At 69.1% G+C, this 115,343-nt stretch carries 92 protein-coding genes, 5 tRNA genes and 4 pseudogenes (1 of these 101 running past the window's edge); 63 read left to right on the forward strand and 38 right to left on the reverse strand.

Going from position 1 to position 115,343, the window contains the following annotated elements; all coding sequences use genetic code 11:
- Positions 1-116: 116 nt before the first annotated feature.
- Together H590_RS17280 and H590_RS0106620 are read left to right on the forward strand one after the other, a co-directional pair.
- Positions 117-545 carry a CHAP domain-containing protein gene (locus H590_RS17280; protein ID WP_211221180.1) on the forward strand — a complete coding sequence of 143 codons (429 nt, stop codon included), beginning with the start codon at positions 117-119 and terminating at the stop codon, positions 543-545.
- A gap of 103 nt (positions 546-648) precedes the next feature.
- Positions 649-1,248 carry an HAD family hydrolase gene (locus H590_RS0106620; RefSeq protein WP_269471512.1) on the forward strand — a complete coding sequence of 200 codons (600 nt, stop codon included), beginning with the start codon at positions 649-651 and terminating at the stop codon, positions 1,246-1,248.
- A gap of 100 nt (positions 1,249-1,348) precedes the next feature.
- Here the strand turns inward: H590_RS0106620 and H590_RS0106625 are convergent.
- The 3 genes from H590_RS0106625 to H590_RS0106635 all read right to left on the reverse strand — a co-directional run bounded on the left by H590_RS0106625 (position 1,349) and on the right by H590_RS0106635 (position 3,221).
- Positions 1,349-1,422: transfer RNA gene (locus H590_RS0106625), tRNA-Ile, on the reverse strand.
- 30 nt (positions 1,423-1,452) lie between these two features.
- A complete protein-coding gene (locus H590_RS0106630) occupies positions 1,453-2,283 on the reverse strand; it encodes an HAD family hydrolase (protein WP_028702936.1) in 831 nt (276 codons plus the stop codon).
- A gap of 2 nt (positions 2,284-2,285) precedes the next feature.
- Positions 2,286-3,221 (reverse strand): hypothetical protein, encoded by a 936-nt coding sequence (locus H590_RS0106635; protein ID WP_232020965.1) that lies wholly within the window; start codon positions 3,219-3,221, stop codon positions 2,286-2,288.
- Between the two features lie 418 nt (positions 3,222-3,639).
- Between H590_RS0106635 and H590_RS0106645 the strand changes: the two genes are divergently transcribed.
- The 6 genes from H590_RS0106645 (at position 3,640) to H590_RS0106670 (ending at position 9,274) form a co-directional block, all read left to right on the forward strand.
- Positions 3,640-4,722, forward strand: coding sequence for an AAA family ATPase (locus H590_RS0106645; protein ID WP_028702938.1), 1,083 nt, complete (start codon positions 3,640-3,642; stop codon positions 4,720-4,722).
- 89 nt (positions 4,723-4,811) lie between these two features.
- Positions 4,812-5,816 (forward strand): DUF58 domain-containing protein, encoded by a 1,005-nt coding sequence (locus H590_RS0106650; protein WP_028702939.1) that lies wholly within the window; start codon positions 4,812-4,814, stop codon positions 5,814-5,816.
- A gap of 8 nt (positions 5,817-5,824) precedes the next feature.
- The gene (locus H590_RS0106655) at positions 5,825-6,796 is read left to right on the forward strand and encodes a VWA domain-containing protein (RefSeq protein WP_028702940.1); all 972 of its coding nucleotides are present in this window, start codon (positions 5,825-5,827) and stop codon (positions 6,794-6,796) included.
- Between the two features lie 2 nt (positions 6,797-6,798).
- Positions 6,799-7,809 carry a VWA domain-containing protein gene (locus H590_RS0106660; RefSeq protein ID WP_051238279.1) on the forward strand — a complete coding sequence of 337 codons (1,011 nt, stop codon included), beginning with the start codon at positions 6,799-6,801 and terminating at the stop codon, positions 7,807-7,809.
- A 36-nt stretch (positions 7,810-7,845) separates the two neighbouring features.
- On the forward strand, positions 7,846-8,550 hold the full coding sequence (locus H590_RS0106665; RefSeq protein WP_028702942.1) for a YggS family pyridoxal phosphate-dependent enzyme: 705 nt from the start codon (positions 7,846-7,848) through the stop codon (positions 8,548-8,550).
- Positions 8,551-8,779: 229 nt separating this feature from the next.
- On the forward strand, positions 8,780-9,274 hold the full coding sequence (locus H590_RS0106670; RefSeq protein ID WP_028702943.1) for a DUF3145 family protein: 495 nt from the start codon (positions 8,780-8,782) through the stop codon (positions 9,272-9,274).
- A gap of 111 nt (positions 9,275-9,385) precedes the next feature.
- Here H590_RS0106670 and H590_RS0106675 read toward each other — a convergent pair whose 3' ends face one another.
- The 7 genes and pseudogenes from H590_RS0106675 to H590_RS15395 form a co-directional block, all read right to left on the reverse strand.
- Positions 9,386-10,660: a beta-ketoacyl-[acyl-carrier-protein] synthase family protein gene (locus H590_RS0106675; protein ID WP_028702944.1), complete on the reverse strand. Its 1,275-nt coding sequence runs from the start codon at positions 10,658-10,660 to the stop codon at positions 9,386-9,388.
- Between the two features lie 44 nt (positions 10,661-10,704).
- Positions 10,705-10,950: an acyl carrier protein gene (locus H590_RS0106680; RefSeq protein WP_028702945.1), complete on the reverse strand. Its 246-nt coding sequence runs from the start codon at positions 10,948-10,950 to the stop codon at positions 10,705-10,707.
- A 124-nt stretch (positions 10,951-11,074) separates the two neighbouring features.
- Entirely contained in the window at positions 11,075-12,088 is a 1,014-nt protein-coding gene (locus H590_RS0106685) for a beta-ketoacyl-ACP synthase III (RefSeq protein ID WP_028702946.1), read from the reverse strand.
- Positions 12,088-12,975 carry an ACP S-malonyltransferase gene (locus tag H590_RS0106690; protein ID WP_036981489.1) on the reverse strand — a complete coding sequence of 296 codons (888 nt, stop codon included), beginning with the start codon at positions 12,973-12,975 and terminating at the stop codon, positions 12,088-12,090. The genes H590_RS0106685 and H590_RS0106690 overlap by 1 nt, the downstream gene beginning before the upstream one ends.
- Before the next feature lie 174 nt (positions 12,976-13,149).
- A complete protein-coding gene (locus tag H590_RS0106695) occupies positions 13,150-14,061 on the reverse strand; it encodes a 2-dehydropantoate 2-reductase (RefSeq protein ID WP_028702948.1) in 912 nt (303 codons plus the stop codon).
- A 31-nt stretch (positions 14,062-14,092) separates the two neighbouring features.
- Positions 14,093-14,404 (reverse strand): NifB/NifX family molybdenum-iron cluster-binding protein, encoded by a 312-nt coding sequence (locus H590_RS15390; protein ID WP_036981443.1) that lies wholly within the window; start codon positions 14,402-14,404, stop codon positions 14,093-14,095.
- A 93-nt stretch (positions 14,405-14,497) separates the two neighbouring features.
- A pseudogene (locus H590_RS15395) lies at positions 14,498-15,622 on the reverse strand (PucR family transcriptional regulator); the annotation flags it as partial.
- A 249-nt stretch (positions 15,623-15,871) separates the two neighbouring features.
- On the opposite strand from H590_RS15395, the gene aceE reads away from it, so the two are divergent.
- From aceE to pyrE, 12 genes are all read left to right on the forward strand, one after another.
- On the forward strand, positions 15,872-18,625 hold the full coding sequence (aceE, locus tag H590_RS0106710; RefSeq protein ID WP_028702949.1) for a pyruvate dehydrogenase (acetyl-transferring), homodimeric type: 2,754 nt from the start codon (positions 15,872-15,874) through the stop codon (positions 18,623-18,625).
- 133 nt (positions 18,626-18,758) lie between these two features.
- Entirely contained in the window at positions 18,759-19,163 is a 405-nt protein-coding gene (locus tag H590_RS0106715) for a DUF3052 domain-containing protein (RefSeq protein ID WP_028702950.1), read from the forward strand.
- 48 nt (positions 19,164-19,211) lie between these two features.
- Positions 19,212-20,222 carry an L-glyceraldehyde 3-phosphate reductase gene (mgrA, locus tag H590_RS0106720; RefSeq protein ID WP_028702951.1) on the forward strand — a complete coding sequence of 337 codons (1,011 nt, stop codon included), beginning with the start codon at positions 19,212-19,214 and terminating at the stop codon, positions 20,220-20,222.
- A gap of 60 nt (positions 20,223-20,282) precedes the next feature.
- Complete coding sequence (locus H590_RS0106725; protein ID WP_028702952.1) at positions 20,283-20,744, forward strand: GatB/YqeY domain-containing protein; 462 nt, start codon at positions 20,283-20,285, stop codon at positions 20,742-20,744.
- A gap of 231 nt (positions 20,745-20,975) precedes the next feature.
- On the forward strand, positions 20,976-21,542 hold the full coding sequence (pyrR, locus tag H590_RS0106730; RefSeq protein WP_028702953.1) for a bifunctional pyr operon transcriptional regulator/uracil phosphoribosyltransferase PyrR: 567 nt from the start codon (positions 20,976-20,978) through the stop codon (positions 21,540-21,542).
- Positions 21,539-22,882 (forward strand): dihydroorotase, encoded by a 1,344-nt coding sequence (locus H590_RS15400; RefSeq protein ID WP_036981445.1) that lies wholly within the window; start codon positions 21,539-21,541, stop codon positions 22,880-22,882. The genes pyrR and H590_RS15400 overlap by 4 nt, the downstream gene beginning before the upstream one ends.
- Complete coding sequence (locus H590_RS0106740) at positions 22,879-24,045, forward strand: carbamoyl phosphate synthase small subunit (protein ID WP_028702954.1); 1,167 nt, start codon at positions 22,879-22,881, stop codon at positions 24,043-24,045. Before H590_RS15400 ends, H590_RS0106740 begins: the two co-directional genes overlap by 4 nt.
- Positions 24,045-27,233: a carbamoyl-phosphate synthase large subunit gene (gene carB, locus H590_RS0106745; protein ID WP_028702955.1), complete on the forward strand. Its 3,189-nt coding sequence runs from the start codon at positions 24,045-24,047 to the stop codon at positions 27,231-27,233. Before H590_RS0106740 ends, carB begins: the two co-directional genes overlap by 1 nt.
- Before the next feature lie 109 nt (positions 27,234-27,342).
- Positions 27,343-28,125: a dihydroorotate dehydrogenase electron transfer subunit gene (locus H590_RS0106750; protein ID WP_414973642.1), complete on the forward strand. Its 783-nt coding sequence runs from the start codon at positions 27,343-27,345 to the stop codon at positions 28,123-28,125.
- 80 nt (positions 28,126-28,205) lie between these two features.
- Entirely contained in the window at positions 28,206-29,159 is a 954-nt protein-coding gene (locus tag H590_RS0106755) for a dihydroorotate dehydrogenase (RefSeq protein ID WP_036981495.1), read from the forward strand.
- A complete protein-coding gene (gene pyrF / locus H590_RS0106760; protein WP_028702958.1) occupies positions 29,159-29,869 on the forward strand; it encodes an orotidine-5'-phosphate decarboxylase in 711 nt (236 codons plus the stop codon). Before H590_RS0106755 ends, pyrF begins: the two co-directional genes overlap by 1 nt.
- A gap of 105 nt (positions 29,870-29,974) precedes the next feature.
- Positions 29,975-30,625 carry an orotate phosphoribosyltransferase gene (gene pyrE / locus H590_RS0106765; protein ID WP_028702959.1) on the forward strand — a complete coding sequence of 217 codons (651 nt, stop codon included), beginning with the start codon at positions 29,975-29,977 and terminating at the stop codon, positions 30,623-30,625.
- Positions 30,626-30,648: 23 nt separating this feature from the next.
- Here pyrE and H590_RS0106770 read toward each other — a convergent pair whose 3' ends face one another.
- Positions 30,649-31,494, reverse strand: coding sequence for a fructosamine kinase family protein (locus H590_RS0106770; protein WP_028702960.1), 846 nt, complete (start codon positions 31,492-31,494; stop codon positions 30,649-30,651).
- Positions 31,495-31,507: 13 nt separating this feature from the next.
- On the opposite strand from H590_RS0106770, the gene rimO reads away from it, so the two are divergent.
- The 4 genes from rimO (at position 31,508) to H590_RS0106790 (ending at position 34,512) form a co-directional block, all read left to right on the forward strand.
- Positions 31,508-32,932: a 30S ribosomal protein S12 methylthiotransferase RimO gene (gene rimO, locus H590_RS0106775; protein WP_028702961.1), complete on the forward strand. Its 1,425-nt coding sequence runs from the start codon at positions 31,508-31,510 to the stop codon at positions 32,930-32,932.
- A gap of 76 nt (positions 32,933-33,008) precedes the next feature.
- On the forward strand, positions 33,009-33,608 hold the full coding sequence (pgsA, locus tag H590_RS0106780) for a CDP-diacylglycerol--glycerol-3-phosphate 3-phosphatidyltransferase (RefSeq protein WP_028702962.1): 600 nt from the start codon (positions 33,009-33,011) through the stop codon (positions 33,606-33,608).
- Positions 33,598-34,101, forward strand: a complete 504-nt coding sequence (locus tag H590_RS0106785) for a CinA family protein (protein WP_028702963.1) — start codon at positions 33,598-33,600, stop codon at positions 34,099-34,101. The genes pgsA and H590_RS0106785 overlap by 11 nt, the downstream gene beginning before the upstream one ends.
- Positions 34,102-34,236: 135 nt before the next feature.
- On the forward strand, positions 34,237-34,512 hold the full coding sequence (locus H590_RS0106790; RefSeq protein WP_028702964.1) for a helix-turn-helix domain-containing protein: 276 nt from the start codon (positions 34,237-34,239) through the stop codon (positions 34,510-34,512).
- A gap of 122 nt (positions 34,513-34,634) precedes the next feature.
- Here H590_RS0106790 and H590_RS0106795 read toward each other — a convergent pair whose 3' ends face one another.
- Entirely contained in the window at positions 34,635-35,393 is a 759-nt protein-coding gene (locus H590_RS0106795) for a DeoR/GlpR family DNA-binding transcription regulator (protein WP_028702965.1), read from the reverse strand.
- A 220-nt stretch (positions 35,394-35,613) separates the two neighbouring features.
- On the opposite strand from H590_RS0106795, the gene H590_RS0106800 reads away from it, so the two are divergent.
- The 4 genes from H590_RS0106800 to rny all read left to right on the forward strand — a co-directional run bounded on the left by H590_RS0106800 (position 35,614) and on the right by rny (position 39,264).
- Entirely contained in the window at positions 35,614-35,808 is a 195-nt protein-coding gene (locus tag H590_RS0106800) for a DUF3046 domain-containing protein (protein ID WP_028702966.1), read from the forward strand.
- Between the two features lie 235 nt (positions 35,809-36,043).
- Positions 36,044-37,099 carry a recombinase RecA gene (gene recA / locus H590_RS0106805; RefSeq protein WP_028702967.1) on the forward strand — a complete coding sequence of 352 codons (1,056 nt, stop codon included), beginning with the start codon at positions 36,044-36,046 and terminating at the stop codon, positions 37,097-37,099.
- The gene (locus H590_RS0106810; protein WP_028702968.1) at positions 37,096-37,638 is read left to right on the forward strand and encodes a regulatory protein RecX; all 543 of its coding nucleotides are present in this window, start codon (positions 37,096-37,098) and stop codon (positions 37,636-37,638) included. Before recA ends, H590_RS0106810 begins: the two co-directional genes overlap by 4 nt.
- A 120-nt stretch (positions 37,639-37,758) precedes the next feature.
- A complete protein-coding gene (gene rny / locus H590_RS0106815; protein ID WP_244937868.1) occupies positions 37,759-39,264 on the forward strand; it encodes a ribonuclease Y in 1,506 nt (501 codons plus the stop codon).
- Between the two features lie 66 nt (positions 39,265-39,330).
- Here rny and H590_RS0106820 read toward each other — a convergent pair whose 3' ends face one another.
- On the reverse strand, positions 39,331-40,248 hold the full coding sequence (locus tag H590_RS0106820; protein WP_084149333.1) for an aldose 1-epimerase family protein: 918 nt from the start codon (positions 40,246-40,248) through the stop codon (positions 39,331-39,333).
- Between the two features lie 84 nt (positions 40,249-40,332).
- Here H590_RS0106820 and miaB point away from each other — a divergent pair, with 84 nt between their 5' ends.
- Positions 40,333-41,823, forward strand: a complete 1,491-nt coding sequence (miaB, locus tag H590_RS0106825; RefSeq protein WP_028702971.1) for a tRNA (N6-isopentenyl adenosine(37)-C2)-methylthiotransferase MiaB — start codon at positions 40,333-40,335, stop codon at positions 41,821-41,823.
- Positions 41,824-42,002: 179 nt separating this feature from the next.
- On the opposite strand, the gene H590_RS0106830 is transcribed toward miaB, so the two are convergent.
- Positions 42,003-42,203 (reverse strand): antitoxin, encoded by a 201-nt coding sequence (locus H590_RS0106830; protein WP_028702972.1) that lies wholly within the window; start codon positions 42,201-42,203, stop codon positions 42,003-42,005.
- A gap of 140 nt (positions 42,204-42,343) precedes the next feature.
- On the opposite strand from H590_RS0106830, the gene miaA reads away from it, so the two are divergent.
- From miaA to H590_RS15410, 14 genes are all read left to right on the forward strand, one after another.
- Positions 42,344-43,267 (forward strand): tRNA (adenosine(37)-N6)-dimethylallyltransferase MiaA, encoded by a 924-nt coding sequence (miaA, locus tag H590_RS0106835; protein ID WP_084149334.1) that lies wholly within the window; start codon positions 42,344-42,346, stop codon positions 43,265-43,267.
- Positions 43,268-43,348: 81 nt separating this feature from the next.
- The gene (dapF, locus tag H590_RS0106840) at positions 43,349-44,179 is read left to right on the forward strand and encodes a diaminopimelate epimerase (RefSeq protein WP_028702974.1); all 831 of its coding nucleotides are present in this window, start codon (positions 43,349-43,351) and stop codon (positions 44,177-44,179) included.
- 103 nt (positions 44,180-44,282) lie between these two features.
- Positions 44,283-45,764: a GTPase HflX gene (gene hflX, locus H590_RS15405; protein ID WP_084149335.1), complete on the forward strand. Its 1,482-nt coding sequence runs from the start codon at positions 44,283-44,285 to the stop codon at positions 45,762-45,764.
- Positions 45,761-47,767, forward strand: a complete 2,007-nt coding sequence (locus H590_RS0106850) for an ATP-dependent DNA helicase (protein WP_028702975.1) — start codon at positions 45,761-45,763, stop codon at positions 47,765-47,767. The genes hflX and H590_RS0106850 overlap by 4 nt, the downstream gene beginning before the upstream one ends.
- Before the next feature lie 217 nt (positions 47,768-47,984).
- Positions 47,985-48,272 carry a hypothetical protein gene (locus H590_RS0106855; RefSeq protein WP_028702976.1) on the forward strand — a complete coding sequence of 96 codons (288 nt, stop codon included), beginning with the start codon at positions 47,985-47,987 and terminating at the stop codon, positions 48,270-48,272.
- 130 nt (positions 48,273-48,402) lie between these two features.
- A complete protein-coding gene (nrdR, locus tag H590_RS0106860; RefSeq protein ID WP_028702977.1) occupies positions 48,403-48,918 on the forward strand; it encodes a transcriptional regulator NrdR in 516 nt (171 codons plus the stop codon).
- Between the two features lie 141 nt (positions 48,919-49,059).
- On the forward strand, positions 49,060-51,927 hold the full coding sequence (locus H590_RS0106865; protein ID WP_028702978.1) for a vitamin B12-dependent ribonucleotide reductase: 2,868 nt from the start codon (positions 49,060-49,062) through the stop codon (positions 51,925-51,927).
- Positions 51,928-52,021: 94 nt separating this feature from the next.
- A complete protein-coding gene (gene dcd / locus H590_RS0106870) occupies positions 52,022-52,603 on the forward strand; it encodes a dCTP deaminase (protein WP_028702979.1) in 582 nt (193 codons plus the stop codon).
- Between the two features lie 56 nt (positions 52,604-52,659).
- Complete coding sequence (locus H590_RS0106875) at positions 52,660-53,616, forward strand: T3SS (YopN, CesT) and YbjN peptide-binding chaperone 1 (protein WP_028702980.1); 957 nt, start codon at positions 52,660-52,662, stop codon at positions 53,614-53,616.
- A gap of 115 nt (positions 53,617-53,731) precedes the next feature.
- Positions 53,732-54,616 carry a universal stress protein gene (locus H590_RS0106880; protein WP_028702981.1) on the forward strand — a complete coding sequence of 295 codons (885 nt, stop codon included), beginning with the start codon at positions 53,732-53,734 and terminating at the stop codon, positions 54,614-54,616.
- A 129-nt stretch (positions 54,617-54,745) separates the two neighbouring features.
- Positions 54,746-55,360 carry a DUF1707 SHOCT-like domain-containing protein gene (locus tag H590_RS0106885; RefSeq protein WP_028702982.1) on the forward strand — a complete coding sequence of 205 codons (615 nt, stop codon included), beginning with the start codon at positions 54,746-54,748 and terminating at the stop codon, positions 55,358-55,360.
- A 77-nt stretch (positions 55,361-55,437) separates the two neighbouring features.
- Complete coding sequence (hrpA, locus tag H590_RS0106890; RefSeq protein WP_028702983.1) at positions 55,438-59,451, forward strand: ATP-dependent RNA helicase HrpA; 4,014 nt, start codon at positions 55,438-55,440, stop codon at positions 59,449-59,451.
- 112 nt (positions 59,452-59,563) lie between these two features.
- A complete protein-coding gene (gene gnpA, locus H590_RS0106895) occupies positions 59,564-61,798 on the forward strand; it encodes a 1,3-beta-galactosyl-N-acetylhexosamine phosphorylase (RefSeq protein WP_051238268.1) in 2,235 nt (744 codons plus the stop codon).
- 12 nt (positions 61,799-61,810) lie between these two features.
- Positions 61,811-62,668 carry an acyl-CoA thioesterase gene (locus H590_RS15410; RefSeq protein WP_036981450.1) on the forward strand — a complete coding sequence of 286 codons (858 nt, stop codon included), beginning with the start codon at positions 61,811-61,813 and terminating at the stop codon, positions 62,666-62,668.
- A 112-nt stretch (positions 62,669-62,780) separates the two neighbouring features.
- Here H590_RS15410 and H590_RS0106905 read toward each other — a convergent pair whose 3' ends face one another.
- A complete protein-coding gene (locus H590_RS0106905) occupies positions 62,781-63,719 on the reverse strand; it encodes a sigma-70 family RNA polymerase sigma factor (RefSeq protein ID WP_028702985.1) in 939 nt (312 codons plus the stop codon).
- Between the two features lie 306 nt (positions 63,720-64,025).
- Between H590_RS0106905 and H590_RS15415 the strand changes: the two genes are divergently transcribed.
- The 3 genes from H590_RS15415 (at position 64,026) to H590_RS0106920 (ending at position 67,391) form a co-directional block, all read left to right on the forward strand.
- Positions 64,026-65,606, forward strand: coding sequence for an RNA polymerase sigma factor (locus tag H590_RS15415; RefSeq protein WP_036981453.1), 1,581 nt, complete (start codon positions 64,026-64,028; stop codon positions 65,604-65,606).
- Positions 65,607-65,700: 94 nt separating this feature from the next.
- A complete protein-coding gene (locus tag H590_RS15420; protein WP_126412603.1) occupies positions 65,701-66,780 on the forward strand; it encodes a family 20 glycosylhydrolase in 1,080 nt (359 codons plus the stop codon).
- A 56-nt stretch (positions 66,781-66,836) separates the two neighbouring features.
- The gene (locus H590_RS0106920; protein WP_028702986.1) at positions 66,837-67,391 is read left to right on the forward strand and encodes a GNAT family N-acetyltransferase; all 555 of its coding nucleotides are present in this window, start codon (positions 66,837-66,839) and stop codon (positions 67,389-67,391) included.
- 59 nt (positions 67,392-67,450) lie between these two features.
- Here H590_RS0106920 and H590_RS0106925 read toward each other — a convergent pair whose 3' ends face one another.
- A complete protein-coding gene (locus H590_RS0106925) occupies positions 67,451-67,648 on the reverse strand; it encodes a DUF7455 domain-containing protein (RefSeq protein ID WP_027586685.1) in 198 nt (65 codons plus the stop codon).
- A gap of 291 nt (positions 67,649-67,939) precedes the next feature.
- On the opposite strand from H590_RS0106925, the gene H590_RS0106930 reads away from it, so the two are divergent.
- Positions 67,940-70,045 (forward strand): DNA gyrase/topoisomerase IV subunit B, encoded by a 2,106-nt coding sequence (locus H590_RS0106930; RefSeq protein ID WP_051238283.1) that lies wholly within the window; start codon positions 67,940-67,942, stop codon positions 70,043-70,045.
- A gap of 69 nt (positions 70,046-70,114) precedes the next feature.
- Positions 70,115-71,503, forward strand: a complete 1,389-nt coding sequence (locus H590_RS15425) for an MFS transporter (RefSeq protein ID WP_084149336.1) — start codon at positions 70,115-70,117, stop codon at positions 71,501-71,503.
- A 106-nt stretch (positions 71,504-71,609) separates the two neighbouring features.
- Here H590_RS15425 and H590_RS0106940 read toward each other — a convergent pair whose 3' ends face one another.
- The 4 genes from H590_RS0106940 to H590_RS15435 form a co-directional block, all read right to left on the reverse strand.
- Positions 71,610-73,001, reverse strand: coding sequence for a hypothetical protein (locus tag H590_RS0106940; RefSeq protein ID WP_028702988.1), 1,392 nt, complete (start codon positions 72,999-73,001; stop codon positions 71,610-71,612).
- Between the two features lie 19 nt (positions 73,002-73,020).
- Complete coding sequence (locus H590_RS0106945; protein WP_028702989.1) at positions 73,021-73,506, reverse strand: beta-class carbonic anhydrase; 486 nt, start codon at positions 73,504-73,506, stop codon at positions 73,021-73,023.
- An 84-nt stretch (positions 73,507-73,590) separates the two neighbouring features.
- Positions 73,591-76,206, reverse strand: a complete 2,616-nt coding sequence (locus tag H590_RS15430; RefSeq protein ID WP_084149337.1) for a DNA gyrase/topoisomerase IV subunit A — start codon at positions 76,204-76,206, stop codon at positions 73,591-73,593.
- Positions 76,207-76,339: 133 nt separating this feature from the next.
- Positions 76,340-77,425 carry an App1 family protein phosphatidate phosphatase gene (locus tag H590_RS15435; protein ID WP_084149338.1) on the reverse strand — a complete coding sequence of 362 codons (1,086 nt, stop codon included), beginning with the start codon at positions 77,423-77,425 and terminating at the stop codon, positions 76,340-76,342.
- Positions 77,426-77,619: 194 nt separating this feature from the next.
- On the opposite strand from H590_RS15435, the gene H590_RS0106960 reads away from it, so the two are divergent.
- Positions 77,620-78,792: an alkaline phosphatase family protein gene (locus H590_RS0106960; RefSeq protein WP_028702990.1), complete on the forward strand. Its 1,173-nt coding sequence runs from the start codon at positions 77,620-77,622 to the stop codon at positions 78,790-78,792.
- A 618-nt stretch (positions 78,793-79,410) separates the two neighbouring features.
- On the opposite strand, the pseudogene sepH reads toward H590_RS0106960, so the two are convergent.
- Positions 79,411-80,082 (reverse strand): annotated as a pseudogene (gene sepH, locus H590_RS19355) (septation protein SepH); the annotation flags it as partial.
- A 295-nt stretch (positions 80,083-80,377) separates the two neighbouring features.
- Between sepH and H590_RS0106970 the strand changes: the two are divergent.
- The gene (locus H590_RS0106970) at positions 80,378-80,674 is read left to right on the forward strand and encodes a DUF4193 domain-containing protein (protein WP_028702992.1); all 297 of its coding nucleotides are present in this window, start codon (positions 80,378-80,380) and stop codon (positions 80,672-80,674) included.
- A 40-nt stretch (positions 80,675-80,714) separates the two neighbouring features.
- On the opposite strand, the gene H590_RS0106975 is transcribed toward H590_RS0106970, so the two are convergent.
- Positions 80,715-80,975: a DUF4235 domain-containing protein gene (locus H590_RS0106975; RefSeq protein WP_028702993.1), complete on the reverse strand. Its 261-nt coding sequence runs from the start codon at positions 80,973-80,975 to the stop codon at positions 80,715-80,717.
- Positions 80,976-81,107: 132 nt separating this feature from the next.
- Between H590_RS0106975 and H590_RS0106980 the strand changes: the two genes are divergently transcribed.
- The 4 genes from H590_RS0106980 to H590_RS0106995 all read left to right on the forward strand — a co-directional run bounded on the left by H590_RS0106980 (position 81,108) and on the right by H590_RS0106995 (position 83,376).
- On the forward strand, positions 81,108-81,638 hold the full coding sequence (locus H590_RS0106980; protein ID WP_036981456.1) for a DUF3093 domain-containing protein: 531 nt from the start codon (positions 81,108-81,110) through the stop codon (positions 81,636-81,638).
- Positions 81,635-82,078, forward strand: coding sequence for a dUTP diphosphatase (gene dut, locus H590_RS0106985; protein WP_036981517.1), 444 nt, complete (start codon positions 81,635-81,637; stop codon positions 82,076-82,078). The genes H590_RS0106980 and dut overlap by 4 nt, the downstream gene beginning before the upstream one ends.
- 75 nt (positions 82,079-82,153) lie before the next feature.
- Positions 82,154-82,984, forward strand: a complete 831-nt coding sequence (locus tag H590_RS0106990; RefSeq protein ID WP_036981458.1) for a DUF3710 domain-containing protein — start codon at positions 82,154-82,156, stop codon at positions 82,982-82,984.
- Positions 82,984-83,376: an OB-fold nucleic acid binding domain-containing protein gene (locus tag H590_RS0106995; protein ID WP_051238270.1), complete on the forward strand. Its 393-nt coding sequence runs from the start codon at positions 82,984-82,986 to the stop codon at positions 83,374-83,376. The genes H590_RS0106990 and H590_RS0106995 overlap by 1 nt, the downstream gene beginning before the upstream one ends.
- A gap of 49 nt (positions 83,377-83,425) precedes the next feature.
- Here H590_RS0106995 and H590_RS0107000 read toward each other — a convergent pair whose 3' ends face one another.
- Positions 83,426-84,088 carry a potassium channel family protein gene (locus H590_RS0107000; RefSeq protein WP_028702998.1) on the reverse strand — a complete coding sequence of 221 codons (663 nt, stop codon included), beginning with the start codon at positions 84,086-84,088 and terminating at the stop codon, positions 83,426-83,428.
- 30 nt (positions 84,089-84,118) lie between these two features.
- Entirely contained in the window at positions 84,119-84,766 is a 648-nt protein-coding gene (locus H590_RS0107005) for a potassium channel family protein (protein ID WP_051238286.1), read from the reverse strand.
- A 119-nt stretch (positions 84,767-84,885) separates the two neighbouring features.
- Here H590_RS0107005 and H590_RS0107010 point away from each other — a divergent pair, with 119 nt between their 5' ends.
- The 4 genes and pseudogenes from H590_RS0107010 to dxs form a co-directional block, all read left to right on the forward strand.
- Positions 84,886-86,916 carry an APC family permease gene (locus tag H590_RS0107010; RefSeq protein ID WP_028703000.1) on the forward strand — a complete coding sequence of 677 codons (2,031 nt, stop codon included), beginning with the start codon at positions 84,886-84,888 and terminating at the stop codon, positions 86,914-86,916.
- A 94-nt stretch (positions 86,917-87,010) separates the two neighbouring features.
- Positions 87,011-88,186, forward strand: coding sequence for a class I SAM-dependent RNA methyltransferase (locus H590_RS0107015; protein WP_028703001.1), 1,176 nt, complete (start codon positions 87,011-87,013; stop codon positions 88,184-88,186).
- Positions 88,187-88,346: 160 nt separating this feature from the next.
- A complete protein-coding gene (gene acnA, locus H590_RS0107020; RefSeq protein ID WP_028703002.1) occupies positions 88,347-91,028 on the forward strand; it encodes an aconitate hydratase AcnA in 2,682 nt (893 codons plus the stop codon).
- A gap of 108 nt (positions 91,029-91,136) precedes the next feature.
- A pseudogene (dxs, locus tag H590_RS15440) lies at positions 91,137-93,017 on the forward strand (1-deoxy-D-xylulose-5-phosphate synthase); the annotation flags it as partial.
- A 30-nt stretch (positions 93,018-93,047) separates the two neighbouring features.
- On the opposite strand, the gene H590_RS0107030 reads toward dxs, so the two are convergent.
- The 7 genes from H590_RS0107030 to H590_RS0107060 all read right to left on the reverse strand — a co-directional run bounded on the left by H590_RS0107030 (position 93,048) and on the right by H590_RS0107060 (position 96,659).
- Positions 93,048-94,310, reverse strand: a complete 1,263-nt coding sequence (locus tag H590_RS0107030; RefSeq protein ID WP_028703003.1) for an HRDC domain-containing protein — start codon at positions 94,308-94,310, stop codon at positions 93,048-93,050.
- On the reverse strand, positions 94,307-94,903 hold the full coding sequence (locus tag H590_RS0107035; RefSeq protein ID WP_097798906.1) for a DUF3000 domain-containing protein: 597 nt from the start codon (positions 94,901-94,903) through the stop codon (positions 94,307-94,309). The genes H590_RS0107030 and H590_RS0107035 overlap by 4 nt, the downstream gene beginning before the upstream one ends.
- A gap of 65 nt (positions 94,904-94,968) precedes the next feature.
- Positions 94,969-95,400, reverse strand: coding sequence for a peptide-methionine (R)-S-oxide reductase MsrB (gene msrB / locus H590_RS0107040; protein WP_028703005.1), 432 nt, complete (start codon positions 95,398-95,400; stop codon positions 94,969-94,971).
- Positions 95,401-95,517: 117 nt separating this feature from the next.
- Positions 95,518-96,267: a sirohydrochlorin chelatase gene (locus H590_RS0107045; protein WP_028703006.1), complete on the reverse strand. Its 750-nt coding sequence runs from the start codon at positions 96,265-96,267 to the stop codon at positions 95,518-95,520.
- Between the two features lie 135 nt (positions 96,268-96,402).
- A tRNA-Val gene (locus H590_RS0107050) sits at positions 96,403-96,477 on the reverse strand.
- A gap of 1 nt (position 96,478) precedes the next feature.
- Positions 96,479-96,549 (reverse strand) — tRNA-Cys (locus H590_RS0107055).
- Positions 96,550-96,586: 37 nt separating this feature from the next.
- Positions 96,587-96,659, reverse strand: a tRNA-Gly gene (locus H590_RS0107060).
- A 179-nt stretch (positions 96,660-96,838) separates the two neighbouring features.
- On the opposite strand from H590_RS0107060, the gene H590_RS0107065 reads away from it, so the two are divergent.
- Positions 96,839-96,913: transfer RNA gene (locus H590_RS0107065), tRNA-Val, on the forward strand.
- Positions 96,914-97,086: 173 nt separating this feature from the next.
- On the opposite strand, the gene H590_RS0107070 is transcribed toward H590_RS0107065, so the two are convergent.
- The 3 genes from H590_RS0107070 to pgm all read right to left on the reverse strand — a co-directional run bounded on the left by H590_RS0107070 (position 97,087) and on the right by pgm (position 100,198).
- On the reverse strand, positions 97,087-97,455 hold the full coding sequence (locus H590_RS0107070; RefSeq protein WP_084149340.1) for a GH32 C-terminal domain-containing protein: 369 nt from the start codon (positions 97,453-97,455) through the stop codon (positions 97,087-97,089).
- Positions 97,456-97,458: 3 nt separating this feature from the next.
- The gene (locus tag H590_RS0107075; protein ID WP_161626008.1) at positions 97,459-98,451 is read right to left on the reverse strand and encodes a glycoside hydrolase family 32 protein; all 993 of its coding nucleotides are present in this window, start codon (positions 98,449-98,451) and stop codon (positions 97,459-97,461) included.
- A 118-nt stretch (positions 98,452-98,569) separates the two neighbouring features.
- Positions 98,570-100,198, reverse strand: coding sequence for a phosphoglucomutase (alpha-D-glucose-1,6-bisphosphate-dependent) (gene pgm / locus H590_RS0107080; RefSeq protein WP_028703009.1), 1,629 nt, complete (start codon positions 100,196-100,198; stop codon positions 98,570-98,572).
- Positions 100,199-100,300: 102 nt separating this feature from the next.
- Here pgm and H590_RS0107085 point away from each other — a divergent pair, with 102 nt between their 5' ends.
- From H590_RS0107085 to H590_RS0107095, 3 genes are all read left to right on the forward strand, one after another.
- Positions 100,301-101,233, forward strand: a complete 933-nt coding sequence (locus tag H590_RS0107085; protein WP_028703010.1) for a tetratricopeptide repeat protein — start codon at positions 100,301-100,303, stop codon at positions 101,231-101,233.
- A gap of 72 nt (positions 101,234-101,305) precedes the next feature.
- Positions 101,306-102,019 (forward strand): HAD family hydrolase, encoded by a 714-nt coding sequence (locus tag H590_RS0107090; RefSeq protein ID WP_028703011.1) that lies wholly within the window; start codon positions 101,306-101,308, stop codon positions 102,017-102,019.
- A 38-nt stretch (positions 102,020-102,057) separates the two neighbouring features.
- Positions 102,058-104,598 carry a glycoside hydrolase family 65 protein gene (locus H590_RS0107095; RefSeq protein WP_028703012.1) on the forward strand — a complete coding sequence of 847 codons (2,541 nt, stop codon included), beginning with the start codon at positions 102,058-102,060 and terminating at the stop codon, positions 104,596-104,598.
- 161 nt (positions 104,599-104,759) lie between these two features.
- On the opposite strand, the pseudogene H590_RS15445 reads toward H590_RS0107095, so the two are convergent.
- From H590_RS15445 to H590_RS15450, 3 genes and pseudogenes are all read right to left on the reverse strand, one after another.
- Positions 104,760-106,869 (reverse strand): annotated as a pseudogene (locus H590_RS15445) (glucose PTS transporter subunit IIA).
- A gap of 104 nt (positions 106,870-106,973) precedes the next feature.
- Positions 106,974-108,932, reverse strand: a complete 1,959-nt coding sequence (gene glgB / locus H590_RS0107105; protein ID WP_028703013.1) for a 1,4-alpha-glucan branching protein GlgB — start codon at positions 108,930-108,932, stop codon at positions 106,974-106,976.
- 155 nt (positions 108,933-109,087) lie between these two features.
- Positions 109,088-111,112: an alpha-1,4-glucan--maltose-1-phosphate maltosyltransferase gene (locus tag H590_RS15450; protein ID WP_232021069.1), complete on the reverse strand. Its 2,025-nt coding sequence runs from the start codon at positions 111,110-111,112 to the stop codon at positions 109,088-109,090.
- 368 nt (positions 111,113-111,480) lie between these two features.
- Between H590_RS15450 and glgP the strand changes: the two genes are divergently transcribed.
- Positions 111,481-114,000, forward strand: a complete 2,520-nt coding sequence (gene glgP, locus H590_RS0107115; protein WP_425393485.1) for an alpha-glucan family phosphorylase — start codon at positions 111,481-111,483, stop codon at positions 113,998-114,000.
- A gap of 162 nt (positions 114,001-114,162) precedes the next feature.
- On the opposite strand, the gene glgX is transcribed toward glgP, so the two are convergent.
- On the reverse strand, positions 114,163-115,343 hold the 3' portion of the coding sequence (gene glgX / locus H590_RS15455) for a glycogen debranching protein GlgX (RefSeq protein ID WP_051238271.1). The gene runs 1,015 nt beyond the window's last position; only the last 1,181 of its 2,196 coding nucleotides appear in the window; the start codon falls outside the window, past its right edge — the gene reads right to left on this strand; the stop codon is at positions 114,163-114,165.

The following is a 115,343-nucleotide window of genomic DNA, read 5'->3' on the forward strand; positions in this document are numbered from 1 at the left end:
TGGGTGGGTGGACCCCGGTGTCGTTCCAGGGGAAGGCTGGGTGGGTGAAGTCGTCGTTGTTGTCGACGTCGAAGCCGAAGGTGAGTGCGTCTTCGAGTCGCACGAATGCCAGCTCGGTGTCGGGAACCGTGACCTCGACCACTCCGCGCAGCTACTCGTCGGTGCCCAGCAGCGGCGGTGTCGACCCGTGGGGGTTCTACTGGGGACAGTGCGTCTCCTACGTCGCATGGCAGGTGCGCAGCAACACCGGGCACAGCAACTTCCAGAACATGTACCGGGGAGTCCACTTCGGCAATGCGGAGAACTGGGGATCGGCCGCCCGCAGCCTGGGAATCACGGTGAACTCCACGCCGACCGTCGGCTCGGTGGCCTGGCGGACCAGCGGCTCGGCCGGACACGTGGCCTACGTCACCGCCGTCCACTCCAACGGCACGATCGACGTCTCGGAGTACAACTACCTGGTCACCAGCGGCTTCGACACCCGCAGCAATGTGAACTGGCAGAGCGGAGGAAGCAGCGGCTTCGACGGGTTCATCCACTTCTGAGTGATCCCATCCCCGCCCCGGTCAGGGGCGGGGTCGAGCTGACGGCAGCGGGGCGGAGAACAGGTGCGCGTCGAGGCGGTGTGCTGGGACTGGAACGGGGACCCTGCTCGATGATGTCGAGATCTGCCGCGAGGCGATGAACCGGGTCCTGACCGAGAACGGTCGTCCCGTCATCGACGACCTGGACGCCTACCGCCACCTGTTCCGGTTCCCGATTCCTGACTTCTACGCTGATCTCGGGCTCGGCGGGACGGCATATCACGACGCGGCGAGCCGCTACCTGGATCTCGTCGGTGAGTCGGCACCCCGGGCTGGACTCCAGCCCGGGGCCCGCGACGCCCTGAAAGGCCTGGCGGGGCGTGGCATGCAGCAGATCCTTGCCTCGGCGACCCCCGCCCCCACCCTGATGGCGCAGCTGGAACCCCACCATCTGGCGTCCGTGTTCAGCGAGGTCCTGTCGGCCGAGGATGCCTACCACGCCTCCAAGCGCGACGTCGTCGCCTCCTGGCTGGACCGGACGGGAACCCCTGCGGAGCGGATCGTGATGGTCGGCGACACCAACCACGACCTGGAGATCGCCGACTCCCTGGGCATGCGGTTCATCCATCTCACCTCCGGTCATCAGAGCCTGGAGGGGGCCGGGGTGCACCACATCGACTCTCTTGACGAGCTCGACCGGGCGCTGGACCGTGGGTGGGAATAGCGGCAGTACCTCATCAGCATCGAGGTGCGAGGGGGAGTCCAGGCCTGCCCGGGAGACGGGCTGTGGACGCCATCCTGCTGAGTTCGGAATGACCTGTGGGTGGGGCGTGTGGGGCTCGAACCCACGACCCAGGGATTATGAGTCCCCTGCTCTGACCGGCTGAGCTAACGCCCCGACGACTCCAGGGAAGTCGCGCAGAGCACTCTAGCGGGAACTTGAGGGCTCCCGCTTCTCGGCCAGCAACTGCTCGATGGTGCGTCCCACCGCGCTGTCGTCGTGGTCCCCGATCACCGGGTATCCCCGCTCCAGCACCTTCGGATGGGCGTTGCGCACCGCGAACGGGTGGCCCACCAGATCGAGCATCGTGATGTCATTGGGCATGTCCCCGAAGGCCGCGGCCCTCGCCGGATCGATCCCCAGATCGGCGCACACCTGGGCCAGCGCCATCCCCTTGGAGACGCCGGCCGCGCTGATCTCCAGCAGACCGTCGGGACCGGTGAAGGAGAAGGTCGTCGTCGCCCGTCCCCCGATCACAGGTGCCACCCGCTCGTAGAGCTCCTCACTGGGAACACCCCATCCGCGGACCAGAAACTTCACAACCTGTCGGTCCGGGGCGATGAGCTCCTCGACCGGCGCCACCAGGTCGGGTGCCCCTTTCTCCACCGATCTCTCGAAACCGTCCTCCAGCCCCCAGTGCCGGGCCTCCTCGGCGCAGAACAGCGCGTCGGGCACCACCCGCCGCACCGCGGAGACGATCTCGGCCAAGATCTGGGGATCGATCCGCGACTGGTGGATCACCTCCCCGGTCCGGGCGTCCACACTCACCGCGCCGTTGGAGGCGAGGATGGTCGGATCGGCGGGAGCCAGCTGGTCCAGCACGTCCAGCCATCGGTAGGGCCGACCGGTGGCGAAGACGATTCTCACCCCGGCCTCCGCCGCGTCCATCACGGCGGCGACGTTCTGCGCCGAGGGCAGCTTGTCGGCACCCAGAAAGGTGTGGTCCAGATCGGAGGCGATGAGATCGACAGACGGCATGGTCACAGCTTCGTGTTGGTGGTGGGTGTGGGAGTGGCGGTCCCGCTGGATCCGCTGGCCCCCGGCGACTGCATGGTCGGAGGGGTGGTGGGAGTCGGATTGGTCGGCCTGCCCGAGTCCGACGGGGAGGGGGACTGCGGCTGGGATCCCGAGGAGGAGGGCGAGCCCGAACCCGAGGACGGGGATCCCGATGAGGGGGAACCCGATGAGGGTGAGCCGGACCCACCACCGGAACCGGACGCCGAGGTGGGCACCGGCGGTGGGGGAGGGCTCGGCGGGACGTTCTGGAAGAGCAGCACCGCGATGAGCAGGCCCAGGGCCGCGATCATGACGATCAGCAGCCAGGCGATGCCGACGCTCGACCAGCCGGCGTGGTCGCCGCGACCCGGCCAGGGCAGCGGCCAGGTCCGCGAGGTGCCGGCGTCGTGCCGGTCGGCCCAGTACAACCGGTAGCCGGGCCCCGACGGACTGCCGATCTCACGGGTCATCGACAGGTCGACGGCCTGCAGGATCCGCAACGCCTCGGCCGGGGCCGCGGGCGACCCGTCGTTGACGAGTGCCACCCAGGGGGCCAACGGCAGTTGCGCGGGACCTCGCGGGTCGTCGTCCTCGCTGCGGAACAGATGGCCCAGCCGCCCCTGGTCCTGGCCCTGACCGCCACGAGCGACCACCGTCTCGGCATGCAGGTGGTTCACCTCTCCGCTGAGCCGGTCACGGGCGGCGGCATCGGCGGCCGCACCCTCCGACAGCAGGATCAGCAGCACCGGGGTGTCGGCGTCGTCATGGCCGATGAAGGTCACCCCGGCCGGGGTCGCCAGCACCCGGGCGTCCAACCAGAAGTCGCCGATCCTCGGCGGATCGGAGGCCAGCAGCGGCGAGGGAGACGGCGCACTGCCCCCCGTGGCGGACGGGCCGGTGGGCGGCTGAGACTCGGACATCGCCACCCATCTCACCACATCGTGGCAATCACCGGACGGCGGCGCCGCCCAACGGGCTGACCGGCGGCTCCGCCCAACGGCGAGGATCGGGGCGCCCAGCGGCGTCACAGCCCCGTCTCAGTGATGCACGGTATCGTGGCGAGCACCGCACAACGGCCCGCCTCACGGGTCCAGGCAGGAGCAACGAGTGAGCACAGCAGGCATGCAACCGGGTGTGCACCAGACACCGGGCCAGCAGGGGGCCTGGCCCCCCGCGCAGGGTCTTCCCCCGCAGGCTCCGCCACCCCAGGGCCAACCGGGTCAGCCGGGACAGCACGGTCAGCAGGGGCAGAACGGACAGGCCTTTCCCGCACCGTCGGCCCCCGCCCATGCGGCCTCGGCTCCCGCGCATGCGGCACAGCCTCCCGCCCAGCCCGAGATGAGGCTGTCCGGTGGCCAGAACATCGGCACCGGAAATGCCGACGCCTCGATGACCAATGAGCAGGCCGCCACCCTCATCGGGGAGGCGATCGGCCAGGTGCAGCAGGTCATCGTCGGCCAGGAGCACATGGTCGAGCAGATGATGGTCGGCGTGCTGGCGAAGGGTCACATCCTGCTGGAGGGAGTCCCCGGCGTCGCCAAGACCCTGGCCGTCCGCTCCTTCGCCACCGTGCTGGGCGGAGACTTCGCCCGCATCCAGTTCACCCCCGACCTGGTGCCCTCCGACATCGTCGGGACCCGGATCTACTCGGCCTCCAAGGAGAGCTTCGACATCGAACTGGGACCGGTCTTCGTCAACTTCGTGCTCGCAGACGAGATCAACCGCGCCCCCGCCAAGGTGCAGTCGGCGATGCTGGAGCTGATGGCCGAGAGGCAGGTCTCCATCGCCGGACAGACCTTCCCCGCCAGGGCCCCGTTCAGCGTCTTCGCCACCCAGAACCCCGTCGAGTCCGAGGGCGTCTACCCGCTGCCCGAGGCCCAGCGGGACCGATTCCTGCTCAAGATCGACGTCCCCTACCCGCGGGGCAATGAGGAGTTCGAGATCCTGCGGCGGATGAGCGTGCGCACCCCCGAGCCCAACCGGGTGCTCACCCCGCAGACGGTCATCGAGCTGCAGTCGATGGCCTCCAACGTCTTCGTCCACAACCTGGTCGCCGAGTACGTCGTGCGCCTGGTGCTGGCTACCCGGACCCCCGCAGAGTTCGGGATGCCCGACCTGGAGTCGGTCATCCAGATCGGCTGCTCCCCGAGGGCCAGCCTCGGCCTGGTCGCCGCCGCACGAGCCCTGGCGCTCATCCACGGCCGCGACTACGTCCTGCCGACCGACGTCCAGGCAGTCGCCAAGGACGTCATGTCGCACCGGCTGGTGCTCGGATTCGACGCCATCGCCGACAACGTCGAGACCCCCCAGGTGATCGAGCGGATCCTCGCGATGGTCCCGCCGCCCACCCCGGTGTGGAACGCCCAGCAGCGCTCCGAGGCCCATCAGTCGCACCGCCACCAGCCCGAGTACCGCAACTGAGGACGCCCATGTCATCGCGTCCCACCTTCGGCCCTCCGCAGCCGTCGTGGTTGCCGCCTGCCCCGGATCCGGCCCGCCAGGACCTCGGGGTGGCCCAGACCGTCCTGAGACCGCCCACCGGTGCCACTCTGCCGCTGAGCCAGCTGGCACCCGAGGCGGCATTGCGGCGGCTGGAGCTCACCGTGGTGCGCCGCCTGGAGGGATTCCTGCACGGCGATCACATCGGACTGCTGCCCGGGGCCGGCTCCGACACCAATGACGCCCGGCCCTACCAGCCGGGGCAGGACGACGTGCGACGGATGGACTGGGCGGTCACCGCCCGCACCACCGAGCCCCATGTCCGCGACACCATCGCCGACCGCGAGTTGGAGGTCTGGGCCCTGCTCGACGTCACACCGTCGATGAACTGGGGCACCCAGGGGGTCACCAAGCGCGATCTCGGGATCGCCGGGATCGCCACCATCGGGTTCCTCTCGCAACGGATGGGGGACCGCTTCGGGGGCCTGGTGATGCGCCAGGACGGGATTCGCAGGCTGCCCGCGCGCAGTGGTCGGATGGCCCTCTACGGTCTGCTGCGCAGCATGCTCACCGAACCCATCGTCGCCGACAACGCGCCCGGCGAGATGACCCTGGCCAAGGGGATCGAGCAGCTCAACCGCACCGAGCGCCGCCGCGGCATGAGAGTCGTCGTCTCGGACTTCCTCACCCCCGGCGACCACGAACTGGACGCCGCGGTGCCGCCCGACTGGGAGCGGTCGCTGCGCCGGCTGTCGGTGCGCAACCAGGTGCTGTGCATCGAGGTGATCGACGCCGCCGAGACCGACTTCCCCGATGTCGGGGAGATCCTGGTGCGCGACCCCGAGACGAACTTCGCGCGCTACGTCAACACCGCCGACCCGGCCGCCAAGCAGCGGATGGACGCCGCCACCGCGGCCCAGCGGGCGCGCGTCGCCACCGCCATCCGGCGCGCCGGCGCCGGCCACATCCAGCTGCGCACCGACTCCGACTGGGTCGCCGACATCGCCCGCTTCGTGCTGGGCTACCGCCGGGTGGCCTCGATGCTCCACCAGCCCCCGCAGGGGGTGGCCCGATGACATCGTCGATGATCTGCCTGGTGCTGGGTCTGCCCCAGGTCCAGCAGCCCGCCCGACTCTGGGCCCTGGTCGCCGTCCCGCTGCTGGTCGCCCTCTACCTGCTGGCCCTGCGCCGGCGCAACCGCACCGGGATGAGATTCCCCAACACCGGGGTGCTGGGCGCCGTGCTGCGCCCCCAGTCCCAGTGGAAGCGCCATGTGGCGGTGGCCATGGCGCTGTGCTCGCTGGCCGCGGTGACCTATGCCTGGGCCCGCCCGATGGGCATCGAGAAGATCCCCCGGGAACGAGCCACCATCGTCGTGGGTATCGACAACTCGCTGTCGATGACCGCCACCGATGTCGATCCCACCAGGCTGGACGCCGCCAAGGCCCAGGCCCGGAACTTCATCAGCACCCTGCCCGCCGGGTTCAACGTGGCGGTCGTCACCGTCTCGGGCCATCCACGCGTCGTGATGCCTCCCTCCACCGACCGGGCCACCACCGAGCGCGCCCTCAACGCCATCGGGACCGAGAACGGGACGGCCATCGGGGACGCCATCACGATCAGCCTGCAGGCCATCAAGGAGGCCCCCGGGGGAGCCAGCAAGGAGCCCGTGCCGGCCGCCGTCGTGCTGCTGTCCGACGGCGGCAACACCGACGGCTCGGACCCGATGACCGCCGCCAACGCCGCCGCCAGCGCCAAGGTGCCCGTCTACACGATCGCCTTCGGCACCCAGACCGGATACGTCGACGTCGACGGCGCCCGGGAACGGGTGGCACCCGACACCACCCTGCTGGCCCAGATCGCCGATCGGACCAGGGCGCGGTCGTGGACCGCGGAGTCCGCCGGCGACCTCAAGAGCGTCTACCAGGACGTCCACAGCTCGGTCGGCTACCAGGAGGTGCGCAAGGAGGTCACCGCCCGGTGGGCCTTCTACGCCCTGGGATTCGCGATCGTGGCCGGCCTGGGTGTGGTCTCGATGGCGACGAGGTGGCCGTGATGATGCTCATCCCTCCCGTGATCTGCGGGCCGCTGGCCACCCTGGTCACCGATCCGGGGCTCATCGTGCAGTTCCAGCGCCCCGGACGCCTGTGGTGGCTCCTGGTCCCGCTGGTGGTGGTGCTCGGGTATGTCGGGCTGAGTGCCCGCAGAACCCCGGTCCGGCGACCCAGCAGGATCGATCTGCGTCGCATCCTGCCCCGTGACAAGGCCTGGAAGCGCCATCTGGCGGTGCTCTGCTCGGTCGCCTCGATGGCCTCCCTGGTGCTGGCCTTCGCCCAGCCGCAGGCCTTCCGGGAGGAGCCCCGCGACCGGGCCACCGTCGTCATCACGATGGACGTGTCGCGGTCGATGATCGCCACCGACGTCCAGCCCTCCCGGCTGTCGGCCGCCAAGTCGGCCGCGAAGTCCTTCCTCACCGAACTGCCCGAGAGGTTCAACGTCGCCCTGGTGAAGTTCGCCGCCAGTGCCCAGCTGGTGGTGCCTCCCACCACCGACCGGGGCACCGTCTCGACCGCCATCGACAACCTGCAGGTGCTGCCCTCCACCGCCATCGGGGAGGGCATCTACTCCTCCCTCGACGCCCTGAAACTGGCCCCCGACGACCCTTCCCACCCCGGCAGCAAGCCGCCGGCGGCGGTGGTGCTGCTGTCCGACGGTGCCACCAATGTCGGCAGGCCCTCCCTGCCGGCCGCCCAGCAGGCCCGGCGGGAGAACGTCCCGGTGTACACGATCGCCTACGGCACCGCCAGCGGCTACGTCTACGAGGAGGGACGCCGTCAGCCGGTCCCGGTCAACCACCACGAGCTGGCGGCCATCGCCAAGGCCTCCGGTGGGGAGAAGTTCTCCGCGGAGTCGCTGGGCCAGCTCACCGATGTGTACAAGTCGATCGCCAAGGCGGTCGGCCAGGAGAAGGTCTACGCCGAGGTCACCGACCGGTACGTGGGCTACGGCCTGCTGCTGGCCGTGCTGGCCGGCCTGGGGGTCGTCTCGCTGGCCGCCAGATGGCCCTGATGCGCGTCGGTGCGCCGGTGTGGTTGAGTCGGGGGCATGACCTCCGTCGCTGACAACCTGGACTCCGTTCGACACCGGATCGACGCCGCCTGCCTGGCCGCGGGACGCGTCCCCTCGCAGGTGAGCCTGCTGCCGGTCAGCAAGACCCATCCGGCGTCGGCCGTGCTGGACGCCGTCGCCGCCGGGTACACCCGATTCGGGGAGAACCGGGTGCAGGAAGCGATGGGCAAGTGGCAGGAGCTCCACGAGGGGCACCCCGAGATCGAGTGGGTCATCATCGGGCACCTGCAGACCAACAAGGCCCGCGACGTCGCCCGGTTCGCCACCGAGGTCTCCAGCCTCGACTCGGTCAAGCTGGCCCGCGACCTGGCCCGGCGCCTGGACCGCGAGGGTCGCCAGATCGACGTCCTCATCGAGGTCAACTCCTCGGGTGAGCCGCAGAAGTCCGGGGTGGCCCCCTCCGAGGCCCCGGCCCTGGCCCGTGAACTGGCCGGCATGGACACCCTGAGGGTCAAGGGGCTCATGACGGTGGCGGTCAACTCTCCCGACCGGGCCAGGGTGGCCGCCTGTTTCCAGACCATGCAGGACCTCCAGCAGAGGTTGCGCCAGGAGGCGCCGGCGACGAGTTCCTGGGACGAGTTGTCGATGGGGATGTCGGGGGACTTCGAGCAGGCCATCGCCCACGGAGCCACCGTGGTGCGGGTGGGCACCGCGATCTTCGGCGCCCGGTACTACTCCTGAGGGGCCGCACCGGTCCGACACCGTCCCGGTAGCGATACGTCGCCGTCCCGAGCTCGGATCACAACGTTCATCGATTCGTCAGCCGCGACTCGCCGACAGAGGTTGAAGGCCGCGCCGCTGACGGGGCACACTTGTCCCTGTTCGTCCCTCCGGACGCCATTTGCTGGGGAAGGCACGTGGACCAAAGGGGAGGACGGCCGTGAACGATTCCGCACATGATGCAAGGGGGATGCTCTTCATCCACTCGGCACCGACGGCGCTGCGCAGCCACATCGAGTGGGCAGTCGCCGCCGCTGTCAGCCTGCCCTCGGGAGTTGGCTGGCAGCGTCAGCCGGTGGAGCCGGGCAGCTGGTGCCTGGCCGCAGAGTGGCATGGCGACAGGGCCCAGGCCGCCGGCCTGGTGTCGACCCTGTCCACCTGGGGAAGGCTCCGTCTCGAACTCACCGTCGACCCTCCCGCCCAGGGCCATGGCGAGGGGCTGGGACACCGCTGGAGCGTCACCCCGAGCCTGGGGGTCTTCTCGGCCGACACCAGTGCGATCGGCGACGTGATGGTCTCCGAGAACCGACTGCGGCTGGCGATGGCCGAGGCGCGACGCGAGGGGACCGACCTGCAGGCGGAGCTGTCCGATCTGCTGGGGGAGCCCTGGGACGTCGAACTGGAGCCCTACCGGGCCCGCGACCCCGAGCTGGATGTCAGCTGGCTGTCCAGCCAGGTCGGCTGAGGCCCGGCCCACCAGCTCACCAGCTCAACCGTCCAGCAGCGTCTCAACGGCCCGGGCCCCATCCGATCGGATGGGGCCCGGGCCGTTGAGACGCTGAACTGTCCCGGCGGGTCAGCGGGTCGCGTTGGCGTTGGTGAACGCCAGCGTCACGTTGTGGCCCCCGAACCCGAAGGAGTTGTTGAGCCCCGCCAAGTCCCCCTGTGGCAGGGCGGTGGTCTCGCGCACCACGTTGATCGGGAGGTCCTCCTCCAGATTCTCGATGTTGATGGTGCCGGGCACCTGCCGGGTCAGCAGGGCCATCACCACCGCGAGGGACTCCAACGCCCCGGCCCCGCCCAGCAGATGGCCGGTCATCGACTTGGTGCCGTCGACCAGCACCTGGTCGGCGGCTGATCCCAGGGTGCTGCGGATCGAGTGGGCCTCGGCGATGTCCCCCTGGGGGGTCGAGGTGGCGTGGGCGTTGACGTGGTTGATGTCGGCCGGCGACAGGTCGGCGGCCACCAGTGCCTTGTGCATGGCCGAGGCCTGGCCGGCCCCGGTCGGGTCGGGCTGGACGAGGTCGTGGGAGTCGGCCGAGATGCCGGCCCCGGCGAGGGTGCCGTAGATCCTGGCCCCCCGGGCCCTGGCGTGCTCGATGGTCTCGATGACCATCACGGCAGCACCCTCGCCCAGCACGAAGCCGTCACGGTCGGTGTCCCAGGGACGAGACGCGTGCTCGGGATCGTCATTGCGCTTGGACAGCGCCTGCATCTGCGAGAAGGCCGCCAGCGGCAGCGGGTGGATGACCGCCTCGGTGCCGCCCACCACGGCGATGTCCGCCCGGCCCAGGTGAATCTGGTCCAGACCCAGCGAGATGGCCTCCGAGGAGGAGGCGCAGGCCGAGACCGGGGTGTGCACACCGGCCTTGGCGTTGACCAGCAGCCCGATGTTGGCCGCCGGGGCGTTGGCCATCAGCATCGGGATGGTGAACGGGCTCACCCGGCGGAAGCCGCGGTCCTTCTGGACGTCCCACTGCCCGAGCAGGGAGTGCAGACCGCCGATTCCGGTGGCGCAGCACACCACCAGCCGCTCCGGGTCGATGCCGTTGTCCACGACGTTGCCCTCGGCGTCGTGGGGAAGGTCCAGGCCGGCATCGGCCCAGGCCTCCTCGGCCGCCACCATCGCCAACTGGGAGCTGCGGTCCATCCGCCGCGCCTTGGGGTGGGGGATGTGGTTGGTCGGCTCGTCGACGACCTCCGCCGCGAACCGCACCGGCAGGTCGGCAGCCCAGTCCTGGGTGAGGGTGTGGACGCCGTTGCGGCCGGCCACCAGCCCCTCCCAGGTGCTCGGGGCGTCGCCCCCAAGGGGTGTGGTGGCACCAAAGCCGGTGATGACGACGTCGCTCATGTATCTCTCCTGAAGATGGGGTGTGACCGGTGGGTGGAAGGTCCTCAGGCCTTGGCCGCGACCACGAAGTTGATGGCGTCGCCGACGGTCTTGAGGTCCTTGGACTTGTCGTCGGGGATCTCGATGCCGAACTTCTCCTCGCAGGCGTAGACGATCTCGACCATCGAGAGGGAGTCGACGTCCAGATCGTCGGTGAAGGACTTCTCCGGGGTCACCTCGGCCTGGTCGACTCCGGTGATGTCGTTGACGATGTCGGCGATGTCGGAGAGGACCTGTGCGTTGTCAGCCATAGTTTTTCCTTTTCTTGGTGGAACGTGTCTTGTGGGAATCTGTGGTGACCCGGACGCCTCCGGACGGGGCGCCCCGGCTGGACCGGCCCGCGGGGAATCTGCCCGCGGGGAACGGGTCCTCGGGTCAAGGAAGGACGACGACCTGGCCCGCGAAGACCAGTCCGGCGCCGAATCCGATGATGAGGGCGATGTCTCCGCTGTGGGCCTCGCCGCGCTCCAGCATCCGGTCGATGGCGATCGGGATGGAGGCGGCCGAGGTGTTGCCCATGTCGGCGATGTCGTGACACACGGTCACCGACTCGGGCAGCTTGAGGTGACGCAGCATCGCCTCGGTGATGCGGTCATTGGCCTGGTGGGGGATGAAGACGTCCAGGTCGGCCGGGGTGAGCCCGGCCTTCTCGATGGCCTCGCCGGCCTTCTGGACCACGGCGGTCATCGCCCACTTGAAGACGGAGCGGCCGTTCATCGCGATGAGCGGGTGGCCGACCTCGGGGTGGGAGGCCACCTCGGTCCAGTCCTCGATCTCGATGGTCTCGACCTGGTCGGAGGCGCTGCCCCAGACCGCCGGGCCGACCCCCACGGTCTGCGAGGATCCGACGACGGCGGCCGCGGCTCCGTCGGAGAACAGGAAGGCGGTGCCGCGGTCGGCGATGTTGGTCATCTCCGAGAGCTTCTCGACGCCGATCACCAGCACATTGGGCACGCTGCCCGAGCGGATCATCGAGTCGGCCACCGACATCGAGTAGCAGAACCCGGCGCAGGCGGCGTTGAGGTCGAAGGCGACCGCGGAGTTCGCCCCGAGGTCGTGGGCCACATAGGTGGCCAGCGAGGGGGAGGGACGGTGATGGGAGACGGTGGCGCAGACCACCGCACCGATCTCGGCCGGATCCATGCCGATCTTGGCCAGCGCCTTGCGCGCGGCCTCCACAGCCATGCTGCGCGGGGTCTGCTCGGCGGTCGCCCAGCGCCGCTCCTTGATACCGGTGCGCTGCTCGATCCACTCCGGGGTGGAGTCGATCATCGTGCACATCTCCTCATTGGTGACGACACGGGATCCGCGCACATGGCCGGTGGCCAGGATGCGCGAGCTGTGCGCCCCCTCGACGAGGGAGAGTTCGGGACGGGTGGACTGCGACATCAGACCTCCGCGGTCTTGCTGGAGTGCTTCTCGACGAATGCGCGGGCATCCTCGAGCTGATCGGGGGTGTTGAGGTTGAACAGGTCAACCCCCTTGAGATTGCGTTTGGCGATCCCGGTGAGGGTGCCGGCCGGGGCCAGCTCCATCAGACCAGTGACGCCGTGCTCGGCCATCGTGTCCATGCACAGGTCCCAGCGCACCGGGTGGGCGACCTGGCGGACCAGCCGGTCGGCGAAGTCGCGGCCATCGGTGACGACTTCGCCGTCCAGGTCGGAGAGCAGGGCGGTGGTCGGGGTGCCGGTGGGCATCGCCGCGGCGACCTCGGCCAGGTGCCTGACGGCGGGCTCCATGTGCACGGTGTGGAAGGCGCCGGCCACCGTCAGCGGGAACAGCCGGGTGCGGGCCGGCGGGTTCTCGGCGAGGGCGGCGAGCTGGGCGAGGGTGCCGCCGGCCACGATCTGGCCCTTGCCGTTGTAGTTGGCGGGAGTGAGGCCGGCCTCCTCGATGGCGGCGACGACCTCCTCGGGGTTGCCGCCGATGACCGCGGTCATCGAGGTCTGGGACTGGGCCGCGGCCTCGGCCATCGCACGGCCGCGCTCGCGGACCAGGACCATCGCGGCCTCCGGGGAGAAGGCTCCGGCTCCGGCGCCGGCCGCGATCTCGCCGACCGAGTGGCCGGCCAGCAGGTCGGCGCGGGAGAACAGGTCCTCGGCGACCGCCCAGCCGGTGGCCAGGGATGCGGCCACCAGCAGCGGCTGGGCCACCGCGGTGTCCTTGATGGTGGCCTCGTCGGAGACGGTGCCGTGGGCCGACAGGTCGATGTCGGCGACGGCGGACAGCCATGCGAGATGGGCCGCGAAGGAGGGGTCCTGGAGCCAGGCCGACAGCAGTCCTGGTTTCTGGGCGCCCTGTCCGGGGGCAACGATAGCTAGCACGGTTCAACTCTTCCCCATCCGCGGCCCGGGCGCGATGCCCCGTGCCACGAAATCCCCACAACAAGCGTTGTGGGGATCCGACAAGTGGGCACCCGGGCGGCCGGTCCCCGGCCCGGGGAAGTACAGCTAGCGCCGGCGGGCGGCGTGCACCCCGAGGGTCTCGGCGATGACGTCGCAGACCGGGGTGTCGACCCCCACCTCGTCCCCCAGCCCGGGGATGGCGCCGATCTGGGCGTCCAGCTCGCTGGGCCTGCCGGCGGTGATGTCGCGCTGGAAGGAGGTGGTGGAGGTCGGGTCCTGGTCGGCCAGGAAGGTCAGGGTCTGCTCGACGATGTCCTCGGGCAACTCGGCTCCCTGGGCGCGGCCGACGGTGGCGATCTCCGTCATGCAGCGGCCCAGCAGGGACCGGTGGTGGTCCAGGAGCTGGCCGAGGGGGAGGTCGAGAAGGGCTCCGACGGCGCCCTGGGGGACGACGTGGACCACCTTGGTCCACAGCTCGGTCCAGATGTTGTGGCAGTCGACGGTGTGCACCCCGGCGTCGCGCAGGGCCTGTCGGAAGGCGCTCAGAACGGGACTGGCGTTGCCCTCCCAGGTTCCGACGACCAGGCTCTGGGGTCCCTCGGAGACATGGATGACGCCGGGGGACAGGAGTTGGCTCCAGATCCGGCAGATGCCGGGGGCGACATGGTCGCGCCCCACCGCGTCGGCGAGGACATAGGGTGCCTGGAGCCCGTTCTGGGTGCTCACGACGAGAGTCTGGGGACCCATCAGCCCGGGAAGGTAGGCGGTCGCGGCATCGGCCACCTGGAAGGTCTTGGTGCACACCAGTACGACGTCGACCGGGCCGATCTCGGCGGGGTCGTCGCCGGCGGTGACCGGAAGGGTCAGCTCGTGGGCGCCGCTCAGCACCAGCCCGCGGGACCTCAGGGTGGACAGGGTGGCACCCCGGGCGAGGAAGACGACGTCCTGGCCGGCCGCGGCCAGCCGGGCGCCGAAGAACCCTCCGATGGCGCCGGCCCCGATCACGGCTATCCTCATCAGTGATCCCCCAGTCCTGCCGCCGCGGCGCTCACCGAGCCGCGCGCGTCGGGGCTGTGGCCGCCAGGATGGGCAGACCCATCGAGGCCAGAGTGCGCTGCATGCCGGGGCCGACATGGGTGGTCACCACCGCGTCGATCTCGTGCTCGCGCAGGAAGGTGACGATCCGGGCGTGGTGGGATCCCTCGCTGCCGGTGTCGTGGAGACGGTCCCAGTCGACCCGGTAGGAGGTCCACTGGTGGATGGTGCCGTCGGCGTCGACCTGGGCGACTCCGACCATCGGTGCCTTGCCGAATCGCGGTTCGACGGAGCCGTCCGGACGCACCGGGATCATGAGATTCATGCCGGCAGCCTATCTTCAGCCCTGGTGGTGGGACGATCCTGCGGAACTTGAACCGGAACCCGAGGAGGTTCCCGAGCCGGTGGCCACCCCGGCCAGTCGGCCCAGGGTGACGGCCAGGTGGAGGACATAGGCCTCACGGGGTGCCGACGGCGAGTAGCCGGAGACGTCCTGGACCCGCTTGAGCCGGTACCGGACGGTGTTGGGGTGGATGAACATGGCACGACCGGTGCCCTCCACCGAGCAGCCGTGGTCCAGGAAGGAGACCGTGGTGTCCAGCAGGTCGCCGGTGGCCTCGGCCAGTGGACGGTAGACCTGCTCCACCAGCCAGTGGATGGCGTCCCGGTCCCCCGACAGGGCCCTCTCGGGCAGCAGGTCGACCGCCGCCAGCACCCGCGGACCCTCAGGCCAGGCCAGCGCCGCAGAGGCCCCCGACAGGGCGGCCCGGGCCGACGCCGGGGCGTCCACCAGATCCGAGACCACCGGACCGACCACCACCGGGCCCTCGCTGAGCTGGTCGGCCAGGGTTCCGGCGGCGGCCAGGGCGGCCGCGTCATCGGTCACCGCATCCCCCGACAGGACCGCGACCACCTTGTCGCTCTGCACCGCGGCCAGCACGCTCAGCCCCAGCCGCTCGCCGGCGTGGCGCAGCGCCGACAGGGTGTGCGGCCGGTGGAAGGGGCCGACCAGCACGCACAGCCGGCTGCCGGGCCGCCAGCCCAGCGTGGAGGCCCGGGAGACGAGCTGATCGGCATCGGTGTCGGCGCGCACGATGGCGTCGACCACCAGGGACTCCAGCCTCTCGTCCCAGGTGCCGCGCTGCTCGGCGGCCCGTGCGTAGACCTCGGCGGCGGCGAAGGCGACCTCCCGGGAGTAGTGCACGATCGCCTGGGCCAGCACCTGGCGGTCGCCGCGGGGCAGTGCCTGGATCTGCTCCTCGACGACGTCGATGGTGGTGCGCACCAGGTCGACCGTCTGGTGCAGGGAGATCTTGCGGGTCATCGACCGAGGGGCGACGTCGAAGACATCGGTGGGGGAGTAGGGCTCGGCCTCGTCGTCGGCGAACCAGCGGACGAACCCGTCGATGCCGCTGCGCGCCACGATCGAGATCCACGACCGGTCGTCGGCCGACAGGTCGCGGAACCAGGAGTGCCGGGCGGTCATCTCGGCCAGGGTGGCCGTGGTCATCGTCGAGGTGCGCGCGGCCAGCCGCTTGGCCATCGCCCGCCGGGTGCGGTCTGAGGGGACGATGGTGCGGCCTGTACTGGACATTCCCGACCGGCGCGACCCCTCGCCGGCGTGCGGACTCCTCGATGCCACGGGCGTCTCCCCTCTTCTGTCGGAATCGAGCCTAGCGAGAACATCAACGCCCAGTTGTGTGATTTTTCCGCTGTTCGGGGCCAGAATGTGAGGTGTCATGCCGACCGGAGACCTCGGTCCCGCGTCACCGTCGATGAGAAAGGACCCGGCGTGATCCCACGCGAAGAGCTCGGCCCTGTGCTGAACGGACTCCCGACCACCCTGCCCGACACCGATCCCGAGGAGACCCGGGAGTGGCTCGAGTCGCTCGACGCGATGGTCGGCGCGGAAGGTGAGAACCGGGCCCGGACCGTGCTGCTGAAGATGCTGGAGCACGCTCGGAGTCGCAGCAAGCTCGAGGTTCCCGCGCTCACCTCCACCGACTACATCAACACCATCGCCGCCGCCGACGAGGCGCCCTTCCCCGGCGACGAGAAGCTCGAGCAGCAGATTCGTCGGCTGCTCCGCTGGAACGCCGCGATCACCGTCCAGCGGGCCCAGCGTCCCGGTATCGGGGTCGGCGGTCACATCTCGACCTATGCCTCGGCGGTGACCCTCTACGAGGTGGGGATGAACCACTTCTGGCGCGGCCAGGACGCCCCCGGCGGTGGCGACCAGGTGTTCTTCCAGGGCCACGCGGCCCCGGGAATGTACGCCAGGGCGTTCCTCGAGGGACGGCTCAGCGAGGCCGATCTGGACGGCTTCCGCCAGGAGAAGTCCGCCGCCCCGCACGGCATGCCGTCCTACCCTCACCCGCGGATGATGCCGGAGTTCTGGCAGTTCCCGACGGTCTCGATGGGACTGGGCCCGATGGACGCCATCTACCAGGCGTCCTTCGACAAGTACCTCACCAACCGCGGTGTGAAGGACTGCTCCGACCAGCACGTCTGGGCCTTCCTCGGCGACGGCGAGATGGACGAGCCGGAGTCCCGCGGCTTCCTCCAGGTGGCCGCCAACGAGGAGCTGGACAACCTCACCTTTGTCATCAACTGCAACCTGCAGCGCCTGGACGGCCCGGTGCGCGGCAACGGCAAGATCGTCCAGGAGTTGGAGTCCACCTTCCGCGGCGCCGGCTGGAATGTCATCAAGGTGATCTGGGGATCGGGCTGGGACCCGCTGCTGGACGCCGACCACGACGGTGCCCTGGTCGATCTGATGAACAACACCCGCGACGGGGACTACCAGACCTTCAAGGCCAACGACGGCTCCTACGTGCGTCGGGAGTTCTTCGGCCGTGACCCGCGGACCCTGGCGATGGTGGAGCACTGGACCGACGACCAGATCTGGGCGCTGCGCCGCGGCGGGCACGACTACCGCAAGATGTACACCGCCTACAAGGCCGCGACCGAGACCAAGGGCGCACCGACCGTGGTGCTGGCCTGCACGATCAAGGGCTACGACCTGGGCTCCCACTTCGCCGGGCGCAACGCGACCCACCAGATGAAGAAGATGACCCTCGACGATCTCAAGTCCTTCCGGGACCGTCTGGACATCCCGATCTCCGACGCCGTGCTGGAGGCCGACCCCTACCGGGCGCCGTACTTCAACCCGGGACCCGAGGACGACCGGATCAAGTACCTGCTGGAGAGGCGACGGGCCCTCGGCGGCTTCGTGCCCGAGCGCAGGACCGCCCACAAGGCCCTGGCGCTGCCCGACGCCAGCCACTATGACGGCGTCAAGAGGGGGTCGGGCAAGCAGCAGGTGGCCACCACGATGGCCTTCGTCCGGCTGCTCAAGGACCTCATGCGGGACAAGGACTTCGCCCCGCGGGTGGTGCCGATCATTCCCGACGAGGCGCGCACCTTCGGGATGGACTCCTTCTTCCCGACGATCAAGATCTACAACCCGCACGGCCAGAACTACACCCCGGTCGACCATGAGCTGATGCTGAGCTACCGGGAGGCCCGCAACGGCCAGATCCTGCACACCGGCATCAACGAGGCGGGATCCACCGCCGCCTTCATCGCCGCCGGGACGGCGTACTCGACCCAGGGCATCGCGATGGTGCCGATCTACATCTTCTACTCGATGTTCGGTTTCCAGCGCACCGGCGACTCCTTCTGGGCGGCCGCCGACCAGATGGCCCGCGGGTTCATCCTCGGCGGCACCGCCGGGCGCACCACCCTGACCGGCGAGGGCACCCAGCACATGGACGGCCAGTCCCCGCTGCTGGCCTCGACCAATCCGGCGGTGGTCTCCTACGATCCCGCCTACGCCTACGAGATCGCCCACATCGTGGAGTCCGGCCTGCACCGGATGTACGGCCCCGACGACGAGGACGTGATGTTCTACCTCACCGTCTACAACGAGCCGATGGTCCAGCCCAAGGAGCCCGAGGACGTCGATGTCGAGGGCATCGTCAAGGGCATGCACCTGGTGCACCCGGGCTCCTTCGAGGGGGTCAACGCGGACGCCAGGCGCGCCCAGATCCTCGCCTCGGGGGTCGCGGTGCCGTGGGCCCTGGAGGCTCAGGACCTGCTCAAGGCCGATTTCGGGATCGTCGCCGACATCTGGAGCGTCACCTCCTGGACCGAGCTGCGCCGAGATGCGATGGACGCCGACGAGCAGGCCTTCCTGCACCCCGAGCAGGGCGCTTGCACCCCCTACCTGGTCCAGCGGCTGGACGGCGCCCCCGGCCCGGTGGTCGCGGTGAGCGACTACATGCGCCAGGTCCCCGACCAGATCGCCCAGTGGGTGCCCGGCGACTACGCCTCCCTGGGCGCCGACGGGTTCGGGTTCTCCGACACCCGCTCGGCGGCCCGCCGGTTCTTCCACATCGACGGCCCGTCGATCGCGGTGCGGGTGCTGCAGATGCTGGCGGCCAGGGGAGAGGTGCCGGCCGAGTGGCCGGCGCAGGCCGCCCGCAAGTACGACCTGCTCAACGTCAACGCCGGCACCTCGGGCAATGCCGGGGGCGACGCCTGAGATCGATGAGAACGGCACCCGGGGTCGGTATTGGCCCCGGGTGCCATGATCTGGCAGGCTGAGAGCATGGTGCTGGTGCTGCTGAGACAGCAAGAGGAGAGACGGCAAGAGGATTGGGGAGCTGGGGAGACTCGTGGAAACCGCTACTGACTTCGAGAAGCTCGGATTGCATCGCGGTCAGGTCGTTCAGGAACTCGGATGGGACGACGACGTCGATGAGGATCTGCGCCAACAGGTGATGGAGACGATCGACGGCGACCTCATCGAGGACGCCGAGGAGGCCGTCGACGTCGTCCTGTTGTGGCTGCGCGCCGATGACGGTGACGTGGCCGACGGTCTGGTCGACGCGATGCGCGACCTCTCCGGCGACGGGTACGTCATCCTGGTCGCCCCCAAGGTCGGCCGGGACGGGACGGTCGACGCCACAGACCTCTCGGAGGGGGCCGAGGCCGCCGGAATGGTGCTCACCTCGACCCACAACGTGTCCGAGGACTGGCAGGCCCACAAGGTGGTCCGCCCCAAGGGAGTGCGCCGCTGATTTCGGCCCTCGGGCCGGTCGGGGGCCGGAGATGTATAGGGTTGGCCCATGGCTGTCAGCACCTACATCGCCGCTCCTGACCGATACAACCAGATGGAGTACCGGCGCTGCGGTGCGTCGGGGCTGGTGCTGCCCGAGGTCTCGCTGGGACTGTGGCAGAACTTCGGCGATCTGCACCCGGGGGGCACTCAGCGCGCCATCCTGCGGAAGGCCTTCGACCGGGGCATCACCCATTTCGATCTGGCCAACAACTACGGTCCGCCCTACGGCCAGGCCGAGCTGAACTTCGGACGGATCTTCGCGACCGACCTCAAGCCGTACCGCGACGAGCTCATCATCTCGTCCAAGGCGGGCTACGACATGTGGCCCGGGCCCTACGGCCAGGGCGGAGGGACGCGCAAGTACCTCATCGCCTCCTGCGACCAGTCGCTCAAGCGGATGGGCCTGGACTACGTCGACATCTTCTACTCCCACCGGTTCGACCCGGACACCCCGCTGGAGGAGACGATGGGGGCGCTGGACCGGATCGTGCGGTCCGGACGCGCGCTGTACGCCGGGATCTCCTCCTACGATCCCCAGCAGACCTCCGAGGCCGCCCGGATCGCCCGCGATCTGGGCACCCCGATCCTCATCCACCAGCCGCGCTACAACATGTTCGACCGCTGGATCGAGGATGGCCTGGTCGACACCTGCGAGCACGAGGGACTCGGGATCATCTGCTTCTCCCCGCTGGCCCAGGGGCTGCTGACCTCCAAGTACCTGCACGGCATCCCGGAGGGTTCGCGGGCCGCGATGGGGTCGCGCTCGCTGGCCCCCGACCAGATCGACCCCTCGACCCTCAGGACGGTCACCGCCCTCACCGAGATCGCCAAGGACCGCGACCAGACCCTGGCGCAGATGGCGATCGCCTGGATCCTGCGCGATCCGCGGATCACCAGCGTGCTGGTGGGGGCCTCCTCGATCACCCAGCTCGACTCCGACATCGACGCGCTGCGCACCGACCCCTTCACCGAGGAGGAGCTGGTCCGCATCGAGACCGTCCTGGCCGAACGCCGCTGAGGCACCGCCCGGTGCAGCGCCGCTGACACTCGCAACACACAATTTCAGGAGGTATCCCGAATGGGAGCCATCAAGACACAGTTGAAGTCCGATCTGGTCGCGGCCATGAAGGCCCACGACGAGGTCGGCAAGTCCACCATCAGGATGGCGATCTCCGCGATCCAGTCCGAGGAGGTCGCCGGCGACCAGGCCCGCGACCTGAGCGCCGACGAGGAGCTGGCCGTGCTGGCCAAGCAGGTCTCCAGCCGCCGGGACTCGGCCGCCGCCTACCGCGAGGGAGGACGCGAGGAGCTGGCCGCCGGTGAGGAGGCCGAGATCGCCGTCCTGGAGAAGTACCTGCCCGCCGAACTCACCGTTGAGGAGGTCACCGCGATCGTCACCGAGGAGGTGGCCGCCGCGGCCGGGGATGCCAAACCCACCATGAAGCTGATGGGCCCGGTGATGAAGGCCGTCCAGGCCCGTACCAAGGGTCGCTTCGACGGCAAGGAGACCTCCAAGATCGTGCGGTCGGCGCTGAGCTGAGCCTGCCTGAACTGATTCCAGCCCGCCCCGGTCCGTGACACGGACCGGGGCGGGCTCGTGCTAGGGTGCGGACAACGCCCTTTAAGGTCGATCCAGTGAGGTCGGCAAGGTCGTCAGCACAGTGGTGAGACGGACTGCTCGCGCGGATCGCGCCCGGTTCGGTCTCTCCCCGACGCCACGCCCTCCGCCAGCTTCGCCGGACGGCATCTCTCATGCGCCGGGAGGAACTGCATGCCCGATCAGCTGCCCGATGACGAGGTCCTCGTCATGGACGCCGATGCGATGCGCAGGGCACTGACCCGGATCTGCTACGAGATCGTCGAACGCAACCGTGGCGCCGAGCAGCTCCTGCTCGCCGGGGTGCGCAGCCGCGGGGCCCAGCTCGCCGCCCGGATGGCCGCCCGTCTCGGAGAGGTCGAGAGGGTCGCGGTGCCGGCGGTCGACCTGGATGTCCGCGCCTACCGCGACGACCTGGTCGAGGAGCGGTTCGAGGCCCAGTTCGCCGATCCCAATCCTGGCCTTCCCGAGGACCTCTCCGGACTCACCGTCATCATCGTCGACGACGTGCTGTACACCGGGCGCACCACCCGTGCCGCGATCGACGCGGTGATGGATGTCGGGCGTCCCGCGGCCGTGCAGCTGGCGGTCCTGGTGGACCGCGGCCACCGCGAACTCCCCATCCGGGCCGACTTCGTCGGCAAAAATCTTCCCACCGCGGTCGAGGAACAGGTCGTCGTGCGGGTCGCCGAGGTCGACGGCCTCGACGAGGTGGCCATCAGGAAGGCGGCACGACGTTGAGCAACAGGACACTTCTCACCGACCTCACGATGCTGGAGGGAGGCACCCCGGTGCCCTCCCAGGTGCTGGTCTCCGACGGCCGGGTGGAGGCGATCTCACGGGGCCGCAGCAGTGCGCTGGACGGGGCCGAGGCCGCCCGGATCAGCCTCGGCGGCGCCCTGCTCACCCCGGGCCTGGTCGATCTCCACGACCACCTGCGCGAACCCGGCCAGGAGGACAAGGAGACCATCGCCTCCGGCACCGCCGCGGCCGCCCGCGGCGGCTGGACCACCGTGTGCGCGATGCCCAACACCACCCCCGACCCCTACAACCCGGGCCTGATGACCCAGCTGAGGGAGCGGATCGTCCGATCCGCCAGCGTCAAGGTGCTGCCCTACGCCCCGATCACCGTCGGACTGACCAGCGAGGAGCTGGTCGACGCCGAGGCGATGGTCGCCGCCGGTGCGGTCGCCTTCTCCAATGACGGCAAGGGAGTCCAGAGCGCAGGGGTGATGTACGACGCGATGAGGGCCGCCGCCCGGCACGGGCGGCCGGTCGCCGCCCACGCCGAGGACAACTCGCTGGTGCGCGGGGGAGTGATCAACGCCGGCCGCAAGGCCGAGGAGCTCCACCTGCCGGGCATCACCCGGCTCGCCGAGACCGTCCAGGTGGTGCGCGACCTGGCGATCGCCGAGGTCACCGGGGCCCACTACCACCTGTGCCACGCCTCCACCCGCCAGTCCATCCGGGCGCTGCGCCGGGCCCGGGCCGACGGCGTCAACGCCACCGCCGAGGCCGCCCCCCACCACCTGCTGCTGGCCGACGAGGACATTCCCGCCGACGACGGCTTCTACAAGATGAACCCGCCGCTGCGCAGCCGCGACGACGTCGAGGCGATGGTCGAGGGGCTGTGCGACGGCACCCTGTGCGCCATCGCCACCGACAACGCCCCGCACACCGCCGCCGAGAAGGACTGCTCCTTCCGCGACGCCGCTTTCGGGGTGATCACCAACGAGCACACCTTCGCGCTGCTCTACACCAGCTTCGTGCTGGCCGGCCGGTTCCGGCTCGACCAGCTCGTCCACTGGCTCACCGACGGCCCATCCGACGCCTATCAGCTCGGTCCCGCCGGCCGCATCAGGGTCGGCGGCCCCGCCGACCTGGCGGCCTTCGACCTGACCCGGGAGGTCACCATCGACCCCGAGCGGTTCGCCGGGATGGGCCGCAACACCCCCTTCGCCCGACGCCGGGTGATCGGCGACTGCGTCCTCACCATGGTCGACGGACAGCTCGTCCACCGCGCCGCGCCACCATCCAGCTCACTTCAAGAACCCACCACAGACGGGAAGGACCAGGCATGACCACCCGAACACTGCTACTGGCCGACGGCACCAGGTACGTCGGCGAGGCCTTCGGCGGGGAGGCCGAGGTGACCGCCGAGGTGGTGTTCACCACCGGCATGACCGGCTACCAGGAGACCCTCACCGACCAGTCCTACAACGGTCAGATCGTCGCCTTCAGCTACCCCCTGATCGGCAACACCGGCATCAACCGCGACGACATGGAGAGCCTCTTCCCGACCACCTCCGGGGTGATCTGCCGGGAGGTCCCCAGACTCGCCTCCAACTGGCGCAACCGCACCAGCCTCGACGTCTTCCTGAGGCTCCACCACATTCCCGGGCTGGCCGGCATCGACACCCGGTCCCTGGTCCGCCGGCTGCGCACCGAGGGAGTGATGAAGGGGGCCCTGCTGGGTCCCGACGCCGACCTGGAGGTCGCGCTGGAGAAGCTGCGCAGCACCGAGCTGCCCACCGACCAGGTCGCCCAGGTCTCCACCCGCACCGCCTACCCCAGCCCGCTGGGGGGCTACTCGGTGGTGCTCTTCGACTTCGGTCTCAAGCACTCCATCCTGCGGGAGCTGGCCAAGCGCGGCTGCGCCGTCACCGTCGTCCCCCACAACATCACCGCCGAGCGGGTCCGCGCTCTGGCCCCTGACGGGATCATGCTGTCCAACGGTCCCGGGGACCCCAAGAGCCTCACCGGGGTCGGCGAGGTGATCGCCGAGCTCGAGGAGGAGTACCCGATCTTCGGGATCTGCCTGGGCCACCAGCTGCTCTGCCTGGCCAACGGGGCCGACACCTACAAGCTGCCCTTCGGCCACCGCGGCTTCAACCACCCGGTCAAGGACCTGCGCACCGACCGGATCGACTTCACCAGCCAGAACCACGGCTACGCCGTCGACCCCGAGTCGATCCCCGGAACCGAACTGGAGATCACCCAGATCGAGCTCAACGACCGCACCGTCGAGGGGGTGGTGCACCGCAGGCTGCCGGCCATGTCGGTGCAGTACCATCCCGACGCCGCCGCCGGGCCGCACGACGCCGCGCACATCTTCGACGACTTCATCGCCCTGATGGATGCTCGCCGCACCTCCCACCCCACACCCCGGGACATGTCCCAGCCGGTCCTGGCGCGCGGCGCCGTGACCCGCGCCCTGATGCCCGCCACCGAAGGGAACCACTGATGCCACGCCGCACAGACCTCCACCGGATCCTCGTCATCGGGTCGGGGCCCATCGTCATCGGCCAGGCGGCCGAGTTCGACTACGCCGGCACCCAGGCCTGCCTGGCACTCAAGGAGGAGGGCTACGAGGTCGTCCTGGTCAACTCCAACCCGGCCACCATCATGACCGACCGGGAGATCGCCGACCGGGTCTACATCGAGCCGATCACCCTCGAGTTCGTCTCCCAGATCCTGCGCCGGGAGCGCCCCGACGCGATCGTGCCGACCCTCGGCGGGCAGACCGGCCTCAACATGGCCGCCCAGCTGGCCCACTCCGGGATCCTCGACGAGCTGGGCATCGAACTGCTCGGCACCAGTCTGGACGCCATCCAGAAGGCCGAGGACCGCGACCTGTTCAAGCAGCTGATGGATGAACTGGGCCAGCCGGTCCCCGACTCCGACATCGTCCACACCGTCGTCGAGGCGGTGGAGGTGGGCAACCGGATCGGCTACCCCCTCATCGTCCGACCCGCCTACACCCTGGGCGGGACTGGCGGCGGGATCTGCGACAACGAGGCCGAGCTGGTCCGCGTCGTCGGCAAGGGGCTGGAACTGTCCCCGATCACCGAGTGCCTGGTCGAGCAGTCGATCGCCGGGTACAAGGAGATCGAGTACGAGATGATGCGCGACTCCGCGGACAACACCATGGTGGTCTGCAACATGGAGAACTTCGACCCGGTCGGCGTCCACACCGGCGACTCCATCGTCTTCGCCCCCACCCAGACCCTCACCGACCGCGAGCACGAGATGCTGCGCGACGCCTCCATCACGATCGTCCGGGCGCTCGGCATCGAGGGCGGCTGCAACGTCCAGCTGGCCCTGGACCCCGACTCCTTCGGCTACTACGTCATCGAGGTCAACCCCCGGGTGTCGCGGTCCTCGGCGCTGGCCTCCAAGGCCACCGGCTACCCGATCGCCAAGATCGCCGCGAAGATCGCGGTCGGACTCACCCTCGATGAGATCCGCAACCCGGTCACCGGCACCACCTGGTCGATGTTCGAGCCGATGCTCGACTACGTCGTCGCCAAGATCCCGCGCTGGCCCTTCGACAAGTTCGCCCGCGCCGACCGGCGGCTGGGAACCCAGATGAAGGCCACCGGCGAGGTGATGTCGATCGGCCGGACCATCGAGGAGTCGCTGCTCAAGGCGGTCCGCTCCCTGGAGATCGGGCTGGACCACATCGACGACCCGGAGGTCGCCAACCTGCCCGACGACGTCCTCGAGGAGAGGCTGTTGCGCGCCCGCGACGACCGGCTGTTCTGCGTCGCCGAGGCCATCCGGCGCGGCCGGACCATCGCGGAGCTGCACGAGCAGACCCGCATCGACATGTTCTTCCTCGACAAGGTCGCCCACATCCTGGAGATCGAGGACCGGCTGCGGGTGACCCCCGGCGACACCGAGTCGCTGTGGGTCGCCAAGCGCAACGGGTTCTCCGACTCGGCCATCGCGCGGCTCTGGTCGCGGACCCCCGATCAGGTGCGCACCGCCCGACAGGAGGCTGGACTGCGGCCGGTCTACAAGATGGTGGACACCTGCGCCGGCGAGTTCGCCTCCGAGACTCCCTACTTCTACTCGACCTATGAGGTGGAGAACGAGTCGGTGCGCTCGGACCGGCCCAGCATCCTGGTGCTGGGTTCCGGGCCGATCCGGATCGGCCAGGGAATCGAGTTCGACTACGCCACGGTGCACTCGGTGCAGGCCATCCAGGGCACCGGCCACGAGGCGATCATCATGAACTCCAACCCGGAGACGGTCTCCACCGACTTCTCGATCTCCGACAAGCTGTACTTCCAGCCGCTGACGGTCGAGGACGTCCTGGACGTCATCGAGCTCGAGCAGCCCGAGGGAGTGATCGTCCAGTTCGGCGGCCAGACCGCCATCAACCTGGCCAGTGCGCTGGCCGCCCACGGGGTGAGGATCCTCGGCACCCAGCTGGAGGATCTCGACCGCGCCGAGGACCGGGAGGGGTTCGAGAAGCTCCTGCAGAGTCTGGACATCCCCCAGGCTCCCGGCGGAATGGCCCACAATCCGGCCGAGGCCCTCGAGGTCGCCGGCACCCTGGGCTACCCGGTGCTGGTGCGACCCTCCTATGTCATCGGCGGGCGGGCGATGGCCATCGTCAATGCCCCCCACGAGCTGGAGCGCTACATGCGCGAAGCAGTCCACGTCAGCCCCGACCGGCCGATCCTCATCGACCGCTACCTCCAGGGCCTGGAGTGCGAGGTCGACGCCATCTGCGACGGCGAGCAGGTCGTCATCCCCGGGATCATGGAGCACATCGAGAGGGCCGGGGTGCACTCCGGCGACTCGATGGCGGTCTACCCCCCGCAGCGGATGGGCGAGGAGGTCAAGCAGCGGATCGTCGAGGTGACCACGAAGCTGGCCCTGGGGCTGAACACGAAGGGCATCCTCAACATCCAGTTCGTCGTGATGGACGGCATCGTCTACGTCATCGAGGCCAACCCGCGGGCCTCCCGCACGGTTCCCTTCCTGTCCAAGGTGACCGGGGCCTCGATGGCCGAGATCGCCACCCGGGTGATTCTGGGGGAGAGTCTCGAGAGTCTGGGGATGTCCCCGGGCCTGATGCCCGAGTCGAGCCGGATCCATGTGAAGTCCCCGGTCTTCAGCTTCTCCAAGCTGGATCTGGTGGACTCCCACCTCGGCCCGGAGATGAAGTCCACCGGCGAGGTGATGGGGTCCGACGACACCCAGGCCAAGGCCCTCTACAAGGCCTTCGAGGCCGCCGGGCTGCACGTCCCCGAGTACGGCAAGGTGCTGTTCACGGTGGCCGACGACTCGAAGGCCGAGGCCCTTGAACTGGCTCGCCGGTTCGACCGGATCGGCTTCCAGCTGGTCGGCACCAAGGGCACCGCCACCTTCTTCCGGGAGGCAGGCCTCAACATCGACATCGCCCACCGGATCGGCTCCAGCCAGGACGGCAGCACCGAGTCGGTGCTCGATCTCATCTCGCGCAACGGCTGCGACGCCGTCATCAACGTGATGACCAACGGCCAGGAGACCATCATCGACGGCAAGCAGATCCGGCGGGCCGCGATCGGTCGAGGGATCCCGCTGTTCACCTCGCTGGACACCGCCTCGGCGATCTGTCAGGTGATGGAGTCGCGGGCCTTCTCCACCGAGGTCATCTGAACCGATGACAGAGCCCACCGCCTCACCCCGCCCGGGGTCGGACTGCTCGGGGTCGGACCGCCCGGGTACCGCCCGACTGGCCGGCGTCATCCGACGCGACGGCCCGCAGCTGCTCGACCTGGTGGCCAACACGCGGATCGCCGGGGACGTGTTCAGCCTCGTGCTGCGCCGCCCGGAGACCGCGCCGGCCCCGCAGCCGGGGACCTTCCTCGACCTGCTGCCGGTGATCCCGGCCCAGTCCGGAGGCGCCCCGGTGCTGCGCCGCCCCCTCTCGATCGCCGACTGCTCGGCCGACGGCCGCGACCTCACCGTCATCCTGAGGGTGGTCGGCGCCGGATCGGCGGCCCTGGCCGGCCAGCCCGTCGGATCCCAGATCGACGTGCTGGGTCCGCTGGGTCACGGCTTCGATCTGGACGCCGTGCCGGCCGGTGGCCGGGCGCTGCTGGTCGGCGGGGGAGTGGGCGTCCCGCCGCTGTACCTGCTGGCCCGCCGCCTGGTCGAGCGCGGTGTCCAGGTGCAGATGAGACTGGGCTTCCGCGATGCCGGAGACCTCTTCCTCATCGAGGAGTTCGCCCGACTCGGGGAGGTGCTCATCTCCACCGACGACGGCTCGGCCGGTGCACGGGGGACGGTGGCCGATCTGGCCGGTGACCCGCGGGCCCTCGCCTTCACCCCCGACGGCGTCTTCGCCTGCGGACCGCTGCCGATGCTGCGCCACGTCCAGGCCGCCTTCGGCACGGTGGTGTGCACCCAGCTGTCGTTGGAGGAGAGGATGGCCTGTGGGGTCGGCGCCTGCTACGCCTGCGTGGTCACCGATGCCGCCGACCGGGATCACCAGCACCGGATCTGCTGGGACGGACCGGTCTTCCGGGCCGAGGAGGTCGTGCTGTGACAACCGATACCGGGACAACCGATACCAGGACTACCGATACCGGGGCGACCGGTGCCGGGACCGGGAGCGCCGCCTCGCGGCTGGCGGTGTCGCTGCCCGGCCTGGAGCTCTCCAACCCGATCATGCCGGCCTCCGGCTGCTTCGGATTCGGTGCCGAGTACGCCGAGTACTACGACCTCTCGGTGCTCGGCTCGATCATGATCAAGGCCGCCACCGCCGAACCCCGTCGCGGCAATCCGGTGGTGCGGGTCGCCGAGACCCCCTCGGGGATGCTCAACGCCATCGGCCTGCAGAACCCGGGGCTGGACGCCGTGATGGCCGAGAAACTGCCGTGGCTCGCCGAGCACTTCCCCGACCTGCCGATCATCGCCAATGTGGCCGGCACCCTCACCGAGGACTACGTCGAGGTCTCCCGGGTGATCTCCACCGCCCCGAACGTGGCCGCCCTGGAGATCAACATCTCCTGCCCCAACGTCAAGCACGGGGGGATCACCTTCGGTACCCGTCCGGAGGTCGCCGCCCAGCTCACCGCCGCCATCGTGGCAGTCTCCCAGGTGCCCGTCTACGTGAAACTCTCGCCCAATGTCACCGACATCGTCGAGATCGCCCGGGCGGTCGCCGGAGCCGGCGCACACGGACTCACCCTCATCAACACGCTCACCGGGATGCGCATCGACCTGCGCAGACGACGTCCCCTCATCGCCAACGGCACCGGCGGGCTGTCCGGGCCGGCGGTGCTGCCGATCGCGCTGAGGATGGTCGACGCCGTCACCCGGGCCGTCGACATCCCGGTGATCGGGATGGGCGGGGTCTCCTCCAGCCGCGACGCCCTGGAGATGATGATGGCGGGCGCCTCGGCGGTCGCGGTGGGCACCGCCAACTTCACCGACCCGCTGGCCTGCCCGCGGATCATCGGCGGCCTGGAACCGCTGATGGACCAGCTGGGCATCGACAGCCTCGCCCAGCTCCAAGCCGAGGTGGATGCCGAGCACCGCCCGGACAGACACCGTTCCGATTTCCTCAAGGAGAACTGATGGACACCTCCCGCCCGATCATCGCCCTCGACCTGCCCAGCGCCGACCAGGCGCTGGCGCTGGTCTCACGGTTCGGCGACGAGAAACTCTTCCTCAAGGTGGGGATGGAGCTGTTCTACGCGTCGGGCCCCGGCATCGTCGGACAGCTCAAGGACGCCGGCCACGACGTCTTCTGCGATCTCAAACTCCACGACATCCCCAACACCGTCAAGCGGGCCGCGGCCAGCCTCGCCGGGCTGGGGGCCGATCTGCTCACCGTCCACGCCGCCGGCGGGAGGGCGATGATGGAGGCCGCCGTGGAGGGGCTGTCGGCCGCCTCCAACGACCCCTCGGTGGTCGCCATCACCCAGCTCACCTCGACCAGCGAGGAGGCGATGCACACCGAGCAGCTCATCGAGGTGCCGCTGGCCGAGTCGGTGGTCCACTACGCCCAGCTGGCCCAGTCCGCCGGACTGGCCGGAGTGGTGTGCTCGGCCTGGGAGGCCGCCGGCATCGGCGAGGCGACCGGCGAGTCCTTCCTGCGGGTCACCCCGGGAATCCGGCCGACCGGCGCCGCGGTCGGCGACCAGGCCCGGGTCGCCACCCCCGAGAAGGCCCACTCGATGGGGTCCAGCGCCATCGTGGTGGGACGGCCCATCACCCGTGCCGAGGACCCGGTGGCCGCCTACCACGCCATCCGGAAGGCCTGGAACAGCGGTCAGCAGAGCTGACCGCCATCGCCTGACACCACCACCTGCAGCACAGCGCCTCTGGCAACCCGGCGCCCTGCACATCACGGGGCCCCGCGCGGCTCAGTCCATCCTCAAGGAGCACAGATGACCATCTCCAATCCCACCCTCGCCCACTCCGTCGCCGAGGCGCTGCTGTCGGTCGGCGCCGTCTCGCTGTCACCCGACGAGCCGTACACCTGGGCGTCGGGGATGCACTCACCGATCTACTGCGACAACCGGGTCACCCTCTCCGACCCGCCCGCCCGCTCCCTCATCGCCGACGGACTGGCGACCCTGGTGAGGGAGAACTTCGGCCGGGTCGATGTGGTGGCCGGCACCGCCACCGCGGGGATCGCCCACGCGGCGCTGGCCGCCGACCGGCTGGGCAGGCCGATGATCTACGTCCGGTCCAAGCCGAAGGACCACGGCCGCGGCAACCAGATCGAGGGCCGGATGGCCGCCGGCTCGGCGGTGGTGATGGTCGAGGACCTCATCTCCACCGGCGGCTCGGTGCTGGACGCCGCCGCCGCGGTGGAGCGCGAGGGGGGGACCGTGCTCGGCGTCTTGGCGATCTTCTCCTACGAGCTGGAGAAGGGCAGGCAGAACTTCGAGAAGGCGGGGCTGCCGCTCTTCACCCTGTCGAACTACCCGACCCTGGTCGAGGTCGCCGCCAAGTCCGGGCAGATCACCGCCGCCCAGCAGCAGACCCTGGCGACCTGGTCGTCGGATCCCCAGGCCTGGTCCGACGCCCACTGAGGACCGTCCCCGGCCCCCCCTGCTCACACCCAGCGTCGGGCGATCTCCAGAGTCTGCCCGACGTAGCCGCGCCCGAAGAGCTGGCAGTGGACCATCAGCATGTGCAACTCGTGGAGCGGAACCCTGTCTCGCCATCCGTCGGCCAGCGGGGACTCCTCGTCGTAGGCCACCCAGATCGTCTCGCGGTGGGGTGCCCCGAAGACGGCCATGGTCGCCAGATCCTCCTCGGCGTGGCCGCCCTGGGCCGCCGGGTCGATGAGGGTGGCGCCCGAGGGGGTCCACATGATGTTGCCGGTCCACAGGTCGCCATGGGTGCGGGCCGCCCAGTACCGGTCGCCCTCGGGGGCAGAGCCTCGCACCAGGGTCGGCTGGTCGTGGTCGTAGACCCCCGATGACAGCTTGTCGCAGAGTCTCACCAGGGTGGCGCGCTCCTCGGCCGTGAAGGCCGGGGCATCCAGGTAGGGGGCCAGCCGGAACCGCGCGTAGAAGTCCCCCCAGGAGGGTGTGGACTCGCCGGGAGTCGCGGGCAGCGGGAGCTTCGCCAGCCCCATCCAGCCCTGGCCGTGATTGTCGGGCGGGGGCGCGCCCAGGTGGGAGGCGCCGGCGGCATGGGTGTGCGCCAGCCGGCGTCCGAACTCCTCGGCGGCCGCGGCGGTGGGACGCACCTCGGGCAGTCGGGGCTCCTCCAGCCAGTCGCGTCCGTGGTCGCTGACCCTCACCACCGGGGCACCCTCCTCGGGCACATCGGCCAGCCAGGCCAGCCCGGCGATCTCATAGCCGATGCGGCCGGGGCGATGGTCGGACTTGCGGAAGACATCCATGGCCCCCACCGTAGACTTGCCGCGATTGTCCATCGACAGGAGTTCCATGTCAGACCACCTCATGACCGTCCATCTCGTCTCGATGGGGTGTGCCCGCAACGAGGTCGACTCCGAGGAGCTGGCGGCCAGGCTGGAGGCCGGCGGATTCCAGCTGGTCGATGACGCCGAGCAGGCCGAGACGGTGGTGGTCAACACCTGCGGATTCATCGAACAGGCCAAGAAGGACTCCGTCGACACCCTGCTGGCCGCCGCGGACCTCAAGTCCGACGGCACCACGCGGTCGGTCGTCGCGGTGGGCTGCATGGCCGAGAGGTACGGCAAGGAGCTCGCCGAGGCGCTGCCGGAGGCCGACGCGGTGCTGGGATTCGACGACTACCAGGACATCTCGCAGCGCTTGAGGATCATTCTGGCCGGCGGCTCCCTGGAGGCCCACGTCCCCCACGACCGCCGCACCCTGCTGCCGCTGTCGCCGGTGGACCGGCCGGAGGCCGCCGCATCGGTCTCGGTGCCCGGCATCCACACCGCACCGGATCTGCCCACGGAGGTCACCCCGGCCAGTGGGCCGCGCGCCGCCACCCGGCGCCGACTGTCCTCCAGCCCCTGTGCGCCGCTGAAGATCGCCTCGGGCTGCGACCGGCGCTGCGCCTTCTGCGCCATCCCGAGCTTCCGCGGCTCCTATCTGTCACGGCCGGTCGAGGAGATCGTGGCGGAGGGCCGCTGGCTGGTCGACCACGGTGTCAAGGAGCTCTTCCTGGTCTCGGAGAACTCCTCCTCCTACGGCAAGGACCTCGGAGACCTGGCACACATGGAGAAGCTGCTGGCCGGGCTGGACCGGATCGACGGTCTGTACTGGATCCGGATCTCCTACCTCCAGCCCGCTGAGCTGCGGCCCTCCCTGATCGACGCGATGCTCACCACCGACAAGGTCGTGCCCTACTTCGACCTGTCCTTCCAGCACGCCTCCGGACCGCTGCTGCGGAGAATGCGACGGTTCGGCGACGCCGACTCCTTCCTCGGTCTCATCGAGGGGATCCGGGAGCGCTGCCCGGGGGCCGGGTTCCGCTCCAACTTCATCACCGGCTTCCCCGGCGAGACCGACCGGGACGTCGAGACTCTCGCCGACTTCCTTCAGCGGGCGCGTCTGGACGTCGCCGGGATCTTCGCCTACTCCGACGAGGAGGGCACCGAGGGGGCTGAGCTGAGCGATCATCTGGACGACGATGTGATCGCCGAACGGCGCGAGATGCTCGCCGACCTGATCGACGAGCTGGTCAGCCAGCGGGCCGAGGACAGGATCGGTGAGCACGCCCCGGTGCTGGTGGAGGAGGTGACCCCGGAGGCGGTCGTCGGGAGGGCTCCCCACCAGGGGCCCGAGGTGGACGGAACGGTACTGCTGCCGGCCGACTGCGGGGTCGGCGTCGGCGAGATGGTGGAGGTCGGCTTCATCGGTTCGGAGGGTGCCGACCTGATCGGGGAGTTGAGGTGACGGGCGGCCCCGAGACCGGGATACTGGAGGGTGACCGCGTCGACCCGGGACTGGTCATCTCGTCAGGAGCCGGAGGATGAGCGATCGTCCGAGCAACGTCAACATCCCGAACGCACTCACCGTTCTACGGCTCATCGCCGTGCCGGTGTTCGGCTGGATGCTGCTGTCACACCCGCACGACGGGACCTGGCGCACCTGGACCACGGTGGTCTTCGCCGTCGCCATCTTCACCGACTTCATCGACGGGCGGATCGCCCGCCGGTACAACCTCATCACCGACTTCGGGAAGATCTGGGACTCGGTGGCCGACAAGGCGATCACCGGGATGGCTTTCATCGGCCTGTCGATCGTCGGCGAGCTGCCCTGGTGGATCACCGCGCTGATCCTGCTGCGGGAGTGGGGGATCACCGTGATGCGGGTGTTCATGCTCAAGTACGAGGTGATGGCCGCCAACAAGGGCGGCAAGCTCAAGACCGCCACCCAGTCGCTGGCGATCACACTGTTCTGCATCGGCCTGTGGCGCACCCCGACCCCGGTCGACGTGGTGGCCTGGGCGGTGATGATCCTCGCCTTCGGACTCACCCTGGTCACCGGGGTGATGTACCTCATCGACGCCGCGCGGATCCGCCGCGACTCGCTGGCGAAGCAGGCCGGTGGGGGATCGGATGAGTCCTGACCCGCTGGCCTCCCGCCTCATCGGTGAGCTGGTGGCCCGCGGACTGACGGTGGCGACCTGCGAGTCGTTGACCGGCGGCCTGGTGGGGGCCACTCTCACCGGTGTGCCCGGCGCATCGGCCGCCTACCGGGGAGGTCTGGTGACCTACGCCTCCGATCTCAAGGGCACCCTGGCCGGGGTCGATCCTGCCTGGATCTCCTCCCACGGCGTCATCAATGCCCGGACCGCCGAGATGATGGCGGCGGGCTGCGCCCGGGTGTGCGGGGCCGATCTCGGCCTGTCGTGCACCGGGGTGGCGGGGCCCGACCCCCAGGACGGAGAACCGGTGGGGACCGTGTACGTGTGCGCCCGCCTTGGCTGCCCGGATCGGAGTCCGGACCACCGGGGGGATCCCCTGCGGCTGGACCTGTCGGGAGACCGCTGGGCGATCCGCGATCAGACGGTGAGCGCCGTGCTGCAGGCCGGGCTGCGGGTGGTCGCCGGGACCTCCTGAGCCGACCTCGGGGCTGGGAGGACGCGGCCGTGAGACCGGGCGCGCGATCGGAAAGTGTGAGATTTTTCGCCAACAGCGGGAATGAAAGCCTGTGAACCCGCGTTGTCACCTCCGAATCGACAACGAGGAGACATCATGAAGGCTGCGCTGCTACGAGAAATGCTGGGTGAGGCGCTCCGGGAGCAGAGGTTCGCCCAGGGGCGAACGCTGCGCGAGGTGTCATCGGGGGCCAGGGTGTCGCTGGGCTACCTGTCCGAGGTGGAGAGGGGCCAGAAGGAGGCCTCCAGCGAACTGATTCTCGCCATCTGCACCGCTCTCGAGCTTCCGCAGTCTGAACTCATGAGGACCGTCAGCGAGAAGCTGCTGAGGGCCGAGACGAAGGCCGAGCGCCAGGTCGGCGCGGCAGCCTGAGCAGGAACCGTCCCGAGCAGGGAACGGTCTGAGCAGGATCGGTCTGAGCAGGAACCGGCCTGGGTGGGAACCGGTGAACGGTTGGAGTCGCGGTCCATCGAGATCCCGTCGGGCCGGGCGACTCAGTCCTCGGGTGTCTGGATGATCTTGACCTGGACTCCGCGAGCCCGGATCCGCTCGATCTCCTCGGCATCGGCCGACTCATCGGTGACGACCAGATCGATGTCGGTGACATCGGCCATCCGAGCCAGGGTCACCTTGCCGATCTTCGAGCCGTCGACCGCGGCCACGATCCGCGACGCACGCTGGAGCATCGTGTGATTGGTGGCGGCCTCCACCCCGTCATGGGTTGTCAGACCGCCGTCGACCGACAGCCCGTCGCAGCCGATGATCGCGGTGCCGACATTGATCTGTTTGAAGGTGGCCTCGGCCAGCGACCCGACCAGCTCCAGTGAGCTGGGGCGCAGGATCCCGCCGGCGATGAGCACTCTCTGCTGACCCTGATGGGCGGCTTCCAGGGCGATCCCCACCGAGTTGGTGACGATGGTGAGGTCATGACGGTGGTGCAGCGCCCTCAGCACCTCAGCGGTGGTGGTGCCACCGGTCAGCGAGATGGCGTGCTTGCCCACCGGGAGCTCGCTCACCACGGCGCGGGCTATCGCGGCCTTGGCCGCACGGTGGCGCCCGTCCCTCAGATTGACCGGCAGCTCGGCACCCACCCCGGCGCTGCGCGCCCCGCCGTGAGTGCGGACCAGCAGGCCCTGATCGGCCAGGGCGGCGACATCGCGCCGGATGGTGGCGGCGCTGGCGCCCAGCAACTGGGCCAGTTCGCGCAGCTGGACCTCCTCGCGGTCGCGAAGGATGGACAGCAGCGCAACCATTCGCTCGCTGCGTCGCGATGAGGTGGTCGTGTCGGGAACCAGAAAGGACATCGTCCCAATTCTCCCTCGCAGTGGTGGACTCCCCAGTGGCACTCACGTGGTGAGCACTCGCTCAGTCGTACTGATCATAGATGATCGTTGGTGGCACGCGCCTGTCTCCCTTACCCCGGGAGGTCGGCCTCCGGCTGGACGATTTCTGCGAAGCTCATAGTCTTGTCGGGTGCGCGAGTCAGAACTGTGGCGGCGGCTGGAGGCCGAGCTGGGTGTGGACTACGTCCGGTCATGGGCGGGTTCGCAGGTGATCGCCGATCTCGGCGGGCGCACGGTGAGCGAGGCGCTGGCCGACGGGATCGACATCAAGGCGATCTGGCGGGCCTGCTGGGCCTTTCTGGAACTGCCCGACCGGATGCGCTGAGCCGTGCCGGGCCCGGGCCGTCGATTCAGGACTCTCCGGCCCAGGGTCGTCCGTCACAGAGGGTTGTCCACAGCCGGCCCCGGGGACAGCGGGGGAGAGTGATCTTGTCCACAGCTCGACGCTCCCGTCCGAGAAGTGTCGGTGCCCGCCCCTACAGTTCAACATGACATCCCCGGCCGATCGGTCGGGAGCAGCGGATCCCGGCAGGGGCCCACGGATGGAGGAGACGACAGACATGCCCGTTAAGGATCGTGAGAAGGCCCTCGAGGCCGCCATCGACCAGATCGACAAGCAGTACGGCAAGGGATCGGTGATGCGGCTGGGGGAGCGCGAGACGGTCAAGATCCCGGCCATCCCGACCGGCTCGGTCGCCCTGGACGTCGCCCTGGGCGTCGGCGGCCTGCCGCGCGGCAGGATCGTGGAGATCTACGGACCGGAGTCCAGCGGCAAGACGACGGTCGCGCTGCACGCGATCGCCAACGCCCAGGCCGAGGGCGGAGTGTGCGCCTTCATCGACGCCGAGCACGCACTGGATCCCGAGTACGCCAAGAACCTCGGGGTCGACACCGACAACCTGCTGATCAGCCAGCCCGACAATGGTGAGCAGGCCCTGGAGATCGCCGACACCCTGGTGCGATCGGGTGCCCTCGAACTCATCGTCATTGACTCGGTCGCGGCGCTGACCCCCAAGGCCGAGATCGAGGGTGACATGGGCGACTCCCATGTCGGTCTGCAGGCGCGCCTGATGAGTCAGGCGCTGCGCAAGATGACCGGCGCACTCAATGCGGCGGGAACCACCGCCATCTTCATCAACCAGCTGCGCGAGAAGATCGGCGTGATGTTCGGCAGCCCCGAGACGACCACCGGCGGTCGGGCGCTGAAGTTCTACGCATCGGTGCGACTCGACGTCCGAAGGATCCAGACCCTCAAGGACGGCGACGAGATGGTCGGCAACCGCACCCGGGTGAAGGTCGCCAAGAACAAGGTCGCACCGCCCTTCAAGCAGGCTGAGTTCGACATCCTCTACGGCCAGGGCATCTCCCGTGAGGGCAGCCTCATCGACATGGGGGTGGATCTCAACATCATTCGCAAGTCCGGCTCCTGGTACACCTACAAGGAGTCCGAGCAGCTGGGACAGGGCAAGGAGAATGTCCGCAAATTCCTCAAGGAGAACCCCGATATCGCCAAGGAGATCGAGTCGAGGATCCGCACCGAGATGGGGCTGGACCAGCCTGCCGACGATGAGGTTCCGGCTGAGGTGGACCCGAAGACCGGGGAGGTGATGTTCTGAACCGCCGGTCGCGCAAGCCGGTCGAGCGCAGCCGCGAGGAGTGGTACGCGTTCGCCCGGGAGGCGGTGCTGCGTCGTCTCGACGATCGCGCCAGGACGCGTCACGAGCTGGCCGATGCACTGCGCGGCAAGGAGGTTCCCTCCGATGTCGCCGCAGCGGTGCTGGATCGGTTCGAGGAGCTCGGGCTGGTCGACGACGCCGACTTCGCCGACCAGTGGGTCCGCTCCCGCCAGGCCTCCCGCGGTCTGTCGCGCAGGGCGCTCAGCATAGAGCTCCGGCGCAAGGGGGTCGACGAGGAGACCATCGCACGGTCCACGGCCGGGGTCTCCGAGGAGGACGAACTGGAGGCCGCCACCCGGTTGGCCGTCACCCGGATACGCGCGGGCCGAGGTGTGGAGAGCACCCGGCTGACTCGCCGTGTGCTGGCTGCCCTGGCCCGGAAGGGGTACTCCTCCCAGATCTGCTGGCAGGCCATCCGTGCTGCCCAGCGCGAGCTCGGCGAGGAGGAGACCGCGCAGGAGGGGCCGGAGGAGATCTGATCCCGCACGGGTCGGTGCTCGGTGCACTGTGGCAGGCTTGCCACAACCGGGGCACAGGGTCCCGGCCGTGAACAGCTGTGGACACAGCGTGAGGGGCATTCGATGACAGAATCCCTCGGAATGACAGCACTGCCATCGCAGATGGTGTTGATATCAGCATGGCCGATCATCTCGGTCGTGCTCGCACTCGCCCTCGTCGTGGTGGGGGTCGGCGACCTGCTGTCGCGGCGTCGATCCGGGAACCTGCTCAACGCGTCCAGGCGCGATCTCGTCCGGGAGCGCAAGCGTCTGGAGGAGGAGATGGAGCGTCGCCGCGCGGATCTGGATGTGGCCCTGGAGGAGCGGCGCAACGGCCTGGAGGAGGACTTCCAGCGGCGCCGGAAGGTGGTCGAGGAGTCCGAGAGGCAACGTGGCCGCAGTCTGGATCTGCGGGAGGCGGCGCTCACCCGTGATCTCGACCGGGTCAGTGCCGAACTCACCCAGGCCTCGGGACTCACCGCCGAACAGGCCCGGCAGGTGGTGCTGGACAAGGCCGAGGCGGACTCCCGGGCCGAGGCCGAGGAACTGGCCAGAGGCATCGAGGAGAGGGCCCGTGAGCAGGCCGAGCTGACGGCGCGCTCCGTGCTGGCGACAGCCATCCAACGCTGCGTCGGCGATGTCACCGCGGACTCGGTGGTCTCCTCGGTCGACCTGCCCTCCAATGACATGAAGGGCCGGATCATCGGCCGTGAGGGACGCAACATCCGCACCATCGAACAGGTCACGGGGACCACGGTCATCGTCGATGACACCCCCGGGATCGTGCTGGTGAGCTGCTTCGACCCGGTGCGGCGCGAGGTCGCCCGGCTCACCCTGGTCGATCTGGTGAGCGATGGCAGGATCCATCCGGCCAGGATCGAGCAGGCCCACACCAAGGCCCTCGCCAGGATCGAGGAGATGTGCCTGGACGCGGCCGATCAGGCTCTCCACGAACTGTCGATCACCGACATGGCGGCCGGTCTGCGACCGATCCTCGGCTCACTGAGGTTCCGCACCTCCTACGGCCAGGATGTTCTGGCCCACAGCATCGAGTGCGGTCGGCTGGCCGGCCTGATGGCCGCCGAGATCGGTGCCGACGTCGACACCTGCCGGCGCGCCGCCCTGCTGCACGACATCGGGAAGTCCCTGACCCCGCACGTGGAGGGTTCCCATGCGGCGGTCGGTGCGGAACTGGCCCGGCGCCACGGCGAGTCGGCGGAGGTGATCCACGCGATCGCCGCCCACCACAACGAGATCGAGGCCACCACGGTCGTCGACGTCCTCACCCAGGCCGCCGACGCGATCTCGGCCTCCCGCCCCGGGGCCAGGCGCGAGTCCCTGGAGTCCCATGTGCAACGACTGGAGGAGCTCGAGAGTCTGGCGACCGCTCATCCCGGGGTGTCTCGGGCCTTCGCCGTCCAGGCCGGCCGGGATCTGCGGGTGATGGTCGAACCCGAGCAGGTCGACGATCCCAGCACCCGGACGTTGGCGCGAGAGATCGCCGGTGAGGTCGGCGACCGGGTGATGGTGCCCGGACGGGTGCGGGTCACCGTGATCCGGGAGACCCGCGCGGTGGCCGTGGCCGGTCAGTCCGGCCCCCGGGACTGAGGGAGCCGGTCAGTCCGGCCCCCGGGACTGAGGGAGCCGGTCAGTCCGGCCCCCGGCACTGAGGTCTCAGATGCTGATGCCCCAGCTGAACTCGACCTGATCTCCGGGTTCCAGACGAATCACCGAGTCATGGGTGGGGCCCGGGTTGAAGGCGTCGGGGCCGCAGGTCATCGGTTCCAGGGCCAGGGACATCCGGTCCCTGGGGGTGAAGACCTGGCTCCACGCCATTCCCGGACCGGCCCAGATCGCCCGCGTCAGGTCACCGGCCTGCACCTCGATCCGCCACGGCCGGCCCTCTGGTGCCCCGGTGTAGGCGGTGTCGAGCACCCGGTCGCCGAACTGGTCACCGCTGCGCAGGTCCTGAGGTCTGCCGTCGACCGCTCCCAGACGGATCGGCAGCAGCCGCTCGTCCACCTCCAGGAAGGTCCCGAAGGGGGCGGTGACCTGCCACTGGTCGACAGGTGTGGACCCCGCGACGAGATAGGGGTGGGCGGCATAGCCGAAGGGCACCGCCGTCTCTCCGACATTGCGGGCCCCGACCTCGACGGTCAGTCCTTGGGCGCTGAGCCGGTGGGTGAGGCTCAACCGCACGCACCCCGGCCAGCCGGGCTGGGCCAGCAGCGTCAGCGAGAGGGTGACGCGGTCCTCGGCGAGATCCTCCAGGGTCCAGGCCATCCACCGGGTCAGGCCGTGGATCGCGTTGTTGAAAGCGACCTCGTTGATCGGGAGCTGCTGGGTCATGCCGTCGAAGGTGTACCGGCCGTCGCGGATCCTGTTGGGCCAGGGCAGCAGGTGCTGGCCGCGGGAGCCCCGCGGGGACTGGTCGGCCGGGAAGGTGAGCAGCAGGTCCTCGCCGTCATGGGTGAGGCTGCGCAGCGTCGCGCCCTGCTCGCAGATGATCGCCCGATATCCCGCGGACGAGAGGGTGTACTGGCGACCGGTCGGCAGCACGGTCTGGAGGGAGGATTCGGTCATTGAGTCCATGAGCCTCACTCTAGAGCCGTCGTGACCTCCGCCGACAGATGCTCGGATGGACAGGACCGGAGGGACCGGTACAGTGTGCACGCCATGACCCAGACAGATTCCCCCACCTACCGGGTTGTCACCTACGGGTGCCAGATGAACGTCCACGACTCCGAGCGCATCGCCGGGATGCTCGAGTCGGCGGGCTACGTCCCCGACCCGCGCACCGGCAGCCTCGATCCCGCCGACGTCGTCGTCTTCAACACCTGCGCGGTCCGCGAGAACGCCGACAACCGGTTGTACGGAACCCTGGGCCACATGGCCTCGGTCAAGGAGGCCAATCCCGGGATGCAGCTGGCCGTCGGCGGTTGCATGGCCCAGAAGGACAAGCAGGTGGTGGTCGACCGGGCGCCCTGGGTCGACGTCGTCTTCGGCACCCACAACCTCGGGTCACTGCCGGCGCTGTTGGAACGTTCCCGGTCCCTGGAGGCCGCTCAGGTCGAGATCAAGGAGGCCCTCCAGACCTTCCCCAGCAATCTGCCGACCCACCGCGAGTCGGCGTACTCCGCCTGGGTGTCGATCTCTGTGGGCTGCAACAACACCTGCACCTTCTGCATCGTCCCCCAGCTGAGGGGCAAGGAGACCGACCGGCGTCCCGGAGACATCCTCGCCGAGATCCGCGCCCTGGTCGACGAGGGGGTCCAGGAGATCACCCTGCTCGGCCAGAATGTCAACTCCTACGGCGTCCAGTTCGGAGACCGGGGGGCGTTCGCGAAGCTGCTGCGCGCCTGCGGCCAGATCGACGGCCTCGAGCGGGTGCGATTCACCTCCCCGCACCCGGCGGCCTTCACCGACGACGTCATCGAGGCGATGGCTCAGACCCCCAACGTGATGCCGAGCCTGCACATGCCCCTGCAGTCCGGATCCGACCGGATCCTTCGTCAGATGAGGCGCTCCTACCGCAGCACCCGGTTCCTCGGCATCCTCGAGAGGGTGCGCGAGGCCATCCCGCACGCCGCGATCACCACCGACATCATCGTCGGTTTCCCCGGTGAGACCGAGGCGGACTTCGCCGAGACGATGAGGGTCGTCGAGCAGGCCCGGTTCTCGGCCGCTTACACCTTCCAGTACTCGATCCGGCCCGGCACCCCGGCCGGCGAGATGGCGGACCAGGTGCCCAAGCAGGTCGTCCAGGAGCGTTACGAGCGGCTGGTCGCCCTGGTCGACCGGATCGCCTGGGCGGAGAACCGCACCCTGGAGGGAAGCACCGCCGAGGTGATGTTCGCCCTGGGGGAGGGTCGCAAGGACGAGGAGACGCACCGGGTCACCGGACGCGCCCGGGACAACCGGCTCATCCATGTGAGCCTGGCCCCCGGCCAGCAGCGCCCCCGCCCCGGTGACATCGGGACGGTGCGGATCAGCCACGGGGCGCCCCACCACCTGATCGCCGATGGCGGCCTGCTGGATCTGCGGCGAACCAGGGGTGGAGACGCCTGGCAGGCCCGCGAGGAGTCCCGGGAGGACGTCGTCGCAATGACTCCCCAGACGCGCACGGTCTCGCTGGGGATGCCGGTCATCGGCTCGTCGGCCCGGTGAGGACCTGCTGTGCCGCGTCTCGGGTGAGGTGAGGCGCCCGGAATGATGTCCGGACATGACAGAGGGGCGACAGCCATGTGCTGTCGCCCCTCTGCCGTGCCCTGGGCGGGCCTCCGCCGAAGCGGAACCGCCGAGTGACACCTCGTCAAGATCTGTGGGCCGTCATCGGAGACGGAAACTCAGAGGTTTCCGGTCCTGTCCTTGACTGCCTTCTGGGCTGCATCGATCTGACCTGAGAACTTGTCGCCGGTGACTGAGTCAATCTTGTCACCGATCTTGTCCACTGCCTGATCGATCTGGTCCTCGTGGCTGTTGACGGCGTCCTTGATCTTGTCCTGATGGTTGATCACGGCGTCCTTGGCCTTGTCAAAGAGTCCCATAGGCCCTCCTCACTCGGGGGATCACCCCTCCGTCCGGTTCAGTACAGTGTGCTCATCACAGCTCCGGTGCGCAAGGGCCGAGCTCAGAATTTCTCAGAATTCGAGATGACGGCCGATGGGCCGCCCCTGGAGGAGGTCGCATGGTGGTCCCCCCGGTGATCGCCGTGCTCGGGCCGACCGCGAGCGGCAAGTCTGCCCTGGCCGTCGCGCTGGCCGAGCGGATGGCCGCCGGCGGAACCCCCGCCGAGATCGTCAACGCCGACTCGATGCTGGTCTATCGCGGGATGGACATCGGCACCGCCAAGCCGCACCCCACCGAGCTGGCCAGGGTGCGCCACCATCTGGTCGACGTCCTCGAGGTCACCCGGACCTCCTCCATCGCGCTCATCCAGCAGATGGCGCGCAGCGCCATCGAGGACTGCGCCGCACGCAGGGTGCTCCCCCTGGTGGTCGGAGGATCGGCCCTCTACAGCCGGGCCGTTCTCGATGAGCTGGAGATCCCGCCGACCGATCCGGCGGTGAGATCGCGTCTGGAGGCCGAGCTGGACGATGTCGGGGCCGAGCAGCTCCACCGGCGGCTGGCCCGTCTCGACCCGGCAGCGGCGGCGGCCATCCTGCCGGGCAACGGACGGCGGATCGTCAGAGCCCTGGAGGTCGTGGAGCTGACCGGGTCCTTCTCGGCGACACTTCCCGACGGGCGCTTCCACTACCCGGGAACCGTGGAGATCGGCCTGACCCTCTCCCGTGAGGACCTGGACGCCCGGATTCAGCAGCGGGTCGACCAGATGTGGAGCGAGGGTCTGGTCGCGGAGGTCAGAGGTCTAGTCGAGGCCGGTCTGAGACAGGGCCGCACGGCATCGCGGGCACTGGGCTACCGCCAGGTGCTGGATCTCCTCGACGGTCGCATCGACGAGGACAGGGCGCGCACCGACACCGTCGTGCGGACTCGCAGGTTCGCCCGCAAGCAGCTCATGTGGTACCGGCGCGATCCCCGGATCCACTGGTTCGACGCGCTTGACCCCGATCTGGTGGACCGGGTCCTGGAGTGGCTGGAGTCACGCTGAGGGGGAGCCCTTGGCAGGGAGCACCGAGAAATGGCTCCCCCGCTGTTGACGACCGGCGCCCACGGGGTAAGCATGGTGGCCATGCGGACCACACAGTTCTCGAAGGGCCAGGGCACCGGGAACGACTTCGTCATCCTGCTCGACCGACCGGGGATGCTCAATCTCACCCCGGCGCACGTCAAGTGGCTGTGCGACCGCAGGTTCGGCGTCGGCGGCGACGGCCTGCTGCGCGCCACCCGCGCCAGCAACATCCCCGAGTGGGACGGCCGCCCCGACATGTGGTTCATGGACTTCCGCAATGCCGACGGTTCGATCGCCGAGATGTGCGGCAACGGTCTGCGAGTCTTCGCCGAGTTCCTCCGCGAGGAGGGCCTCATCACCGGCAACGAGGTGGACATCGCCACCCGGGTCGGGGTCAAGCACGTCCTGGTGCACGGCGACGGCACCATCACCGCCGACCTGGGCCGTGCCGCGGTCAGTGACGAGCCGGTGACCGTCACCCTGGACGGGAGAAGCTGGCAGGCCACACCGGTCGACGTCGGCAACCCGCACGCCGTGGTCCTGCTGGGGGCCGACGACGACCTCGACGAGCTGCCGGTGCAGACCCAGCCCAGCTGGGAGCCCCGGTCGGCATTCCCCGACGGGGTCAATATCGAGTTCGTCGAGATGATCGAGCCGGGACACGTCCGGATGAGGGTCCATGAGAGGGGTGTCGGCGAGACGCTGTCCTGCGGCACCGGAACGGTGGCCGTGGCGGCGGCCATGACGGCCGCCACCGGACACCACGGACCCTGGACGGTCGACGTGCCGGGAGGCAGGATCGTCGTCGAGGAGTCCGACGACGGGTTCCGGCTGATCGGTCCGGCGGTGATCCAGATCCACGGCGAGGTGATCTGTCCCGACCTCGGCTGACCGGCCGCGATCGGGATGCCGCAGGCGCCGGCCGTGGAAAACAGCAGGCAGTCGTGGAAAGCTGTGGCTGATGACTTCGATCGATGACGTACCCCCTGAGAACATGCCCGGGCAGCACCGGGACGACCAGGACAGCACCGGCAACGAGGCCCGGGACGATGAGAACCGGACCTCTGAGACCCCGGCAGATGAGACCCCGACAGACGAGAACTGGGACGGCGACCAGTTCGACCTGGACGCGCGGCTGGCACTGACCCGGGTGCCGGGCATGTCCACCGACCTGTCCGACATCACCGAGGTCGAGTACCGGACCCTGCGTCTGGAGCGGGTGGTGCTCGCATCGGTGTGGACCGAGGGCAGCGCCGAGGACGCCCAGAACGCGATGGAGGAGCTCAAGCTGCTCGCCGAGACCGCGGGCTCCCAGGTACTCGACGGCCTCATCCAACGGCGTCCCACCCCCGATCCGGCCACCTACATCGGGTCCGGCAAGGTCGAGGAGCTCAAGGAGGTGGTGGTCGCCACCGGTGCCGACACCGTGATCTGCGACGGGGAGCTGGACGGCGCCCAGTTGCGCAACCTCGAGGACCGGGTCGGCGTCAAGGTCATCGATCGCACCATCCTCATCCTCGACATCTTCGCCCAGCACGCCAGCAGCGTCGAGGGCAAGACCCAGGTCGAGCTGGCCCAGCTCCAGTACATGAAGCAGCGGCTGCGCGGCTGGGGCCACAGCCTGTCCCGGCAGGCCGGCGGCCGGGCGGCCGCGGGGGCCGGGATCGGCGGCCGCGGTCCCGGCGAGACGAAGATCGAGACAGATCGACGTCGCATCAACACCCGGATCTCCCGGCTTCGCCGAAAGCTCCGCGCGATGCACTCCACCCGCCAGGAGAAACGCGCCGACCGGACCCGCAATGCGATCCCCTCGGTCGCCATCGTCGGATACACCAATGCCGGCAAGTCGTCCCTGCTCAATCGCCTCACCCGGGCCGGGGTGCTCGTGGAGGACGCCCTCTTCGCCACTCTCGACCCGACCACCAGACGGGCCACCGCCGAGGACGGCCGGGTCTACACCCTCACCGACACCGTTGGATTCGTCCGCCACCTTCCGCTCCACCTGGTCGAGGCCTTCGCCTCCACTCTGGAGGAGACCGCCCAGGCCGATCTGCTGGTCCACGTCGTCGACGCCGCCGCTCCCGATCCTGCCGGTCAGGTTGCGGCGGTCCACCAGGTCCTGTCGGGGATCGGTGCCGGCGAGCTGCCCGAACTCCTGGTCCTCAACAAGGCCGACCTGCTGAGCAGCGACGACGAGATGGCGCTGCGCGCCACCTTCCCCGGGGCCCTGCTCGTCTCGGCGCACAGCGGCGAGGGGATCGAGGAGCTGGTCTCCCGGATCGAGGAGGGACTGCCGGTCCCCGAGGAGCTGGTCGACGCCGTTCTGCCCTACCAGCGGGGCGATCTGGTCGACAGGATCCACCGACTCGGCACCATCGTCTCGGTCGAGCACACCGGCGAGGGGACCCACGTGGTGGCCCACCTGCACCCCGGCCTGGCCGCCGAGGTGCGCGCCGCCGCGGTCGCCGCCCGGTGAGTCCGGTGCCGGCCCACCGCGCCCTGCTGGCCGCCGCGGTCGAGGCCATCGGGGGCAGTCCCAGGCCGGGCCAGCTGGAGATGGCAGACGCGGTCGACCGAGCGATGGACGAGGGGATCCACCTTCTCGTGCAGGCCGGGACGGGCACCGGCAAGTCACTGGGCTACCTGGCACCGGCCCTGGCACGGGCCGTCGACCACGACACCCGGGTGATCGTCGCCACCGCCACCCTCGCCCTCCAGGCCCAGCTCGCCCACAAGGACATTCCCGCCGCCCTGAAGGCCGCCGCCGCCACCCTGAAGCGCACCCCACGGACCGCGGTGCTCAAGGGACGCTCGAACCACGCCTGCCTCTACCGGGTGCGTGACGGGGTGCGACCCGACCAGGACGCCCTGCTCACCGGCGGCCAGCTGACCGCCGACCAGTCCGCCGCCGGCGACCCCGACTCCCGCCTGGGCGCCGAGGTCGTGATGCTGCGCGAGTGGGCCGAGGACCAGGCCGACCGCGGCCTGCTGGGCGATCGCGACGACGCTCCCGACCACTCGCCACGAGCCTGGTCGCAGGTCTCGGTGCCGGCCCGCGAGTGTCTCGGCACGCGCTGCCCGTTCGCCGAGGAGTGTCTCTTCGAGGTGGCCCGTCAGAAGGCCCGGGAGGCCGATCTGGTGGTCACCAACCACGCCCTGCTGGCCATCGACGCCCTCAACGACGGCAATGTGCTCCCCGAGCACGAGGTCGTCATCATCGACGAGGCCCACGAGGTGGTCGACCGGTTCACCGGTGCCGCCTCGGCCCTGCTCACCCCCACCCTGGTGACCGCCGTCGCCAAACGTGCCGCATCCTGGCTCGACGACAACCTGGCCGCCGACCTGCTCGACCAGGCCGACACCCTCCACGAGGCCCTGGAGGCCACCGAACCGGGCCGGGTCACCGACCCCGGAGCCTCGCTCATCGTGGCCGCCCAGAGCCTGCGCGACCTGTCCCGATCCGCCGTCTCTGCGCTGGGACGACGCGATGAGGGGGAGGAGGCCGGGGCCGATGCCGAACGGACCCAGGCCCAGGGTGCGATGCGCGAGGTCTTCGAGGTCGCCGAACGGATCGCCGCCCTGGCCACCGCCGATGTCGTGTGGATCAGCGAGTCGGAGTACACCGGGCGGGCCGCACAGGTCGCACCTCTCAAGGTCGCGGGGCTGCTGCGCGCCAATGTGCTGTCCGGGGCCACCACCATCCTCACCTCGGCGACCCTGAAGATCGGCGGGGAGTTCACCTCGGCGGCCCGCGACGTCGGACTGCAACCCGGGGAACGGGTCGACGACACGCCCGAGGTGCTGGACACCGAGATGGCCTGGCGGGGGGTCGATGTCGGCTCACCCTTCGACTACCGCTCCCAGGGGATCCTCTACGTCGGTCGCGATTTGCCCCGGCCGCGACGGGACGGAATCGCCGAGGAGGTCCTCGACGACCTGGCCGAACTGGTCTGGGCCGCCGGCGGACGCACCCTCGGCCTGTTCGCCTCCCAGCGCAATGCGGTGCGGGCCGCCGAGCACCTGCGACACGCCCTGCCGAAGGTTCCGGTGCTGTGCCAGGGGGAGGGGCACCTGGCGGGGCTCACCCGGCAGTTCATCGACGATCCGGCCACCTGTCTGTTCGGCACCCTGTCGCTGTGGCAGGGGGTCGACGTTCCGGGGGACACCTGCCGGCTGGTGGTCATCGACAAGATCCCCTTCCCACGTCCCGACGACCCCCTCACCCAGGCCCGCAGTCAGGCCGTCCAGGAGGCCGGCGGCAACGGGTTCATGACCGTCTCGGCCGGACACGCCGCACTCCTGCTGGCCCAGGGATCGGGCCGGCTGATCCGACGCGCCGACGACAAGGGGGTGGTGGCGGTCCTCGACCCCCGGCTGGTGACGGCGCGCTACGGATCCTTCCTGCGCGCCTCGATGCCGGGGTTCTGGACCACCACCGACCGCGAGGTCGCGATCGGGGCGTTGAAGAGGCTGAGCTGAGCCAAGGGGACGACCCCTTGGAAACCCCGTGGCGACGGCCCTGCAGACTGTCGGACAGCGTCGCTGGCCAGGAGCTGCGCAGAGGGGCGGGGACGACCCCTTGGAAACCCCGTGGCGACGGCCCTGCAGGAATCCCTCCCAGAACTGTCAGTGCTCGCAGCTTTGATGAAGTCACGTCCCCGGCGGATGGCCGGGGACCTGACGAAGGAGCACTCCGATGAGCGTTCAGACACGCGCGTGGGACGGGGAAGAGGTCGATCAGGGGGCCGGGCAGGTCATCGTCGGGCCGTGGCCGGCGATCGAGGAGATCCTCGATGAGTCCGAGCCGGTCGTGATGATCGACCGGCGGGAGCTGGCCGCCGGCGCTGGATCGCTTCGCCCCTGGTGGGCCGATCCGGATATGGTCTGGAATCTGGTGATGGCGAGCCTCCTGGCACTGATGGTGACCGGGGCGGCGGTCGGCCTGTGGCAGCTCTTCCAGATCTCCGGAGGGTTCGCCGGATGATTTCGGGGAGACACTACATCTAGTGTCAACAGCGACACGCCAGAACTAGACCTAGTGGATTTTCGCGGTACTCTAGGTCTCACGCACGAGGTCCGTGCAGGCCGGTCGACCAAGGACGGGAGGGGTCACGATGCGCTGTCCGTTCTGTCAGCACGAGGACTCCCGGGTGCTCGACTCCAGGGTCTGCGAGGACGGTCTGGCGATCCGTCGGCGCCGGCAGTGCCCGGTGTGCGAGCGTCGCTTCACCACCATCGAGCGGATGCTGATGGTGGTCCGCAAGAAGGACGGCTCGGAGGAGCCGTTCAGCCGGGAGAAGGTCGTCCAGGGGGTCCGCAAGGCCTGCGAGGGTCGACCGGTGAGCAGCGCCGACCTGGCGCTCCTCGGTCAGCGGGTCGAGGCCGCCCTGCGCGCCTCGGGAGCCTCGGTGATTCCCAGCGATGAGGTCGGTCTGGCGATCCTGCCGCCGCTGCGCGATCTCGACCCGATCGCCTACCTTCGCTTTGCGTCTGTGTATCGCCACTACGAGACGATCGACGACTTCGTCAAGGAGATCGATCGCCTCAAGGCCGACGGGACCGACCGACCGTCGGTCGACCAGGGCCAACCGGCACCGGTCAGGGATGCGGCGAGTCAGCCGTTGTTCTGACCCCCAGGAACCTGCGGGGCAGGGTTCACAGCCCGGCCTCCGCCATGAGAGATGAAAGAAGCACGACCACGACCCCGGTCATGGTCCGTGTCCAACCGAGTATGAGAACAGATCGTCGCTTGACGAGGTGAGGGATAACCCATGACTGAGACCAAGACGGCGTCGCGCAGCACGACACCGGCCTCCTCGGGCCTGCCCGTTCGCAGGGTGTTCAGCACCGAGGGGGTGCATCCCTATGACGAGGTCACCTGGCAGCGCCGTGACGTCGTCCAGAAGAACTGGCGCACCGGAGAGGTCGTCTTCGAGCAGCGCGGCGTCGAGTTCCCCGATTTCTGGAGCGTCAACGCCTCCACGATCGTCACCAACAAGTACTTCCGCGGTGCCCTGGGGACCCCGGCCCGCGAGGACAGCCTCAAGACCCTCATCGACCGGGTCGTGAAGACCTACGTGAGGGCCGGTCAGGACAACGGCTACTTCGCCAGCGCCAAGGACGCCAAGGTCTACAGCGAGGAGCTCACCTGGCTGCTGGTCCACCAGTACTTCAGCTTCAACTCCCCGGTCTGGTTCAACGTCGGGACCACCAGTCCCCAGCAGGTCAGTGCCTGCTTCATCCTGTCGGTCGACGACTCGATGGAGTCGATCCTGAACTGGTACACCGAGGAGGGATTCATCTTCAAGGGCGGTTCCGGGGCCGGCGTGAACATCTCCCGGATCCGATCCTCCAAGGAGCTGCTGTCCTCGGGCGGTACCGCCTCGGGGCCGGTCTCCTTCATGCGCGGGGCCGATGCCTCGGCCGGCACCATCAAGTCCGGCGGAGCGACCCGCCGGGCCGCCAAGATGGTCGTGCTGGACGTCGACCACCCCGACATCGAGGAGTTCGTCGAGACCAAGGCGCGCGAGGAGGACAAGATCCGTGCGCTGCGCGATGCCGGCTTCGACATGGAGATCGGCGGCCGCGACATGGCCTCGGTCCAGTACCAGAACGCCAACAACTCGGTGCGCGTCTCCGACACCTTCATGACCGCCGTCGAGAAGGGCACCACGTTCGGTCTCACCTCCCGGGTCGAGCCCGGCAAGGTGATCGACGAGGTCGACGCCCGGCAGCTGTTCGGCAAGATCGCCCACGCCGCCTGGGAGTGCGCCGACCCCGGACTGCAGTACGACGACACCATCAACGCCTGGCACACCGACCCGAACACCGGGCGGATCAACGCGTCGAACCCCTGCTCGGAGTACATGAGCCTGGACAACTCCTCGTGCAACCTGGCCAGCCTCAACCTGCTCAAGTTCGTCGGGGCCGATGAGGTCTTCGACGTCGCCCGGTTCACCCGCGCCGTCGAGATCGTCATCACCGCGATGGACATCTCGATCTGCTTCGCCGACTTCCCGACCGAGTCGATCGGCCAGACCACCCGCGACTTCCGCCAGCTCGGCATCGGCTACGCCAACCTCGGCGCCCTGCTGATGGCGATGGGACTGGGCTACGACTCCGAGGGCGGGCGCAACCTGGCCGCCGCCATCACCTCCCTGATGACCGGCGTCGCCTACCGGCGCAGCGCCGAGCTGGCCGCCGTGGTCGGCCCCTACAACGGCTACGCCGCCAACGCCGAGCCCCACCAGGCCGTGATGCGCAAGCACCGCGACGCCAACAACGACGTCCACCCGCTGCACACCAACGACACCGCCGTGCTCACCGCCGCCCGTGCCGAGTGGGACCGGGTCGTCGAGCTGGGCGCCGAGAACGGGTTCCGCAACGCCCAGGCCTCGGTGCTGGCCCCCACCGGCACCATCGGCTTCATGATGGACTGCGACACCACCGGCATCGAGCCCGACTTCTCCCTGGTCAAGTTCAAGAAGATGGTCGACGGCTCCTCGATGCAGATCGTCAACCAGACCGTCCCGCGCGCCCTGACCAATCTCGGCTACTCCACCAGCGACGCCGACCAGATCGTCGCCTGGATCGCCGAGCACGGATCGGTGATCGGCGCCCCCCATCTCGACAAGGCCCACTACGAGGTCTTCGACTGCGCGATGGGCGAGCGGGCGATCGCCCCGATGGGCCACGTGCGGATGATGGCCGCCGTCCAGCCCTTCCTGTCGGGAGCCATCTCCAAGACCGTCAACCTGCCCGAGAGCGCCACCGTCGAGGACATCGCCGATGTCTACATGCAGAGCTGGAAGCTCGGCCTGAAGGCCGTCGCGGTCTACCGCGACAACTGCAAGGTCGGCCAGCCGCTGTCGGTGGAGACCACCGGCGACAAGGCCGGGGACAAGAAGGAGCCCGAGCCGGAGGTCCGCATCGAGTACCGGCCGCGCCGCCAGCGGCTGCCGAAGTCCCGGCTGGGTCGCACCACCAGCTTCCAGGTCGCCGGGGCCGGCGGATACCTCACCACCGGCGCCTACAACGATGGTCGGCTGGGAGAGATCTTCCTCAAGCTCGGCAAGCAGGGATCCACCCTGGCCGGCGCGATGGATGCCTTCTCGATCGCCATCTCCATCGGTCTGCAGTACGGAGTGCCGCTGGAGAGCTTCGTCCAGAAGTTCGCCAACATGAAGTTCGAGCCGGCCGGCATGACCGACGACTCGGACATCCGGATCGCCCAGTCGATCATCGACTACATCTTCCGGCGACTCGCCCTGGACTACCTGTCCTTCGACGAGCGGGCGGAGCTGGGGATCTACACCTCGGCCGAGCGGGCGCACTACGTCGAGACCGGCTCCTACCTGTCGGAGGAGGACGAGGCCGAGCTCATCGACTCCGAGAGCCTCAAGGAGACCCCGGCCGACCGGGTGCGGGTGCACGAGGACGGCGCCGCCCAGCCAGGGCTGTTCGACCCGACGCCGGCCCCCGAGCACGTCGGCGGGGCCCACACCAGCGCCGAACTGCTGGAGGAGCAGCTCGGCCGTGAGGTCGACGCCCCGCTGTGCATGACCTGCGGCACCAAGATGCGGCCCTCCGGATCCTGCTACGTCTGCGAGGGATGCGGCTCGACCAGCGGCTGCAGCTGATCGGCCCGAGAGTTGTGGGTCGCAGGCCCCCGTCACGGTGAGAGATCACCGTGACGGGGGCCTCGCCATTCGGTGCTGTCGTAGGGTCGGTGCCGTGAGCCTTCTGTCAGACCGTGAGATCCGCTGCGAGATCGAGGCCGGTCGTATCGTCCTGGACCCCTACGACCCGGCGCTGGTCCAGCCCGCCAGCATCGATGTCTGCCTGGACCGTTACTTCCGGCTCTTCGACAACCACAAGTACCCGATGATCGACCCGGCGCGCAGTCAGCCCGAGCTCACCCATCTGGTCGAGGAGTCCCCCGAGGAGCCCTTCGTGCTGCACCCCGGCGAGTTCGTACTGGCCTCCACCAAGGAGAAGGTCACCATCCCCGACCATCTGTCGGCCCGGCTGGAGGGGAAGTCCTCGCTGGGCCGGCTGGGCCTGCTCACCCACTCCACCGCGGGATTCATCGACCCCGGGTTCACTGGCCATGTCACCCTGGAGCTGTCCAACGTCGCCACCCTTCCGATCGCCCTGTGGCCGGGGATGAAGATCGGTCAGTTGTGCTTCTTCGCGCTGTCCAGCCCGGCCGAGCACCCCTACGGTTCCGACCCGGCGACCGGCAACCGCTACCAGGGCCAGCGGGGACCCACCGCCAGCCGCTCCTGGCAGCACTTCTACCGCAGCCCGTTCTGACCGGGCGTCCCTGGTGGTGACGGGGAGTCCCGGACCCCGGCTGCTAGGTTGGCGGCATGGAGGAGCCCAGCGATTTCGAGTTCGATCTGGACCGCAGCACCGCCCAGGCGTGGTCGCAGTTCACCCAGCGGCTCGCCGAGGTGATCTCCGTCATCGACGACGGCGGTGAACTCACCATCGGAACCCTGTCGACCAGTGATGACCCGGCTCCCTTCGTGCGCTTCACCCAGCACGACCCGAGCACCCCCGCCGAGGAGCCGATGGTGCTGGTCGAGGCCTCCGGCAATGCCAGTCTCGGGGAGGAGTTCCGACTCACCAGCACTCAGCTGGAGGAGCTCGACACACTCGGCTGGCAGGCCCCCGACGCCGACGGCCCCCGGCCCTGCGCCAACTTCTGGGTCTACCGCAGCCAGGACCACTGCGAGGAGCTGGCCGACCTGGCGGTACGCACCCTGCGCGACGTCTTCGGCGTCCAGCACCCGGTCTTCCTGGCCCCCGATCAGCTCGCCGAGATCCTCCAGCCCGATTCCAAACCCCTCCACGAGACCCCCAACGGTCCGCTCACCGCACCGGCCGTGATGCCGGCCAACCGAGACCAGCTGGACGAGATGGTCGCCGCCGAACTCACCGAGATGTTCGGCCACCAGCCGATCAGCGACGCCGAGGGGGACTTCGCCATCCGGGTCGGGTCGACCATGGTCTTCATCCGCACCACCCCCGATGCCGAGGAGCTGGTGCTCTTCTCCGCCCTGGTCCATGACATCGAGGGGCGGTCCCGGGCCGTCGAGGTCCTCAACGATCTCAACGTGCAGTCGCGGTACGGCCGATTCGCGCTCTACCAGGACCGCGTCTTCGTCACGATGTCGCTGATGTGCCGCCCCTTCGTCGCCGAGCACCTTCACAAAGGTGTGCGCATCATGTCCCGGCTGGCCGACGGCATCGATGACGAACTGGCACGGAAACTGCGCGGCCGCACCACATTCGAGGACCCCGGCTTCGGCACGGATGGCTGACCCGACTCCTTGTCGGTGAGACAATGGCGATGAGGCCGTGTACGGCCCACTCGTACACCCGGCCGGGCACCATCGACGGCGTCCGGCCGTACCGATCGGAACGAGGAGGATGGCCATGTCCACTGACACCAATCGCACTCCGCTGGTGATCGCCGGCGTCGACGGCTCGGAGGACGGACTGCGAGCGGCCCGGTACGCCGCCGGTCAGGCCGAGGAGCTCGATGCGGACCTGCTGATCCTGCACGCGGTCGACGACGCCGCGGTCGCCGGGGCCTGGGGAGTGGTATACGACCCCACCGCACTCCAGGAGGCCGGCCAGGTCGTCGTCGACGACGCCCGCACCGAGGCCATCGACGCCGGGGCCGACGAGAAGCGCACCCACGGCCAGGTGGTGCTCGGCAACCCCGCCGCCGTGCTGGCCGACCGCAGCCGCCAGGCCGACATGATCGTCGTCGGACGGCGTGCCGCCAGCGGACTCGAGAGAATGTTCGTCGGATCCACCTCGGTGGCCGTGGCGGGCATGTCGGCCTGCCCGGTGGTCGTCATCTCCCGCGCCACCACCCCCGATCCGGTCGGCGGCAAGCATCAGCTCGCGGTGGCGGTGGGGCCCCAGACCTCCGGAACCGCCGCACTGCGCTACGGGTTCGAGGAGGCCGACCGGCAGAAGGCCGAGCTCGTCGTGGTCACCGTCGCCCCGGCCTTGCCGGCGGGCGCATCGGGCGGCTACCAGCTCACCGACGAGGCCATGCAGCACTTCATCGCCGAGAACCAGCGCCACGTCAATGACTTCGTCGACCCGCTGAAGGCCGAGTTCGGCGGGGTCAAGGTCACCACCAGGGTGTTGATGGGTCAGGCCGTCGACGAGCTGGTCAAGCTCTCGGATTCGGTCGACATGCTCATCGTCGGCATGAAGCGCCACCCGATCCTCGGGTGGACGGCCGGCGGCGTGATCCGCGGCGTGATGGCCCACTCCCGAGCCCCCTTGGCGATCGTCCACTGATCGTTCACCGGGCCGGTCGTCCATTGAGCTGATCGTCCACTGAATCGGCTGCCCACCGGCGCGATCGTCGGGTCGACCCGACGATCGCGCCGCGACGCCCCGCTGTACACCCTGCTCTAGGCTGACCGCATGAGCGAGGATGACGCACGGATCCGTGCCGGCTACAGCGAACGCGACGCCACCCTGTCGCGGCTGGGGGACGCCTTCGCCTCCGGATATCTGGACCAGGACGAGTTCGAGGCGCGCAGCAGCCAGGCCTCCACGGCCCGTTTCCGGGACGACCTGGTCGGCCTCACCAGGGATCTTCCACATCAGCTGGCGGTGCCCGAGGAGGGTACCCAGGTCCCGACCGCCCGGGTGCGGATGGGGGAGGTCGAGGCCCCCCGCCACGAGAATGTCGTGGCAATCTTCGGCGGGGCGAACCGGGAGGCCGACTGGATCGCCTCCTCGACCGCCAGCATGATCCTGCTGTTCGGGGGAGCGGAGCTCGACCTGCGCCACTGCGTCTGGCCGGCTGACGGGCGCATCGGGGTGACCTGCTTCATCGCCTTCGGGGGAGCCGAGATCAAGGTCCCCGAGGGGGTCCGGGTCATCAACCACATCGTGCCGCTGTTCGGCGGGGCCGGCACCGACGGGGTACGGCCCAGCCGCACCGGCCCTGTCCTGGTCCTGCGGGGAGTGGCCCTCTTCGGAGGGATCGGGGTCACCGGACCCGATGCGCGCGACCAGCACCACGGAGACTGATCCGCGGCGGCGTCGGACCGTCACGGCGGCCCGCGGGATCTGCCGGTGGTTCCCGCACCGGGTAGGCTGAGCAGGTCATGCCAGCACACGCGTCACACCTGGAGGGTGAACTGCCCGACGGGGGCACCATCCGATTCGATCCCGATCTGCCGATCGCCGCACACGCCGACGAGATCGCCGACCTCATCGACCACCACCAGGTCGTGGTGGTGGCCGGGGAGACCGGCTCGGGAAAGACCACCCAGCTCCCCAAGATCTGCCTGGCCCTGGGACGCCGGCACATCGCCCACACCCAGCCCCGTCGGATCGCCGCGCGCAGCGTCGCCGACCGGATCGCCGATGAGATGGGGGTGGAGATCGGCAACCAGGTGGGGTTCCAGGTCCGCTTCACCAAGCGCGCCACCCGTGCCACCGCACTGACCGTGATGACCGACGGCGTCCTGCTCGCCGAGATCTCCCACGACCGGGAGCTGCGCGCCCACGACACGATCATCATCGACGAGGCCCACGAGCGCAGCCTCAACATCGACTTCCTGCTCGGCTACCTCAAACAGCTGCTGCCGCGGCGTCCCGACCTCAAGGTCATCATCACCTCGGCCACCATCGACACCGCGCGGTTCTCCGCCCACTTCGACGACGCGCCGGTGATCGAGGTCTCCGGACGCACCTACCCCGTCGAGATCCGCTACCGGCCGCTGGATCCCGCCGAGGACCTGGCAGAGGACGAGGACGACATCACCGTCGCCGCCGACCCGATCGACCAGACGACCGGCATCTGCCGGGCCGTCCAGGAGCTGAGCCGCGAGGGGACCGGCGACATCCTCGTCTTCCTGGCGGGGGAGCGCGACATCCGCGACGCCGCCGAGGCGCTGACCGACCTGCGACTGCGCGACACCGAGATCCTCCCGCTGTTCGCCCGACTCTCGGCCGCCGAGCAGCACCGGGTCTTCACCCGCCACCCCGGACGACGGATCGTGCTGGCCACCAACGTCGCGGAGACCTCGCTGACGGTCCCCGGGATCCGCTACGTCATCGATCCCGGCACCGCCCGGATCTCCCGCTACTCGGTGCGGACCCACGTCCAACGACTGCCCATCGAGCCGGTCTCCCAGGCCTCCGCCAACCAGCGATCCGGACGGTGCGGACGAGTGGCCCCCGGGATCTGCATCCGGCTGTACTCCCAGCGCGACTTCGAGTCCCGCCCCGAGTTCACCCAGCCCGAGATCCTGCGCACCAACCTGGCCGCCGTCATCCTGCAGATGGCCCAGGCACGGCTCGGCGCCATCACCGACTTCCCCTTCGTCGAGGCCCCCGACCACTCCCAGGTGGCCGACGGCCTCAGGCTGCTCGACGAACTCGGCGCGCTGAAGTCCGGCCACCGCGAGGAGCCCCGGCTGACCCGGATCGGTCACCAGCTCGCCTCGATCCCCGTCGACCCCCGGCTCGGACGGATGATCCTGGAGGGGGCCCGCCAGCACAGCCTGCGCGAGGTGCTGGTGATCGTGGCCGCACTGTCGATCCCCGACGCACGCGAACGACCGGCTGACAAACGGGACAAGGCCGACGTCTTCCACCATCGGTTCCTCACCGAGACCGGCCTGCAGCGCGCCATGCACCCCGAGACCGCCGACCAGAACGAGGTGGGCGGACCGGTCGACCAGGGCGGCGACATTCTGGCCATCCACCGGCTGTGGCGCTACCTGCACCATCAGCGCAAGGCGCTGTCGGGATCGGCCTTCCGGCGGATGTGCCACCGCGAGTTCCTCAACTTCCTGCGGGTGCGCGAGTGGGAGGACCTGCACTCCCAGCTCAAGCAGATCTGCCGCGAACTCAAGCTGGAGCGCAACAAGGAGGCCGCCCCCGAAGACCGGATCCTGGTCGCCCTGCTGTCGGGACTGCTGTCCCACATCGGCCTGGCCGAGGTCGCCGACAAGCAGAAGAACAGAACCACCGGGGACAAGCGGCGCCGGGGCCACCGGAGCGGCCCCCGCGAGTACCTGGGCGCCCGCGGAGCACGGTTCGCGATCAACCCGGGATCGGCGCTGGCCAAGCATCCGCCCGAGCTCGTGATGGCCGTCGAACTGGTGGAGACCAGCCGACTGTGGGCGCGCACCGTCGCCGGCGTCCAGCCCGAGTGGGTCGAGGAGGTCGGCGGGCACCTCCTCAAACGCCAGTACTCCGAGCCGCACTGGGCGCAGTCCACCGCCTCGGTGGTGGCCACCGAGAGGGCCACCCTCTACGGCGTGCCGGTGTGGGCCGACCGGCTGGTCAACTACGCCCGCATCGACCCGGTCGTCGCCCGGGAGATCTTCATCCGATCGGCCCTGGTCGAACGGTACTGGCGCGCCAACCACGGTTTCCTGGTGCACAACGACCGGGTCCGCAACCAGGCCGAGGACCTCGAGGAGCGCTCCCGGCAGCGCGGTCTGGTCGCCGACGACGACGCCCTGTTCGCCTTCTACGACCGACGGATCCCCTCCGACATCGTCTCGGCCAACCACTTCAACGCCTGGTGGCGACGCGTCGAGGACCGCCACCAGCTCGACCTGTCCCTGGACGACCTGGTCGACCCGCAGGCGGTGGCCCGCGACGACTTCCCCGACCACTGGGAGGTGGGGGAGCTGTCCCTGCCGGTGCGCTACGTCTTCGACCCGGGATCCGGCCACGACGGCGTCACCGTCACCATCCCCCTCGCCCTGCTCAACCAGGTCCCCTCCGAGCCGTTCAGCTGGCAGGTTCCGGGTCTGCGCACCGAGCTGGCCACCGAACTCATCCGCTCGCTGCCCAAGAAGGTGCGCACCCAGCTGGTTCCCGCCCCCGACCGGGCCCGTCAGGCACTGGCCTGGTTGGAGAGTCCGGACCCCGGCGCAGGGCACCCCGAGGTTCCCCGGGGCGATCACGACGCCCCCTTCACCGCCGAGCTGGGGCGCGCTCTCACCGCGCTGACCGGGGTGCTCATCGACGACTCCGACTGGCGCCCCGACCAGATCCCCGCCCACCTGCGGGTCGGCTTCGACGTCGTCGATGCCGAGGGACGCCGGACGGGACAGGCCGGCAGCCCCCAGCGCGGGTCGTCGAAGCACAAGCCACCGAAGCATGAGGCGGGGCAGCACGGCACATCGAAGCAGAGCAGGTCCCGGGTCGCCCACTCCGAGGATCTGTCCGCGCTGCGCGTGGACCTGGCACCCAAGGTGTCGGTCTCCCTCACCCGGGCCGCCGGTGACGACCAGGTCCACGGAGCCACCGACTGGGCGTTCGGCACCCTGGCCCGGGAGGTCTCCCTTCGACGCAGTGGGGCCGACGCCGTCGGCTATCCCTGCCTGGTCGACGAGGGGTCGACCGTCGGCACCGCGGTGCGCGACTCGGTGGCCGCCCAGACCCGCAGCCATGGCGCCGGTGTCGTGCGGCTGCTGCTGCTCAACCTGCCCGACCCGACCACCTGGACCGTCGCCCACCTGTCCAATCGCACCAAGCTCGCCCTGGCTGGCTCGCCCTACCCCAGCGTTCCGGCACTGCTGGCCGACTCCCGACGCAAGGCCGTCGACTCGCTGGCCCGCCGTCATGCCGGTGACCTGTCGGACATCCGAGACCGGCAGGCCTTCGAGAAGCTCGCCCTGGCGGTCCGTCAGGAGGCCGCCGAGACGATGGCCCGGGTGGTGTCCACCGCCGCCGAGATCCTCACCGCCTGGGGGGAGGCCCGGTCCGCTGTGACGGCACTGGCCCCCGGACCGGCGCGTCAGGACATGACCAACCAGCTGTCGGACCTGGTCTTCCTCAACTTCATCTCGGCCACTCCCGACCCCTGGTACCAGCGGATGTCCCGCTGGATGCGCGAGGTCGCCGTGCGTGCCGAGGGAGTCTCGACCAATCCCGGACGTGACGCCCGCTGGATGGCCGAGCTCGACCCGCTGCTGGACGCCTACGACTCGCTGTGCGCCGCCCAGCCCCCCGGACCGCTGCCCGCCGGGGTCGAGGAGATCGGATTCCTCATCGAGGAGCTGCGCATCCAGCTGTTCGCCCAGCGCCTCCAGACCCACGTGCCGGTCTCGGTGAAGAAGGTCCGCACCGCCATCTCCCGGCTGGTCTCCTGACAGACCGCGGTCACGCATCCCCGATGAGTGAGCTGTGCCCCGCCAGAGGCCGCACCACTAGGCTGAACACCTCTGATCCGATCTTCGACGAGACAGGACACGGGCGACCCGGATGAGCGATCACAGCAAGGATGCGGCGCAGCCGCCGACCACGGTCGGACACACCAGCGGCAGGGTCACGCTGCCCGTCGAGGAGGGCATGGACGACCGGCTCACAGGGATTCTCGCCGATCTGGGTGCCGACGCCGTGCGCAACTCCGACGGCACCTGGCTTCCCGAGATCGTCGGCACACTGCCGGTGAAGGTCTACGCGACCCGGTTCTGCGCCCGCGGGGACGAGGCCTGGGCGGTGGACCACCTCGATCAGCACACCAGCATCTATGTCTGCTCCGACCGGGTTCCGGCGCTGGTCGACGGTCCGCTTCGCATCGACATCATGGCCGGCTTCCTTGCCGACCAGCTGCGACCCGACACCGAGGTCGACGTCTCCAGGTGGTGGCAGGTCCGCGACCGCACCACCGGTGAGGTCCTCGCACCCTCGGGGTGGACGGTCCGGGGCGAGGGCTCCGAGTGCACCGTGACCATCGCCGGCGCCCACGCCGGCCACGTGTACACGGTGGCCTTCCTGGCGGCCCAGATATGGGACAGCACCCAGATCTACAACTACACGACCAATCACTGGGAGAATGACCCCACCAGGGTCAAGGAGCACTCCTACAATGTGGCATTCCCGGACACCTGGAATCACGTGAGGGATGATCTCGGATCCTGGCTCGATGCCCATCCCGAGGTCGATGTCGTGCGATTCACGACATTCTTCTACCACTTCACCCTGTACTTCAATGACCGCGCACAGGAGAAGTACGTCGACTGGTTCGGGTACTCCGCCTCCGTCTCGGTGCCGCTGATGGAACAGTTCGAGGCTGAGACCGGACGGGTCATCGACCCCGAGGACTTCATCGACGCCGGCTACCACAACTCCTCCTTCCGCCCCCCGTCGCCGTTCTTCCTGGCCTGGATCGGATTCGTCAACCGGTTCGTCGTCGAGAAGGTGCGCACGCTCGTCCAGATCTGCCATGACAAGGGCCGCGAGGCGATGATGTTCCTCGGTGACAACTGGATCGGCACCGAACCCTACGGCGACCTGTTCGCCACCACCGGGCTGGACGCCGTGGTCGGGTCGGTGGGCTCGGCGGCCACCACCCGGATGATCTCCGACATTCCCGGGGTGCGGTACACCGAGGGACGATTCCTGCCGTACTTCTTCCCCGACGTCTTCAACGACCGGGGCGATCCGATCGGGGAGGCCAACACCAGTTGGATCACCGCCCGGCGGGCCATCATGCGCAGCCCCCTGGACAGAATAGGGTTCGGCGGATATCTCTCACTGGCCGCCCAGTTCCCAGACTTCATGGCGAGAATTTCCGAGATCTGCCAGGAGTTCCGCGACTTCTGGGAGAGGTCCCGGGGCGAGACGCCGCAGTCGGCACCATTCCGGGTGGGCATTCTCAACGCGTGGGGGAGGAGTCGATCCTGGATGACCTTCATGGTCGCCCACGCGCTCTACTACAAGCAGGCCGATCCCTACCTCGGAGTGGTGGAGGCGCTGGCCGGGCTGCCCTTCCAGATCGACTGGCTGTCCTTCGACGACATCGCCGAGGGGGTGCCCGAGGAGATCGGCGTCATCATCAACGCCGGGGCCGCCGGCACCTCCTTCTCCGGCGGACCGGCATGGGCGGATCCTCGGATCCAGGCCGTCATACGGCGGTTCGTCGCCGCCGGCGGAGGGCTGATAGGGGTGGGGGAGCCGAGCTTCCACATCGGCGAGGGAGCCGCCCTCCAGCTGTCCGACATCCTGGGGGTCGACCGCGAGATGGGCTGGAGCCTGTCGACCGACCGCTACCCGAGGACCGAGCCCGACCACTTCATCACCGCCGACCTCGGGGCGGACCTCGAGGTCGGCCCGGTGGCCCCCGAGATCGTCACCACCTCGGCCGACACCCTCGTCCTGGCGGCCGGAGAGGCCACCGTGAGACTGTCGGTGCACTCCTACGGGGCCGGGCGCGCGGTCTACCTCGCCGGCCTTCCCTACTCGCCCGACAACGCCCGCCTGCTGGCGCGGGCACTGTGGTGGGCCGCCGGCCGCGAGCAGGAGTTCGCCGACTCCTTCGTCGCCGAGGACCCCCGGGTCGAGGTGTCGGTCTACCCCGACAGCGGATGCCTGCTGGCGGCCAACACCGTCCTGGAACCGGTCAGCACCGTGGTGAGAGGGGCGGGCCACGACTATCGCGTGACCCTGGACGCGGCAGGTTCGCAGTGGCTGCCGCTGGTTCACCAGCAGGGGTGACAGACTGGGGCGGTGCCGGTATCCACTCGTGAACTGCTGAACCTGCTCGACCTGGAGGTCCTCGACCAGGACCTGTTCCGCGGGTCCCAACCGACCACCACCTGGCAGCGCACCTTCGGCGGGCAGGTGCTCGCCCAGGCGCTGGTCGCCGCCGCCCGTACCGTCGATGCCGGACGTCGCCTGCACTCGCTGCACGCGAACTTCCTGCGGCCGGGCAGCAACGACGCACCCCTCATCTACGACGTCGAGCGGATGCGCGACGGGCGGACCTTCAGCACCCGGCTGGTACGGGCCCGCCAGCACGGTCAGGTGATCTTCACCTCGAACCTGTCCTTCAAGAGTGTCGAGGACGGTCTGGACCACTCCGACGCGATGCCCCACGGCCTGCCCGATCCCGAGTCCTGCCCGCCCCTGGCGGAGGCTCTGGAGGACAGACTCGGGCAGGCGCTGCCCTCGATCTGGCGGGCCGACGCCCTGGACGTGCGCTACATCGCCCAGCCCGAGATCACCACCCACAACCACGCCACCCATATGCGCCTGTGGGTGCGGACCACCGGTGCCCTGCCGGAGGACCCGGTGGTCCATCAGGCGATCCTGGCCTATCTGTCGGACATCAGCCTGCTGGCCGTGGCGGTGCTGCCCCATGAGGCGGCGCTGCGATCCGGCAAGTCGATCGCCCCCGCCTCGGTCGATCACGGGATGTGGTTCCACCGTCCGGCCAGGGCCGACGAGTGGCTCTTCTACGACGAGGTCTCGCCCAGCGCCTCCGACGCCCTGGGCTTCTCGACGGGCCGGCTCATGCAGGACGGCAGGATCGTGGCCTCCTGCTCCCAGGAGGGACTGCTGCGACTCGTCGATCCCGAGCGCTGACACTCGTCGCCCGTGACGCGGATGCGGCCCCGGTTCGGACGTGACGCGGCGCCCCGGCCTGGTGAGGCCGGGGCGCCGCTGGGGACGATCTGTCGAACGGGATGACCCGCCCTCAGGCGGCCATCACCGCCTCGTTGCGCTCGCGCATCGTCGTGAGCGCGGCCCGCTCGATCTGGCGGACCCGCTCGGCGGTGATCCCCCAGACCTTGCCGATGTCGGCGAGCTTGGCCTGACGTCCGTCGACCAGCCCGTACCGGCGGCGCACCACGTCGGCGGAGCGCTCGTCGAGATCCTCGAGGAGCCCCTCCAGACGGCTGCGGTCCTCGGCGTCCAGAACGATGTCGTCGGGTCCCGGCGCGGTCTCGCGGGCGATGAGATCGCCGAGGCTGGTGTCGCCGTCATCCTCGACAGGGGCGTCGAGACTGACGTGGTCGCGGCCGAACCGGATGAGCTCGACGATCCGCTCCTCGGTGAGGCCCAGCTCGCCGGCGATCTCGAAGATCTCGGGCTCCCGACCCAGCTGGCGCTCGAGGTTGCGGCGGGCCGCAGAGACCTGGTTGACCTGCTCGGCGACATGGACCGGCAGGCGGACGATGCGTCCCTGCTGGGCGATGCCGCGGCTGATCGCCTGACGGACCCACCAGGTCGCATAGGTGGAGAACTTGAAGCCCTTGGCGTAGTCGAACTTCTCGACGGCCCGGATCAGGCCGGTGTTGCCCTCCTGGACCAGATCCAGCAGGGGCATCTGGGAGCGGCCGTACTTGCGGGCCACCGAGACCACCAGACGAAGATTGGCGCGAACGAAGTGGGCCATCGCCCGGTCCCCGTCGGCGGCGATGTCCTCCAGTTCCTCCTGGCTGGCTTTGAGACGGTTCTTGGCATCGCCGGCGAGGATTGCACGGGCGAAGACGCCCACCTCGATACGACGTGCCAGTGCGACCTCCTCGGCCGCGTTGAGCAAAGGCGTCCGAGCGATCCCCTCCAAGTAGAGACCAACTGCGTCCTTGCCATCGATGCCATCGGTGGTACGAACTCGAGACTTGGTGTCCATGTGCCCCGCCTTTCAACGTGAGAGCACCTATGACAACGCCTTTCGGTGCCGTTGTCATTCCCCGAACCGGTATTGACGCCCGCGGTTGGGGTGCGTGCTACCAGGATCAGACCGTGGTCGTAGCCCTTCACCGGCCTGCTGGTCCCACTGGCAGAAGAAAACCCTGAGCCGCAGTTTGGTTCCGGTCCGGGCCGGTGTCACAATGGACCTCGGCTCTTGACGGCTCCCGGCTGTCCTGTGCCCTTCAAAGGTTTCTGCCTTGGTGAGAGGATCCCCGTGACGACTCGTTCCACGTCCCGCACGAATATGACCGTTGCCGACGAGGAGGCGAAGCCCAGCAGATCTGGCCAGCAGCACGCTGCCACGAGCAGTGCCGGTAAGAGTTCGGCCGGTAAGAGTTCGGCCGGTAAGAGTTCGGCCGGCAAGAGCTCGACGACCAAGACGTCAGCCGCCCACAGCGTCAAGGCGAGGACGGGCACCCGGAAGACGTCGGCCAAGTCCTCCGGGACGAGCCGCTCCGGCAGCACCACGACTTCGGCGAGGAAGACCGCTGCCAGCCCCGCCAGCTCCTCCGCGAGCACCGAGAAGGAGTCCACCAGCGGTACCGCCGCCAAGACCTCCTCGCGCACCACGAAGACCACGGCGAAGAAGAAGCCGGCCACCCGGAAGACCACCGCGAGGAAGACCACCGCGAAGAAGTCCACCGGGACCGGACGCTCCCGCTCCAAGGCGAAGGGGGCCACCATCGCCGAGGCCGCCTCCGGTCAGATCGACGTCCACGTCGAGCGCGACGGCGACGAGGTGGTGCTCACCGTCGGGGGAAAGAAGCGCACCCTCGACGACGTCGACGACAGCAAGTACGACCCGCACGAGGCCGCCAAGGACGAGGCCCGCATCAACAAGGAGACCGAGGGGTTCATCGTCTCCGACACCGATGACGCCGATGAGCCCGAGCAGCAGGTGATGGTCGCCGGAGCCACCGCCGACCCGGTCAAGGACTACCTCAAGCAGATCGGCAAGGTCGCGCTGCTCAACGCCGCCCAGGAGGTCGATCTCGCCAAGCGGATCGAGGCAGGCCTGTTCGCGGGAGAGCAGCTGGCGGACCCGGAGACCACCGTTCCCGCCAAGAACCGCGACGACTACGAGTGGATCGCCGACGACGGCAAGGCCGCCAAGAACCACCTGCTCGAGGCCAACCTGCGACTCGTGGTCTCGCTGGCCAAGCGCTACACCGGGCGCGGCATGCTCTTCCTCGATCTCATCCAGGAGGGCAACCTCGGCCTGATCCGCGCGGTCGAGAAGTTCGACTACACCAAGGGCTACAAGTTCTCGACCTACGCCACCTGGTGGATCAAGCAGGCCATCACCCGGGCGATGGCCGATCAGGCCCGCACCATCCGCATCCCGGTGCACATGGTCGAGGTCATCAACAAGCTGGCCCGCGTTCAGCGCCAGATGCTCCAGGACCTGGGCCGCGAACCCACTCCCGAGGAGCTCGCCAAGGAACTCGACATGACCCCCGAGAAGGTCGTCGAGGTCCAGAAGTACGGCCGCGAGCCGATCTCCCTGCACACCCCGCTGGGAGAGGACGGAGACTCCGAGTTCGGTGACCTCATCGAGGACTCCGAGGCCATCGTCCCCGCAGACGCGGTGAACTTCACACTCCTCCAGGAGCAGCTCCACGACGTGCTGGACACCCTCTCCGAGAGAGAGGCCGGCGTCGTCTCGATGCGCTTCGGACTGACCGACGGCCAGCCCAAGACCCTCGACGAGATCGGGAAGGTCTACGGGGTGACGCGCGAGCGGATCCGCCAGATCGAGTCCAAGACGATGTCCAAGCTGCGCCACCCCAGCCGTTCCCAGGTCCTGCGGGACTACCTGGACTGAGCCTGTGGAGCACCGTCCGGGCCGGCGGGACGAGGTCCGGACGGGGTGCGCCACCGGGGACAACGCCGGACCGGGATCGTGGGAGAACAACGAGATGAGTGAGACGAGCGGGCCGGCCTTCGGCTGGCGAGGACTGGGACTGGACGTCTCGCGCCACTTCTTCGGTGTCGACGACGTCGAACTGGTCATCGACCTGATGGCCGAGATGGACCTCAATGTGCTCCACCTGCACCTGTCGGACGACCAGGGCTGGCGGATCGAGATCCCGGGCTGGCCGGAACTGACCGAGCGGTCGTCGGGAAGCGCGGTCGGCGGGGATCCCGGTGGCTACTACACCCTGGCCGACTGGTCGCGGATCTGCGAGTACGCCGGCCGGCACGGGATCACCGTTGTTCCCGAGTCGGATCTGCCCGGACACACCACCGCCGCCCTGCACGCGCTGCCCGGCCTCAACCCGGACGGACGGACCCCCGATCTCCACACCGGGATCGAGGTGGGATTCTCCACCCTGTCCACCGACGCTCCGCTGACCGATCGCTACATCGATGAGGTCCTCACCCAGCTGGCCGGACTCGGCTCGGGCTGGGTCCACATCGGCGGCGACGAGTCCAAGGTGACCCCTCACGACCAGTACCGCGCACTGGTGCGACGAGCCGTCGACGCGGTCCATCGCGCCGGATCGCGGGTGGTCGCCTGGCAGGAGGCCGCCGACCTGCTGGATCCCGGCGACGTCATCCAGGTCTGGGACCGCGGTATCGGCTGGCAGGGAGTGCTGGACGCCGCGAGTCGCGGCGTCGGGGTGCTGCTGTCTCCGGGGGACCGCGCCTATCTGGACATGAAGTACGATCCGGACACCGCTCTGGGGCTCACCTGGGCCGGAACCATCGAGCTGCGCGACGCCCTGGAGTGGGATCCCCGTCAGTACATCCCCGGGCTGGACCCGGCCGCGGTGGTCGGCGTCGAGGCATTCCTGTGGAGCGAGACGCTGCGCACCCGCGACGACCTCAGCTACATGCTGCTGCCGCGCCTGGCGGCCTTCTCGCAGGTCGCCACCCGAGGATCGGGGATCGGGCAGTGGCAGGAGTTCCGGTCGGCGGTGGGCCGGCAGGCGCAGGGATGGGCCGAGCGCGGACTGCGCTGGCACCGTTCCGCCGGGGTCGACTGGCCCGACTGAGGCACGATCGGCCGCGATCCCTCCCCAGGCAACCCCCGCACCGGTAGGCTCTGCCCATGGCAACGTCGCTCAGCAATGGTGCACACGAGGATGCCCACCACCAGGGTCCCGGACGGTTCGCGGTCCGTCGGGCGGCCCGCAAGGATCTCGTCGAGGCCGCCGCGGTCCAGGCGCTCTGCCTGCGTGAGATCGGCGAGTCGGTCATTCCCCCGGAGGCCCTGGAGGAGCTCACCGGGCCCGAGACGATCCATGCGACGGTGGAGTCCTGGCAGCAGTTGATGGACGCCGGAGCCTCCTTCTGGGTCATCGACGACCTGCTCGACATGCGCATCGTGGGCGTCGCCCTCACCCAGACCAGCACCGATCCCGACGCACCGACCCCCTTGGAGCTGTCCACCCTCCACGTGATGCCGGAGGCGCGGACCTGCGGGGCCTCGGACGCTCTCATCGCCGCCGCGATCGGCGACCGGCCGGCGCACTTCTGGGTGTTCAAGGACAATCTGCGGGCTCAGCACTTCCTGCGACGACACGGCTTCGAGGTGGAACCCGGATCCACCGACAACTCACTGGGCGGGGTGCTGCTGGAACGGATGGTGCGCGGCGAGGCATGACACACGACAGGAGCCCCCGGACACACCGTGGTGTCCGGGGGCTCCTGTTCGTCGGGTCGTCAGCTCAGACGGCCGGTCTCGTCGTGGATGGACAGCGCCACCTGCTTCAGCTTGTCCTGGTGGGCCTTGGCGTGATGGGCGCAGAACAGCAGCTCGCCGCCGTTGTGGAGGGTCACCCGGAAGTACGCCTGCGCGCCGCAGCGGTCGCAGCGATCTGCCGCGGTCAGCGCGCGGTCCTCGATCATCGTGGTTCCCATGACAACCTCCTCTGATTGGATGCGGCTCCCGATCGGGAGCCCTGGGCGCGGGGCCACCGGAGCGACCCCGCGAGTCATCTGTGGCAACGCACCGCCGGTCCGTTGTGTTCCCTATCGTAACGACCGGCACCACAACGATGTGTCGACGACCGGTTTGCGACCGCTGACAGGGGTGCGAGCGGGGTCGGCGTCGTGGAACTGTCGGAGCCGACCGGTAATGTCCCTGTCGTGACCACAGCTCAGCAATCCAGCACCGCGAAGCAGTCCGGCAGTGCGACGCAACCCGACTCCCTGCGGCGCTCGGCCGTCGAGGAGGCGGGCCGCGAGTACGGGGCGAGGAGCATCCTCGTGCTGGAGGGGCTGGAGGCGGTGCGCAAGCGTCCTGCGATGTACATCGGGTCCACCGACACCCGAGGACTGATGCACTGCCTGTGGGAGATCTTCGACAACGGCGTCGACGAGGCACTGGCCGGGTTCGGCCGACTCATCACGGTGGCCCTGGAGGCAGACGGGTCCATCCACGTCACCGACCGGGGGCGAGGCATTCCGGTCGACACCGAACCCCGCACCGGCCTGTCCGGCGTCGAGGTGGTCTACACCAAGCTCCATGCCGGCGGAAAATTCGGTGGTGGGGCGTACAAGGTCTCCGGAGGTCTGCACGGAGTGGGCGCCTCGGTGGTCAACGCGCTGTCCACCCGGCTCGACGTCGAGGTGGACCGCAAGGGGACCACCTGGGGGATGAGCTTCCGACGCGGGGTGCCCGGGCGTTTCGAGGGGGACGGCCCGGATGCCGCATTCACCCCCGGATCGGGAGTCGACAAGCTGCGCAGGGCCAAGCGGGGGGTCACCGGCACCAGGGTGCGGTACTGGCCCGACCGCCAGATCTTCCTTCCCGAGGCCGAACTGTCCTGGCGCAAGCTCGTCGACCGGGCCCGGCAGACCGCATTCCTGGTCCCCGGACTGGAGATCCAGATCGCCGACCGCCGCGGCGTCCAGATCTCCCCGGAGACCGGCGAGCCGATCGACGAGGTCACCGAGTCGCTGCGATTCGACGGCGGCATCTCCGAGTTCGCCGACTTCCTGGCGAGCGGCCGTCCGGTCACCGAGGTGCTCCGCCTGCAGGGCCACGACAGTTTCACCGAGACGGTTCCCGAACTCGATGCCAACGGCGCAATGGTCCCCACCGATGTGGAGCGGCGGTTGGACGTGGACATCGCGGTGCGCTGGGGCGACGGCTACGACACCGTCGAGAAGTCCTTCGTCAACATCATCGCCACCCCCAAGGGGGGCACCCATGTCCAGGGGTTCGAGCACGGCCTGGTGAAGGCCTTCACCGGCGCCCTTGAGGGCACCCGGCTGCTGCGCACCTCGGAGGAGATCGTCAAGGACGACGTCCTGGAGGGGCTCACCGCGGTGGTCACCGTCAAGCTCGCCGAACCCCAGTTCGAGGGCCAGACCAAGGAGGTGCTGGGAACCCCACCGGTGAGACGACTGGTCTCCAGGATCGTGGAGTCCGAGATGACCGACTTCCTCACCTCCACCAAGGCCGCGGTCAAACCGGTGGCCAGGGCCCTCATGGAGAAGGTCGTCAATGCCTCCCGGACCAGAGTCGCGGCACGGGCCCACAAGGAGAATCAGCGCCGCAAGAACGCCCTGGAGTCCTCCCACCTGCCCCCCAAGCTCAAGGACTGCCGCTCCTCGGACCCGGACCGCACGGAACTGTTCATCGTCGAGGGGGACTCGGCACTGGGCACCGCCAATGTGGCCCGCAACTCGGAGCACCAGGCCCTGCTGCCGATCCGCGGCAAGATCCTCAACGTCCAGAAGGCCGATCTGGGGGCGATGCTGCGCAACGCCGAGTGCGCCTCCATCATCCAAGTGGTCGGGGCCGGCTCCGGAAAGACCTTCGACATCGACCAGGCCCGCTACGGCAAGGTGATCTTCATGGCCGATGCCGACTCCGACGGGGCCCACATCCGCACCCTGCTCGCCACCCTGTTCTTCAAGTACATGAGGCCGATGATCGAGTCCGGACGGGTGTACTCCGCCGTGCCACCGCTGCACCGGTTCGAACTCATCAACCCCAAGCGGGGGATGGACAAGTACCTGTACACCTACTCGGACGCCGAGTACCAGCGCACCCTGGCCAGCCTCACCAAGAAGGGGATCCGGTTCAAGGAGCCGCAGCGGTACAAGGGGCTGGGCGAGATGGATGCCTCCCAGCTCAAGGAGACCACGATGGATCCCCACCACCGCACCCTGCGGCGGATCACCATCGACGACGCGGAGGAGGCCGAGCACACCTTCAAGGTGTTGATGGGCAGCGACGTGGCCCCCCGCAAGGAGTTCATCGTCCAGGGGGCCTACCGGCTCGATCAGGAGCGGATCGACGCCTGACCACAGGCGGTGCACCCTGGCCCTACCAGTGATGGAGGCGGGCCGCCAACTCCGGTAGCGTTCGGGGCCATGAGCTCTCAGCGCGGGGACGCCGGATCACAGGTCGGCGATCGGCCGGTGTCGTCGCACCACGACGAGGTGCGTGCCAGACGCCGCAGGATGCTCGGCTGGGCGATGTGGGATCCCGGCACCCAGCCCTACGCCTCGGTGATCACCACCTTCGTCTTCAGCGTCTACATCGTCAGCGACTCCTTCGGTCCCAGGGACCTCACCAGCACCGCACTGTCGTGGACGATGGCGCTGGCAGGACTGATGATCGCCCTGCTCGCCCCGGTGGTCGGCCAGTGGGCCGGCCGGGCCGGACGACGGATCGGCGTCCTGAGATGGCTCACCTGGGCGCTGGCGGTCTTCGCCGGGTGCCTCTTCCTCGTCGAGGCGAGGGCTTCCTACCTCACCCTGGGCCTGATTCTGCTCGGAGTGGGCACGATCATCAGCGATGTCGCCAGCTCCATCTACAACGGGCTGCTCGACGAGGTCGCCGAACCCTCCAAGGTGGGACGCATCTCCGGGCTGGGCTGGGGAATGGGATATGTGGGGGGAATCATCGCCCTGCTGGTGATCTACATCGGTTGGATCAAGCCGACCATCGGCTGGTTCGGGGTGACCTCGACCAATGGCATGAACATCCGGGTGTCGATGCTGTTCTGCGCTGTGTGGATCCTGTTGCTCACCCTGCCCACCTTCCTCATCCTGCGCGACCCCCCACGGGTCGAGCCGGTCGCCGGCTCCCCGCGCAGCCTTCGGGACGCCTACGTCGAACTCGGCCACTCGGTCTCCCGACTGTGGCGCAGCCACCGGTCGATCGTCCTCTTCCTGATCGCCTCGGCACTGTTCCGGGACGGGCTCAACGGCGTCTTCCAGTTCGGCGGGGTGATCGCCAAGCAGACCTTCGGTTTCACCTCGGCCGGGGTGCTGGTGTTCGGGATCGCCGCGAACCTGGTCGCCGGGGTGGCCACCATCGCCTTCGGGCTGCTCGACGACAAGATCGGACCCCGCCGGGTCATCGTCTGGTCCCTGGTCGCGCTCATCGTCGCTGCTGTGGCGGTGTTCATCCTCCACGACGGCGGCCAGATCGTCTTCTGGGTGCTGGGGATGGCGATGTGCGCCTTCGTCGGACCTGCCCAGTCGGCCTCCCGCAGCTACCTGGCCCGGGTCTGCCCGCCGGGCATGGAGGGTGAGGTCTTCGGCCTCTACGCCACCACCGGCAAGGCGGTGTCGTTCCTCGCCCCGCTGCTGTTCGGCGCCTTCATCGCCATCGGGCACGCCGCGCGCGGCGGCGACTCGAACCAGTACTGGGGGATCCTCGGCATCGCGGTGGTGCTGGTGGCCGGTCTGGTGGCGATGATCCCGGTCGCCGACGCCGTCAGACCAGACGTCGAGCACTCCGGGAAGGAGTGAGTCCCGGGACTTCCCTGCGGGGCTCCTTGGCACCGGGAGGTGACGCACGATGCCCCCGGAACCGATCGGTTCCGGGGGCATCGTGTGCTGGGTCAGAGCGGCAGGATCAGGAGGCCGGCCAGCTGGCGACCGGCTTGTCAGCGCTGAAGTCCACGGTGGGTCGGGTGCTGGAGGTCCCGGCCGAACCGCTGGCCTGACCGGTGGACCCGCTGGAGCTGCGGGTCTTCGCGGTCACCTTGACGTACAGGTACAGCGAGCCGCTGGCCTGCATCGTTCCGGGGGCGAGCCTCGGCACCAGGGTGTCGATGTTGGAGGCCTGGGTGGTGGAGTACTGCACCGAGTTCTCCACGATGGAGCTTCCGGAGGTGGTGGTGCTCGGGGAGTAGAACGGGCACCCGGTCGGCCGGATCTTCTTCGAGGCCAGGCAGGCATTGAGACTCTCCTTGACCAGGGAGCGGTAGGTGCTCAGTCCCTTGGCCGTGAGCGCCGGAGCCATGTCATAGGTGGAGACGTAGCTGGACGGCTCCTTGACGTAGAGGGTCGAGTCGTCGTCGCCGTACTGGATGTAGTCATTGCCCGACTGGAAGGTGTAGCCGCCGGGGAACAGGGCGATCCTGGAGGCCGAGACCGGCATGTCGTTGATGGTGATCTCGTCGCCACCGATCCGGCTCAGATCCACATTCGCGGCGGCCTGCGACATCTGCCAGTGGCCGCCCTTGTCCGTGCGGGACAGCCGCAGGGTGCTGGTCATCGACTCGCTGCCGATGTCATAGGACACATTGACCGAGGAGCTGAAGTCGGAGTCAGAGGTCGCATCGACGGTGAGGTTCTTGATCGGGTTCTGCTTCTGGGCGGCCTTCATCACCTCGGCGGTGAGGTACTTCGAGGAGCCCGAGGGGCTGCTGCGGCCGTAGCTGAGGGCCCGCTTGGGATCGCCCTTCATGACGGCGTCGAAGTAGTCCTGGACGGCGGCCTTCGGGTCGTCGATGGTCTTGATCGGTTGGGAGCCGGAGTCCGTGCTCGCCGAGGAGGTTGACCCGCCCTGAGCCTGCTCGCCACCGTCCTTGTTCCGGTTCACCAGGAAGAAGGCCAGTCCGACCGCGGCCACCAGGACGACGGCCACGATGGCGATCCCAATCCCGATCCCCTTGCGGGAGCCATGGGGGCCGGTGGGGCCACCACCGCCCTGTCCGGGCTGCTGGGCCCAGGGCTGCTGGCCGCTCCAGTTCCCGGAGTTGGGAGAGTTGGGGTCCGAGCCGGAGGCCGGCCAGGTCTGGGTCGAACCGTCATAGGGAGCCTGCTGGCCCCAGTTCTGCTGGGGCGGCTGGTTGGCCGACCCCCAGTTCTGCGGGGACTGCGGACCCTGGGGCGGCTGGTTGGCCGATCCCCAGTTCTGCGGCGGGTGCTGCGGATCCCGCTGCTGGCCGCCCTGGCCCCAGTTCTGCTGGCCGGAGTTCGGGTCCCACGGGGAGCTTGGCCCCTGATTGTTGCTCGTCATCTCTCCTCCTGTGCTGGGGTCAGTTGACCTGGGTGATGGCGCCTGTGTCGACGTCGTACATGAACCCTGCGGTCTCGGCGGAGATCAGTGGGTTCGACCGCAGCTGATCGACGTCGAAATGGAGGGCGGTGAGCTGGTCGGTGGTGGCGCCGATCCGCATGCCGTGGACGTTCGTCCCGTCGGCAGCCTCGATCGCCCCGGCAATCTGAGTGTCATCCCCTGACGCCATCGCACATCTGGTATGGGCGATCACCATGATCCGGGTCACCCCGAGAAGATGGACCCCGACCACCAGGGCGGTGAGCACGTCGGGAGTCACTCGACCACCGGCCGTACGCAGCACTTTCGCATCTCCGACCTTGAGGTCGAGCATTGCCAGAGGATCCAGCCTCGAGTCCATACAGGTGACCACGGCCACCCCTCGCGCGGCTCTTCCCGGGACGCCCTTCTCCGTGAAACCGGCGCTGTAACGCGCATTGCCCTCGAGGAGATCGGTGAATGCCATGGGCCAGACACTACCGAAGTCAGGGCCACTGTCACGCCGTGACATGGTGCGGCTGGACCGTTGACAGGGCCGCCGGGACCGCGATCAGTCGAACAACTCGGGCTGCCCGGAATCGGTCCCCGAGCCGTCCTCGCGATTCCGACGGTCCGGTCCGGGCCTGGACTCGGGATCGGTGCCTGCGGTCCCCTCAGACTGCGACGGCCCCCCGGAGACGGGGGCCGCGGAGGCCGGAGGAGCGGTGCTGGGGGAAACGGGGCACTCGACGTCTGAGGCCGGGCCATGACGTCTACTGGCCACCGCAACCACCGGCGCAGCGGTGCGGTCACCCGACCCGTCACGGCGTCCCCGCTCGGTGGGCAACTCGACCGGACTGCCGTCGGAGGTGCAGGCGACCGCCGGCTCGGACCCGACCCAGGCCAGCGCTAGGACGGTCTCGGAGGACAGGAAGCGGTGGCAGCGCACCCCGGCCGTGCCCCGGCCCTTGGCGGGGTACTCAGACAGGTCCGTGACCTTCACCGAGGTGGCGGGCCCGTCGAGCTGGTCGGCGGCGGCCGCCGCCACCGTCACCACCACGGCGTGGCGGGGAGCCACCGCCCCGAAGAAGATCACCGGACAGGAGGCCCGGATGCCGGCGATCCCCGATCCCTTCCGACCCTGGGGGCGCACCAGGCCGGCGCGGTAGTGCAGCAGGTGGGCATCGGAGGTGACGAAGCACAGCTGCGCCTCCGGGTCCTCGCACTCGGCGACGCCGACCACCTCGTCACCGTCCTTGAGGGTGATGACCTCCCACGAGTCGCCAGTGGGCAGCTCGGGGTTGACCCGCTTGACCAGACCGTTGCGGGTTCCCAGGGCCAGGGAGGGCCCGTCCCCCGTCAGGCTGGTGACGCCGATCACGCGTTCCTTGGCCGCCAGATCCACCAGCTCGTCCACCGGGCTGCCCCCGGCCAGGGACGGTGCCGTGGCGGTGGCCGGCAGGCTCACTAGGTCGATGGTGCGGGCGCGGATCAACCGTCCCGCGGAAGTGAGGATCCCGAACTCGCCCCGGGTACTGCTGAGGGCGGTCGAGGCGATGGTGTCGTGGCGGGCGCGCGGACCCTGCCAGGCCAGCGGTTCATCGGTGTCGACGCGGGCCAGTCGTCCGGTGGACGACAGCAGCACCCAGCTGGGGGAGTCGGGCACCTCGAGGGGCTCCTCGGCACCGGCCGCCGATCCCGCCGAGCCGAGCAGGACGGTGCGCCGCGGGGTGCCGAAGGTCTTGGAGACCGCCGCCAGCTCGCGGGAGACCACCTTGCGGAGCTGGCGGTCGTCGGTGGCGATGACGGTGAGCTTGTCGATCTCGGCCAGCAGGTCGTCGCGCTCGGACTCCAGCTCGATGGTGGAGTAGCGGGTGAGACGCCGCAGCTGCATGTCGAGGATGTAGTTGGCCTGGATCTCGTCGAGATCGAAGGCCTCGATCAGCCGGGTGCGGGCCTCGGAGGCATCCTGGGAGGACCGGATGATGGCGATGACGTCGTCGATGTCGACGATCGCAGTGAGCAGCCCCTCGACCAGGTGGAGCCGGTCCTTGGCCTTGTGCAGCCGGAATGTCGTGCGCCGGAGGGTGACCTCCAGGCGGTGCTCGAGGTAGATGTGCAGCAGGTCCAGCAGCCCGAGGGTCCGCGGCTGCCCCTGGACCAGGGCCACCGCGTTGACCGCGAAGGTGTCCTCGAGCTTGGTGAGCCGGTAGAGCCGTGACAGCATCGCCTCGGCGTTGATCCCGTTCTTGACCTCGATGACCAGACGGGTGCCGTTGGCCAGGTCGGTGAGGTCCTTGACGTCGGCGATGCCGGAGATTCGCTTGGACTGCACCAGGGTCTTTATCTGGTCGATGATCTTCTCCGGACCGACCATGTAGGGCAGCTCGGTGACGACGATCCCCATCCGTCGCGGGGAGACCCGTTCGATTGAGGTGGTGGCGCGGATCCGGAAGGTGCCCCGGCCGGTGGCGTAGGCGTCGCGGATCCCGTCGAGGCCCACGATCCGTCCGCCGGTGGGCATGTCGGGCCCCGGGATGAACCGCATCATGGTGTCCAGATCGGCATCCGGGTGGACCAGCAGGTGGCGCAGTGCCGCCACCACCTCGACGAGGTTGTGGGTCGGGATGTTGGTGGCCATCCCCACCGCGATCCCCGAGGCGCCGTTGACGAGCAGGTTCGGGAAGGCCGACGGCAGCACACCCGGCTCGGTCTCCTTGCCGTCGTAGTTCGGCACGAAGTCGACGGTGTCCTCGTCGAGTCCCTCGATCATCGCCTGGGCCGAGGGGGCCATCCGGCACTCGGTGTACCTCATCGCCGCCGGCCCGGCGTCCAGGGCGCCGAAGTTTCCGTGCCCGTCGACCAGCGGCAGTCGCATCGCCCACGGCTGGGCCATTCTCACCAGGGCGTCGTAGATGGCCGAGTCGCCGTGCGGGTGCAGCTGGCCCATCACCTGGCCGACCACTCTGGCGGACTTGACGTGCGGCCGGTCGGGGCGCACCCCCATGTCGCCCATGCTGTAGAGGATCCGACGCTGCACCGGTTTGAGCCCGTCCCGGGCGTCGGGCAGGGCGCGCGAGTAGATCACCGAGTAGGCGTACTCGAGGTAGCTGTTCTCCATCTCGCTGGAGACGTCCACGTCGATGATGTTCTCGGTGAAGTCGTCATCCACGGTCGACCTGGCCATCGATTCCCTGTACTCCTCACGTCCCTGACATCGTCACATCGCTCGTACGGTCCGGCGGGTGGCGGCACCAGTGTGCGCCCGTCCCCGCTCCAGGGCCAGCTGAGGGGCCCCACCACGCTACCGGATCGAGGCCTCAGTCGCTCTGCCGACCCTCCGCGGCGTCGTCCTCGCAGCGGCTGGTCCTGGCGAGAGCCTCACGCAGCCGGGGATACAACTGGTCTCCGTCGGCGGCCCTCACCAGCGGCGCCGACCCGTGGCCCCAGCCGGACCGTGACCAGCGCTCCAGGGCGGTTGCCGCCCCGTGCGCCAGCACCTGCTGGGCCGGCGACAGCTCGCGGATCGCGATGGCCCGGACATGTCCGGGCCGCCCCTCGTCGAGCTCGGTGTACAGGTCGACGTCGTGCTGGCCGTCGTCGCCGACCAGCACCCACCGGATGTGCGGGAAGTCCCGGGCGAGCTCGCGCAGTGCGGCCCTCTTGTGCTCGGGTCCGGAGCGGAACCAGCCGGTGTTGGTGGGCCCCCAGTCGGTGAGCAGCAGAGGACCGGTCGGGTACCCGTGGCGGGCCAGGAACCGGGTGAGGAAGGGATAGGTGTTCCAGGCCCCGGTCGAGACGTAGACCACCGGTGCGCTCGGGTGCTCGGCGAGCAGCCGCTGGTACATCCTCGCCATTCCCGGCACCGACTGTCGGGCCTGCTCGGTGCGGACGAAGGAGTTCCAGGCCGCGATGAGGGACCGAGGCAGGAAGGTGGCGATCACCGTGTCGTCGACGTCGGAGATGATCCCGAAGGTCTCCTCGGGGGCCACCACCAGGACCCGGGCCCGCGCCGAGCAGGAGTCGGGGCCGTCGAGCCTCAACTCGTGCCATCCCGGTGCCAGGCCAGGGTTGGCGACCCGCAGGTCGATGTAGCCGTTCCGATCGGCGTGCAGGGCCATCCTCTCCCCGGCCAGGATGAGGGACACCTCGGCGCCGGGAGCCGGAACCTGGAGGAAGTTGCGCCAGCCGCGCTGACCCAGGAAGTCCTCGGCGACCCGGCCCAGCACGGTGCGTCCCAACGGAGGGGCCGTCACCACCCGGGCGAGGATCCGGATCCCGGTCTGGGAGCCGTAACCGAAGTACGGGATCACCTTGGTGATCCAGCCGCGCCGACCCACGATCCGGTTCAGGCGACGAGTGAGGGCCTCTTCCACCCGGGCACCGATGAAAGGGCGGTTCGTCATGATGCCGACCCTAGTGCAGGACACCCCCCATTCCTCCGGCTCCTGAGCACACGCCCGAGAATCCACCGGCGTCCCGGTGGCATAGTGGTCCCGATCGTCCCGCATCCATGCGGGCCTGAGAAGGAGTCGAGCTCGTGCCCGTACCCGTGTCCACCTCCGGATCCGTGCCCGCCACCTGTTGGCCCGACGAGTTCCTGCTGCCGCGCCACGGCGCCACGACACTGGCCCAGCTGGTCCCGGCGATCGGCTCCCACCTGACCTCCGGCCGCGCAGATCCCGGATCTGCCGATCCTGACACCGCTGGCATGGAGCTGTTCGACCAGGATCCCTTCGGCCTGCCTGAGGCCCGCCGCTACGTCGTCCTGCTGGTCGACGGAATGGGGGAGCAGCTGCTGGACCGGCATCGCCGGCTGGCCCCCCAGCTCGACTCCCTGGAGCGCTGCCCGGTGCCGGTCACCTGTGCGGTCCCCTCGACCACCGCGACCTCGCTGAGCTGTCTGGGAACCGGCAGCCAGCCCGGGTGCCACGGGATCATGGGATACACCTTCCGCTCCCCGGTGGGTGGCCGGATGATGAACGCCCTGAGCTGGCAGGGCGGTGACGATCCCGCGGTCGTCCAGCCCCACCGCACCGCCTTCCAGCGACTGGCCGGTGCCGGCGTGGCGGTGACCTCGGTGGGTCCCCGCCGATTCGAGGGGTCCGGCCTGACCCGGGCCTCGCTGCGCGGGCCGCAGTTCCTGGGAGTCGACGACGAGGAGGACATCGATCTGCGGGTGGAGCTCGCCGGCCAGGGATCGGGAACCGGCGAGAGGTCCCTGTGCTACGTCTACGAACGGTCGCTGGATCATGTCGGCCACGGCCGGGGGTGCGAGTCATCGGCCTGGAGTCGTCGTCTCAGCTGGGTCGATGAACTGGTCCAGGCGCTGTGCGAGGGGCTGGAACCGGGCACCGTGCTGGTGGTCACCGCCGACCACGGGATGATCGACGTCCCCGCCGCGCACCGTCTGGTGGTGGAGGACGAGCCCCAGCTGACGGCCGAGGTCGACGACATCGGGGGAGAGCCGCGATTCCGCCAGATCTACACGCGAAACCCCCTGGAGGTGGCCCGGAGCTGGACCGAGATCCTGGCGGACCGGGGCGTGGTCCTCACCGCGGACCGGGCGATCGAGCAGGGCCTGTTCGGCGCCTGGGACCCGACCCTGCGCAACCGGGTCGGCGACGTCCTGGTCGCGATGAGGAGTGACTGGGCGGTGATGACCCGGCGAGCCCCCCAGGAGCTGGGACTGGTGGGCATGCACGGCTCACTCAGCCGCGCGGAGATGGCCATCCCGATGAGATGGCAGATGGTTGGCACGCCGACCTGGTGAGGACCTGCCCGGCTGCTGTCGACCGGACGGCCGGTTCACAGGTGAGGGGTGGCTGGGTCACAGATGAGGAGTGGGGCCACCGAACATGATCTCGTCCCAACTGGGCACCGATGCCCTCTTGCTGTGACCTCCGCGGCGGCCACGGCGTCCCCCGGGCTTCGTCGACCTGCCCCCGGACCCCTCCTCGAGCTGCGACTCCTGCTGTTCGGAGTCGGAGTGCTCGTCGCCGGAGGGCTCGGCACCGGCGCCCCGGCCGTTGCCCGGCCTGCCCGTGTCGGCGGGTTCCCTGCTCGACGGTTCTGTGCTCGACTGCTCCCTGCTCGAGGAGCCCGGGTCCGACGAGCCGGTACCGGACTGGTCGTCGGGGCGATCGTCACCCGCGTCGCCGGTGCCCTGTGTCGTCTGGACACCGGCCGCCTCCGCGCCGGTGTCGGCCACCGGGGGCGAGTCGAGACCCTCGTAGACGTTGACCGAGTCCTCCTGGAATCCGGCCAGCACCTCGTAGAGGGTGTCCATCTGGTGGTCGGTGCTCGGAACGAAGTCGTAGACGCCGTTGGTGGCGGTCATTCCTGGCAGTGTCGGCAGCTCGACCTGCGGTTCGGGGGCGGGATCGCGGTGCCGGTCGCCGCGGCCCGCGGCAGATGTCTCACCGGAGCTCGCCTGTTCGGTGCTGCCCGGCGCAGCGGCCGGCGACCCGGCGACCCGCTCGGTGGCGGCGCGGGTGGTGCGGCGGTTGCCGGGGCGCCGGCGGGGTCGGTCGCTGACGGCGCGGACGATCGCGAGCTCATCGTTGAGATCGATGGTGGGCTCCTGGTCGGGATCCTCGGGATCCTGGTCGGGATCGACCAGGGCGGTGCGGTCGTCCACCAGCCAGCGCGCACCGGCGTCCTGCGGGGTGGAGTAGCGGCCGCGCAGATCGAACTTGAAGGTGGCCTGCCCCTCTCCGGGGCCGGGCTCACCCTGCCAGGTGGCCAGCAGCGCCCAGGTGCGGTCGGGATGGCGCCAGCAGCGCCAGGAGAGCACACTCTGGTCCAGGTCGTGGGACCGGCACACCTGCTCGACGACCGAACCCAGCGAACGGTGCGATCCGGGATCCGCGTGCCGTCTCACCGGGGCGCCCATGGCGGTCTCGACGATGTGGGCGAGCTCGGCGATCACCGGGACGGCGAAGGGTTCCACCTGCTCAGTGGGCACGCCCGCCTCGGCGGCGACGTCGTCCACGCTGGCCCCGGAGCGGATCCTCGACTGGATCTCCCGGGGGCTCAGTGCGCTGTCCATCCTCAGTCCTTCCCTCCCGGGGGAGCCGTGTCCCGGGGGTTCCTGCTTGTCGACACGTGCTCTGCGGGCACTCTACCGGCGCGCCACCGGTCGGGCACCTTTTCCCGGGCTGCTCCGCACTGGTCGAGGGTTGATTCCCGGTCCCTGCAACGGCCCCCGGGACCGGGGAGAACCACGGTGGTCGGGGACCATGCTGCACAGTGTGATACACATGGGGCCGAACATCGACCGGTGGACACCTCGATACAGCCCATTGCGTGCTGTCGCACCGATCACAAGGCACCCAGTTCGCTACGGGAGGGCAACTATGGCGACAGATTATGACGCCCCGCGCAAGACCGATGACGATCCCAATGAGGACTCCATCGAGGAACTCAAGAATCGCCGCAACGACTCGAACTCCGGAAAGGTCGATGAGGACGAGACCGAGGCGGCCGAGGCCTTCGAGCTTCCCGGAGCCGACCTCTCCCACGAGGAGCTCACCGTGCGGGTGCTTCCCCGGCAGTCCGGGGAGTTCACCTGCGCCTCCTGCTTCCTGGTGAAGGGACGTTCCCAGCTGGCAGAGGTCCGCGACGGGCTGTCCTACTGCGTCGACTGCGTCTGACCCGGTCCGCCCCGGCGGGGTGGGCGCAGTGGTCGGAGAGTCAGTGGGAGACGCTGCGGTTCAGCTGCTGGCGTCGGATAGCCCGGCTCACGAGCAGCTGGCTGGCGGCGACGCCGATCCCGCTGGCCACCATCCAGCTGAGTGCCTTGCCGGTCGAGACCTCCAGATCCTCGGAAACCGGGGGCTCGTCATCACCGGTGACGGTGCGCCACAGCAGCGACACCGCCTTCTGGGCGGCCAGGGTGGTGACAGCGCCGGCGAGCCCGGCGTAGATCTTCCAGAACAGCGTGTCAGAACTCATGGGGCCATCCTATGGGGGTCCACGTGCCACCATGGTCATCGTCGGGCTGCTCACCAGTTCCCGAGTGTCCTTGCCTTCACCGTCGACCCGAACTCCGGACAGGGAGGTGCGGAGGCCTGAGCCTCCCCCGTGATGTCTTCTCACTACACAGAACGCCTGTCGATGTCCTGGCCGTGGTGGCTCATCGCCGGTCTCTTCGCGGTCTCCATCGCGATTGCGGTGGCGGCCTGGACCCCTCCCGTGGTCGGCCTGGTGGCCGCCGTCATCATCCTCGCCGTGACGCTGTGGGCCGGGCTGGCCGCCGGGGCGACCCGGATCCGCGCCGATGACCAGGCCGTCACGGTGGGCGGCAGTCGCATCGAGTGGCGGTGGATCGACCGGGTGCGGGCCTGCGACACCCAGACCATGGCCACGGTGACGCACAGCCGCCACCAGATCGACGCCTTCATCGTCACCCGCCCCTGGATCTCCACCGGAGTCGTGCTGCGACTGGCCGACCCGGCCGATCCCCATCCCGCCTGGATCCTGTCCACCCGACACCCCCAGGAGCTCGCGGCGGTCGTTCAGGACCATCTGCACCAGGCCGATCGGCCGGCGGTCGCACACCCCGGCCCGACCGGATCGACGCTGAAGGAGACACCGTGGCCGACCAGATCGACATGACCCCCGAGATCGAGATCGCGACCACCGTGGCGGCGGGAGCCACCGCCCCGCACTACGCGATGCCCGGGGACGCCGGCGCCGACCTGTCGACCACCGTCGAGGTCGATCTGGCCCCGGGCCGGCGGCTCATGGTGCCCACCGGGGTTCGGGTTGCCATCCCCGACGGGTACGTCGGGTTCATCAACCCGCGCTCCGGACTGGCGGCGCGCACCGGACTCAGCATCGTCAACACCCCCGGCACCATCGACTCCGGGTACCGCGGGGAGCTGCGGATCCTGCTCATCAACACCGATCCCAGCCATCCGATCCACCTGGACGCCGGGGACCGGATCGCCCAGCTCGTCATCATCCCGGTGGTCCGGGCCCGGTTCGTTCCGGTGGAGGAGCTTCCGCCGTCATCCCGGGGGGAGTCCGGGTACGGGTCCACCGGTGTGGCATGACTCTGCCGAGCCGTGGATAGACTGCGGTGACGCTCTGGGCGTCGTCGGGGTTAATCGTCACGGAAGGACCTGGTTGTGATCTTCGGTCGCAGGAAGAACAAGGACAAGGACGTCGACAAGGAGGCCGAGGTCGCGACCGAGCAGGTCGATGCCGCCGAGACCCCCGAGGACACCGCGTCCACCGAGGACACACCGGACTCCGTGGCCGCTGAGACTCAGGAGGACTCCGACGCCGAGGACGTAGCGAAGACCGAGGACGACGAGACCGCCGATGGGGACACCGAGGAGGACGGCACCGACCAGGACGGGGATGACGGCATCTACCGCATCAACCTGGAGCGCGAGGACGGTCCCTTCGACATCGACCAGGTCGACCTCGACGCCGACGACATCAAGCGGATCGACTTCGGATCGCTGATCGTCACCCCCTTCGAGGACATGCAGATGCAGATCCAGATCGACCAGGACAGCGGTGAGGTCCAGAGTCTGCTGGTCGTGCGCGGAAACAACGCCCTGGAGGTGGCCCTGTTCGCCGCCCCCTCCACCGGCGAGATGATCAGCCAGGTCCACCGGGAGATGATCCAGGGAACCGAGGCCCAGAACGGCCAGGCGGTCGTCAACCAGGGACCGCTGGGAGCCGAGCTGCACCGGGTGGTGCCGATGACCGGACCCGACGGGGATCAGGGATTCCACGTGTCGCGCAGCTGGCTGACCCAGGGCCCCCGTTGGCTGCTGCGCGGCGTCCTGATGGGCGACTGCGCGGTGGGCGAGGAGCTGGACGCCACCGGCCAGCTGCTCCTGGAGTTCTTCTGCAACCTGGTGGTCCGCCGTGACGAGCTGCCCCGGGTGCCCGGCGACGTCATTCCGCTCAAGGTGCCCGACGAGCTGCGCGCCGAGGAGTCCTGATGGCCCGGCCCGCCCGCAGACCCGGAGCACGCCCCGGGGTGCTGCGCCGGGTCCTGTACCGGGTCGCGGCCTCCAACGACGACCTGGCCGACGACGAGCTGCGCAAGGAGTCCCAGAACGCCGGGGCGAGCACCATCGCCAACGCCCAGCCCCGCACCCGGGTGCGGATCCAGGGCAGGATCGAGGTCCTCACCCTCAACCCGAACGGCACCAACCGCTGGCTGGAGGCCGAACTCAATGACGGCACCGGCTCGGTCCACCTGGTGTGGATGGGGAGACGCCGGATACCCGGGCTGCGCGCCGGCCGCAGACTCGCCGTCGACGGCCTGATCGCCATCCACGACGGACAGTGGACCATCTACAACCCCAGGTACCAGCTGCTGAGCGACTAGCGGCGCGTGCCCCCGGACCCTCGCCCGGCCTGGCACCTACTACCGGCAGCTACTCCTTGGGGGCCAGCAGCTGGACGAGGTCCGACTCGTAGTTCGGCGAGACGATGAACAGCAGCTCGTCACCGGCCTCCAGAGCGCCGTCGCGCTCGGGGACCCGGCCCTGACCGTCCCTGATGACCGCCACCAGCACCCCGTCGCCGGGCAGCTGGATGTCGCGGACCCGCTCGCCGACCCGAGGACTCGTGTCGGGGAGGGTGAGCTCGACGAGGTTGGCGCGGCCCTTCTGGAAGGTGAACAGCCGCACCAGGTCGCCGACCGTCACCGCCTCCTCGACCAGTGCCGCCATCAGCCGCGGCGTGGAGACCGCGACGTCGACCCCCCACACCTCGTCGAACATCCACTCATTGCTCGGGTGGTTGACCCGGGCCACCGTGCGCGGCACCCCGAACTCCGTCTTGGCGAGCAGGGAGTGCACCAGATTGGCCTTGTCGTCGCCGGTCGCCGAGATCGAGACGTCGCAGTGGTCCAGCCGGGCCTCATCCAGGGAGTCCAGCTCGCAGGCGTCGGCGCACAACCACTCGGCCTCCGGCACGGTGTCGGGGTTCATGGCGTGGGGATTGCGGTCGATGAGAAGGATCTCGTGCCCGTGGGCGATGAGCTCACGGGCGATGGACCGGCCGACATTGCCGGCCCCGACGATGGCGATGCGCAATTTGAGTTGCCTTTCAGAGGTGGGAGCGGCTCAGCGGCGGGCCGGGGGAGCGGCGAGCAGGCGCTCGACCTCGGGCACCCGCTCGACCTCGACGGCCGCGTAGACGACGTCGCCGTCCTGGAGCAGGGTGGAGGGGGAGGGCACGATGCCGGTCCCGAAGCGCTGCAGGAAGGGCAGCGGGGTGTGGATCTGGTCCTGGATCGCACTGATCTTCATCCCCACCCAGGCCGCGTGGGTGTTCACCCGGATCAACCGGGCCTGACCCGAGGGATCGCGCCAGGCCGGCTCGGAGCCCTCCGGCATCATGGAGCGCAACACCTGGTCGGCGGCCCACCGCACGGTGGCCACGGTCGGAATCCCGAGTCTCTCGTAGACCTCGGCGCGACCCTGGTCGTAGATCCGGGCCACCACGTTGTCGATGCCGAACTCCTCGTGGACCACCCGGGCGGCCAGCACATTGGAGTTGTCACCGCTGGACACCGCGGCGAAACCGTCCGCATTGCGGATATCGGCCTTCTCCAGAACGGTGCGGTCAAAACCCACCCCGCGCACCGTGATGCCGCGGAACTCCGGGCCGAGACGACGGAACGACTCCGCCTCCTGGTCGATGACCGCCACACTGTGGCCGCGCTTCTCCAGAGACCTGGCCAGGCTCGAACCGACCCGACCGCATCCCATGATGACGATGTGCACGTGACCCTCCCGTCACTCTCAGGGTGTCATTCTGCCCTGTCGGGGCCGCGGTGTCGCACCGCCCGTCTTCTGCACCGCGGCGCTCAGACGTAGAGTGACCGCTCGTGAATGTAACGCAGGCTGTGAAGAGACTGCTCATCGGGCGCAAGCTCGAGAGCAGCGAACTGGGCCAGACGCTGCTGCCCAAGCGCATCGCGCTGCCCGTGTTCGCCTCTGACGCGCTGTCGAGCGTTGCCTACGCTCCCGACGAGATCCTCATCACCCTGTCCCTGGCGGGGGCGGCCGGGTTCGCCTTCTCCTGGAAGATCGGCATCGCGGTCGCCTGCGTGATGCTCGTCGTGGTGATGTCCTACCGACAGACCGTGCACGCCTACCCGTCGGGAGGCGGGGACTACGAGGTCGCCACCGACAACCTCGGCCCCAATGCCGGCCTCGTGGTGGCCAGCGCCCTGCTGGTCGACTACCTGCTGACGGTGGCGGTGTCGGTCTCCTCGGGAGTCCAGAACGCCGAGGCGATGATCCCGGCCATCCACGGCCACGAAGGACTGGTAGCGGCCGGGGTGATCGTGGTTCTCACCGGCCTGAACCTGCGCGGCACCCGCGAGTCGGGAACCTTCTTCGCGATCCCGGTCTACGCCTTCATGATCAGCGTCGGCGCGATGGTGGCCTGGGGACTGGTCCGGATCTTCCTGATGGGTCAGGACCTGCGCGCCGCCACCGCCGGACTCCAGGTGGAGGGATCGGCCAAGTACACCTCGATGATGGGCCTGGCGATGGTGGCCCTGATGGCGCGCACCTTCTCCTCGGGATGTGCCGCCCTGACCGGAGTCGAGGCGATCTCCAACGGCGTCCCCTCCTTCCGGGAGCCCAAGTCCCGCAACGCCGCGGCGACCCTGGCCCTGCTGGGCGGGATCGCCGTGTCGATGCTGATGGGGATCATCGTGCTGGCCCGGGTGACCGGGGTCCAGATGTTCGACGGGACCGGCGGCGGGTCCCGGATCATCGGTCCCGACGGTCATCCGCTGGCCGCCCAGACCACCGTGGTCGGCCAGCTGGCCCGCACCGTCTTCTTCGACACCTTCCGGCCCGGCTTTTACATCATGATCATCTGCACGATGCTCATCCTGTTCCTGGCCGCGAACACCGCCTTCAACGGCTTCCCGGTGCTCGGCTCGATCCTGGCCAAGGACGGCTTCCTGCCCCGCCAGCTGCACACCCGCGGAGACCGGCTCGCCTACTCCAACGGCATCATCACCCTGGCCGTCGGCGCCGCCGTGCTGGTACTGGCCTTCAACGCCTCGGTGACCGCCCTCATCCAGCTCTACGTGGTCGGGGTGTTCATCTCCTTCACGGTGAGCCAGACCGGCATGCTGCGGCACTGGACGCGCCTGCTGCGCTCCGACCAGAGGGCTCCCAAGGAGCAGCGGCGCACCTGGCAGCGCTCCCGGGTGATCAACGGGGTCGGCCTGGTGATGACCGGGATCGTCCTCATCATCATCCTGGCCTCGAAGTTCACCCACGGCGCCTACCTGGCCCTCATCGCGATGGTGGGAGCCTTCGCCCTGATGAAGTCGATCCGACGCCACTACGACAAGGTCCATGCGGAGCTGGAGCTGTCGGACTCCTCGGACCGGGCGCTGCCCTCGAGGGTGCACGCGGTGGTGATGGTCGCCGACCTCAACAAGCCGACCATGCGGGCCCTGCAGTTCGCCAAGGCCACCGTGCCGACCTTCCTGGAGGCCGTCACGGTCGACGTCGACCCCGACGCCACCGAGAAGGTCCTGCAGACCTGGGAGTCCGAGGACGTCGACGTCCCCCTGAAGGTCATCGCCTCGCCCTTCCGCGAGGTGACCAACCCCTTCGTCGAGCACATTCGGCGGATCCGCAGCGAGAACCCCCGCGACATGGTCGAGGTGTTCATCCCGGAGTACGTGGTCGGCCACTGGTGGGAGCGGGCGCTGCACAACCAGACTGGTGTGATGATCCGGGCCCGACTGCACTTCATGCCCGGCGTGCTGATCTCCACGGTGCCCTACCAGCTCAGCTCCTCCCGCTACGCCGAGCGGCGCTGGCGCCGTGACGATCCGCGCTCCTGGCGCGACTCGCGGCGGTCGGTGAGCTCGACTCGAGGCTGACCGGCCCTCGGGGGTGCGGTACGGCTCCCGGAGCAGACCGGGCAGACTGGGACGGCGACGGATCGACACGGACCCGTCGAGATGTGGAGGACCGATGACACAGCAGCACGAGGGCGCCGTCCTGGAGCTGGACCTGGGCCCGATCGCCCACGGCGGGTTCTGCGTGGCCCGCTCCGAGGGCCGGGTGGTCTTCGTGCGCGGCGGGCTGCCAGGGGAGAAGGTCCGGGCGAGGGTGCTGGACGACTCGAAGGCCTCCCACTGGTTCGCCGCCACCCGTGAGGTGCTGGTCGCCGACGAGCACCGCGTCGACCCGGTCTGCCCGGTGGCCGGGGTGTGCGGCGGGTGCGACTTCCAGCACGTCCAGATCGACTTCCAGCGGGAGCTCAAGCGTCGGGTGGTCGCCGAGCAGCTGCAGCGGATCGCCGGCATCGACTGGGAGGGTGCGGTCGAACCCGCCGACGCCGACGAGGACGGGCTGGGCTGGCGCACCCGGATGCACTACCGGACCCGTGACGGCGTCCCGGCGCTGCGCGCCTTCCGGTCCCACGACCTGGTGGCGGTGCCGGCCGAGGGATGCCCGATCTCCCATCCGAGCGGCCGGGCGGCCGCCCGCGATGCCGCCGCCGGCGCCGAGGAGGTCCAGGTGGTCGTCTCGGGCACCGGCGCCGACCGGACGAGGGTCTCGGTGCTGGCCGACGGGGTCCTGGTCGAGGGACCGGCCACCGTCACCGAGAGCTGCGGGCCGCTGCAGTGGAAGGTCGATGCCGGCGGATTCTGGCAGGTCCATCCCCGGGCCGCCAAGGTGCTCACCGCGGCCGTCCTCGACGGACTGCAACCGCGCCAGGGGGAGAAGGCCCTGGACCTGTACTGCGGGGTGGGACTGTTCGCCGGGGTCCTGGCCCGGGCCGGTGCGCGTGTCGAGGGTGTCGAGATCTCCCGGCGCGCGGTGACCCTGGCCCGACGCAATGTCACCGGGCGGTTCATCGTCGGGCGCACCGAGCGCTCGATGAGGCAGCTGTCCTCGCGCGCCGACCTGGTCGTGCTGGACCCGCCGCGCAAGGGGGCCGGCCGCAAGGTGGTGGCCGAGATCCTCACCCGTCGTCCCCGGGCGGTGGCCCACGTCGCCTGCGACCCCGCCTCGCTGGCCCGGGACCTGTCACTGTTCGCCGAGGGGGGCTACCGGCCGGCCTCGATCAGGGCCTTCGACCTGTTCCCGATGACCCATCACGTCGAGTGCGTGGCGATCCTGGTTCCCGCCACCGAGGACTGAGCCGCGGGACCGGCCCGGCACGCCGTTCCAGGGTGGTATCTTGACGTCAAGAGAAATGCCATGAGCCGTGTCGTCTCAGCCGTTCTGGACCGGACAGGTCCGGACGGGGCCATGATGGGTTCTGGACCGATCCAGCCCGCTACAGCTTGGAGTTCAACCGATGAGCATCAATAGTTTCGGCGCGAGAAGAACCCTCGAGGTCGATGGCCAGTCGTACCAGATCTACGGGGTGGACGCCGTCGAGGGTTCGGCGGACCTGCCCTACAGCCTCAAGGTGCTCCTGGAGAACCTGCTGCGCACCGAGGACGGCGCCAACATCACCACCGACCAGATCTCCTCGCTGGGCCACTGGGACCCCGAGGCCCAGCCCTCCCACGAGATCCAGTTCACCCCGGCCAGGGTGATCATGCAGGACTTCACCGGCGTCCCCTGCATCGTGGACCTGGCCACCATGCGCGAGGCGGTCGCCGATCTGGGTGGGAACCCCGAGCAGGTCAATCCGCTGTCTCCGGCCGAGATGGTCATCGACCACTCCGTTATCGTCGACAGCTTCGGCACCCCCAGGGCCTTCGAGTTCAACCAGGAGATGGAGTACCAGCGCAACCGCGAGCGCTACCAGTTCCTGCGCTGGGGCCAGGGCGCCTTCGAGAACTTCCGGGTCGTCCCGCCGGGCACCGGCATCGTCCACCAGGTCAACATCGAGCACCTCGCCCGGGTGACCTTCGTCGGCGAGGAGGACGGCCGGAAGGTCGCCTATCCGGACACCTGCGTGGGCACCGACTCCCACACCACGATGGTCAACGGACTCGGCGTGGTGGGCTGGGGGGTCGGCGGGATCGAGGCCGAGGCCGCAATGCTGGGCCAGCCGGTCTCGATGCTGGTGCCCCGGGTGGTCGGCTTCAAGCTCCACGGCGCCCTCGCCGAGGGGGTCACCGCCACCGACCTGGTGCTCACCATCACCCAGATGCTGCGCGAGCACAAGGTGGTCGGCAAGTTCGTCGAGTTCTACGGGCCGGGCGTGGCGGCCGTTCCGCTGGCCAACCGGGCCACCCTGGGCAATATGAGCCCCGAGTACGGCTCGACCATCGCCGTCTTCCCGATCGACCAGGTGACCCTGGACTACCTGCGCCTCACCGGACGCCCCGAGCACCAGATCGCCCTGGTGGAGGCCTACGCCCGGGCCCAGGGGATGTGGCACGACCCCGACCACGAGCCGCGTTACTCCGAGTACCTGGAGCTGGACCTGTCGACCGTCGAGCCCTCCCTGGCCGGACCCAAGCGCCCCCAGGACCGGATCCCGCTGGCCGGCTCCAAGCAGGCCTTCGAGAAGGTAGTGCCGCGCTACTCCTCCCAGCCCGACATCACGGTCCCGGTCACCCTCTCCGACGACCGCTCCTTCGACCTGCGCAACGGCGCGGTGAGCGTGGCGGCGATCACCTCCTGCACCAACACCTCCAACCCGAGCGTGATGATCTCCGCCGGGCTGGTGGCCCGCAAGGCCCGCGCCCTGGGGCTGAGCCCCAAGCCGTGGGTCAAGACCTCCCTGGCGCCGGGCTCCCAGGTGGTCACCGACTACCTGGACCGGTCCGGACTGACCTCCGACCTGGACGCCCTGGGCTTCGACCTGGTCGGCTACGGGTGCACCACCTGCATCGGGAACACCGGCCCGCTGATCCCGGAGATCTCGGCGGCGGTCAACGAGAACGACATGGCCGTCACCGCGGTGCTGTCGGGCAACCGCAACTTCGAGGGCAGGATCAGCCCCGACGTCAAGATGAACTACCTCGCCTCGCCGCCCCTGGTGGTGGTCTACGCCCTGGCCGGCACGATGGACATCGATCTGGCCAGCGAGCCGATCGGCACCGCCTCCGACGGCACCGATGTGTTCATGAAGGACGTCTGGCCCTCGGCCGAGGAGATCGAGCAGATCGTCGGTTCGGCGATCTCCGCCGACATGTACACCAGCCGCTACGCCGACGTCTTCGAGGGAGGTCCGCGCTGGAAGTCCCTGGAGACCCCCGACGGCAAGACCTTCGCCTGGGACCCGGAGTCGACCTATGTGCGCAAGCTGCCGATCTTCGACGGGATGCCCGCCGAGCCGCAGCCGGTCGGCGACATCACCGGGGCGAGGGTGCTGCTGAAGCTCGGCGACTCGGTGACCACCGACCACATCTCCCCGGCCGGGGCCATCAAAGCCGACTCGCCGGCCGGGCGCTGGCTGGCCGAGCGCGGGATTGCCCGCAAGGACTTCAACTCCTACGGCTCGCGGCGCGGCAACCACGAGGTGATGATGCGCGGCACCTTCGCCAACATCAGGCTGCGCAACCAGCTGGCACCGGGGACCGAGGGCGGGTTCACCCGCGATCTCACCGTCGACGGCGGACCGGTCACCACCGTCTTCGACGCCTCCCAGCACTACCAGGCCGCCGGCATCCCGCTGGTCGTCCTGGGCGGCAAGGAGTACGGCTCGGGATCCTCCCGGGACTGGGCGGCCAAGGGCACGATGCTGCTCGGGGTGCGCGCGGTCATCACCGAGTCCTATGAGCGGATCCACCGCTCCAACCTCATCGGGATGGGGGTCCTGCCGCTGCAGTTCCCCGAGGGCTTCAGCGCCGACTCGCTGGGTCTGGACGGCACCGAGACCTTCGAGATCACCGGCGTCGACGCCATCAACGAGAAGATCCCCGAGACGGTCCACGTGCGCGCCACCGCGCCGGCCGACGCCCCTGCCCGGACCGTCGAGTTCGACGCCGTGGTGCGCATCGACACGCCAGGGGAGCGGGAGTACTACCTCAACGGCGGCATCCTGCAGTACGTGCTGCGGCACATGGCGTCGCGCTGAGCACTGCTGGTTGAGCACCGCGGCCCCGACGGAGTGATCCGTCGGGGCCGCGGTGCCTCCGGCGATGTCGGGGGCCGGCGGTTTCCCCCGGGCAATAAGATCTCTGCCATGGCCCTGCTCGACTCGATTCACGGTCCGGCTGATCTACGACAGCTCAGCGACCGTCAGACACGCGATCTCGCCGACGAGATCCGACAGTTCCTCATAGAGCATGTCAACCGCACCGGCGGCCACCTCGGCCCGAATCTCGGTGTGGTCGAGCTCACCCTGGCCATTCACCGGGTGTTCTGCTCCCCCCGGGACCCGATCATCTTCGACACCGGTCACCAGAGTTACGTCCACAAGATCATCACCGGTCGCAGCGGACTGTTCGACACCCTGCGCCAGGAGGACGGCCTGTCGGGATATCCCAGCCGCGCCGAGTCGCCGCACGACTGGGTGGAGAACTCCCACGCCTCGACCTCGCTGTCATGGGCCGAGGGAATGGCCGAGGGGATCCGGCTGACCGGCGGCGACCGGACCGTGGTAGCGGTGATCGGCGACGGGGCACTCACCGGTGGGATGGCCTGGGAGGCGCTGAACTCGATCGCCGCCCAGCAGGACCTGCAGCTGGTCATCGTCGTCAACGACAACGGCCGCTCCTACTACCCGACGGTCGGCGGGCTGGCCAACCAGCTGTCGGCGATCCGCACCGACCCGCGCTACGAGGAGACCCTCGACCGGATCAAGCAGATGGTGACCGACAAGCCCCTGGGGCGTCAGGTCTACGGCCTGATGCACGGCGTCAAGACCGGCATGAAGGACGCCCTGATCGGCAGCCACGGGATCTTCTCGGATCTGGGCATCAAGTACCTGGGACCGGTCGACGGGCACGACGTCGACGCTCTGGAACGAGCCCTGGAACTGGCCAAGCGGTACCGCCAGCCGGTCATCGTCCACGCGATCACCTCCAAGGGGAAGGGCTACCCGGCCGCCGAGCACGACCAGGAGGACCACTTCCACACCGTCGGCGCGGTCGACCCGGTCACCGGCCGGCCGCACGGCGTCAGCGCCGAGGACTCCTGGACCGCGACCTTCGCCCAGACCATGGTGAGCATCGGCAGGGCCCACCCCGAGGTCGTCGCGATGACCGCCGCGATGCTCCACCCGGTCGGTCTGGCTCCCTTCGCCGAGCGCTTCCCCGACCGGATCTTCGACGTCGGGATCGCCGAGCAGCACGCCATCACCTCGGCGTCGGGACTGTCGGCGGTCGGCCTGCACCCGGTGGTGGCGCTCTACTCCACCTTCCTCAACCGCGGCTTCGACCAGCTGTTGATGGATGCCGGACTGCATCACCAGGGGGTCACCGTGGTGCTGGACCGGGCCGGTGTGACCGGTTCGGACGGGGCCAGCCACAACGGGATGTGGGACACCTCGATCTGCGGGATCGTCCCCGGGATGCGGCTGTCGTGTCCCAGGGATCGTCACCATCTGGAGTCGCTGCTGTGGCAGGCGGTGGGGATCGAGGACGGCCCCACCGTGATCCGCTACTCCAAGGATCGGATGCCCGCCGAGATCCCGGTGCTGCGCAGCACCGGGGACCTGGACGTGCTGTGGCAGACCTCCCCGTCCGGGCCGGTCGACGTCCTGCTGGTGTGCCACGGTCAGATGTGCTCGGCCACCCTGGCGGCCGCCGAGCTGCTCGCCGGTGACCTGGGTCTGGACGGCGCCGGGATCGCGGTGGTGAGTCCCCGCTGGGCGCTGCCGGTCGACGAGGAGCTGCTGGCGATGGCGTCGCGGGCGCGCGCCGTGGTGAGTGTGGAGGACGGGCTGGTGGTCGGCGGTCTGGGGGCGCGGCTGTCCGGTGAGCTGCACGCCCGGGGGGTGTGGACTCCGGTGCTGGAGCTGGGCATCCCCTCGCAGTACCTGCCGCACGCCTCCCGGTCCAGCCTGCTGCACCGGATCGGGCTGGACGCCGCCGGGATCGCCGGGCGGGTCCGCCAGATGGTCGACGGTCTGGGCGAGGTGACCAGGCCGCGGCTAGTACAGCAGGCGACTGAGTTCCCCGCAGACCAGGTTGCGCTGCCAGGCACGCGCCCCCAGATCGGCCAGGAAGGCGTCGACGCCGCGCGGTGACAGGTCGGTCGGCGGTTGCCAGGCGAGTCGTCGCAGCCAGTCGGGAGAGATGAGGTTCTCCGGCGGCATGGCGAGGTCGGCGGCCCGCTGGTTCATCGCCGGGCGCACCGCCTCCCAGCGGGCCGCGGCCTCGGGATGGTGGTTCGCCCAGCTGCGCGGCGGTGGCGGACCGTCGGGCGGCAGGCGCCGGGGAGGGTAGTCCTGCGGGCTGGTGGCCACCGCGGCCTCCACGGCCCGTCGCCAGTCGTCGGTGTAGCGTCGGGCCCGACCGCGACGGAATCCGGAGGAGTGTCCGAGCTCCTCGGCGGTGAGGGTGACCCGGTCGCCGGTGTGGGTGCCCAGGGCGGAGATCGCCCGGTCGTTGACGATCCGTCCCGGAGCGATGTCGGTGCGCCTGGCGATGTCGTTGCGGGCCCACCACAGGTCCTTGACGACCTCCAGACCGGCCCGGGTCCGCACGTCGTGCAGGCCGGTGGTCCGTCTCCAACGCTGCGGGTCCGGGTCCGGCAGGTCGTCCGGAAGCTCGGCGCCGATCTGGACCAGGTGGTCGAACTCCTCGTCCGCCCAGTCCAGCTTGCCGGCCTGCCGCAGGTCGGCAATGAGGAGGTCGCGCAGCGGGATGAGCAGTTCGACGTCCAGTGCGGCGTAGACCATCCAGTCGGCCGGCAGGGGGCGGGTGGACCAGTCGGCGGCGGAGTGCTCCTTGAGCAGGTGGACCCCGAAGTAGTGCTCCACCATCGGTCCCAGGCCGACCCGTGGCAGCCCGAGCAGTCGGCCGGCCAGTTCGGAGTCGAACAGCCGGGAGGGTCTCAGCCCCTCCATCGCCAGGCAGGGCATGTCCTGGGTGGCGGCGTGCAGGATCCACTCGGTTCCCGACAGGGCCTCCGCCAGGGGGCCCAGCCCCGATCCGGTGCCGTGGTGGTCCAGGGCGGCGGGATCGACGAGGTGGCTTCCCGATCCGGTGCGGCGCAGCTGGATGAGGTAGGCGCGGGTGTTGTAGCGGTAGCCGTGGGCGCGCTCTGTGTCGATGGCCACCGGTCCGGTGCCGGCGGCCAGCCGTTCGGCGGTGCGTAGCAGCGCCTCGGGGGTGTCGACCAGGGGCGGGACGCCCTCGGCAGGGAAGTTGAGGACCGGCAGCTCGGGGCCGTCGGGGTCGGTGTCGCTCATGCGTCGGCCTCCCACCGGCGGTGTCGTCTGAGCATGACCACTCCCGGGTCGGCCGGCGGAAGCCCGCAGATGTGGCACAACAGATCCTGCCAGGCCGCCAGGTGGGCGTCGAGCTGGGTCGCGTCGTCGACGAGGGGGGTCCAGGATGCGCGCAGTTCGATGCGGCTCTCCTGGGGCTTGTCGTCCAGGCCGCCGAAGGATCTGCTCACCACCGAGGTGGCGGTGCCCGCCAGGCAGGTGTAAGGGGCCTTGAGGTTGTCCAGGGCGTCGGTCAGCCAGGACCGGGCCACCCCCGACAGCAGGGGATCGGTGGCCATCTCCAGGTCGACCTCGGCCCGCGCGACGGTCACCAGCCGGGTGGTGCCCTGCCATGCCTCCGGGGCCTCGGGGTCATGGAGAATGATGAGACGGCCCTGTCCCAGGGTCCGGTCCCCCTCACAGACGGTGGCGTCCAGGGCCATCGCGTCCGGGGCGATCCGATGGGGCGCGGGAATCTCGGAGACGGTGAACTCGTCGCGCCACACGTGGTCGAGGATGTGAGCCCTCACTGCGGGAAAACCGTCGGGAAGATCGATCGGAGTGGGGTTGTTCACACCAGGAGGCTAACCGTGGGAGGTTCCCCGGTGCCACCGGGCGCGCCGCCCGGGCGGCGAGTCCCTCACCGCCCGGTGGGTTCCAGGGTGAGGCAGACCGAGTTGATGCAGTACCGCAGATCGGTCGGGGTGTCATACCCCTCGCCCGAGAAGACGTGTCCCAGGTGGGAGTCGCAGGCGGCGCAGCGCACCTCGGTGCGCGGCATCCCGGGCAGCGAGGTGTCGGTGATGTAACGCACCCGGTCCTCGGCCAGCGGCGAGAAGAAGCTCGGCCATCCGCAGTGGGACTCGAACTTCTCGGTGGAGCGGAACAGTTCGGCCCCGCAGGCCCGGCAGCGGTAGACCCCCTCGGTGGTGGTGCTGGTGTACTCGCCGGTGAAGGGGGCCTCGGTGGCCGCCTCGCGCAGCACCTTGAACTCCTGGTCGGTGAGTCGTTGACGCCACTGGTCGGGGGTCATCTGCACCCGGGGGGTGTCGTGGTGGTTCGTGCTGGTCATCGGGTCCTCCTCGGCCGATCGGACGCCGGTCGGTGAGCCTGTGCCCGCCGGTTCTGGCCGATCGTGGTCAGGTGAGGTCAACGCGGTGCGGTGACCCGATGTTCCCGGTCTCGCCGGTCAGTCCCCGCCGGGGTCCTCGGCCACCGACCCCATCGCCGCCGAGCAGTAGCGCTCGAAGGCCCACTGGGCCAGCAGCACGTCGTCGCCGATCGGGGCCGAGACCACCTCGGCCCCGGCCTCCAGGGCCGCCAGGTCGTGCTCGTGGGACTCGGGGCTGATGCTCACCCACAGGCTGCCGACCGCGACGTGACGGCGTCCCTCCCGGCGCAGCGAGTGCACCACCTCGGCGACGTGCAGGGCCCCGCTGGAACCACTGGCCTGCCGGACCGGGATGTGGTGGTGCTGGGACCACATCCGCGACATCCGCGACAGCATGGTGGACCCGCGCCGGTCCCCGGCGTCGGGGGAGGACAGCACCAGGGCGTCGATCTCCTGGGTGTGGGCGCGGTGGGTGGCCATCCGCATCCGGTCGTCGATGACGCCGAGCAGGGCGGGGGCCGGCCCGAGGGGCCGGGAGATCCGGACCGCCAGGTCCGGATGGGAGGCGCTCAGCAGTTCGGCGAGGGCCCGGACGGACTCCGGAGGCTCCTTGAGGTGGGTGAGATCCACCGGCACCAGCACGACCTCACTCCAGTCGGGCTTGGGTTCGGGGGGTGTGGCGGGGGCCGTCTGGGACCCGGCGAAGGAGATCGCGGTCTCGACGTGCGGGTGCTCTCGTGCCAGACGCTGACGCAGCCGGTGCGCAGCGATGGTCGCCTGCCCGGTCGCAGCCAGCGGCATCACGAGAAGGAGCACCGGTGCCGTCACGGTAGGACCCCTCCCGTCGTCTGTGTCCGCAACATTCTCGCATCGACGCACCGGGTCGCGGGGGCCGGGCACCGGAATCTGGCCGAAAGACAAGAAAAGGGCCGATCGGCTGGTGCCGACCGGCCCTTCGTCCGGTGGTGGGCGATGCCAGGTTTGAACTGGCGACCTCTTCCGTGTCAGGGAAGCGCGCTACCGCTGCGCCAACCGCCCGAGGTGGAGACGGGATTTGAACCCGTGTAGACGGATTTGCAGTCCGTTGCCTCGCCTCTCGGCCACTCCACCAAGATCGTCTTGGATGAGGTCCGAATGACCTTCTCCGAGCGGACGACGGGACTCGAACCCGCGACCCTCACCTTGGCAAGGTGATGCTCTACCAACTGAGCCACGTCCGCATGTTTCCGGTCGGCGATCCGCCCGGCGACGGGAAGAAACAGTATCCCACGGCGGCTGGGGGCGCAAATCTCCTCGCGCCGTCCCCGGGGGAGGGCACCCAGCCCGACGATGCGGATGCGATCGGGGTGCGGGTCCGGTTGGACATGACGGCAGAGGTCTGGCATAGTCTTCCTCCGCTGGGCGGTTGGCGCAGTGGTAGCGCGCTTCGTTCACACCGAAGAGGTCGCGGGTTCGAAACCCGCATCGCCCACCAGGAACCCCTGTTCGATCAGGGGGCCACAGCAGAACCGCGGAGCACGATGCTCCACCACGAGGAGCGCCCGATCAGGGCGCTCCTCGTGCATGTTCGGGGTGACCTCGTGCTGTGCGTGCTGTGCCTTCGACCCGGACGGCTCACCGCGGGTCCGCACCCGAGTACCGCCTGGTCTACCGGTGGCCCGGGACGGCCTCGGTGGTGACGGTGCGCCCCAGCTGCCAGACAAGAGCCCGGGCGGGGGCCTGGATGGTCCACGGCGGCACCTGAGTGGGGTAGACCCGGGTCGTGACCGACCGACCGGCACTGGTGAAGATCTCCACCACGGACCCGTCGACCAGCACCCTCACCGCCGGACGATCGGCCAAGTCGTCGAAGGCCCCGGTCGCCACGGCGCAGCCGCCGTCGGCGCGGGGATCCGCGCTGGCCCTGCTGCGATCCACCGAGACGGTGTTCGCATCGGCATCCAGGGCGATGTCCAGGTGCTCGGTCTCGCAGAAGCGCAACCGGACCGTCCCGGTCTGCGCGGCGGGCAGGACGATCTCTCACTGCGCCCCGACGGTGGCCCCCTGCGCCGCGACGGGTGCACCGAGGCGCAGGGAGTCGAGTGTCGGGTGCGGCTCGCAGCACAGCCTGCCGTGGTCGAGCCAGGTCCGTCGGGGCAGCGAGATCGCCCCGGACCAGCCGGCCTGCCTGATCCACCCGGTGGCCCGACCCTCGGTGATCCAGCCGAACAGGACCGGCCCCCAGGGACTGTCCCTCATCACCGATGCGGCGTAGAAGTTCGGCCCGTCGTCGACCCTGAGCGGGTGCACAGGCCCGCCGAGGGACAGAGCGAGCACCTGGCCCGGCCCGCCGGCCTGCGACCAGGAGCAGACCAGCGCCACCTCGGACCCGTCGACCGGCAGGATCTGCGGGCACTCCCACCCCTCGCCGGTGTCCTCCCCGGCCACGACAGTCCGCGGAAGGGATGCAAGGTCGTCGACGTGGCGCCACTCCAGACCGTCGGCCGACCGGTAGTGGCGGATCGCAGCGACCTGACCGGTCCTCCCGGTCCTCGCCGAGCCGACCGCCATGGACCAGCCGTCCTCATCCCGCCACACGAATGGGTCGCGGAACATCGTCACCGACTCCTCGGGTGCCGGATCCTCAACCACTCGAACCGGCGCGCCGAAGCTGGCACCACCGTCGTCGGACTGGGCCAGGAGCACCGTCTGGAGGGGATCGCCGGCCACCGCCCCGGAGTAGTAGGCGCGAATCGCCGGCCCTGCGCACACCGTGTTCCCAGACCAGACGCCGTCGGTGTCGGGGCCCCCGGGCAGCGGGGCGATCGCCGGCCGGTGAAGAGTCCAGTGCACCAGATCGGGGCTGGTGGCATGTCCCCACTCGACGGGGATATCCAGGTCCACCCGTGGACGCGACTGGAAGTACAGGTGGGTCGTCCGGCCGTCGTGGATCGGACCGTTGGGGTCGTTGAGATAGCCGCGGGGAGGGCAGATGTGGAACTGAGGACGGTGATGGTCGGCGGGGCGGTTCACGCTGCGGGACTCCATTCCGGTCAGGGGGCAAGGGTCGTGGTAGTGCACCGCGGCGGCCTCCCGTCGGGGAGGCCGCCGCGCAGCCCGGGCCGAGGAGTCGGTCCTCAGCAGGGCCGGATCACCTCAACGCCTCGTCGACGACCTCCTTGGCCTGGGCCTGCACCTGGGCCAGATGGTCGGCGCTGAGCAGCGACTCGGCGTAGATCTTGTACTTGCTCTCGGTGCCCGAGGGCCGGGCCGCGAACCAGGCGTGCTCGGTGATCACCTTGATGCCGCCGATCGGGGCGCCGTTGCCGGGAGCCTCGGTGAGGACCTTCTCGACCTTCTCCCCGGCCACCGTGTCGGCCGACACGTCGGAGGGCGACAGAGCCTTGAGGCGGGCCTTCTGCTCTCGGGTGGCGTCCGAGTCGATCCGGGCGTAGTAGGACTTGCCGAACCGGTCCTCGATGTCGGCGTAGTGCTCGGAGGGGGAGCGCCCGGTGACCGCCTTGATCTCGCTGGCGAGCAGCGCCAGCAGCAGGCCGTCCTTGTCGGTGGTCCAGGTGTGGCCGGCCAGGTCCAGGAAGGACGCCCCGGCCGACTCCTCTCCGCCGAACCCGATCTCACCGGTCATCAGGCCGGGCACGAACCACTTGAACCCGACCGGCACCTCGACCAGAGTCCGGCCGAGCTCGCCGACGACCCGGTCGATGAGGGAGGAGGACACCAGGGTCTTGCCGACCCCGGCGTCGGGGGACCAGCCCGGACGGTGCGCGTACAGGTACTGGATGGCCACCGCCAGGTAGGCGTTGGGGTTCATCAGGCCCGCGTCGGGGGTGACGATCCCGTGCCGGTCCGAGTCGGCGTCGTTGCCGGTGGCGATGTCGTAGTCGTCCTTGTGCGCGATGAGCGAGGCCATCGCGTTGGGGGAGGAGCAGTCCATCCGGATCTTGCCGTCGGTGTCCAGGGTCATGAACCGCCAGGTCGGGTCGACCGTCGGGTTGACGACGCTCAGGTCCAGTCCCAGGTGCTCGGAGATGTACTGCCAGTACTGCACCGAGGCGCCGCCCAGCGGATCGGCGCCGATGTGGACCCCGGCGCGGGCGATCGCATCGATGTCGATGGCGTTGCGCAGGTCCTCGCAGTAGGCCGTCCGGTAGTCGTGGCGGATGACATCGCCCTCGACCTGGTCGTAGGGCCTGCGGTGGATCCCCGAGGGGTCGGCCAGCAGCTGGTTGGCCCGCGAGGCGATCCAGCTCGTCGCGTCGGTGTCGGCCGGGCCGCCGTGCGGCGGGTTGTACTTGAAGCCGCCGTCGCGGGGCGGGTTGTGCGAGGGGGTGACGACGATGCCGTCGGCCCGGGGACCCTCATGGTCGCGGTTGTAGACGATGATCGCCCGGCTCACCGCCGGCGTCGGCGTCCACTCGTCCTCGTGCTCGGCCATCACCGTGACGTCGTTGGCGCGCAGCACCTCGATGGCGGTGCGCCAGGCCGGTCCGGACAGCGCGTGGGTGTCCTTGCCGATGAACAGCGGTCCGGTGATCCCCTGGGAGGCGCGGTACTCGACGATCGCCTGGCTGGTCGCGGCGATGTGGGCGTCGTTGAAGGCGCCGTCGAGGGAGGAACCGCGGTGACCGGAGGTGCCGAAGACCACCTGCTGATCGGGATTGTCGGGATCGGGCTTGATGTCGTAGTAGGCCGAGACGACCGCGTCGACGTCGATGAGATCTTGTTCCTGGGCCGGCTGCCCAGCGCGTGGATGAGCCATGGCCCACATCCTGCCACCAGGACGCCCCTGTGCGTGGGGGCGACTGCAGGACGGCTCGAGGTCGGACGGGCCCTGTCCCGAGTCCTTGAGGGTTCTGCTTGAATGAGGGACATGTCAGCACAGTCGTTCAATCGTCCCGGAGCCGTGGACCTGTCAGACCTGGCAGCCAGGGCCCACACCAGCACCACCGCAGCACCTTCAGGTCCGGGAGGCGCCAGCTGGGTCGCGACGGTCAGCGACGAGCAGGGCTTCAACGACTACATCCAGAAGTCCATGCAGCACCCGGTTCTGCTGGAGTTCACCTCCGTCAAGGCCAACACCCAGGCGATGGACGCCGATCTGGACCGGATCACCAACGAGGCCGCCGGACGCTGGATCCTGGTGCGCATCGACGTCGACGCCGCTCCCCAGCTCGCCCAGGCCCTCAACGTCCAGGCCCTGCCCACGATCCTGCCGGTGGTGGCCGGTCAGCCGATCGCCCAGCCGATTCAGGGAACCCTGTCGGCCGACCAGATCACCCAGCTCACCGACCAGGTGACGAAGGTGGCGGTGGCCAACGGCATCGCCGGCAGTGCCGCACCGGTCTCCCAGGCACCCGCCTCCGCACCCGACGACGCGGCGGCACCCGACCCCCGCACCGCGGCCGCCGAGGCGCTGGTGCAGCAGGGCCGCTACGCTGATGCGGTGGCGGCCTACGACGAGTTGCTCGCCAAGACCCCCAATGACCCGGTGCTCACCGCAGGAAAGGTCGGAGCCGCCACCCTGCAGCGTCTGGACGGCAAGGACCCGGCGGCCCTGGTGGCCGCCGCCGATGCCGCGCCCGGCGATCTGGACGCCCAGCTGGCCGCCGCCGATGCCGAGTTGATGGGCGGGGATCCCGGCAAGGCCTTCAACCGGATCCTCGCGGTGATCAGGACCACTCGCGACGAGGACCGGGACCGGGCAAGGGTCCGTCTCCTGGAGCTCTTCTCGATGGTCGGGGAGGATCCCGCGGTGGCCCAGGCCCGCCGTTCGCTGGCCGCAGCACTGTTCTGAGCGCCGGGTCGCTCTGCTGTGGGCGTGACTCTGCAGTCGCAGACGACCTGGTCACGCCCATAGCATGGCCCCATGGACTGGACCGATTACTCGGGTGCCCTCTTTGATCTGGACGGCGTCCTCACCCCGACCGCTGTGATCCACCGGAAGGCCTGGAGTGAGATGTTCAACTCCTTCCTGGCCGAACACCCCGGCGCCAGGGCCTACACCGATGAGGACTACTTCCAGTTCGTCGACGGCAAACCCCGCTACGACGGGGTTCGTGCGGTGCTCGCCGACCGCGGCATCGCGATCGACGAGGGCAGCCCCGACGACCCGCCCCAGGCCCAGACCATCTGCGGGCTGGGCAACCGGAAGAACGACGCCTTCGTCGAGATCCTGTCCCGCGACGGCATCGGCCCCTACCAGGGCTCCCAGCGACTGGTCGACTGGTTGGCGGCCCAGCGCATCGAGATGGGGGTGGTCTCCTCCTCCCTCAACGCCGAGGCGGTGCTGAGGGCCTCGGGCCTGCGCAGCCGGTTCGATGTCGTCGTCGACGGTGTGGTGGCCGCCGCCGAGGGTCTGGCGGGCAAGCCCGCCCCCGACACCTATCTGCGCGGGGCGCAACTGCTGGGTCTGGAACCGTCGCGCTGCGTGGTCTTCGAGGACGCCGTCTCGGGGGTGGCGGCCGGTGCTGCCGGGCACTTCGGTCTGGTGGTCGGGGTCGACCGGGGGGTCGGCCGGGACCGGCTGCTCGCCTCGGGGGCCGACATCGTGGTGGACGATCTGAAGGAGGTCATCAAGTGAATCCCGACGGCGCACAGCATCTGGCAGATCCGAGACGACTGAGGTTCCACGACGACCCGATCGACCGTTTCCGCTTCCCCGACGACCAGTGGGCCCTGGTGGAGACCCAGCCCAGCACCGAGGACCTCGGCAAGACCGAGACCCTCTTCTCGGTCGGCAACGGATACCTGGGCATGCGCGGCAACCCGTCCGAGGGACGTGACACCCACACGCACGGCACTTTCATCAACGGATTCCATGAGGTCTGGGACATCCACCACGCGGAGAACGCCTACGGCTTCGCCCGCACCGGCCAGACCATCGTCAACGTGCCCGACTCCAAGCTCATGAAGCTCTACGTCGACGACGAGCCCCTGCTGCTGTCGGCCAATGAGCTGCAGTCCTACAAGCGCTGGCTGGACTTCCGCGAGGGGGTGCTGCGCCGTGAACTGGTATGGCGGACACCCGCCGGCAAGCTGGTCCGGGTGGCGACCTCCCGGATGGTCTCCTTCACCCAGCGGCACCTCGCCCTGATGAGCATCGAGGTCACCATGCTCGAGGGCGACGCCCCGGTGGTGATCAGCTCCCAGATCCTCAACCGTCAGGACGGCCAGGACGAGTACCACGTCCCCGGCGCCTCCCTGGGGGAGGGCCTGGACAACGATCCGAGGAAGGCCCAGCGGCTCGGCGACCGGGTCCTGGAGCCCCAGCTGCACTGGCACTCCGACCGCAGGATGATCCTCGGCTTCCGCACCGCCCGCTCCCGGATGACCCTGGCGGTCGGCGCCGACCACTTCATCGACACCGAGAACGCCTACGACGAGATCATCGACACCACCTCCGAGATGGGCAAGAAGGTCTACCAGATCGAGGCGAAGCAGGGTCAGCCGATCCGGATCCAGAAGTCGGTCGCCTACCACACCTCCCGCGGGGTGCCGGTCACCGAACTCTTCGACCGGGTGCGACGCACCCTGGACCGGGTCCGGGACCGGGGCACCGAGTGCTACTACGACTCCCAGCGGGAGTGGTTGAAGGACTACTGGGACACCGCCGACGTGCGGATCAAGGGGGCGCCGACCGGCGTCCAGCAGGCCGTCCGCTGGAACCTCTTCCAGATCGCCCAGGCCGCCGCCCGGGCCGATCAGCGCGGCATCCCCGCCAAGGGGGTGACGGGCTCGGGGTACGAGGGCCACTACTTCTGGGACACCGAGGTCTACGTCATCCCGATGCTCACCTTCACCCATCCCCGGCTCGCCGAGAATGCGCTGCGGTTCAGGGTCAACACGCTGGCCCAGGCCCAGTCGCGGGCCGCCGAGCTGTCGGAGCAGGGGGCGCTGTTCCCGTGGCGGACGATCACCGGCGAGGAGGCCTCGGCCTACTACGCCGCCGGCACCGCCCAGTACCACATCAACGCCGACATCGCCCACGCCCTGATGACCTACGCGTGGGCCACCCGGGACAAGAACTTCCTCTTCCACGACGCCGCCCCGGTGATGATCGAGACCGCCCGGATGTGGGCCGATCTGGGATTCTGGCGGGTCAACGGGGGACGCCAGTTCCACATCCACGGGGTCACCGGGCCCGATGAGTACACCACGGTGGTGAACAACAACTTCTACACCAACGTGATGGCCCGGGCGAACCTCTTCGACGCCGCCGCGCTGATGCGCAGGATGGCCGAGGAGGACCCGCTGTGGTTCGAGCACCTGTGCGCCGAGCGTCATCTCAGCGTCGATGAGATCGGGGCCTGGGAGGAGTGCGCCGAGGGGATGGTGATCCCCTTCGACGAGACCTTCGGCATCCATCCCCAGGACGACCAGTTCCTGGAGCGGGAGTTGTGGGACCTGGCCAACACCCCCGCCTCCAAGCGGCCCCTGCTGCTCCACTACCACCCGCTGGTGATCTACCGCTTCCAGGTGCTCAAGCAGGCCGACGTGGTGCTGGCGATGTTCCTCCAGGGTCAGGACTTCACCCAGGCGGTCAAGCTCGCCGACTTCGAGTACTACGACCCGATCACCACCGGTGACTCCAGCCTGTCCTCCCTGGTCCAGTCGATCATCGCCGCGGAGGTGGGCCACCAGGAGATGGCCATGGAGTACTTCCGCGAGGGCCTGTACTGCGACCTGTCGGACTCCCACGGCAACTCCTCGGATGGCGTCCACGTCGCCTCCACGGGAGGGATCTGGGGGTGCCTGGTCAACGGCTTCGGCGGGATGCGCTACTACAAGGGCAGGCTGAGTTTCGATCCCCGGCTGCCCGCCGACTGGACCTCGATCCGCTACCACCTGGTGCTGTCGGGCAAGGTGCTGGAGGTCGAGCTGCAGCGCGACGAGATCATCTTCACCCTCACCTCGGGCCGCGAGCTGGACGTCACCGTGCGCGGTGAGCAGATCCATCTCGGCGACCAGCCGGTCCATGTGCCGCTGGCCGACCAGGGGCCGCTGCGTCCCATTCTCAACGGGAGCTTCCCGGTAGCCGGCCTGCGCCGGGCCGACGGATCCCTGGTGACAGCCGAGGTGCCCGACGCCGTCCCGGAGGCGGTGCCCTCCCCGCGGTCCTCGACCCCGGCGATGAGCCTGGCCGATCCGCACGCCACCTGAGCCGTCCAGGACCGGAACGCCGTGATGGCCGCGACCCGGTGGTCGCGGCCATCACGGCGTTCAGTCGGTCCAGTTAGTGCTGTCAGTTCAGACAGTGCCGCCAGTCCCGACGGGGCCCTCGGGGTGCCGGGGGACCGTCGGCCCCCAGCACCCCGCAGCCCTCAGCTGGTGGTGACCGAGATCACCTCGGTGGAGGTGTCGACATGGTCGGCGGGGATCCCCGTCACCTTGGCGAAGGCGAACCCGTTGGTCACCAGCACCGGGGTGATGTTGGAGTACCCGGCGTCGGCGATGACCTTCTTGTCGAAGACCACCAGGGGCTGGCCGGCGGTGACGGTGTCACCGGCGCTGACCTTGACGTCGAATCCCTTGCCGCCCAGTTCGACGGTGTCGACGCCGACATGGATGAGCAGTTCGACGCCGTTGTCCAGCTTCAGCCCGAAGGCGTGGCCGGAGTCGGGGGCGGTCACCACGGTGCCGTCGGCCGGCGCGTAGACGGTGTCTCCCTCGGGTTCGATCGCGATGCCCTGGCCCACAACACCGGTGGAGAACACCGGATCGGGGATCTCGGTGATCGGCAGTGCCCGGCCCCACCAGTGGAGAGGTGATCGCGAAGGTCCGTGACCCGGCCTCAGAAGCCGCACCGGAGGAGGCGGCCGCCTCGCCGGAGGCTGCCGGGGCACTCCCAGGTCCCGTCACGTCGGTGGACACCGGGGTGGCCGTGCTGCCGACCGCGGCGGTGGCTGGGGCACTCACCGGAGCCGTGCTGGCCGGGGCGCTGTCGGCGGCCGCGGCGGCATTCTTGGTGGCCAGTGCCTCGGCCTTCTGCTCGGCGGTCCGGTAGTCGCGGATGATCACCATCGCCATCGAGGCGAAGAAGGCCGCACCGATCGCGATGCAGTACAGCGGGATCTTGTTGAAGGCCGGGATGGTGAGCAGGGAGGTGAAGACGAAGGCGCTGGTGTGCAGCCCGCCGCCGATCCCGATGATCACTCCGCCCAGCAGGCAGCCGACCAGCATCGACGGGTAGACCCGCTTGTAGCGCAGATGGATGCCGTAGAGGGAGGGTTCGGAGATGCCGCCGACCAGGCCGGCGACCAGGGCTCCGGTGGCCGTCTGGCGCATCGTCGGATCCTTGTCCCTGACCGCCAGCACCAGGACACCGGCGGTGGCGCCGAAGCAGGCGAAGTTCCAGGCGCCCATCGGGCCCTGGATGAAGTCGTACCCGAGGGTCTGGATGTTGAGCAGCATGATGGCGTTGATCGGCCAGTGCAGGCCCAGCGGCACCATGAAGGGATAGACCAGCGGGATGACGATGGCGAAGATGAAGGGTGACAGGTTGTTCACCGCGCTGAGGCCCTTGGCCAGGTAGGCGCCGGCGTAGACGCCGATCGGTCCGATGATGAAGGCGGTCAGCGGGAGCATGATGAGCATCGCCAGAAAGGGCACGAAGATCAGCTGGAGGTTCTCCGGCACGATCCTCTTCAGCCCCTTCCACAGCGGCCCCAGCACCGCCGCCATCAGGAGCGGCGGGAAGACCTGGGATCCGTAGTCGAAGATCGTCAGCGGGGCTCCGAAGACGTGGACCACGCTGACGGTGGAGCCGGCGATGGTTGCCGACTCCGCGACACTCTTGAGGGCCGAGAACCCCGGCAGCATGACGATCGCCATGATCGCGAAGCCGACCCAGGGGTCGGCGCCGACCTTCTTGGAGGCGTTGTAGGCCACCATCAGCGGAAGGAAGTAGAAGACCGTCTTCCAGGTGAGGTTGATGAACTGCCAGGAGGGGGACAGTGGGACCCGCGGGTCGGCCCAGTTGCCGATCACACCGGTGGTCGCCATCAGCGACATGAAGGTGATGAACAGCGAGGCGCCGAGCAGGGCTCCGATGATCGGACGGAAGGAGTCCGAGAGGAACTCGAAGAAGCTGTCGAGCCAGCTGAACTTCCCGCGTGGGCCTCCGGACCGTGCGGCGGCCTTGATCGCCGCATCGGTCTTGGCCCCCGATCCCGCCGACGATCCGCCGGTCATCTCCGGCAGGTCCATGATCTCGTTGAAGACGGTGGTGACGGCACCCCCGATGACCACCTGGTAGCGGTCCCCGCTCTGGGGGACCGCCCCCATCACGCCGGGGATCTGCTCGACGGTCGGGGTGTTGACCACCGACCCGTCGACGAGCTGGAACCGCAGGCGGGTGGCGCAGTGGGTGAGGCTGGCGATATTGCCCGGCCCACCCACCGCCTTCACTATCTCAGCTGCTGGTGAGGACATGACGATGGCCTTCCTTGGACGTGGTCTTCACAACGCCTCGGTCGAGGCATTGCCGGCAAGCTTAATGTCTGCGCACGTCAACATCGCCAGGTCAGGCGGTGTGTTCACTGCTGGGCGGGCCGGTCCTCCTCGGACTGAGACTCGTCCTGGTCGTCGGCGGACAGCGCGTCCTGGTCCTGGTACTTCAGCCACACCGTGCCCATCGGCGGCACCACCAGGGTGGCGCTGGCGGGGAAGTCCCCGAAGGGTTCCTCGGAGGCGACGATCTGGCCGAGATTGCCGTACTGGCCGGTCCCGTCGTAGCGCTTGATGTCGGTGTTGAGGATCTCCTTCCAGACCCCTGGGAACGGAAGCCCGGTCTCGTGGTTGGTCTGGGGGTTGGGGGAGAAGTTGGTGAAGCAGGCGATGACGTGGCCGTCCTTGTCGCGCCGCAGCCAGGAGAACATGTTCTCCTGGGCGTCGTTGGCGTCCAGCCAGGCGAATCCCTCCGGGTCGTAGTCGAGCTGCCACAGCTCGGGATGGGCCCGGTAGATCAGGTTGAGATCGCGGAACAGCCGCTTGAGTCCGCCGTGGCCCCACATGTCGGCGACGTACCACTCCAGGCTCACCGACTCGTCGAACTCGTGACGCTGGCCGAACTCCTGACCCATGAAGATGAGCTGCTTGCCCGGGAAGGCCCACATGTAGGAGTAGAAGGCGCGCAGGGTGGCGAACTGCTGCCAGTCGTCGCCCTGGATCTTGTTGATCATCGCCTCCTTGCCGTGCACCACCTCGTCGTGGCTGATCGGCAGGATGAAGTTCTCCGAGTACTGGTAGACCATCGCGAAGGTCATCTCATTGTGGTGGTACTGCCGGTGGAAGGGGTTGAGTCCCAGGTATCCCAGGGAATCGTTCATCCACCCCATGTTCCACTTGAACCCGAAGCCGAGCCCTCCCTCGTTGACCGGCTTGGTGACACCGGCGAAGCTGGTCGACTCCTCGGCGATCATCAGGATTCCGGGGTGGCGCCGGTACAGGTGGGAGTTGACGTAACGCAGGAAGTCGATGGCGTCCAGGTTCTCCCGGCCGCCGAACTTGTTGGGCACCCACTGGCCCTCGGGGCGCGAGTAGTCCAGGTAGAGCATCGAGGCGACGGCGTCGACCCGCAGGCCGTCGACGTGGAACTCGGAGACCCAGTAGAGGGCGTTGGAGATGAGGAAGGACTTCACCTCGTTGCGCCCGTAGTTGAAGATGTAGGTGCCCCAGTCCAGGTGCTCCCCCTGCCGGGGGTCGGCGTGCTCGTAGAGGGCGGTGCCGTCGAACCGTCCCAGCGCCCAGTCGTCCTTGGGGAAGTGGCCGGGCACCCAGTCCATGATGACCCCGATGCCGGCCTGGTGGAGCTGGTCGATGAGGTAGCGCAGGTCGTCGGGGTTCCCGTACCGGCTGGTGGGGGAGTAGTAGCCGGTCACCTGGTATCCCCACGAGGGTGCGAAGGGGTGCTCCGACAGGGGCATGAACTCGACGTGGGTGTACCCCTGCCACTGCAGGTAGGAGATGAGGTCATCGGCCAGGTCGCGGTAGCTCAGCCCCTTGCGCCAGCCGCCGAGATGCATCTCGTAGATGCTCATCGGCTCCTGGTAGGCCTTCGAGGCGGTGCGCCGGTCGATCCAGTCGTCGTCCTCCCAGGTGTAGTCGGACTCCCAGACGATCGAGGCGTTGCCGGGGGCCTGCTCGGAGTAGCGGGCCATCGGGTCGACCTTCTCGTGCCAGGTGCCCCACTGGTCGAGGATCCGGTACTTGTACCTGACCCCGGCGCCGACCCCCTCGATGAAGGTCGCCCACACCCCGGAACCGGGGATGAGGTGCAGGTCGTCGCCGTTCCACCAGTTGAAGTCGGCGACCACCTGGACCGCCTTGGCGTTGGGAGCCCACACCGCGAACCGGGTTCCGGTGATCGGTCCGCGCTCGTCATCGTCGACCGTGACGATGTGGGAGCCGAGCCGCTTCCAGGCTTCGGTGTCCCCGCCCGAGTGGAATCCCTCGAGGTCCCATCCGGTCAGTCCTCCAGCGGTGTCGTGAGCCATCTGCGTGGTCCTTCCCTTGCGGTGTCCTGATCGGGCGTCATCGCCGACTCGGAACTGATCGTGGTTGTCCCACCGTATGCCCTGAAGGGGATCCGGGCGGGGGTTTGCAGGAGTGCGGTCGGGATCTGTGCTGCTGGACGTCAGCGCTGGAGGTGTCAGTGCTGAAGCTTGAGGATCCGGGCCGGCTGGGCGGGCCACAGCTCGACCCAGTCGTTCTCGGCCCAGACGGTGTCGACCCCGGTGAGTTCGTCGTGCAGGGCGAAGGTGCTGCCCGGCTCCAGGCCCAGGGCCGGCAGATCCAGGTCGACGTGGGCGCTCACCCCGGAGACCGGGTCCAGACCGACCACCACGATGACGACGTCCTCGCCGGCCCGCTTGGAGAAGCACAGCACCTGGTCGTTGTCGGTCGGGTGGATGGTCACGTCGCGCAGCTGCTGGAGGGCCGGATGATCGCGGCGGATCCAGTTGAGCCGGGTGATCAGCTCGATGATGTTCGGCTGGGCCTCCCAGTCCCGCGGCCGGTACTGGTACTTCTCGGAGTTGAGGTACTCCTCGCGTCCCGGAAGGGCCTCGTGCTCGCACAGCTCGAATCCGGAGTACATCCCCCAGGAGGGGCTCATGGTGGCCGCCAGCACCGCGCGGATGGCGAACCCGGCCGGGTTGCCGTCCTGCAGGTAGAGCGGGTTGATGTCGGGGGTGTTGGTGAAGAAGTTGGGCCGGTAGAAGGGGCTGGTCTGCTGGGAGACCTCGGTGAGGTACTGCTCCAGCTCCCACTTCTCGGTGCGCCACACGAAGTAGGAGTAGCCCTGCTGGAATCCCGCCTTCGCCAGCGCCTGCATCATCTCGGGGCGGGTGAAGGCCTCGGCCAGGAAGATCACCTCGGGGTGACGCCGGTGCATCTGCTCCATCAACCAGGCCCAGAAGTTGACCGGCTTGGTGTGCGGGTTGTCGACCCGGAAGATGTGCACCCCGTGGGAGATCCAGAACTCCAGCAGCCGCACCACCTCGTGGTAGATCCCCTCCGGGTCGTTGTCGAAGTTGACCGGGTAGATGTCCTGGTACTTCTTCGGCGGGTTCTCGGCGTAGGCGATGGTGCCGTCGACCCGGGTGGTGAACCACTCCGGGTGGCTGGTCACCCATGGATGGTCGGGGGAGGCCTGCAGGGCGAAGTCAAGAGCCACCTCCAGGCCCAGCTCGCCGGCGCGGGCCACGAACCGGTCGAAGTCCTCGAGGCTGCCCAGATCCGGGTTGACGGCGTCGTGGCCGCCCTGCGCCGATCCGATCGCCCAGGGCGAACCCGGATCGAAGGGTCCCGGTTCCAGGGAGTTGTTGGCCCCCTTGCGGAATGCCGTGCCGATCGGGTGGATCGGCGGCAGGTAGACGACGTCGAATCCCATCCTGGCGGCGGCCTCCAGCCGCTCGTAGGAGGACTCGAAGGTCCCCGAGACCCAGGACCCGTCGACATTGCGGTGGGCCCCCTGGGACCGTGGGAAGAACTCGTACCAGGAGCCGTAGAGGGCGCGACGGCGCTCCACCTGCAGGGGGGTGGGCCGACTGACGGTGCGTAGATCGCGGGGGGAGTCGACGACCATCACCCGCGCCAGCTCGGGGTTCTCGACGACCTCGGCCAGCAGCTGATCGGCGGGACGGCCCGGATCCAGCGCCTCGGTCGCCCTCCCGATGATCTCCACCGCCGCGGAGCGTCCGGCGGCCTGTGCACGGTCGGCGGCGCGGTCGAAGAGTTCACGACCCTCGGCGCAGACCAGATCGATGTCGATGCCGGCCTGCAGCTTGGCCGCGGCGTTGTGGTGCCAGGTGCCCCAGGTGTGCGACCAGGCCTCCACGTGCATCAGCCAGTCGCCCTCGCAGAAGGCGTGCACCCGGGCGGTCCAGATGTCCAGACCGATCGGCTCGACCTGGGTCATGTCGGTGACCACCCGCTTGCCCCGGGGGCTGGTGAGCACCACCGAGGCGCCGACCAGGTCGTGGCCCTCGCGGAAGACATTCGCCGAGACGGTGAACTCCTCGTCGACCACCGCGTAGGCGGGCAGCCGGCCGTCCTCGACCACCGGCTGGACGTTGCGGATCGGGATCCGCCCGAAGCCGCGCAGCGGCAGTGCACCGGGGGTGTCGATGGCGTCGGGATCGTGTGGGGGCCGGGCTCCGGCGGCCAGCCTCATCAGGGCGGCGATGTCCTCGGCGCTGGGGGCCTGCGGATCGGCCGCCGACCCGGAGGGGAGGCCGCCCGAGGGCTTGCTCGCCTCATCGGCGGCGGGCTGGAGGGGGGCACTGCGATGAGGGGGACGCTTGGGGGCCATGGAACTCTCCTGGCTGGGATCGACGCTGATTTTCCTCCGGACGGCGTCCACGCTACCGGGATGCCCCGACGCTGTCAGGTGGGCGCTGACGGATCGTCGATCGGAACGGTCCCGGCGGGTTCCCGCGCGCCCCTGGGCGGGAGCCCGCCCGTGGGCGATCGCGCACCATTCGCGCGCGGTCGTATAGGGTGCGCGTCGTGCGTGCTATTCGACGATTCATCGTCCAACCCGTGCTTCCGGAACCCCTCAAGCCACTGAGCAGGCTGGCCACCAATCTGCGGTGGAGCTGGAACCTGGACACCCGAGCCCTTTTCGGCGACATCGATCCGGCATTGTGGGAGGAGGTCGACCACGACCCGTTCAAGCTGCTGGCGCGGACTCCCAGCGACCGGCTCGACATCCTGGCCCACGACAAGCGCTTCCTGCGCCGCCTGGAGCTGACGGTCGCCGACCTCGACGAGTACCTCACCGGTGATCTGTGGTTCCAGAAGTGGGCCAAGGAACACCCCGAGGCACCGCGCACGATCGGATACTTCTCCGCCGAGTTCGGCATCACCAAGGTGCTGCCGCAGTATTCCGGCGGCCTGGGAATCCTGGCCGGCGACCACCTCAAGGCGGCCTCCGACAACGGCGTCCCGATCATCGGCGTCGGACTGTTCTATCGGCACGGCTACTTCCGCCAGTCCCTCAACGCCTCGGGCTGGCAGCAGGAGCGCTACCCGGTGCTGGACGCCAACGAGATGCCGGTGACCCAGCTGCGCGACGGAGACGACCCGGTGCTCATCCCGGTCCAGATCTTCGGCAACGAGGTCAAGGCCCAGGTCTGGGTGGTCCAGGTCGGTCGCGTCCCTCTGCTGATGCTCGACACCGACATCGACGCCAACCCCGGCCCGATGCGCGAGATCACCGACCAGCTGTACGGCGGGGACGCCGAGCACCGGCTCGTCCAGGAGGTGCTGCTGGGAGTCGGCGGGATGCGGGCCCTGCGCGAGTACTGCCGGGTCAGCGGCCACGCCGTCCCGGAGGTCTACCACGCCAACGAGGGTCACGCCGGATTCCTCGGCCTGGAGCGGATCCGCGAGTACATGGAGACCGGTGACGACTTCGACACCGCTCTGGAGCGCACCCGCGCCGGCAACGTCTTCACCACCCACACCCCGGTTCCGGCCGGCATCGACCGGTTCCCGATCGACCGGGTCCGCGACCAGTTCAGCGGCTTCGGCCCGCTGCCGATCGACCGGGTGCTCGACCTGGGTCGGGAGACCTATCAGGGCGGAGACCCCGGCATCTACAACATGGCGGTGCTCGGATTCCGCGCCGGGCAGCGCGCCAACGGCGTCTCGGAGCTTCACGGTGAGGTCTCCCGTGAGATGTTCCACGGCCTGTGGCCGGGATTCGCCGCCGCCGAGGTGCCGATCGGATCGGTCACCAACGGCGTCCATCACCTCACCTGGATCCACCCGGAACTGCTCAACCTGATGCAGCCGGTGGTCGGCGACTCCGGACCGCAGATCCACGACGGCTGCGACTGGACCGCCCTCAACCGGGTCGGCGATCAGACCCTGTGGAGCGCCAAGCGGCACATGCGCACCGCGATGATCGAGATGGCCCGCAAGCGGCTGCACGCCAGCTGCCGGTCCCGGGGAATCTCCTCGGACTGGGTGGACGACGCCCTGGACCCCAATGTGCTGACCTTCGGGTTCGCCCGTCGCGGCGCCTCCTACAAGCGCCTCACCCTGATGCTGTCGGATCCCGAGCGACTCAAGAGGCTGCTCAACGACCCGGCCACCCCCATCCAGATCGTCATCGCCGGCAAGGCTCACCCGGCCGACAATGTCGGCAAGGGCCTCATCCAGCAGATGGTCCAGTTCGCCGACCAGGAGGATGTCCGCGGCAAGATCGTCTTCCTGCCCGACTACGACATCTCCCTGGCCCGTCCGCTCTACCCGGGCTGCGATGTCTGGATGAACAACCCGCTGCGTCCCCTGGAGGCCTGTGGCACCTCCGGCATGAAGGCCGCTCTCAACGGTGCGGCGAACCTGTCGGTGCGCGACGGATGGTGGGACGAGTGGTACGACCCGCGGTTCGGCTGGGAGATCCCCTCGGCCGAGGGGATCAGCGATCCCACCGCCCGTGACGCCCAGGAGGCCGAGTCCCTCTACGACATCATCGAGAACGAGATCGTCCCGAAGTTCTACAACCGCGACTCCCACGGGCTGCCGACCGCATGGTTGAAGATGATGCGCGACACCGTCCAGATCCTCGGGCCGAAGATCCTGGCCTCCCGGATGGTCAGCGACTACGTCGAGAAGCTGTACACCCCGGCCGCCGTGTCGTCGCGTCAGGTGGAGGGACAGGCCGCCGCCGATCTGGCCGCCTGGAAGCGCAAGGTGCGCGCCGCCTGGCCGAAGGTCCAGGTGCGCCGGGTGGAGTCCAGCCTCAGCGACCGGGTCGCGATGGGCGCCGAGGTGCCATTCGCCGCCTGGGTCGACCTGGACGGGCTGAATGCCGAGGACGTCGGGGTCCAGGTGGTCCTGGGTCAGGTGGACGCCGATGACTGGCTGCACGACCTGGAGATCGTCCCGATGACCCTGGACGGCACCAATGAGCGGGGAATCTCCCACTTCTCCGCCACCGTCAAGGCCAAGGATCCCGGTTCCTGGGGGTGGACGGTGCGCGCGGTTCCGAAGAACCCGCTGCTGGCCGGCGACGTGGAGATGGGTCTGGCCGCGGTCGCTCCGGGGGAGTGACTCGCTGTCTGAGCACCATCTGACAGCGCACCATCAGGAAAGAGGTCTGGTCGAGTTCGGGGCACTACAAGCACCCGAACTCGACCAGACCTCTTTTGTGTCTGGACGCGTCCTGCGTCCGGACGCGAGGGCCGACCCGCCATGGGCCGGACCTCCCGGCCCTTACTCGGCGGTGGCCGGGGAGATGGCGGCCCAGTCGGGACCCATCTGGGCCGAGGTGAGGTGATCGGCCTCATCGGCCTGCGTCGCGGGCTCCGGAACGGCGGTCAGATCGCCCTCCAGAATGATCACTGAGCGCGGCGGCAGGACCAGCGAGCTGGACGCGGCCAACGGACCCTCGGGCACCTCGTCGGGCTCGGCGGTGTGGGCCACCATGGTCCACGAGCCGCACCAGTGCGCCGAGGGCAGCACGACGTCGATCGGGTCGGCGCCGCGGTTGTACCAGACCAGCATCGCCTCGTGCTCGTCGGAGGTGTAGCGCCCCAGCACCGTGCGGCCCCCGTCGTGCCAGTCCTCGGCGGCCATCTCGCCGCCCTGGCCCGAGAGCCAGGTGAGCTCGACGCGGCCGGTCGGTTCGCCGTCGGCGTCCAGCACCTCCTCGCGCTGCCGGTAGGTCGTCGGCCGCAGGGTGGGGTGGTCGGCGCGCAGCTGCGACAGGGTGGTCATGAGATCGGTGAGATCGGTCCACGACTTCGCCTCCTCCCAGTCCACCCAGGAGATCGGGGAGTCCTGGCAGTAGGCGTTGTTGTTGCCCTGCTGGGTGCGGCCCAGCTCATCGCCGGCGACGATCATCGGGACACCGGCCGAGGTCATCAGGGTGGCCAGGAAGTTGCGGATCTGGCGATGCCTCAGGGCATTGACGGCAGGGTCCTCGGACTCGCCCTCCCAGCCGCAGTTCCACGACCGGTTGTCATTGGAGCCGTCGTGGTTGTCCTCGCGGTTGGCTTGGTTCTGCTTCATGTTGTAGGTGACCAGGTCGCGCAGCGTGAAGCCGTCATGGGCGTCCACGAAGTTGATCGAGGCGCCGGGGAAGCCGTAGAGATCGTCAGATCCCGACAGCCGGGTGGCCAGCTCGTGGACCCCCTCGGTGGCGCCGCGCCAGAAGTCGCGCACGTAGTTGCGGTACCGGTCGTTCCAACAGCTCCAGTCGTCTCCCCAGCGGCCCACCTGGTAGCCGTAGGGGCCGAGGTCCCAGGGCTCTGCGATGTGCTTGACCTGGCTGAGCACCGGGTCCTCGCGGATGAGCTTCTTGAAGGGGTGGTTCTGGTCGACGCCGTGGTCGGCGTCGCGGATCAGGGTGGTCGCCAGATCGTAGCGGAAGCCGTCGACCCCCATCTCGGTGA

This window comes from Acidipropionibacterium jensenii DSM 20535 (assembly GCF_000425285.1).
GTDB classification, from domain to species: domain Bacteria; phylum Actinomycetota; class Actinomycetes; order Propionibacteriales; family Propionibacteriaceae; genus Acidipropionibacterium; species Acidipropionibacterium jensenii.

Bases quoted from the DNA above. Each gene is read 5' to 3' on its own strand.
- H590_RS0106630 (WP_028702936.1), bottom strand. From the start codon at position 2,283: ATGCCGTCTGTCGATCTCATCGCCTCCGATCTGGACCACACCTTTCTG.
- H590_RS15420 (WP_126412603.1), top strand. From the start codon at position 65,701: ATGAGTGAGACGAGCGGGCCGGCCTTCGGCTGGCGAGGACTGGGACTG.
- pgm (WP_028703009.1), bottom strand. From the start codon at position 100,198: ATGGCTCATCCACGCGCTGGGCAGCCGGCCCAGGAACAAGATCTCATC.
- msrB (WP_028703005.1), bottom strand. From the start codon at position 95,400: ATGACCAGCACGAACCACCACGACACCCCCCGGGTGCAGATGACCCCC.
- H590_RS0106645 (WP_028702938.1), top strand. From the start codon at position 3,640: ATGAGGCTGTCCGGTGGCCAGAACATCGGCACCGGAAATGCCGACGCC.
- H590_RS0106865 (WP_028702978.1), top strand. From the start codon at position 49,060: ATGACTGAGACCAAGACGGCGTCGCGCAGCACGACACCGGCCTCCTCG.
- hflX (WP_084149335.1), top strand. From the start codon at position 44,283: ATGCCCGGGCAGCACCGGGACGACCAGGACAGCACCGGCAACGAGGCC.
- H590_RS0106795 (WP_028702965.1), bottom strand. From the start codon at position 35,393: ATGGTTGCGCTGCTGTCCATCCTTCGCGACCGCGAGGAGGTCCAGCTG.
- mgrA (WP_028702951.1), top strand. From the start codon at position 19,212: ATGGCTGTCAGCACCTACATCGCCGCTCCTGACCGATACAACCAGATG.
- H590_RS15415 (WP_036981453.1), top strand. From the start codon at position 64,026: ATGACCGTTGCCGACGAGGAGGCGAAGCCCAGCAGATCTGGCCAGCAG.
- H590_RS0106670 (WP_028702943.1), top strand. From the start codon at position 8,780: ATGCTCTTCATCCACTCGGCACCGACGGCGCTGCGCAGCCACATCGAG.
- H590_RS0106655 (WP_028702940.1), top strand. From the start codon at position 5,825: ATGATCTGCCTGGTGCTGGGTCTGCCCCAGGTCCAGCAGCCCGCCCGA.
- H590_RS0106820 (WP_084149333.1), bottom strand. From the start codon at position 40,248: ATGGACTCAATGACCGAATCCTCCCTCCAGACCGTGCTGCCGACCGGT.
- dut (WP_036981517.1), top strand. From the start codon at position 81,635: ATGACCCCCGAGATCGAGATCGCGACCACCGTGGCGGCGGGAGCCACC.
- H590_RS0106925 (WP_027586685.1), bottom strand. From the start codon at position 67,648: ATGGGAACCACGATGATCGAGGACCGCGCGCTGACCGCGGCAGATCGC.
- nrdR (WP_028702977.1), top strand. From the start codon at position 48,403: ATGCGCTGTCCGTTCTGTCAGCACGAGGACTCCCGGGTGCTCGACTCC.
- H590_RS0106880 (WP_028702981.1), top strand. From the start codon at position 53,732: ATGTCCACTGACACCAATCGCACTCCGCTGGTGATCGCCGGCGTCGAC.
- H590_RS0107015 (WP_028703001.1), top strand. From the start codon at position 87,011: ATGACACAGCAGCACGAGGGCGCCGTCCTGGAGCTGGACCTGGGCCCG.
- H590_RS0106680 (WP_028702945.1), bottom strand. From the start codon at position 10,950: ATGGCTGACAACGCACAGGTCCTCTCCGACATCGCCGACATCGTCAAC.
- H590_RS15430 (WP_084149337.1), bottom strand. From the start codon at position 76,206: ATGGCCAGGTCGACCGTGGATGACGACTTCACCGAGAACATCATCGAC.
- rimO (WP_028702961.1), top strand. From the start codon at position 31,508: ATGACCGTCCATCTCGTCTCGATGGGGTGTGCCCGCAACGAGGTCGAC.
- H590_RS0106790 (WP_028702964.1), top strand. From the start codon at position 34,237: ATGAAGGCTGCGCTGCTACGAGAAATGCTGGGTGAGGCGCTCCGGGAG.
- H590_RS0106740 (WP_028702954.1), top strand. From the start codon at position 22,879: ATGACCACCCGAACACTGCTACTGGCCGACGGCACCAGGTACGTCGGC.
- H590_RS0106855 (WP_028702976.1), top strand. From the start codon at position 47,985: ATGAGCGTTCAGACACGCGCGTGGGACGGGGAAGAGGTCGATCAGGGG.
- H590_RS0106975 (WP_028702993.1), bottom strand. From the start codon at position 80,975: ATGAGTTCTGACACGCTGTTCTGGAAGATCTACGCCGGGCTCGCCGGC.
- miaA (WP_084149334.1), top strand. From the start codon at position 42,344: ATGGTGGTCCCCCCGGTGATCGCCGTGCTCGGGCCGACCGCGAGCGGC.
- pyrF (WP_028702958.1), top strand. From the start codon at position 29,159: ATGGACACCTCCCGCCCGATCATCGCCCTCGACCTGCCCAGCGCCGAC.
- H590_RS0106685 (WP_028702946.1), bottom strand. From the start codon at position 12,088: ATGTCGCAGTCCACCCGTCCCGAACTCTCCCTCGTCGAGGGGGCGCAC.
- H590_RS0106905 (WP_028702985.1), bottom strand. From the start codon at position 63,719: ATGGACACCAAGTCTCGAGTTCGTACCACCGATGGCATCGATGGCAAG.
- H590_RS0107090 (WP_028703011.1), top strand. From the start codon at position 101,306: ATGGACTGGACCGATTACTCGGGTGCCCTCTTTGATCTGGACGGCGTC.
- H590_RS0107085 (WP_028703010.1), top strand. From the start codon at position 100,301: ATGAGGGACATGTCAGCACAGTCGTTCAATCGTCCCGGAGCCGTGGAC.
- acnA (WP_028703002.1), top strand. From the start codon at position 88,347: ATGAGCATCAATAGTTTCGGCGCGAGAAGAACCCTCGAGGTCGATGGC.
- H590_RS0106940 (WP_028702988.1), bottom strand. From the start codon at position 73,001: ATGACGAGCAACAATCAGGGGCCAAGCTCCCCGTGGGACCCGAACTCC.
- H590_RS0106830 (WP_028702972.1), bottom strand. From the start codon at position 42,203: ATGGGACTCTTTGACAAGGCCAAGGACGCCGTGATCAACCATCAGGAC.
- H590_RS15425 (WP_084149336.1), top strand. From the start codon at position 70,115: ATGAGCTCTCAGCGCGGGGACGCCGGATCACAGGTCGGCGATCGGCCG.
- pyrR (WP_028702953.1), top strand. From the start codon at position 20,976: ATGCCCGATCAGCTGCCCGATGACGAGGTCCTCGTCATGGACGCCGAT.
- H590_RS0106665 (WP_028702942.1), top strand. From the start codon at position 7,846: ATGACCTCCGTCGCTGACAACCTGGACTCCGTTCGACACCGGATCGAC.
- H590_RS15450 (WP_232021069.1), bottom strand. From the start codon at position 111,112: ATGAGGCTGGCCGCCGGAGCCCGGCCCCCACACGATCCCGACGCCATC.
- H590_RS0106660 (WP_051238279.1), top strand. From the start codon at position 6,799: ATGCTCATCCCTCCCGTGATCTGCGGGCCGCTGGCCACCCTGGTCACC.
- recA (WP_028702967.1), top strand. From the start codon at position 36,044: ATGCCCGTTAAGGATCGTGAGAAGGCCCTCGAGGCCGCCATCGACCAG.
- H590_RS0106785 (WP_028702963.1), top strand. From the start codon at position 33,598: ATGAGTCCTGACCCGCTGGCCTCCCGCCTCATCGGTGAGCTGGTGGCC.
- H590_RS0106885 (WP_028702982.1), top strand. From the start codon at position 54,746: ATGAGCGAGGATGACGCACGGATCCGTGCCGGCTACAGCGAACGCGAC.
- H590_RS0107005 (WP_051238286.1), bottom strand. From the start codon at position 84,766: ATGGGATGCGGTCGGGTCGGTTCGAGCCTGGCCAGGTCTCTGGAGAAG.
- H590_RS0106995 (WP_051238270.1), top strand. From the start codon at position 82,984: ATGGCCCGGCCCGCCCGCAGACCCGGAGCACGCCCCGGGGTGCTGCGC.
- H590_RS0106635 (WP_232020965.1), bottom strand. From the start codon at position 3,221: ATGTCCGAGTCTCAGCCGCCCACCGGCCCGTCCGCCACGGGGGGCAGT.
- H590_RS0106695 (WP_028702948.1), bottom strand. From the start codon at position 14,061: ATGAGGATAGCCGTGATCGGGGCCGGCGCCATCGGAGGGTTCTTCGGC.
- H590_RS0106980 (WP_036981456.1), top strand. From the start codon at position 81,108: ATGTCTTCTCACTACACAGAACGCCTGTCGATGTCCTGGCCGTGGTGG.
- miaB (WP_028702971.1), top strand. From the start codon at position 40,333: ATGACCCAGACAGATTCCCCCACCTACCGGGTTGTCACCTACGGGTGC.
- H590_RS0106675 (WP_028702944.1), bottom strand. From the start codon at position 10,660: ATGAGCGACGTCGTCATCACCGGCTTTGGTGCCACCACACCCCTTGGG.
- H590_RS0106875 (WP_028702980.1), top strand. From the start codon at position 52,660: ATGGAGGAGCCCAGCGATTTCGAGTTCGATCTGGACCGCAGCACCGCC.
- rny (WP_244937868.1), top strand. From the start codon at position 37,759: ATGACAGCACTGCCATCGCAGATGGTGTTGATATCAGCATGGCCGATC.
- carB (WP_028702955.1), top strand. From the start codon at position 24,045: ATGCCACGCCGCACAGACCTCCACCGGATCCTCGTCATCGGGTCGGGG.
- glgB (WP_028703013.1), bottom strand. From the start codon at position 108,932: ATGGCTCACGACACCGCTGGAGGACTGACCGGATGGGACCTCGAGGGA.
- H590_RS15390 (WP_036981443.1), bottom strand. From the start codon at position 14,404: ATGAATCTCATGATCCCGGTGCGTCCGGACGGCTCCGTCGAACCGCGA.
- hrpA (WP_028702983.1), top strand. From the start codon at position 55,438: ATGCCAGCACACGCGTCACACCTGGAGGGTGAACTGCCCGACGGGGGC.
- H590_RS15435 (WP_084149338.1), bottom strand. From the start codon at position 77,425: ATGACGAACCGCCCTTTCATCGGTGCCCGGGTGGAAGAGGCCCTCACT.
- dapF (WP_028702974.1), top strand. From the start codon at position 43,349: ATGCGGACCACACAGTTCTCGAAGGGCCAGGGCACCGGGAACGACTTC.
- H590_RS0106920 (WP_028702986.1), top strand. From the start codon at position 66,837: ATGGCAACGTCGCTCAGCAATGGTGCACACGAGGATGCCCACCACCAG.
- H590_RS0106770 (WP_028702960.1), bottom strand. From the start codon at position 31,494: ATGGAACTCCTGTCGATGGACAATCGCGGCAAGTCTACGGTGGGGGCC.
- pgsA (WP_028702962.1), top strand. From the start codon at position 33,009: ATGAGCGATCGTCCGAGCAACGTCAACATCCCGAACGCACTCACCGTT.
- H590_RS0106970 (WP_028702992.1), top strand. From the start codon at position 80,378: ATGGCGACAGATTATGACGCCCCGCGCAAGACCGATGACGATCCCAAT.
- pyrE (WP_028702959.1), top strand. From the start codon at position 29,975: ATGACCATCTCCAATCCCACCCTCGCCCACTCCGTCGCCGAGGCGCTG.
- H590_RS0106725 (WP_028702952.1), top strand. From the start codon at position 20,283: ATGGGAGCCATCAAGACACAGTTGAAGTCCGATCTGGTCGCGGCCATG.
- gnpA (WP_051238268.1), top strand. From the start codon at position 59,564: ATGAGCGATCACAGCAAGGATGCGGCGCAGCCGCCGACCACGGTCGGA.
- H590_RS0106945 (WP_028702989.1), bottom strand. From the start codon at position 73,506: ATGGCATTCACCGATCTCCTCGAGGGCAATGCGCGTTACAGCGCCGGT.
- H590_RS0107030 (WP_028703003.1), bottom strand. From the start codon at position 94,310: ATGAGCGACACCGACCCCGACGGCCCCGAGCTGCCGGTCCTCAACTTC.